At 45.0% G+C, this 113,090-nt stretch carries 136 protein-coding genes, 1 other RNA gene, 1 pseudogene and 1 riboswitch (2 of these 139 only partly in view); of the genes and pseudogenes, 10 read left to right on the top strand and 128 right to left on the bottom strand.

Annotation, left to right across the window (positions count from 1 at the left end; genetic code table 11):
• From BXO87_RS15025 to BXO87_RS14835, 40 genes are all read right to left on the bottom strand, one after another.
• Positions 1-3,407: the 5' portion of a phage tail tape measure protein gene (locus tag BXO87_RS15025; RefSeq protein WP_038458886.1), read on the bottom strand. 1,081 nt of this gene lie to the left of the window's left edge; only the first 3,407 of its 4,488 coding nucleotides appear in the window; it begins with the start codon at positions 3,405-3,407; its stop codon lies off the left edge, out of view.
• Between the two features lie 196 nt (positions 3,408-3,603).
• Positions 3,604-3,981 (bottom strand): phage tail assembly chaperone G, encoded by a 378-nt coding sequence (gene gpG, locus BXO87_RS15020; RefSeq protein ID WP_014418189.1) that lies wholly within the window; start codon positions 3,979-3,981, stop codon positions 3,604-3,606.
• A gap of 61 nt (positions 3,982-4,042) precedes the next feature.
• Positions 4,043-4,651, bottom strand: coding sequence for a major tail protein (locus BXO87_RS15015; protein ID WP_014418190.1), 609 nt, complete (start codon positions 4,649-4,651; stop codon positions 4,043-4,045).
• 14 nt (positions 4,652-4,665) lie between these two features.
• Positions 4,666-5,049: a tail completion protein gp17 gene (gene gp17 / locus BXO87_RS15010; RefSeq protein ID WP_014418191.1), complete on the bottom strand. Its 384-nt coding sequence runs from the start codon at positions 5,047-5,049 to the stop codon at positions 4,666-4,668.
• A complete protein-coding gene (locus BXO87_RS15005; protein ID WP_038458888.1) occupies positions 5,046-5,444 on the bottom strand; it encodes an HK97-gp10 family putative phage morphogenesis protein in 399 nt (132 codons plus the stop codon). The genes gp17 and BXO87_RS15005 overlap by 4 nt, the downstream gene beginning before the upstream one ends.
• Entirely contained in the window at positions 5,445-5,759 is a 315-nt protein-coding gene (locus BXO87_RS15000; RefSeq protein WP_038458890.1) for a phage head closure protein, read from the bottom strand.
• Positions 5,749-6,051 carry a head-tail connector protein gene (locus tag BXO87_RS14995; protein WP_038458892.1) on the bottom strand — a complete coding sequence of 101 codons (303 nt, stop codon included), beginning with the start codon at positions 6,049-6,051 and terminating at the stop codon, positions 5,749-5,751. Before BXO87_RS14995 ends, BXO87_RS15000 begins: the two co-directional genes overlap by 11 nt.
• Before the next feature lie 17 nt (positions 6,052-6,068).
• The gene (locus tag BXO87_RS14990; protein WP_038458894.1) at positions 6,069-6,485 is read right to left on the bottom strand and encodes a collagen-like triple helix repeat-containing protein; all 417 of its coding nucleotides are present in this window, start codon (positions 6,483-6,485) and stop codon (positions 6,069-6,071) included.
• Between the two features lie 22 nt (positions 6,486-6,507).
• Positions 6,508-7,800 carry a phage major capsid protein gene (locus tag BXO87_RS14985; RefSeq protein WP_038458896.1) on the bottom strand — a complete coding sequence of 431 codons (1,293 nt, stop codon included), beginning with the start codon at positions 7,798-7,800 and terminating at the stop codon, positions 6,508-6,510.
• Between the two features lie 38 nt (positions 7,801-7,838).
• Complete coding sequence (locus tag BXO87_RS14980) at positions 7,839-8,465, bottom strand: HK97 family phage prohead protease (RefSeq protein WP_014418197.1); 627 nt, start codon at positions 8,463-8,465, stop codon at positions 7,839-7,841.
• A complete protein-coding gene (locus BXO87_RS14975; RefSeq protein ID WP_014418198.1) occupies positions 8,428-9,708 on the bottom strand; it encodes a phage portal protein in 1,281 nt (426 codons plus the stop codon). Before BXO87_RS14975 ends, BXO87_RS14980 begins: the two co-directional genes overlap by 38 nt.
• Positions 9,709-9,712: 4 nt before the next feature.
• Positions 9,713-9,883, bottom strand: coding sequence for a hypothetical protein (locus BXO87_RS20855; protein WP_014418199.1), 171 nt, complete (start codon positions 9,881-9,883; stop codon positions 9,713-9,715).
• 13 nt (positions 9,884-9,896) lie between these two features.
• Positions 9,897-11,606, bottom strand: a complete 1,710-nt coding sequence (locus BXO87_RS14970; protein ID WP_038458898.1) for a terminase large subunit — start codon at positions 11,604-11,606, stop codon at positions 9,897-9,899.
• The gene (locus BXO87_RS14965; protein ID WP_038458900.1) at positions 11,603-12,118 is read right to left on the bottom strand and encodes a phage terminase small subunit P27 family; all 516 of its coding nucleotides are present in this window, start codon (positions 12,116-12,118) and stop codon (positions 11,603-11,605) included. The genes BXO87_RS14970 and BXO87_RS14965 overlap by 4 nt, the downstream gene beginning before the upstream one ends.
• Before the next feature lie 226 nt (positions 12,119-12,344).
• Positions 12,345-12,710, bottom strand: coding sequence for an HNH endonuclease (locus BXO87_RS14955; protein WP_038458902.1), 366 nt, complete (start codon positions 12,708-12,710; stop codon positions 12,345-12,347).
• A 290-nt stretch (positions 12,711-13,000) separates the two neighbouring features.
• Complete coding sequence (locus BXO87_RS14950; protein ID WP_038464012.1) at positions 13,001-13,582, bottom strand: BA5345 family protein; 582 nt, start codon at positions 13,580-13,582, stop codon at positions 13,001-13,003.
• 136 nt (positions 13,583-13,718) lie between these two features.
• Complete coding sequence (locus tag BXO87_RS14945; RefSeq protein ID WP_038458906.1) at positions 13,719-13,931, bottom strand: helix-turn-helix domain-containing protein; 213 nt, start codon at positions 13,929-13,931, stop codon at positions 13,719-13,721.
• A gap of 262 nt (positions 13,932-14,193) precedes the next feature.
• Entirely contained in the window at positions 14,194-14,343 is a 150-nt protein-coding gene (locus BXO87_RS20850; RefSeq protein ID WP_162839616.1) for a hypothetical protein, read from the bottom strand.
• A gap of 131 nt (positions 14,344-14,474) precedes the next feature.
• Positions 14,475-14,654: a hypothetical protein gene (locus tag BXO87_RS14935; RefSeq protein ID WP_038458908.1), complete on the bottom strand. Its 180-nt coding sequence runs from the start codon at positions 14,652-14,654 to the stop codon at positions 14,475-14,477.
• Positions 14,655-14,730: 76 nt separating this feature from the next.
• A complete protein-coding gene (locus BXO87_RS14930) occupies positions 14,731-15,603 on the bottom strand; it encodes a hypothetical protein (protein WP_038458910.1) in 873 nt (290 codons plus the stop codon).
• Positions 15,604-15,682: 79 nt separating this feature from the next.
• The gene (locus BXO87_RS14925) at positions 15,683-15,898 is read right to left on the bottom strand and encodes a hypothetical protein (RefSeq protein WP_038458912.1); all 216 of its coding nucleotides are present in this window, start codon (positions 15,896-15,898) and stop codon (positions 15,683-15,685) included.
• 81 nt (positions 15,899-15,979) lie between these two features.
• A complete protein-coding gene (locus tag BXO87_RS14920) occupies positions 15,980-16,495 on the bottom strand; it encodes a sigma-70 family RNA polymerase sigma factor (RefSeq protein ID WP_038458914.1) in 516 nt (171 codons plus the stop codon).
• A gap of 19 nt (positions 16,496-16,514) precedes the next feature.
• On the bottom strand, positions 16,515-16,700 hold the full coding sequence (locus tag BXO87_RS14915) for a hypothetical protein (RefSeq protein ID WP_025852602.1): 186 nt from the start codon (positions 16,698-16,700) through the stop codon (positions 16,515-16,517).
• A gap of 247 nt (positions 16,701-16,947) precedes the next feature.
• On the bottom strand, positions 16,948-17,613 hold the full coding sequence (locus BXO87_RS14910) for a hypothetical protein (protein WP_025852606.1): 666 nt from the start codon (positions 17,611-17,613) through the stop codon (positions 16,948-16,950).
• A 162-nt stretch (positions 17,614-17,775) separates the two neighbouring features.
• The gene (locus BXO87_RS14905) at positions 17,776-18,033 is read right to left on the bottom strand and encodes a hypothetical protein (protein ID WP_038458918.1); all 258 of its coding nucleotides are present in this window, start codon (positions 18,031-18,033) and stop codon (positions 17,776-17,778) included.
• Positions 18,034-18,068: 35 nt separating this feature from the next.
• Complete coding sequence (locus tag BXO87_RS14900) at positions 18,069-18,272, bottom strand: XtrA/YqaO family protein (protein ID WP_025852610.1); 204 nt, start codon at positions 18,270-18,272, stop codon at positions 18,069-18,071.
• An 82-nt stretch (positions 18,273-18,354) separates the two neighbouring features.
• Positions 18,355-18,519 (bottom strand): hypothetical protein, encoded by a 165-nt coding sequence (locus BXO87_RS20845; protein WP_162918043.1) that lies wholly within the window; start codon positions 18,517-18,519, stop codon positions 18,355-18,357.
• A gap of 50 nt (positions 18,520-18,569) precedes the next feature.
• The gene (locus BXO87_RS14895) at positions 18,570-18,998 is read right to left on the bottom strand and encodes a RusA family crossover junction endodeoxyribonuclease (RefSeq protein ID WP_038458920.1); all 429 of its coding nucleotides are present in this window, start codon (positions 18,996-18,998) and stop codon (positions 18,570-18,572) included.
• Between the two features lie 95 nt (positions 18,999-19,093).
• Positions 19,094-19,237 carry a hypothetical protein gene (locus BXO87_RS21045; protein ID WP_192840832.1) on the bottom strand — a complete coding sequence of 48 codons (144 nt, stop codon included), beginning with the start codon at positions 19,235-19,237 and terminating at the stop codon, positions 19,094-19,096.
• The gene (locus BXO87_RS14890) at positions 19,234-20,181 is read right to left on the bottom strand and encodes an ATP-binding protein (RefSeq protein WP_139337731.1); all 948 of its coding nucleotides are present in this window, start codon (positions 20,179-20,181) and stop codon (positions 19,234-19,236) included. The genes BXO87_RS21045 and BXO87_RS14890 overlap by 4 nt, the downstream gene beginning before the upstream one ends.
• A complete protein-coding gene (locus BXO87_RS14885; protein WP_038458924.1) occupies positions 20,066-20,767 on the bottom strand; it encodes a DnaD domain protein in 702 nt (233 codons plus the stop codon). Before BXO87_RS14885 ends, BXO87_RS14890 begins: the two co-directional genes overlap by 116 nt.
• A gap of 197 nt (positions 20,768-20,964) precedes the next feature.
• Entirely contained in the window at positions 20,965-21,798 is an 834-nt protein-coding gene (locus BXO87_RS14875; RefSeq protein ID WP_370648489.1) for a PD-(D/E)XK nuclease-like domain-containing protein, read from the bottom strand.
• Entirely contained in the window at positions 21,722-22,642 is a 921-nt protein-coding gene (locus BXO87_RS14870) for a hypothetical protein (protein ID WP_025852621.1), read from the bottom strand. Before BXO87_RS14870 ends, BXO87_RS14875 begins: the two co-directional genes overlap by 77 nt.
• Positions 22,639-22,827: a hypothetical protein gene (locus BXO87_RS14865; protein ID WP_038458929.1), complete on the bottom strand. Its 189-nt coding sequence runs from the start codon at positions 22,825-22,827 to the stop codon at positions 22,639-22,641. The genes BXO87_RS14870 and BXO87_RS14865 overlap by 4 nt, the downstream gene beginning before the upstream one ends.
• A gap of 101 nt (positions 22,828-22,928) precedes the next feature.
• On the bottom strand, positions 22,929-23,126 hold the full coding sequence (locus tag BXO87_RS14860) for a YqaI family protein (RefSeq protein WP_038458931.1): 198 nt from the start codon (positions 23,124-23,126) through the stop codon (positions 22,929-22,931).
• Complete coding sequence (locus BXO87_RS14855) at positions 23,123-23,380, bottom strand: YqaH family protein (protein WP_038458933.1); 258 nt, start codon at positions 23,378-23,380, stop codon at positions 23,123-23,125. Before BXO87_RS14855 ends, BXO87_RS14860 begins: the two co-directional genes overlap by 4 nt.
• Positions 23,377-23,949, bottom strand: a complete 573-nt coding sequence (locus BXO87_RS14850; RefSeq protein ID WP_038458935.1) for a helix-turn-helix domain-containing protein — start codon at positions 23,947-23,949, stop codon at positions 23,377-23,379. The genes BXO87_RS14855 and BXO87_RS14850 overlap by 4 nt, the downstream gene beginning before the upstream one ends.
• 57 nt (positions 23,950-24,006) lie before the next feature.
• A complete protein-coding gene (locus BXO87_RS14845; protein WP_014418219.1) occupies positions 24,007-24,735 on the bottom strand; it encodes a phage regulatory protein/antirepressor Ant in 729 nt (242 codons plus the stop codon).
• Positions 24,732-25,046 (bottom strand): hypothetical protein, encoded by a 315-nt coding sequence (locus BXO87_RS14840; protein WP_032863594.1) that lies wholly within the window; start codon positions 25,044-25,046, stop codon positions 24,732-24,734. Before BXO87_RS14840 ends, BXO87_RS14845 begins: the two co-directional genes overlap by 4 nt.
• 12 nt (positions 25,047-25,058) lie before the next feature.
• The gene (locus BXO87_RS14835) at positions 25,059-25,277 is read right to left on the bottom strand and encodes a helix-turn-helix transcriptional regulator (RefSeq protein WP_025852635.1); all 219 of its coding nucleotides are present in this window, start codon (positions 25,275-25,277) and stop codon (positions 25,059-25,061) included.
• A gap of 153 nt (positions 25,278-25,430) precedes the next feature.
• Between BXO87_RS14835 and BXO87_RS14830 the strand changes: the two genes are divergently transcribed.
• Together BXO87_RS14830 and BXO87_RS14825 are read left to right on the top strand one after the other, a co-directional pair.
• Positions 25,431-25,808 carry a helix-turn-helix domain-containing protein gene (locus tag BXO87_RS14830; RefSeq protein ID WP_014418220.1) on the top strand — a complete coding sequence of 126 codons (378 nt, stop codon included), beginning with the start codon at positions 25,431-25,433 and terminating at the stop codon, positions 25,806-25,808.
• Between the two features lie 371 nt (positions 25,809-26,179).
• Positions 26,180-27,376, top strand: coding sequence for a tyrosine-type recombinase/integrase (locus BXO87_RS14825; RefSeq protein WP_038458937.1), 1,197 nt, complete (start codon positions 26,180-26,182; stop codon positions 27,374-27,376).
• A 43-nt stretch (positions 27,377-27,419) separates the two neighbouring features.
• Here BXO87_RS14825 and pbuX read toward each other — a convergent pair whose 3' ends face one another.
• From pbuX to BXO87_RS14800, 5 genes are all read right to left on the bottom strand, one after another.
• Positions 27,420-28,724 carry a xanthine permease PbuX gene (gene pbuX, locus BXO87_RS14820; RefSeq protein ID WP_021494222.1) on the bottom strand — a complete coding sequence of 435 codons (1,305 nt, stop codon included), beginning with the start codon at positions 28,722-28,724 and terminating at the stop codon, positions 27,420-27,422.
• Positions 28,721-29,305 carry a xanthine phosphoribosyltransferase gene (gene xpt / locus BXO87_RS14815; protein ID WP_038458939.1) on the bottom strand — a complete coding sequence of 195 codons (585 nt, stop codon included), beginning with the start codon at positions 29,303-29,305 and terminating at the stop codon, positions 28,721-28,723. The genes pbuX and xpt overlap by 4 nt, the downstream gene beginning before the upstream one ends.
• 99 nt (positions 29,306-29,404) lie before the next feature.
• Positions 29,405-29,504, bottom strand: a riboswitch (purine riboswitch).
• 133 nt (positions 29,505-29,637) lie between these two features.
• Positions 29,638-31,140 carry a carboxypeptidase M32 gene (locus tag BXO87_RS14810; protein ID WP_038458941.1) on the bottom strand — a complete coding sequence of 501 codons (1,503 nt, stop codon included), beginning with the start codon at positions 31,138-31,140 and terminating at the stop codon, positions 29,638-29,640.
• 110 nt (positions 31,141-31,250) lie between these two features.
• Complete coding sequence (locus BXO87_RS14805) at positions 31,251-33,170, bottom strand: ATP-dependent DNA helicase (protein ID WP_038458943.1); 1,920 nt, start codon at positions 33,168-33,170, stop codon at positions 31,251-31,253.
• A 103-nt stretch (positions 33,171-33,273) separates the two neighbouring features.
• Positions 33,274-33,465, bottom strand: coding sequence for a hypothetical protein (locus BXO87_RS14800; protein ID WP_003153550.1), 192 nt, complete (start codon positions 33,463-33,465; stop codon positions 33,274-33,276).
• A 166-nt stretch (positions 33,466-33,631) separates the two neighbouring features.
• Between BXO87_RS14800 and BXO87_RS14795 the strand changes: the two genes are divergently transcribed.
• A complete protein-coding gene (locus BXO87_RS14795) occupies positions 33,632-33,784 on the top strand; it encodes a YpzG family protein (protein WP_003153548.1) in 153 nt (50 codons plus the stop codon).
• Between the two features lie 40 nt (positions 33,785-33,824).
• Here the strand turns inward: BXO87_RS14795 and BXO87_RS14790 are convergent, their stop codons facing one another.
• The 9 genes and pseudogenes from BXO87_RS14790 to BXO87_RS14755 all read right to left on the bottom strand — a co-directional run bounded on the left by BXO87_RS14790 (position 33,825) and on the right by BXO87_RS14755 (position 41,199).
• On the bottom strand, positions 33,825-34,991 hold the full coding sequence (locus BXO87_RS14790; RefSeq protein ID WP_076851382.1) for a THUMP domain-containing class I SAM-dependent RNA methyltransferase: 1,167 nt from the start codon (positions 34,989-34,991) through the stop codon (positions 33,825-33,827).
• 96 nt (positions 34,992-35,087) lie between these two features.
• An RNA gene (gene rnpB, locus BXO87_RS14785) (RNase P RNA component class B) lies at positions 35,088-35,469 on the bottom strand.
• A gap of 55 nt (positions 35,470-35,524) precedes the next feature.
• Positions 35,525-35,824 carry a cell division regulator GpsB gene (gpsB, locus tag BXO87_RS14780; protein WP_003153541.1) on the bottom strand — a complete coding sequence of 100 codons (300 nt, stop codon included), beginning with the start codon at positions 35,822-35,824 and terminating at the stop codon, positions 35,525-35,527.
• A gap of 79 nt (positions 35,825-35,903) precedes the next feature.
• Positions 35,904-36,452 (bottom strand): SLOG family protein, encoded by a 549-nt coding sequence (locus tag BXO87_RS14775; protein ID WP_070082012.1) that lies wholly within the window; start codon positions 36,450-36,452, stop codon positions 35,904-35,906.
• A gap of 88 nt (positions 36,453-36,540) precedes the next feature.
• Positions 36,541-36,777, bottom strand: a complete 237-nt coding sequence (cotD, locus tag BXO87_RS14770) for a spore coat protein CotD (RefSeq protein WP_003153539.1) — start codon at positions 36,775-36,777, stop codon at positions 36,541-36,543.
• Between the two features lie 83 nt (positions 36,778-36,860).
• A pseudogene (locus BXO87_RS20580) lies at positions 36,861-36,968 on the bottom strand (hypothetical protein); the annotation flags it as partial.
• Positions 36,969-37,089: 121 nt separating this feature from the next.
• Positions 37,090-38,328: a ribonuclease H-like domain-containing protein gene (locus BXO87_RS14765; RefSeq protein ID WP_076851381.1), complete on the bottom strand. Its 1,239-nt coding sequence runs from the start codon at positions 38,326-38,328 to the stop codon at positions 37,090-37,092.
• A gap of 19 nt (positions 38,329-38,347) precedes the next feature.
• Positions 38,348-40,594: a DEAD/DEAH box helicase gene (locus BXO87_RS14760; protein ID WP_076851380.1), complete on the bottom strand. Its 2,247-nt coding sequence runs from the start codon at positions 40,592-40,594 to the stop codon at positions 38,348-38,350.
• A 98-nt stretch (positions 40,595-40,692) separates the two neighbouring features.
• A complete protein-coding gene (locus BXO87_RS14755; protein WP_012117833.1) occupies positions 40,693-41,199 on the bottom strand; it encodes a PTS sugar transporter subunit IIA in 507 nt (168 codons plus the stop codon).
• A gap of 138 nt (positions 41,200-41,337) precedes the next feature.
• On the opposite strand from BXO87_RS14755, the gene BXO87_RS14750 reads away from it, so the two are divergent.
• A complete protein-coding gene (locus tag BXO87_RS14750; protein ID WP_076851379.1) occupies positions 41,338-41,751 on the top strand; it encodes a hypothetical protein in 414 nt (137 codons plus the stop codon).
• Between the two features lie 29 nt (positions 41,752-41,780).
• Here the strand turns inward: BXO87_RS14750 and BXO87_RS14745 are convergent, their stop codons facing one another.
• Complete coding sequence (locus BXO87_RS14745) at positions 41,781-42,215, bottom strand: YppG family protein (RefSeq protein WP_076851378.1); 435 nt, start codon at positions 42,213-42,215, stop codon at positions 41,781-41,783.
• A gap of 186 nt (positions 42,216-42,401) precedes the next feature.
• Here BXO87_RS14745 and BXO87_RS14740 point away from each other — a divergent pair, with 186 nt between their 5' ends.
• Entirely contained in the window at positions 42,402-42,584 is a 183-nt protein-coding gene (locus BXO87_RS14740; RefSeq protein WP_003153532.1) for a YppF family protein, read from the top strand.
• Between the two features lie 38 nt (positions 42,585-42,622).
• On the opposite strand, the gene BXO87_RS14735 is transcribed toward BXO87_RS14740, so the two are convergent.
• Entirely contained in the window at positions 42,623-42,991 is a 369-nt protein-coding gene (locus BXO87_RS14735) for a YppE family protein (protein WP_070082017.1), read from the bottom strand.
• 45 nt (positions 42,992-43,036) lie between these two features.
• Positions 43,037-43,282 (bottom strand): DUF5446 family protein, encoded by a 246-nt coding sequence (locus BXO87_RS14730; RefSeq protein ID WP_039063257.1) that lies wholly within the window; start codon positions 43,280-43,282, stop codon positions 43,037-43,039.
• Positions 43,283-43,487: 205 nt separating this feature from the next.
• Here BXO87_RS14730 and sspM point away from each other — a divergent pair, with 205 nt between their 5' ends.
• Positions 43,488-43,592: an acid-soluble spore protein SspM gene (sspM, locus tag BXO87_RS14725; RefSeq protein ID WP_003153525.1), complete on the top strand. Its 105-nt coding sequence runs from the start codon at positions 43,488-43,490 to the stop codon at positions 43,590-43,592.
• Between the two features lie 43 nt (positions 43,593-43,635).
• On the opposite strand, the gene BXO87_RS14720 is transcribed toward sspM, so the two are convergent.
• Positions 43,636-44,598, bottom strand: coding sequence for a DUF2515 domain-containing protein (locus BXO87_RS14720; protein WP_032861546.1), 963 nt, complete (start codon positions 44,596-44,598; stop codon positions 43,636-43,638).
• Positions 44,599-44,639: 41 nt separating this feature from the next.
• On the opposite strand from BXO87_RS14720, the gene recU reads away from it, so the two are divergent.
• Both recU and BXO87_RS14710 read left to right on the top strand, forming a co-directional pair.
• Positions 44,640-45,248: a Holliday junction resolvase RecU gene (gene recU, locus BXO87_RS14715; protein WP_003153521.1), complete on the top strand. Its 609-nt coding sequence runs from the start codon at positions 44,640-44,642 to the stop codon at positions 45,246-45,248.
• Positions 45,249-45,286: 38 nt separating this feature from the next.
• On the top strand, positions 45,287-48,070 hold the full coding sequence (locus BXO87_RS14710; protein ID WP_076851377.1) for a PBP1A family penicillin-binding protein: 2,784 nt from the start codon (positions 45,287-45,289) through the stop codon (positions 48,068-48,070).
• 77 nt (positions 48,071-48,147) lie between these two features.
• On the opposite strand, the gene BXO87_RS14705 is transcribed toward BXO87_RS14710, so the two are convergent.
• The 18 genes from BXO87_RS14705 to BXO87_RS14620 all read right to left on the bottom strand — a co-directional run bounded on the left by BXO87_RS14705 (position 48,148) and on the right by BXO87_RS14620 (position 64,363).
• Positions 48,148-48,639, bottom strand: coding sequence for a YpoC family protein (locus BXO87_RS14705; RefSeq protein WP_070082019.1), 492 nt, complete (start codon positions 48,637-48,639; stop codon positions 48,148-48,150).
• On the bottom strand, positions 48,636-49,295 hold the full coding sequence (nth, locus tag BXO87_RS14700; RefSeq protein WP_003153517.1) for an endonuclease III: 660 nt from the start codon (positions 49,293-49,295) through the stop codon (positions 48,636-48,638). Before nth ends, BXO87_RS14705 begins: the two co-directional genes overlap by 4 nt.
• Positions 49,296-49,313: 18 nt before the next feature.
• On the bottom strand, positions 49,314-50,012 hold the full coding sequence (gene dnaD / locus BXO87_RS14695; RefSeq protein ID WP_070082021.1) for a DNA replication protein DnaD: 699 nt from the start codon (positions 50,010-50,012) through the stop codon (positions 49,314-49,316).
• Between the two features lie 94 nt (positions 50,013-50,106).
• A complete protein-coding gene (asnS, locus tag BXO87_RS14690) occupies positions 50,107-51,399 on the bottom strand; it encodes an asparagine--tRNA ligase (protein ID WP_003153515.1) in 1,293 nt (430 codons plus the stop codon).
• 134 nt (positions 51,400-51,533) lie between these two features.
• Positions 51,534-52,715, bottom strand: a complete 1,182-nt coding sequence (locus BXO87_RS14685) for a pyridoxal phosphate-dependent aminotransferase (protein WP_007612190.1) — start codon at positions 52,713-52,715, stop codon at positions 51,534-51,536.
• A gap of 22 nt (positions 52,716-52,737) precedes the next feature.
• Positions 52,738-53,223 (bottom strand): cell wall elongation/penicillin-binding protein regulator TseB, encoded by a 486-nt coding sequence (gene tseB, locus BXO87_RS14680; protein WP_007409483.1) that lies wholly within the window; start codon positions 53,221-53,223, stop codon positions 52,738-52,740.
• Positions 53,224-53,232: 9 nt separating this feature from the next.
• Positions 53,233-53,403 (bottom strand): YpmA family protein, encoded by a 171-nt coding sequence (locus BXO87_RS14675; RefSeq protein WP_003153512.1) that lies wholly within the window; start codon positions 53,401-53,403, stop codon positions 53,233-53,235.
• Positions 53,404-53,550: 147 nt separating this feature from the next.
• Positions 53,551-56,337, bottom strand: coding sequence for an ATP-dependent DNA helicase DinG (gene dinG / locus BXO87_RS14670; protein WP_038460823.1), 2,787 nt, complete (start codon positions 56,335-56,337; stop codon positions 53,551-53,553).
• Positions 56,338-56,458: 121 nt separating this feature from the next.
• Positions 56,459-56,842 (bottom strand): aspartate 1-decarboxylase, encoded by a 384-nt coding sequence (gene panD / locus BXO87_RS14665; protein WP_003153510.1) that lies wholly within the window; start codon positions 56,840-56,842, stop codon positions 56,459-56,461.
• A gap of 1 nt (position 56,843) precedes the next feature.
• Positions 56,844-57,704 (bottom strand): pantoate--beta-alanine ligase, encoded by an 861-nt coding sequence (gene panC, locus BXO87_RS14660; protein ID WP_012117844.1) that lies wholly within the window; start codon positions 57,702-57,704, stop codon positions 56,844-56,846.
• Positions 57,705-57,707: 3 nt separating this feature from the next.
• Positions 57,708-58,541 carry a 3-methyl-2-oxobutanoate hydroxymethyltransferase gene (gene panB, locus BXO87_RS14655; RefSeq protein ID WP_007612211.1) on the bottom strand — a complete coding sequence of 278 codons (834 nt, stop codon included), beginning with the start codon at positions 58,539-58,541 and terminating at the stop codon, positions 57,708-57,710.
• 244 nt (positions 58,542-58,785) lie between these two features.
• Positions 58,786-59,763: a bifunctional biotin--[acetyl-CoA-carboxylase] synthetase/biotin operon repressor gene (locus tag BXO87_RS14650; RefSeq protein ID WP_038458955.1), complete on the bottom strand. Its 978-nt coding sequence runs from the start codon at positions 59,761-59,763 to the stop codon at positions 58,786-58,788.
• Positions 59,748-60,938, bottom strand: coding sequence for a CCA tRNA nucleotidyltransferase (locus tag BXO87_RS14645; RefSeq protein ID WP_038458957.1), 1,191 nt, complete (start codon positions 60,936-60,938; stop codon positions 59,748-59,750). The genes BXO87_RS14650 and BXO87_RS14645 overlap by 16 nt, the downstream gene beginning before the upstream one ends.
• Positions 60,939-60,942: 4 nt before the next feature.
• Positions 60,943-62,076 carry an N-acetyl-alpha-D-glucosaminyl L-malate synthase BshA gene (gene bshA, locus BXO87_RS14640; RefSeq protein WP_038458959.1) on the bottom strand — a complete coding sequence of 378 codons (1,134 nt, stop codon included), beginning with the start codon at positions 62,074-62,076 and terminating at the stop codon, positions 60,943-60,945.
• Positions 62,073-62,786 carry a bacillithiol biosynthesis deacetylase BshB1 gene (bshB1, locus tag BXO87_RS14635; RefSeq protein ID WP_003153501.1) on the bottom strand — a complete coding sequence of 238 codons (714 nt, stop codon included), beginning with the start codon at positions 62,784-62,786 and terminating at the stop codon, positions 62,073-62,075. Before bshB1 ends, bshA begins: the two co-directional genes overlap by 4 nt.
• Entirely contained in the window at positions 62,779-63,192 is a 414-nt protein-coding gene (mgsA, locus tag BXO87_RS14630; RefSeq protein ID WP_003153499.1) for a methylglyoxal synthase, read from the bottom strand. Before mgsA ends, bshB1 begins: the two co-directional genes overlap by 8 nt.
• A 23-nt stretch (positions 63,193-63,215) precedes the next feature.
• Positions 63,216-64,019 (bottom strand): 4-hydroxy-tetrahydrodipicolinate reductase, encoded by an 804-nt coding sequence (gene dapB, locus BXO87_RS14625; protein ID WP_003153497.1) that lies wholly within the window; start codon positions 64,017-64,019, stop codon positions 63,216-63,218.
• Between the two features lie 8 nt (positions 64,020-64,027).
• Positions 64,028-64,363 (bottom strand): nucleotide pyrophosphohydrolase, encoded by a 336-nt coding sequence (locus tag BXO87_RS14620; RefSeq protein ID WP_003153495.1) that lies wholly within the window; start codon positions 64,361-64,363, stop codon positions 64,028-64,030.
• 142 nt (positions 64,364-64,505) lie between these two features.
• Here BXO87_RS14620 and BXO87_RS14615 point away from each other — a divergent pair, with 142 nt between their 5' ends.
• Positions 64,506-65,378, top strand: coding sequence for a YitT family protein (locus BXO87_RS14615; protein WP_003153493.1), 873 nt, complete (start codon positions 64,506-64,508; stop codon positions 65,376-65,378).
• 23 nt (positions 65,379-65,401) lie between these two features.
• Here BXO87_RS14615 and BXO87_RS14610 read toward each other — a convergent pair whose 3' ends face one another.
• The 35 genes from BXO87_RS14610 to BXO87_RS14440 form a co-directional block, all read right to left on the bottom strand.
• Positions 65,402-66,577 carry an oxalate decarboxylase family bicupin gene (locus tag BXO87_RS14610; protein WP_038458962.1) on the bottom strand — a complete coding sequence of 392 codons (1,176 nt, stop codon included), beginning with the start codon at positions 66,575-66,577 and terminating at the stop codon, positions 65,402-65,404.
• Between the two features lie 29 nt (positions 66,578-66,606).
• Positions 66,607-67,389: a sporulation protein YpjB gene (gene ypjB, locus BXO87_RS14605; RefSeq protein WP_038458964.1), complete on the bottom strand. Its 783-nt coding sequence runs from the start codon at positions 67,387-67,389 to the stop codon at positions 66,607-66,609.
• A 67-nt stretch (positions 67,390-67,456) separates the two neighbouring features.
• Positions 67,457-68,050 carry a lipoprotein heptaprenylglyceryl N-acetyltransferase LhaT gene (gene lhaT / locus BXO87_RS14600; RefSeq protein ID WP_038458966.1) on the bottom strand — a complete coding sequence of 198 codons (594 nt, stop codon included), beginning with the start codon at positions 68,048-68,050 and terminating at the stop codon, positions 67,457-67,459.
• A gap of 107 nt (positions 68,051-68,157) precedes the next feature.
• Positions 68,158-68,925: a menaquinol-cytochrome c reductase cytochrome b/c subunit gene (locus BXO87_RS14595; protein WP_007409471.1), complete on the bottom strand. Its 768-nt coding sequence runs from the start codon at positions 68,923-68,925 to the stop codon at positions 68,158-68,160.
• 31 nt (positions 68,926-68,956) lie between these two features.
• Entirely contained in the window at positions 68,957-69,631 is a 675-nt protein-coding gene (qcrB, locus tag BXO87_RS14590) for a menaquinol-cytochrome c reductase cytochrome b subunit (protein ID WP_003153485.1), read from the bottom strand.
• 1 nt (position 69,632) lies between these two features.
• A complete protein-coding gene (locus tag BXO87_RS14585; RefSeq protein ID WP_003153484.1) occupies positions 69,633-70,136 on the bottom strand; it encodes a Rieske (2Fe-2S) protein in 504 nt (167 codons plus the stop codon).
• 137 nt (positions 70,137-70,273) lie between these two features.
• Entirely contained in the window at positions 70,274-70,720 is a 447-nt protein-coding gene (locus tag BXO87_RS14580) for a YpiF family protein (RefSeq protein ID WP_038458968.1), read from the bottom strand.
• A gap of 54 nt (positions 70,721-70,774) precedes the next feature.
• On the bottom strand, positions 70,775-71,314 hold the full coding sequence (locus tag BXO87_RS14575) for a ReoY family proteolytic degradation factor (protein ID WP_003153482.1): 540 nt from the start codon (positions 71,312-71,314) through the stop codon (positions 70,775-70,777).
• 73 nt (positions 71,315-71,387) lie between these two features.
• Positions 71,388-72,659: a tetratricopeptide repeat protein gene (locus tag BXO87_RS14570; RefSeq protein ID WP_038458970.1), complete on the bottom strand. Its 1,272-nt coding sequence runs from the start codon at positions 72,657-72,659 to the stop codon at positions 71,388-71,390.
• A 316-nt stretch (positions 72,660-72,975) separates the two neighbouring features.
• Positions 72,976-74,262, bottom strand: coding sequence for a 3-phosphoshikimate 1-carboxyvinyltransferase (gene aroA / locus BXO87_RS14565; RefSeq protein WP_038458972.1), 1,287 nt, complete (start codon positions 74,260-74,262; stop codon positions 72,976-72,978).
• A gap of 11 nt (positions 74,263-74,273) precedes the next feature.
• Positions 74,274-75,389 (bottom strand): prephenate dehydrogenase, encoded by a 1,116-nt coding sequence (locus BXO87_RS14560; RefSeq protein ID WP_038460826.1) that lies wholly within the window; start codon positions 75,387-75,389, stop codon positions 74,274-74,276.
• Positions 75,390-75,440: 51 nt separating this feature from the next.
• Positions 75,441-76,523 carry a histidinol-phosphate transaminase gene (hisC, locus tag BXO87_RS14555; protein WP_038458974.1) on the bottom strand — a complete coding sequence of 361 codons (1,083 nt, stop codon included), beginning with the start codon at positions 76,521-76,523 and terminating at the stop codon, positions 75,441-75,443.
• An 11-nt stretch (positions 76,524-76,534) separates the two neighbouring features.
• Positions 76,535-77,332, bottom strand: coding sequence for a tryptophan synthase subunit alpha (gene trpA, locus BXO87_RS14550; protein ID WP_038458977.1), 798 nt, complete (start codon positions 77,330-77,332; stop codon positions 76,535-76,537).
• Positions 77,325-78,527 (bottom strand): tryptophan synthase subunit beta, encoded by a 1,203-nt coding sequence (trpB, locus tag BXO87_RS14545; protein WP_014418255.1) that lies wholly within the window; start codon positions 78,525-78,527, stop codon positions 77,325-77,327. The genes trpA and trpB overlap by 8 nt, the downstream gene beginning before the upstream one ends.
• Positions 78,508-79,161, bottom strand: coding sequence for a phosphoribosylanthranilate isomerase (locus tag BXO87_RS14540; RefSeq protein ID WP_038458979.1), 654 nt, complete (start codon positions 79,159-79,161; stop codon positions 78,508-78,510). Before BXO87_RS14540 ends, trpB begins: the two co-directional genes overlap by 20 nt.
• Before the next feature lie 4 nt (positions 79,162-79,165).
• Positions 79,166-79,918: an indole-3-glycerol phosphate synthase TrpC gene (gene trpC / locus BXO87_RS14535; RefSeq protein ID WP_007612237.1), complete on the bottom strand. Its 753-nt coding sequence runs from the start codon at positions 79,916-79,918 to the stop codon at positions 79,166-79,168.
• Positions 79,911-80,927 (bottom strand): anthranilate phosphoribosyltransferase, encoded by a 1,017-nt coding sequence (trpD, locus tag BXO87_RS14530; protein WP_038458981.1) that lies wholly within the window; start codon positions 80,925-80,927, stop codon positions 79,911-79,913. The genes trpC and trpD overlap by 8 nt, the downstream gene beginning before the upstream one ends.
• Positions 80,899-82,446, bottom strand: coding sequence for an anthranilate synthase component I (gene trpE / locus BXO87_RS14525; RefSeq protein WP_038458983.1), 1,548 nt, complete (start codon positions 82,444-82,446; stop codon positions 80,899-80,901). The genes trpD and trpE overlap by 29 nt, the downstream gene beginning before the upstream one ends.
• Before the next feature lie 223 nt (positions 82,447-82,669).
• Positions 82,670-83,053, bottom strand: a complete 384-nt coding sequence (aroH, locus tag BXO87_RS14520; protein ID WP_003153463.1) for a chorismate mutase — start codon at positions 83,051-83,053, stop codon at positions 82,670-82,672.
• The gene (aroB, locus tag BXO87_RS14515) at positions 83,050-84,138 is read right to left on the bottom strand and encodes a 3-dehydroquinate synthase (protein ID WP_007612241.1); all 1,089 of its coding nucleotides are present in this window, start codon (positions 84,136-84,138) and stop codon (positions 83,050-83,052) included. The genes aroH and aroB overlap by 4 nt, the downstream gene beginning before the upstream one ends.
• Positions 84,138-85,310: a chorismate synthase gene (gene aroC / locus BXO87_RS14510; protein ID WP_003153459.1), complete on the bottom strand. Its 1,173-nt coding sequence runs from the start codon at positions 85,308-85,310 to the stop codon at positions 84,138-84,140. Before aroC ends, aroB begins: the two co-directional genes overlap by 1 nt.
• Positions 85,311-85,381: 71 nt before the next feature.
• On the bottom strand, positions 85,382-86,152 hold the full coding sequence (locus tag BXO87_RS14505) for a protein-glutamate O-methyltransferase (RefSeq protein WP_038458985.1): 771 nt from the start codon (positions 86,150-86,152) through the stop codon (positions 85,382-85,384).
• Positions 86,153-86,341: 189 nt separating this feature from the next.
• Entirely contained in the window at positions 86,342-86,788 is a 447-nt protein-coding gene (ndk, locus tag BXO87_RS14500; protein WP_007409456.1) for a nucleoside-diphosphate kinase, read from the bottom strand.
• A gap of 120 nt (positions 86,789-86,908) precedes the next feature.
• Positions 86,909-87,871, bottom strand: coding sequence for a heptaprenyl diphosphate synthase component II (gene hepT / locus BXO87_RS14495; protein ID WP_003153454.1), 963 nt, complete (start codon positions 87,869-87,871; stop codon positions 86,909-86,911).
• Between the two features lie 28 nt (positions 87,872-87,899).
• On the bottom strand, positions 87,900-88,601 hold the full coding sequence (gene menG / locus BXO87_RS14490) for a demethylmenaquinone methyltransferase (protein WP_003153453.1): 702 nt from the start codon (positions 88,599-88,601) through the stop codon (positions 87,900-87,902).
• A gap of 5 nt (positions 88,602-88,606) precedes the next feature.
• The gene (hepS, locus tag BXO87_RS14485; protein WP_007409455.1) at positions 88,607-89,362 is read right to left on the bottom strand and encodes a heptaprenyl diphosphate synthase component 1; all 756 of its coding nucleotides are present in this window, start codon (positions 89,360-89,362) and stop codon (positions 88,607-88,609) included.
• Between the two features lie 156 nt (positions 89,363-89,518).
• Positions 89,519-89,746, bottom strand: a complete 228-nt coding sequence (mtrB, locus tag BXO87_RS14480) for a trp RNA-binding attenuation protein MtrB (protein WP_003153449.1) — start codon at positions 89,744-89,746, stop codon at positions 89,519-89,521.
• 20 nt (positions 89,747-89,766) lie between these two features.
• Entirely contained in the window at positions 89,767-90,339 is a 573-nt protein-coding gene (gene folE / locus BXO87_RS14475; protein ID WP_003153448.1) for a GTP cyclohydrolase I FolE, read from the bottom strand.
• Positions 90,340-90,525: 186 nt separating this feature from the next.
• Positions 90,526-90,804 carry a non-specific DNA-binding protein Hbs gene (hbs, locus tag BXO87_RS14470; RefSeq protein WP_003153447.1) on the bottom strand — a complete coding sequence of 93 codons (279 nt, stop codon included), beginning with the start codon at positions 90,802-90,804 and terminating at the stop codon, positions 90,526-90,528.
• A 374-nt stretch (positions 90,805-91,178) separates the two neighbouring features.
• Positions 91,179-92,657 (bottom strand): stage IV sporulation protein A, encoded by a 1,479-nt coding sequence (gene spoIVA / locus BXO87_RS14465; RefSeq protein WP_007409454.1) that lies wholly within the window; start codon positions 92,655-92,657, stop codon positions 91,179-91,181.
• Positions 92,658-92,842: 185 nt separating this feature from the next.
• Complete coding sequence (locus tag BXO87_RS14460; RefSeq protein WP_038460829.1) at positions 92,843-93,577, bottom strand: hypothetical protein; 735 nt, start codon at positions 93,575-93,577, stop codon at positions 92,843-92,845.
• A 19-nt stretch (positions 93,578-93,596) separates the two neighbouring features.
• Positions 93,597-93,800: a DUF2768 domain-containing protein gene (locus BXO87_RS14455; RefSeq protein WP_003153435.1), complete on the bottom strand. Its 204-nt coding sequence runs from the start codon at positions 93,798-93,800 to the stop codon at positions 93,597-93,599.
• 329 nt (positions 93,801-94,129) lie between these two features.
• Positions 94,130-95,167 carry an NAD(P)H-dependent glycerol-3-phosphate dehydrogenase gene (locus tag BXO87_RS14450; protein WP_038458987.1) on the bottom strand — a complete coding sequence of 346 codons (1,038 nt, stop codon included), beginning with the start codon at positions 95,165-95,167 and terminating at the stop codon, positions 94,130-94,132.
• A 17-nt stretch (positions 95,168-95,184) separates the two neighbouring features.
• Positions 95,185-96,495, bottom strand: coding sequence for a ribosome biogenesis GTPase Der (gene der, locus BXO87_RS14445; RefSeq protein ID WP_003153433.1), 1,311 nt, complete (start codon positions 96,493-96,495; stop codon positions 95,185-95,187).
• A 192-nt stretch (positions 96,496-96,687) separates the two neighbouring features.
• Positions 96,688-97,290 carry a YphA family membrane protein gene (locus BXO87_RS14440; RefSeq protein ID WP_038458989.1) on the bottom strand — a complete coding sequence of 201 codons (603 nt, stop codon included), beginning with the start codon at positions 97,288-97,290 and terminating at the stop codon, positions 96,688-96,690.
• 76 nt (positions 97,291-97,366) lie between these two features.
• On the opposite strand from BXO87_RS14440, the gene BXO87_RS14435 reads away from it, so the two are divergent.
• Positions 97,367-97,498 (top strand): YpzI family protein, encoded by a 132-nt coding sequence (locus BXO87_RS14435; RefSeq protein WP_003153429.1) that lies wholly within the window; start codon positions 97,367-97,369, stop codon positions 97,496-97,498.
• A 34-nt stretch (positions 97,499-97,532) separates the two neighbouring features.
• On the opposite strand, the gene fni is transcribed toward BXO87_RS14435, so the two are convergent.
• The 17 genes from fni to BXO87_RS14355 form a co-directional block, all read right to left on the bottom strand.
• Positions 97,533-98,582, bottom strand: coding sequence for a type 2 isopentenyl-diphosphate Delta-isomerase (gene fni / locus BXO87_RS14430; protein WP_038458991.1), 1,050 nt, complete (start codon positions 98,580-98,582; stop codon positions 97,533-97,535).
• 14 nt (positions 98,583-98,596) lie between these two features.
• A complete protein-coding gene (gene rpsA, locus BXO87_RS14425; RefSeq protein WP_007612259.1) occupies positions 98,597-99,745 on the bottom strand; it encodes a 30S ribosomal protein S1 in 1,149 nt (382 codons plus the stop codon).
• 227 nt (positions 99,746-99,972) lie between these two features.
• A complete protein-coding gene (gene cmk, locus BXO87_RS14420) occupies positions 99,973-100,647 on the bottom strand; it encodes a (d)CMP kinase (RefSeq protein ID WP_038458993.1) in 675 nt (224 codons plus the stop codon).
• Between the two features lie 78 nt (positions 100,648-100,725).
• Complete coding sequence (locus BXO87_RS20725; RefSeq protein WP_003153420.1) at positions 100,726-100,902, bottom strand: YpfB family protein; 177 nt, start codon at positions 100,900-100,902, stop codon at positions 100,726-100,728.
• 46 nt (positions 100,903-100,948) lie between these two features.
• Positions 100,949-101,605, bottom strand: coding sequence for a flagellar brake protein (locus BXO87_RS14415; protein WP_038458995.1), 657 nt, complete (start codon positions 101,603-101,605; stop codon positions 100,949-100,951).
• An 87-nt stretch (positions 101,606-101,692) separates the two neighbouring features.
• Entirely contained in the window at positions 101,693-103,042 is a 1,350-nt protein-coding gene (gene ypeB / locus BXO87_RS14410; protein WP_038458997.1) for a germination protein YpeB, read from the bottom strand.
• 24 nt (positions 103,043-103,066) lie between these two features.
• Positions 103,067-103,939 carry a spore cortex-lytic enzyme gene (gene sleB, locus BXO87_RS14405; protein WP_007612266.1) on the bottom strand — a complete coding sequence of 291 codons (873 nt, stop codon included), beginning with the start codon at positions 103,937-103,939 and terminating at the stop codon, positions 103,067-103,069.
• 131 nt (positions 103,940-104,070) lie between these two features.
• Positions 104,071-104,727, bottom strand: coding sequence for a glutamic-type intramembrane protease PrsW (gene prsW, locus BXO87_RS14400; RefSeq protein ID WP_007612268.1), 657 nt, complete (start codon positions 104,725-104,727; stop codon positions 104,071-104,073).
• 96 nt (positions 104,728-104,823) lie between these two features.
• Positions 104,824-105,807 (bottom strand): YpdA family putative bacillithiol disulfide reductase, encoded by a 984-nt coding sequence (locus BXO87_RS14395; RefSeq protein WP_014418270.1) that lies wholly within the window; start codon positions 105,805-105,807, stop codon positions 104,824-104,826.
• Positions 105,808-105,912: 105 nt separating this feature from the next.
• Complete coding sequence (gudB, locus tag BXO87_RS14390; protein WP_003153413.1) at positions 105,913-107,187, bottom strand: NAD-specific glutamate dehydrogenase; 1,275 nt, start codon at positions 107,185-107,187, stop codon at positions 105,913-105,915.
• Between the two features lie 160 nt (positions 107,188-107,347).
• Positions 107,348-107,932: a genetic competence negative regulator gene (locus tag BXO87_RS14385; protein WP_038458999.1), complete on the bottom strand. Its 585-nt coding sequence runs from the start codon at positions 107,930-107,932 to the stop codon at positions 107,348-107,350.
• Between the two features lie 151 nt (positions 107,933-108,083).
• Positions 108,084-108,872 carry a metallophosphoesterase gene (locus tag BXO87_RS14380; protein WP_038459001.1) on the bottom strand — a complete coding sequence of 263 codons (789 nt, stop codon included), beginning with the start codon at positions 108,870-108,872 and terminating at the stop codon, positions 108,084-108,086.
• A gap of 86 nt (positions 108,873-108,958) precedes the next feature.
• The gene (locus BXO87_RS14375; RefSeq protein ID WP_007409443.1) at positions 108,959-109,417 is read right to left on the bottom strand and encodes a YpbF family protein; all 459 of its coding nucleotides are present in this window, start codon (positions 109,415-109,417) and stop codon (positions 108,959-108,961) included.
• Between the two features lie 68 nt (positions 109,418-109,485).
• Complete coding sequence (locus BXO87_RS14370) at positions 109,486-110,256, bottom strand: LysM peptidoglycan-binding domain-containing protein (protein WP_038459003.1); 771 nt, start codon at positions 110,254-110,256, stop codon at positions 109,486-109,488.
• Positions 110,234-110,821, bottom strand: coding sequence for a CPBP family intramembrane glutamic endopeptidase (locus BXO87_RS14365; RefSeq protein WP_079891835.1), 588 nt, complete (start codon positions 110,819-110,821; stop codon positions 110,234-110,236). The genes BXO87_RS14370 and BXO87_RS14365 overlap by 23 nt, the downstream gene beginning before the upstream one ends.
• Before the next feature lie 14 nt (positions 110,822-110,835).
• A complete protein-coding gene (locus BXO87_RS14360; RefSeq protein ID WP_038459007.1) occupies positions 110,836-112,326 on the bottom strand; it encodes a RecQ family ATP-dependent DNA helicase in 1,491 nt (496 codons plus the stop codon).
• A protein-coding gene (locus tag BXO87_RS14355; RefSeq protein WP_038459009.1) for a YpbB family protein crosses the window boundary here: on the bottom strand, positions 112,319-113,090 show its 3' portion. 287 nt of this gene lie beyond the right edge of the window; 772 of the gene's 1,059 nt are visible here — the last part of the coding sequence; its start codon lies beyond the right edge, outside the window; its stop codon occupies positions 112,319-112,321. The genes BXO87_RS14360 and BXO87_RS14355 overlap by 8 nt, the downstream gene beginning before the upstream one ends.

Raw genomic sequence — 113,090 nt, 5'->3', positions numbered from 1 at the left:
AACGCATTTTTGAAGAAGTTTCCAACCCCATTTGCATAACCGGGAAGCCCTGTGGCGGCTGCTTCTTTCGACTGAGCGTGCGGAAGAACAGACGTACCACGCGGAAGATCCCACACTTGCGGGCCGCCCATTCCGACAATGTAAGTGCCGATACCGGGCGTGTGAGCAAGCTCCCATCCTTCTTCGCCGACTAATGCCCGGCCGCCTGGGTGGAAGTCTGTTCCTTTGGCATAGGCTAAGCCTGGTGCAATTTGCATTGTGGAAGACTGGCGACTATCGTACCCTGCTGGTTTCCATTCTGGAATTGTAGGCGCATGAACAAATTTTAAAAATGCATTTATCCCATCAGTAATGGCATTTACTTTGGTTGCCAAATCAACTTTGAATAGATCCCATTTCCCGAGCACTTCTCCTGTTTCCCAATCAACCTGATCAATATGCCCTTCAGCTTGCTTCTTCGCTTCCTTTACGACACCTTTGTGAGTTTTCTCTGCTTCATTAATTGTCTTTTTGGCCTGACTCCTTGCGTTTTTAACGGTTTTATCGTGCTCTTTTTGAGAAATTGATCCTTTTACATAACGCTGCTCATCAGCGGCATCAATAACAGCATCACGTTGTTTCTCAGCTGCTTTAATTGTTTTCTCTTTTGCCTTGTTACTGTCTTTTATAACAGCAGCCGCTTGTTTAGCAGAAAGATTAGACGTCTCTTCTTTTAGCTTTTTAGATATCTTTATCTGCTCAGCCTTGCTTCGTGAAAGTGCAGTCTCCATTTCAGCAAGCATTTCGCCTTGAATTTTAGCTATTTCTTTATTTTCTTTGTCTGTAGTTTCCCGATTTTCACGGGCAGCAGTTCTATAAATTTCATCCACTCTGTCAACATACTTTTGGATCTTTTTTTGTTTTTTCTTGTTATAGGCATCGATTTTGCCAATGATTTTATTTTCTTCTTTGTCAGACATTTCGTTATTAGATGCATAAAATTCTTTCAGCACTTTAGTTGCATTGTTAGCGCTGGTTTTGTATCCGTTTTTCAAAGAATCTCCCATGTCTTTAAAGCGCTTTGACATGTCATCTGCAATATCGTTCGTGATAGTAGTATTGGTCGCTTTCAGGGTGTTCAGCTTAGCAGTAACCTCTATGTTCATGTCTTCATAGGCGTTTACAGCTTTTGCTGTGGATTTTGATACACCGTCTCCAAATTCAATTGTTGCCGGGAGCACTCGTTTCTTTAAATTGTCGTAATACTTAAACCCGGCATCACCTAAAAGAGTCACCCCCGTAATAAGCGCACCGACTGGTCCGCCTAACAATCCGAGTCCGCCACGTAAAAGACCGACAACGGCAGTGCCTTTTTTGAGTATGTTAAAGAGACCGAAACCGCTTTTAGCAAGTTGCATAAATCCGCCCGCCCCTTTTACGGCATTTAATCCGGTTTTGATAATTCCGGCACCGAACTTTAACAGTTCAGGAGCAAAAGTAAGAACGAGTCCGGCAATTGTTCCGATTGGACCGCCGAAAAGAGTTAGACCAGTACCGGCCACACGGGAAGCGCCGCCAAGTCCGCGCATCGCTTTCGAGCTTCTATTTGTCGATTGCTCCAGCCGGCCCACTCGCGTCACTGCCACGGCGTTTGTTTGGTTGAGCCTTTCCATTCGGGTGGCTGCTACCGTTGCCGCAGTGGAAGTTGTCGCAATACCAGCTGCCGCTGTTCGGGATGCAACACCTGCCGCAACAGCTTCAGTCGTATAAACGCCGAGACTTGCAGATGCCCGATTGACGTTACCGGTTAAATATCCTCCGGCCGTGCGGAGCATATTCCAACCTGCGGCGATCCTCGGTAAAGCTCCAAGTACCAGCAGAAAAGCCCCGCCCAAAAGAGAAAATACCGTAACTGCTCCACCTGTAATAGCGATGGTGCTCGCCACAGAGTGTGGTAAAGAATCAAACCATGTTACTAATGAAGTCAGGCCGTCAGTAGCAGCTCTGATGATCGGTATAAACTGGTTTCCCATGGTGATGACGGCGTTGTTTGTTGCAGATTTCAGATATTCTACAGATCCGGCCAGGTTGTCCATCTGCGTGTCAGCCACTTTTTCAGCAATACCGCCGCTGTTTTCTATTTCCTTTGTGAATTCTTCCAGCTTATCTTTACCTGCATGCATGAGCGTGATAAATCCAGATATAGCATGTTGTCCGGCCAGCTGTTTAGCGATCCGGATCTGTTCTGTTTCAGTATAATTTTTTGTTTTCTCTGTGATCTGCCCCATGATGTCGGCCAGCGGGCGCATCTTTCCGGTAGAGTCTGTCACTTTTAAACCTAATTCTTCAATAGCCGAAGCCGCAGGTTTAGGCGGAGCCGCTAAACGAGTAAGCGTCGATCGAAGTGCTGTACCTGCCATGTCTGCCTTTATTCCGCTGTTTGCCAGAATACCGGTTGCCGCGGCCAACTCTTCCATACTGAGACCTGCTGTTTTAGCAGCCGGAGCCGCATATTTCATCGTTTGACCAATCTCCTGCAAAGTGGCATTGGAGTTCGTGAACGTATACGTCATTGCATCGGCAACACGGTTCGTGTCCTCTGCCTTAATATGAAATTCGGTTAAGATGTCAGAAACGATATCAGCCGTTACGCCGAGGTCAGTTTGTCCGGCGGCTGCCGTCGCAAGCAAGCCGGGCATAGCGCCGATAATTTGATTCGTCTTATATCCGGCCATCGCTAAATACTGCATGCCTTCGGCTACTTGTCCATCCGTATACTGTGTGACGGCGCCAAGATGACGGGCTGTTTCTGTTAATGATGCCAATTGATCGTTCGTTGCGTTCGCCAAGGCGGCGACACGGCTCATATCTTTCTCGAAGCTCGCTGCGGCCTTAACGGTTGCACCAATCCCAAGCGCTCCGGCGGCACCAATCCCCGCTAACGCCTTTCCTGTGGCTGTTGCGGATTTATAAACAGCGTTCAGCTCTTCTGATACATTCTTTGAATCCTTTTTAAAAACAGAAAAAACGCCTGCAGCCCGACTGCTGCTGTCTGACATGGTTTGAAACTCTTTGCCGACTTCATTCAGCTCTTTTCCGAGATTCTCATGGACCGCAATAGCATCATTCAAACGCCGCGCTTGAATCTGTGTCTCTCGGTTGTCTTTTCCTTTCTGCCTGACCAGTTCTTCATACCGTTGACGGTGTTCTTGGACTAATCTGCCTTGTATCTTATACTTATTGCTTAAGCCCTCCATCTGTGATTGCAAGAGCTTTGATTGGTTGCCAGCATTTTTATAAATGCTCCCGGCTGCCTTCATTTCTGAATTTGCCAGGCGCATCTGCCTTTTTAAGCCTTCAATACCCCGGTTAAACCCTGTATCATCAAGACCGACCTTAACGACCATATTTCCTATAGGTTGAGCCATATGTATCCACCCCGCTTTCCTGGCAAAGATTCAACAAAAAAGACAGGCTATAAGCCCGTCTAAAAGAAGACATCTTCAAATTTCACTTCTTCTGGTTTATTGGTTTCTGTCAATATCTCTAAATAGTGATATATGTCCATCTCGTCAATTGCGTTCATACTCCACCCTTGTTGCAGGAGAGTGGCGTAAATTTCATTTATTTGCTCGATTCCGCGCTCGTAGGTGTATTCTTCTCCGTCTGTTCCGGCAAAAAATCCTGATCAGCAGCCTCAATTTCTTTATAGCCGGCAACTTCCGAGAGAATGCGGCTCACTTCTTTCGCCACTTCAAAAGATTCCAGCCCCTCAAATAATTGATCATAAGTAAATTGATTGCGGAATATCCCAACAATAAATTGCAGCTGTTTTTCGAGGATTTTGATGCTTTTCTCCAAATTATCCGCTGTTTTTTCCGCTTCTGCATTTAATCGTAATGCTTCAAGAAGTGTTTTTGTATTGGTCCGGGGTGCAATAAATGTTTTAAATTTCTTTTCATCTTCGAACCATAGTTTAATAGAAATATGTTTTTGAGCCATGTTGACTCCTCCTTTTCATGCGAATACAAAGGGAAGCTCTTAAGCTTCCCTAATCCCTAAGTTAAGCACCTAGATCTGTACTTGTTTTTTGATCGGCAGTGGATGATGTATAGGCACTGCCATACACTTTTTCATAAAACTTATCTAAATCGAAATTAGGAGCATCTTCATCCGCGATCACTTTATATACATCATCTTGGTCTCTTTCAAGAAATTCAGCTGACAACTTAGAAGTTTGAAAGTCCACTTTTTCTTTTTTTGTATTCCAGTCGTCATCAGGCAGCGTAAACCGACCTTGGACTAAGCCGACATATCGTCTTTTTCCATTAGCTTTCACACCAAAGAAAGTCATAGCAATCCAAGGCGGAGTAACATTCTTCTTAAATAAATACAGTCCGTCTGTGGTTTCCTCTATCCCAAACAAATTGACAAGGTGTTCTGGCGGAACATCTCTCATCTCTAAGTCTAATTTCGTTGAACCAGTTGAAACAGCAAGGTCAACTACCTTGTTATCAGCATACTGCTTTTCTGTAGATGAATCAGTTGCCATCTTTGCATTTATCGCATGTGGATAGTCGACAATCTTGCTGGCAACCCACAAGCCGTTTTCTTTTTTTAATGGTGCGTATTGAACGCCTTCTAATCCCACCATTGAGCTGTATTCAGGCATCATAAACCCTCCGATTATAGTAAAATGTTTGCCTCAAACCGATAACCTTTCCGAATGAGGCGCTCTGATTGTAGAAATTCATTGATAAGAACTGTCGTTTGAAAATCCAGTTTTCCCATAACATCCAAGATAGCCGCCATAATTGGATCACAAGACTGGTTGTGATACACATCAATTTGATACAAAGTACTATCTTTAATTGGATGCCCGTCTGCCCATTCAGTCGTTCTGTACTCTAATTCTTGAACCACAATGTAAGGTGGTTGGCTTTCCAAACCTTCTGGCACGGCCAGTTCATAGATGTTTTCAGGGCCAGTCAGCATTAAAAGCGCTGGATCTTTTTCCAGCGCTTCAAATACTTTATTTTTTAGTTGTGATGATCTTTCTACTAGATTCACAGTTTAAAGCCTGCCTTTATGACTTTTTCCATTGCATCAAGCATCTTGCCATTCGCCTTTACCATACTCCGGTGAATAAATGGATTGGCAGCCTGATGGAGCGTACCGAATTCTGGCAAGTGAACACGGAATTTTGTATCTTTTGTAGGGCCTACAACTGCGTATATCTCTCCGTCTTCGTCCCGCCTGATACGGCTGCCGACTATAATATCATCGTCAATGTGCGGATGACTTCCGCCAATGGAAGAGCGCGGAGCTTCCTCATTAATTTCCGCTGCCAAAACAGCCCCTCCGGCTTTTACTGCTGCTTTATGAATCTTTTCATCCTTACGGGCCAGTTCTGCGAAAGTGGACTCCAATTCTCTAAAACCTTTCAATTCCAGTTCGAAATTCATTTAACTCACCACGTTTGCCTTGATCGTAATAAAATGGCGACGCGAATAGTTCGGCAAGATAGCATCAATTTCGTATGTTTTTCCCTGAAAAACGATTCGCATATGCTCATTGATATCTTCACGGTGCCGGATTGTAAATTGAACTGTTTTTTCTTTTTGTATGGCCGCTGCAGCATAATATTCCCGGCCCTTTAAACCCTCCGCCTTTGCCCAGCATTCAATAACTGTTTCCCACTTATCATTTCCCTCAACAGGCAGACGGCCGCCGGGCTTCTTTTTTTGAAATTGAATGCGGTAACGCATATCATTCAGCATCTGACGCCCTCCCCGGCAATGTATATTTCAGCTGATTGATTAACGAGGTCAGCACACCGTCTAAATTAGATGTTGTACCAGCTATTTCCCTGTTCTCATACCAATGTGCCACAAAAGCATTTACGCACATGGCGGCCCGGGCTGATTGATTGGGAAAAGCAAGGCCCGTTGCCGAAGTGATGTATTCTTTTGCGGAGGCAATGAACGTGAGAATTAAATCGTCCTCCAGGTCACCATCAACCCGGAGGAATTTTTTCGCTTTTTCTAATTCTATTTTTTCAGCTTCTGTCATCTGGCATCACCTGCCTTTCATTCTGCAGGAGTGGTAGATTTCAGTTCATCAATTTGTTTTTGCATTCCATCAAGCACAGCCTTCACTTCACTGTTCAGATGATCCATCATGACGCTGCCTGTTCCAATGTTATTGCTGCGAACTGATTTGTCAGCAAGCATTTCATGTACAATGCTGCCCTCATCAATAACTGCTGGATCACCTTTTTCGCCTTTAGGACCTTGCTCGCCTGTTTCACCTTTCGGACCAGCAGGACCAGGTTCCCCCTGCGGTCCTTGTTCACCCGGATCCCCTTTAAGCCCCTTTACAAAGAGTGGGTTTTCTTCGCTATTGTCAGCAACAGAAATATCCGTAATAGGCGCTCCTTCCCCGTTGTCTCTTGCTGACGTTAGCACACCGTTACTTTCGTTTAGAATGTTGTTTAGTTTTGCCATCTTTTAATCAATCCTTTCAGTATTAGTTTCCAAGATCAGCAGATTGTTCAGGTGTTTCCACTTTTGCATCCTCACCAACAACAAGATCAGTTACAATGATTGCAGCTTCTGGATCCACTACTTTTCCGTCGAACCGCTCAATACCGCGGAAATATGTCTGATCCGTAAGAAAGGCATCTCCGCCAACATCTGTAGATTTGATTTCAAATTTTTGACGATCAAACATGAAATAGCCGCGTTTAAAGTCGCCGAAAAGAATGTGTGTTTTCTGTGTTTTATCATCCGTCAGGACTTCATCATAGATTTCAACCGGACGCCCAAATAGCAAGAAATTATCCTCATTTCTTGGATCCTCCGCTAAAATGCCGCGGCCGTTTTTGTCTTCGATATTTGCTAGCGTTTCAAATGCTTCAGTATTCATCACCCAAACAGCGTTACGTCGATAACCGCGCTTAATTTGGTTTTTCACTTTTCTTAAAAACTTAATCGTAATGAGTGACGGTGCTTTAATAGACTTGAATTTGCCGCTGCTAATGATACCTTCAACGTTTTTCTCTCCGCCGTCTCCATAAAAAATTTCATCATTCTCTGTTACAACGGCTGATTCAGACAGCCAGTCCACGATCTCTTGAACAAAATTTACAAATGAATCATTTAACAACTCACTGGAAACAGGCATGATTCCGGCGAATTTCTTGACGTTATACCAAATTTGATCAAATTCCATATTCTTCAGTTCTTTAATCTGTTCTTTCTCCGCTGTGTTATAAAGTTTTCCGGCAACGCCTTTACGAACCGTATAATTTCCGGATGGCGCAGTTTTCGGAACAACACGGATCAGATTACGAACAGAGTTTAGTTCCTGGATAGATTTCAAAATTTCTTTTGAAATATCATCCGGCACTGTATAGCCGCCATCTTTATCGCTGCCTGCAGATAATGAACGGTTTTCTTTCAAAACGCGTTCCATCATGTTTCGTTCTTCTGTTTCAAGATCATGGCTGCGGCCGGTTAGCACCTTCAACCACGCTTCCCGGTATTCTTTCGTCGCTGTTAAGATATTACGATCTTCCGTCTCTTTCTTTGGTTCACTTTTGATTTCTGCAGCAAAGTTACGTTCCTCACCAATCTCCGGAAGTTCTAAACTGCGGCCCTCTGTCATTAATTCAATTTGACTCTGCAGCTCTTTTGCTTCTTCAAGCATGCTGCGAGCTTCTTCAGGCTTTCCATCCTCCAAAAGATTTGAAGCCTCTTGTTTCTTTTGTGTGAATTTTTGTCTTAATTCACGTTCCTTTTTTGTCATTGCTACTGGCATTCGGGTATCCTCCTTAGATTTGAACATAAAAAATAGACCTATAACGTTAGGTCTAAAAGTTCCAATTCCATTTTTAGTTTTTCTATTGGCGCATCGCGCATTTCTTTAATCTGTTCGACTTTTTCTAGACTGCGTTCACCGATCACAGCCTCCGTATCGTTATAAGCAGGTGTTGTTACAAGTGATATGTCAAAAATACGCTCGATGTTATTGATTCGACGTTCATATACATCTTCTTCATCATTATGACGCCATTCATCCGGCTCATTCTTGTTATAATTCAATGAAAAGGCGAAGGAACACTGATTAATGACTCCGCTTCTGATATTCTCCATTAAATCTTTAGCATACGTCGTATCTGTGGGGGTAAAACGGAATTTTAGACCAATAGCATCTGTCTCTAATTCAAGCCGCCCAGCATCGCCAGAAACGGTGTTTCTCGCTAACGGATAATCCTGGCGGTGATTAAAAAGCGCTACTACGTTTGAAAGGTCCGTGGAAGCTAATGCATCCCGGCTGATGATTTCTTTAAACCATCCACCTAAACGCTCAGACCATTTTTCAAATTTTAAGGCGTAACCCTCAATAAAATCTCTTTTCTCTTCTCCTTCACCAGCAGAACGCAACTCAATCTTCGTTGTTAGGTGGCGAACTTCCTTGCTCATGTATGTCCTCACCTCCCTTAACGGAACCTGATTTGTTCATTTGATACTCCTCCAATGAATCAAGGAATGTATAGTTAAGCGATACAAGGTGCCTATCACCGTGTTCAATTGCGTTTTTCTCTTCAAAAGCACGAATTTCATTTATATTTAATGCACTGATCCGTTCCATAATTTCATAATACTCCGCCCTAGATTTCGCATCACCGCGCAGCTCGCTGTTTACGTTGAATTTGATATAGAACCCATCTTTAATCTCTTCATCAGTAAAGAGTTTCGTAATAATTTCCTGTTCAAAAGAAACCAGCCACGGCTGCAGCGTGTTTTTTACGTATTCAATCGATTGGTGTTCAATATTATTGAATGTTGCCCGGTCCAGCTCATTGATTTTATGCAATGGAACTTTAAAAATAGATGCGATTTGTGCCTTATTAAATTTCATAGACTCCACAAACTGAGCTTCTTGCAACGGCATAGATATTGATTCATAAGAAAGACCGGCATCTATAATTGCAATGTTCCGCCCGGCATTTACCTTTTCCCATTCATCTCTCGCCCGCTGTTTTGCATCTTCGTCTATTAAAGTCGGAACTTTTAAGATTCCCCGTGGTGTCGCATCATTTTTATATAATTTCGCATTAAATTTTGTGGCAGCCGATTGCGCGCCAATATGCTCCCTTATAACTCCGATAGGACTCTTACCGTTGATCCCGTCTTCTGTCATACCCTTGAAATGCAGGATCTCATCTGCATACAATTCAACACTTTTTGAATTAATGACAGTTTCATACCACAGCATACCTGTGTTTGGGTTTACATAGGCTTGCGTATTGGCGGGGTTTAATGGCAATAGAGCTGTTATAAAGCCATTCCGATCTGTTTTTATATAAGAATAGGCATTCCCCCACGTACAAGCATGAGTCATCATGAGCTTTTTCCAAGTAAAAGCCGTCATGTATTGATTCGGCTTTAGATAAAGCAATTGGGCAACAGGATGATCCATACTGCTTATAATATTTCCTTGCTTTTTTTTGAATGTATGGACGGCAAGCTTCGCAATGTCATCAGACAAAACATTTATACACGAAAAAACATCCGGATGGATGAGTGCCGTTGATTCACTGACACGTTCACCGCTAGCTGTTTTTGAGCCGCCGAACATATCTATAATCCAATCAGGAGGATTTGCGAGGCCCCAAGGCTCTTCATCATTTGATCTCTTAGAAAACAGCCCTTCCAAAAACAATTAATCACCTCCTTTTCTTACTGAGCAGCAGTGCATAAAATATAAAAAAGACACCTGTCAAAACAAGACCGATGTCTGTGTGCAAACGATATGCAGCTGCCAATATAAAAGCAGCACCTATGATAAAAAGAAAATCATTTAAAAAAAGCATCATGGCTGTCAGTATTTTCTTCACTTCTACACCACCTTTAGAAAGAAAATGAAGCTGACTTGATATATGCGTTTAAATCAACCTCATTATTGATTTGAGAAGCCCGTACATACGCATTCACAAGCGCGGCTGCCGGGTCAATCCGTTGGGTTGATTTTGATTTATCCAGCATGATGTTCTCTTGAGCATCCACTTTTGTTACAGCGTTCCCCATTGCCCAAGTTAGAAGATCATTTTTCGGGTGTATGATTTTTTTGGACTTGACCTTTGCTCTGAAATCTTTTGTCGGCTCTGAGAGAGTTGCCACCCCTTGGCGGATTTCAACCATTACATATCCGTCTGCCTCCATTTGCTGAGCGAACTGAGTAGCGTTATATGGATCGTATCCAATTTCCTTGATACGCCAGCCATGTTCCTTCTCCATTTTCTTAATATACGCTCTGATATAATCGTAATCGACGACAGCACCATCTGTTGTTGTTAACCAGTTCTTTTTCTCCCATACATCGTAAGGGACCTTATCCGTGTTCATCCGCTCATGGAATGTATCCTCTGGCATAAAGCCGTGACTATCAACCGCAAAACTGCCGTCATCTAACGGGAAGATGAAAGATGCGGCGGTTAAATCAATCGTTTTTGACAAGTCAATGCCGACATAACATTCTCGGTTCTTAAGCTCAGGAAATTCATCCGAACCGCAATCAGCCCAAGCTTGCATATCCATATAACCATTCTCGCGCATATTAACCCAAATGTTCATATTCTTTGTCATGAAATTTCTCATTTTCTCCGGCACAGCAAGCGCTACTTCCAATTCTCCACGTAAATAATTCAGCCCATGTTCGTTAGCTGCCACAATAGGGTTTGCTTTTATCCAATTGCGCTCATCTTTAATGTCATCGTCTTTATCTAATTCATTAATCATCACAAAATACTTTTCATTTTGCTCAACTTTATTGGGATCCAGTATACGTGAAACGTAATCGTATTCCACACGATAGGCGGGATTATTTAGCTCAAACCCTGCTGTCGTAATAATCATCATTAACGGTTGAGCACGAGCAGCCATACCAGAAGCGAGTACATCGTAAATCTCTGAAGTTTTATGGGCGTGATATTCATCGATGATGCCGCATTGCGGGTTGAACCCGTCCCCCGTTTTACCTGCATCTTTCGAAAGCGCCTCTATTTTTGACTGTGTTTTGGGATGTTCAATCTTACCGTAAGCAATTCGGTATTTCTTCTCCGGCTTATTCAAAAGGTCACTTTGCATAATCTGCGCTTTAATTTCGTTCCAACAGATTTTCGCCTGTTCCGTTTTTGTTGCACCTATGTAAACCTCGGACATGTATTCGTCGTTAGCCATTGCCTCATAGGATCCAACACATGCCAGGCTTTGTGTTTTTGTGTTTTTACGGCCAACCTGCCAATACACTTTTTTAAATCGTCGATAACCGTTATCCTTATGCACCCACCCGTACACATTGCCGAAAATAAATATTTGAATAGGCTCCGGCACAATATTTTCACCTTGCAACGGCCCTTTCGTATGCTTGAATTGTGTCATCCAGTAAAGAAATCGACGCGCTTTCTCATCATCAAAGACGTACGGAAACTCTCTGGTACCTTCCCGGCTGATATCATTTAAAAAGCGCTGACAAGCCCATACGTGTTTTTCACACGCGACAATCTCACCCGATATAACGTCGCGTGAGTAATCAATAAGAAATTGTTTTATTGTCTTCATACATTACCAAACTCCTTTTCCGCAGCCGTCTTTTCTCGTTCCTCCTGTGTGCGGGTAATAGCGAGTTTTGCCCGGGCAGATGGCGTAAGGCCGAAATCATTCGCAGCTGATTTCATTTGATCATAGTAATTCTTTTGCCGCTTCAATAACGGATGCTCTTCACCAATCAACTGAATAGGATTTCCATCCTCATCATGTCCCTCGGTATGCACCATGATCCCATCTTTTTCAATGATTTCTGAAATCGAAATATACTGAGAGTATGCATTACAATAGGCGGCCAACATGCTGATATCTGCTTCAGTGATAATCTCCACCTCAGATAACAAAGCAGCAACCCTTTTAAATTCTTTTTTCGCCACTTTATTTAACCAAGGTGGCGCTTTAATATTGTCGGAACGCATTTTTATCTTTTTTTCGTGCTCAGCACGGGCAGCCAGCTCATCCGTATTCTTTTTGTTTGGATTACCTTGGATTAATTGAAGCGTTGCAGATTTAGCAGGTCTCGGCATGTTTTCACCTCATTTCTTTTCAAAAAAGTACGTTTTTTGCTTGTTTTTTCACCAATCGTGATACGATGAAATCAATCATAAAACCAGTCGTATCAAGCCCTCTCGGCAAATTTGCCGAGGGGGCTTTTTGCTGTTTTCGGAACTTTGAAAAGCGGTGTTTGTTTACAGAAGGGGGATCGCCGTTCTCCGTTCGTTTCCCTTCCAGAGATTTGTTAGGGGGGGATGGTCACTTGCCTTTACTGCCATGAGCCTTGTTATGACAGGCATTACACAAGCTTTCAAGGTTCTTTATATCCAATCGTTTCGACCAATCTTGCTTTACTTCCACTATATGATGCACCATGTCAGCCGGAGTAAAGCAGTGTGCTTTCAAACAATGCTGACAGAGATAATTGTCTCGTATCAAAGCAAGTTGTCTTGTTCGTTTCCATTCAATTGATTTATAAAAACTTGTTATTGTTTTGTTTCTTGAATGTTTGTTGTAATGTTTTGTTTCTTCTTGTTGTTGTGTCTTGTGTGCATCACAGTACCTATCCCGAGTAAGGGCATGGCAACCACGGGCGGCACATTCCTTTAGGGGCTTGAGAGGCATGAACTTACATCCTTATTCCTTTGTTTCGGTGTGAATGCCAAAAAGAATTGAAGTTCATATACATTGATTCCCTCAATACCCCTTCATTCTGTCCCGCCATATCTATGCCCTTACATGTCTGCGTCCCTTTTTCTATGCTCTCTCCATACTGTGCTATGAATCCCATCATGCAACCTCCTTACATTCCCTCTAAACCGACACCGTACTCAAGCCGTTAGCCGCCAATTGTCTCCTTGAGATTTACCGGAATCAGTTTACAGGGAATATAAAAAAGCACCCAAGCAGGGTGCCTATTGTTTTACCTTATTTTCAAAATCATTTATACGAGTCATGAAGTAATCCAGATTCCTATCAAAATAGTGATAGTTAATCAACATTATCATTATTAACAATCCATTAATTGCCGAGAGAATTAAAGTCTTATCGTTAATATAACTAGTGTCAATGTATAACACCATTACTATGATGGTTATGAAAGAAAGAATTAGACTTGCAAGCAATCCCCTTCTTGCATGGAGTTGCCCTAATCTATAACTATATATATCTTTAATTTTTGCCCCTATTTCTCCTTCTTCGATAATTCTTTTGTCTATCTTGAATTCTTTTCTAAAGTAACGGCGCCATCTTTTATTTTTTTTAGTATACTGGAGAAGTACAAACCCAAAAAACAAACTCACTTGATGGATAAGATGACCTAAGATTATTCCAAAAGCAGCAGCGAATGCCACAAAACCAACAAGCGGAAAATCTTCCGAGTTCAATTTCTGAAAGAACTGATCTGGATGATTAATTGCATAGAATGCTGTTACAAAAATCATATATACCCATCCCGGCATACCCCATCTAACTAAATATTTCGATTCGAAATTCATGTCCATCGCTCCTCCCACTTTATTATCGGTTAAGGAGCATTAGAAAGGAACCATTCGCAAAATTTGTCGAACGAAAGTCCTTTATAAATAGGTGGCAACCGTAAGACGAAAAAGCATCATTTTATTATAGTTGCAATTAACGTTTCTTTTTATAAGCCGTAATATCTTTTCTTAAGAAAAGACGATCTCTATTCGTTGTTTTGATTGGTTTCAATGTCCCATGATCAACTAGCTGTTTAAGGTTTTGACGAGTGCACCCGATGATTTCAATCGCTTCCGAGGTGGTTATGACTTCTTTATCAAAGAACTCTCTCAATTCTTCGACATCACTAAATACAAACTTATCCATCCTTTGAATTCCTCCATTTCATAATTACGTTTATAATCGTCAGCGTGAGCCAGATAACTGCTAGCACTATTGATATTATGTCCAGTACAGTCAGGTTGTTATAGTCCATACGAGCGAATTGTAAGCAGAACAAGACGAAAAATAACAGTGTTGTTGAGTCTAATATTTTTTTCATTATCTCCGAGCATGGAATTTTAACGGTTTTGTTTAAGACCCATTAAGATGTTATAATACAAGGAGGGGAAGTAATTCCCCTCATGGGTTATTTGCGACGTTTCTTCTTGGCGGGAGAACGTCGTTTTTTGTTTTTATCACCCTTTAGGTCTTTGATGTTCTTGATCAGTGTCGTAATCCCAACGAGAATTCCGACTAACCAAGCTGTATCCCTAAGGATGAATTCAACGATTTCCATGCTCGTTAACACCTCCTTTCGATACTTTAATTATAACACTTATATTTACCACCGTCAATATAAAATGATAAATAATTAAAATTTTTTCACAGTTAAAACAAAAAACACCCCGAAGGGTGTCGTGGTTTAAATTATTTAAATATATCGAAACTTGTTACACTTTTTAAGTTGATCAAAACAACTTTATGTTCAAGATTGATTATTAGTTGGTCTTTTTTTAGTTTATCAAGCAAATCTTCTTCTTCTTGGGCTTTGATTGAATACTCAGATGATGTACCATCTATAAAATTAAAGCGAACATCAAATTTCATCTTGTACCACCTTCCATCTTATTTTCGGTTAAGGAGTATTACAAAGAAACAATTGTAAAAATTGTCGAACGAAACATTAAAGGTCAGATGAAGCAACGAAATCTCGTAGTTCAGTTCTTCTATTTCTAATCGCTAAAGAAGTATGCTGAATAGCAGTAATAACTAAAGTTCTATGATCAATTCCTTTTACGTTGAATCTTTTAAGTGAGCTACTTGATATCTTATGAAACTTACCTTCTTCATCCCAGAAATCTAGTTGCTTCACCTCAACACCAAACATATTCATAACACTTTTTGCAACAGGAGAATTTCTCAAGTCTCCATCTCCGCCTTTTCCTGGAGCTTTAAGTAAAATTTCATGCATTCCGCTCTCATCTGCATTCCAAGCCTCTATCCAAGGTCTATTTAGGCGATCTTCTGAAAAAATTGTTGCATAATCATACAGGAATCTTCTAGTACCGGGAATTTTCACCCATAAAGTACTCACTCTATATCTTTCAAATGCTTGTCTAAACGTATCCTCATTAATTTCCCTATCCGTATCTAAATAGTTAAATTCTGAATTATAGACTTCTTGAAAGGCAGCCTCCATAATTAACCCAATTCTTGTCATTGTTGTTTCTTTCTTTAGGTTGTCAGCGGGATAATCACGATTTTGCACTAGAAATCTTTTTTCACGTAAATCAAATGCCATAATCGTATTAATACATGGCTCTATATCTGGTGCATATGAGTTATTTTCTTCATCTAATGCATTAACAATTGGATCATGTTCTTCACTGAAACAAAGAGTAATAACATGGTTTTCTTCATCAATTTCATTGGTTATAGTATAATAATAATCTCTTTCCCCATACTTCCTTCCGTAATTCTTTAAAAACTCATACAACTCAGCTGTTTTTTCCGTCAAATCATTAGCGTAAGTCAATTGATAGACCCTAAACTCCATAAAAAAACCACCTTTTTCTAAAGATGGTTAAATTATATTATATTTTTTTACTTTTTACGACATTTTCCACTTATTTTTTTTAGAATGTTATAACTTCTTCTGCGTCGATCCATGTTTCAATTCCACTTTCTAATAACACTTGAACTTCTGTCCCGTGCCTTCCTGACACAATTCCTTTAATAACTCCAACTTGTCCATTTAAATGATCGCTGCTTGTAGAAGAAATTTCAACATTATCATTAACCGCCATTTTATCTCCCCCATTTGTAACTATTTCAAATTTATTCATACTCATTTTAACCTCACCTTCCAATTTATTCAATGGCTTATACTGTAGTATTGTGTCAATTTTTTCTTTATATTATGTTGTAAAAACTCATACTAAACAGAATAGGCTGTATTCTGCTCTATTTTTCATTTTTAAACGAGATCGCTCAATATTTTTCTGCACAGTTCCTTTTTTGATCTCCAATAACTGTGCGATCTCTTCGAATGACATGTGTTTAACAGCATGCATCATGAATATGTCTTTTTCTCTTTCTGTGAGGACGGATAGGGCATCAGCGATTCTTTCCTTATCCCAATCACTTACCTCTCCCTCAGCTTCTTGAACGATTGCGTATTCTTCCGATAGCGCATCAATTAAGCGCGGATCAGCAAGAATCGTCCTTTGATATGCGTCTCTTCTGTCAGCACCTCGGCGGGCGCCGGGCTGTCTTCCGTTCTGAAGCCATTCAAGAGTGAATTCAATATCACTGATCATACTGCCAATTATCTTCTTATCGTTCTTTTGTTCAGCTGTCATTTCAACTCCCGGTGTTTCCGAGAATGACCGGTACATCTTTCTTGCTTCTTTTAACGCTCTTTTATATTCAATGATTAAATCTTGCACTTTTCATCATTCCTTTAAGTCAAAATGAATATGTATCGTTCCAATTATTACTTTTTTGTTCAGCAATATATTGGCGTCTAGATACCTCTGAAACTTTTAAGTTGAAAGTTTTGACCAAGAAGGATTTCAACTCATTATAGAGTTCTTCTCTGCCGCAAAAGATATTTACAAGCTTTCCGTGTTTATAAGCGAATCCGTATTTCATCCTAAACTCCCCTTCTTCTTTCTGTGTTTAAATGGTCCGCTCTTGCCTCGTCTGAGTATTTGCTTGTTTAGGCCTTCATCGTCGCTAAAAACCTTACAGAACACTCCTAAGCGTTTTTATTAGGCTTTTTCATTACTATTTCATGCCGTCCTTTGTTCAAATAAAAAACGGACACCAATCAGAGCACAGTAATTTGTGCAATGATCAGTGTCCGCAGGCTTTCCGTCTTGGACTATAAATTTTTTTTTTACTTTTTTAAAGTCTTACTATAACCAAATTTAATCATAAAGCTTATTAGGACTATAACTACTATGGCAATCGAAATATCTTTAATCATTGACAGGTTATTCTGAAAAAAACCAGATAACTTTGGATATTTCATTATTGTCATATAACTAATTAGACAAGCTATATAAATCAATGAAGTAGTAGTCATGTTTCTTTTTATTTTATCCATTTCTTTAATTTGCTTTATTCCTTTATCAAATGTAATTATGCCTTTGTCAGTTATAATTGGCTTAAACTCCAATTCTTCATCTTGTTTTGTTTTAATATCCCTCTTAAGATCTAATAAGTTGTTAGATATTTCGATTTTCTGATCTATAGAAAGAAAATTAGTTTCGGAAATATCTTTAATAAGAAGATCTAAAATATCATCAATGCTATACAAACTATGTTGTTTAACTTTATTTGATTTAGCATTGGCAGCGGATAGTGACTCCAAAAGAGGTAAAGAAGGATTTTCTCCCTCTGATATAAAATCTTTCAAAGTATTAATTATTTGATTATTAGCTCTGTTAACTCTTTTAATATAATCTTTTCTTCCAAAAAACTTTGTTAGGGAATTTACAATAAAAGTACTTACTATTGCAGTTATTAAACTAACAATCCAGGGATTCGTTATCCAATCCATTTTCAACAACCTTTTTAAAATAAATCATACTATATTATGAAAAAATTTCATAATATTTTCGTTTGTTCATTCAGAAAAGAAACCATCCATCCCCTTTACTTTTGGGTCACTTTGACGGATGTTATTTTTACAAATCACTGATATATTTTGCTTTTCATCCTTTCATCCCTCTATCCCAGGCAGGACAGAGATTATAAAGAACACAACCACAACTACCGTGCATATCAACCAACTATTCATTTTATCCCGTTTTGCGATGATTGTTTCATCACCAATCATCTTTAAATCATCTGAACGCGCTACAAGGATCGGTATATATTGTTTGGGAACTTTCAAATAATCTGCTGCCTGTTCAACGGTCATCGCTTCATCTTTCGTTGCTTTGACGACACGTTGTAATTTGACTTGTAATGGCATCAATTCAAAAACCCCTTTGCTGAATAATTACATTCGTTTTATTTCACCTTGAACCCTATTTCGTGATCGACTCGTGCAAAGCTGCCTTTTGAGGTTTGGATGATGGTCTTTCCGTGCTCTGGGACATCCAATACATGCGCTGTTCCTTCAGTACCATCTAAAACGATGATACGGATTTTCCCAGGCTCCATACTTTGCTGAATACTTCCTTCATGATTTTTAATTTCTTTGGGGTTGTACACCTAGACTCCTCCTGTGCTATGATAGAAGTACCAATTCGAATCATAAGCACTGAGGCATAAGCTTCGGTGTTTTTTTATATCCTTAGTACGGATTTTCCCAGCCGCTCATTGTGAACGCCGGAGACGGCTTTAGTTCCTCTCGGTATATGATTGGATGTTTTTCGACATATGCTGCCAGTTCTTCCGGCGTCATCTTCCATTCCTTTACCGGTCCTGGTACGTAAGGATTGTTGTTGTTTTCTTGCATGTTGTTAACCTCCTGATTATTTGATTTACGATCCATAGAAAAGCTACCTGTCATGACTCAATCTCAGTTATAATGACTTCCACCCGCGGCTCTTCACTGTAAAACTTACTGACCTTCAAATCGACTACCTGACTATCATCCTTGTATATCAGATGATTTAAAGCGTCTTTGACACCTTTTACATAGTTATCGACGTCCGGCTTTGTTACAGGGCGTAAAAGTCCTTTTTCAGCGTTCTCCTTTTTCCTCTTGGATCCGGATACAGCTTTCGGCATCGGTCTGAATACTCTGACTTCCATTGCGACAGGACCAACAATAACCTGCTTCGGTCGATGCTGAGACGCAACCAGTGCCACATACTGCTTAAAATTTTTTGACTTTACAGGATCGTACATTCTAACCTTTCCGTTTTGAATGGATCCCCGCGGCCGTCCTTGTGCGATCGGCTCTCCATAAACAATAAACTGAATAGAACTCAACAGCCTTTTACCTCCCGTCAATCTGTTCCCAATGCTCGATCTGCTTTTCCTTGTAAGGTGCAGTCAGTAATATGACTGGCAGCGCAGCAACTGCTTTAAGCACTTCTCACCAGCTCCATTTGCCTTATTTTCTCCTCCAGGACCCTAATCGCCGGTGTGAGATCCTGTCCGCCTGTCTGTTCAGCGGGGCCGAACATATAAATCCCTCCGGATCCTTGAACGTTCGTTTTTAAGCTCATTCCCATTCTCCTAACCTATGATTTAATTGCATTCGGTCTCCCTTGATGATTACCGTATAGTTACGGCACATCTGATGTATCCGAGATCCGAGCGCTTCGTCTATATCTAATAATGCTGCTGTATCTAATTCTGATGAAATCAGCAGTGGCTTGTGGTTCAGGTAGCGATAATTAACGACCGATTGGATCTGCTCAACCTGCCAATCCGTGGCCCGCGGTTCTCCCTTTACTGGTTTAAATAAATCGTCGATGAATAGAACGTCCGCTTTTCTCATTGCATCAAGCTTGGACTCTAGTTGATCAAAGTTGTCTCTTAAATTCCCCATCCCTTCGACGTAAGGGAAATACATGCAGTAAACAGACTTTTTCTTAATAAGGTTGTTCATGATTGCCGTTAATAGGTGCGTTTTTCCGCTGCCAGGCTGCCCAAGGAGGGCGATGCTGTTCGAACGTTCTCCTTTAACTTTTTGAAAATCCTTAAAGTATTCCATAGCGCACTCATATGCTTCTTTAATCATGTCAGGCTTGCCGTCTGTAATGAAATTACCGAATAAAAGCATTTCAAATTCCTCGGTAATACCGCTGGCTTCCATAAGCCGGGCGATCTTTTTCCGTTTCACACACTCACATTGCTTGGAATACGTGGTTTTCCACTCCCGGGCCTGATCCGGTAAGCACACTTTTCCTGCAAGGTAATCCTCTTCCCTCACCATTTGATCAGCGTTTAGACTCTCCATTGTTTTTTGTTCTTTTCTCAGCTGCCGTTCAGTATCTTGGTGAACCCGATAAACAATGATTCCTTTGTCCTTGCAGTCAAGGCAATCATATTCAGCCTTTTTTTCTGAGACGGCCTGTTCCGCTGAAAATTGGGCTGACCTGTCCCGTAGTTTTTTGAGAATGCCCGCCATTGCCATGTCCGTACTTTGTGTTTTGTGAGCTATCATGTTGTTTTTTCTCCTTTCTCTTCTGCGTAAACGGATTTGATAGAACTGCTTCAATGTAATTTAAACCAACCTTGCTGCCTTTGTTCCTGAAAGCCTGTTTCATAGCCTCCATGACCTTCTCCTCGCCGTAATCTTCAACCATATAGCCAATTCGCTGAGCTTCAATTGGTCCGATAGTACGGGCGACTTTGTTCTCGAATAATTCAAAGACATTTTTCACTTTTTCATCAACTTCCTTTCTTTCTTCCGACACTTGGACAAGGTCCTTCTTCTTGTTGTAATTGCCAAGCTGTATGTAATCCGCGTAATTCAAAACTGTGACAATAAAGCCGCGTTTTTGCGGCAGCCTGTCCAGTTTTAAATACTCCTGCTTGACCATTCTGTCTAACGAGTATTTGATCTGATCGGATGACCAATTAAAACGCTTTGCTAATTCCACAAGCTTAATGATTGTCTGACCGGGCTCTAAATCCTGATCCGCTCTATACTCTGCCCGTTTGAATAAATGATCGTATATTGTCTCATCCCGTGAATCTTTAAATGGCAGGCGGGGTAAAATGACATATCCTAATCCTTGCGTATCCATATCGCTCACCTACTTCCTTTTACACACTGCTGTTAGAGCCTTAAAATCAATATCTGTTAATTCTAAAGATGGTTCATTTGTCTTCAGATAGTCCGTTACATACCGTGTATATAAGCCCTTCCTCATATCACGCCTAACTGTCTTAACCAGCCAGTAATAACAATGCGGAATCGGAACCTTAATTAAATCCTTTTCCATCAGCTGATCAGCTCCGAGAAATGAATAATACTGTTTAACTGATTTGTTGCACGGCAATATTTGCATCTCTCACACCGCTCCGGCTTTTCACCGCCGTGTTTCACTTGCAGGATACGACCCATACGCTGCTCAATCTCTTCAAGCTCTACTTCCATTCGGCCCTTATCGATATTAATGACTGCCTTATCCGGCGGATCCTCTTTAGACACACCCACGATAAGAGGCTCAAGCCACTCGTTACGCCCAGTCATACGCCTTTCCATTTCTGCGTAAAGCGCCATCTGTCCGATGTATCCGTATGCTTCGACAAACGAGCAATAGCCTATTTCCGGATTCCACACCTTTTCTCGAAGTGAACGGGTTGTTTTCAGATCTGCAAAACGGCTGCCGGCCGGGTTGTATACGTCCAGCTTGCCTTTCCACGGAACACCGAAGAGTTCGGCCGTTACGATAACTTCTTTTGCTCCTTGCAGAACGAACATACAGAGTTCGTCATGTTGAATCGCCTCAATCATCAGATCAGCTAACTGATATTGCTTGTACAGCTGGCCTTTTTGTGTAAAAAGTGATGGCGTGTTTCTCTTGAATTCATCAAATACCTGTTTCCCTTCAAGCCAGGCATGAACATATTGACCGAAGAGGAGAGCCTCTGAACCCGGCGGCACCCATTCACCGTTAATCTTGGCCATTGTTGCCGCCTCGCATTGCAGAAAGCTCTTATATTGAGAATTTGACATGTAATATCTATCAATCTCGTTAGAATAGTAATTCTCCTTGTTTAGCGCCGGAATCGTCCTCATCAGCAGGATCACCAGCCTTTTTCTTTTTTTCATCTGCCTTCCCAACTTGCTCTTTTTGCTTTTTAAATTCTTCTTCAGCCTTTGACTTAGTCGCGCCTGTGGCCTTGATATTGAAGTAATCCTCTTTCTTTGCCATCCCATCACGAAGGGACGTGTAAATGCGTCCAATTTTCAAGAAATCTTGTTCAGTGAAAGCATCGATCGAATTGCCGATGTATTCCTGGATCATTTCTTTTGTAACGCCAAACTCTTTTTTGAAAAGAGATAAAGCGTTTCTGAGACGATCCTCCAAAGGTTCTTTATGACCGCTGATTAACGTTTGCTGACACATATCAACCGCAGCATCTACGATATCGCCTGGAATTACTCCAAGTATGCAGGCACGCAACCGCCGCGCGCCTTGATTAGCAACCATTTCATAAATATCCCTTGGATCATCAAGCTTTGTAATAGCACCGCGCGCTTTCCGTTCATGCTTAACCGTGAAAATCTTGGTTTGACGGGTATTCGTTTCGAGGTCCCAGGCATAAGCCATGACAGACGATTCTCCTGCCTTCTGTTCCAATTCCATAATCCCGTAATCAATGTTCCCCCAGTTCTGCGCCAACGCTTCAGCAAGACGTATAGAAGGACCAGATACTTTTGAGCCGCCTCGGGGATATTCATACACCGCGTTCTCAGCCAACAGTCTCCGTTCACATGCTTTCTTAATCCGATCGAACGCCGCGTATACATCCCGCGGGAATTTCTTAGCAATGACCATAGCAGCCTGTACCTCTTGAGCTTGGCGACTGACCATAGCTTCGGTAGTCACGTTGGTTGCCTGTTGAGGTGCGGGCATATAATCTGAGTAATCTACCTGAGACAATCCATTCATTTTGCTGCCACCTCTCTCAAATAAGCTTTTGTGCCGCGCCTCTGCCATTCTCGGTATGCGTCCATTGACGGAAAACTGAAAACAGGACGGCCATACTTATCAAATGTAATTGAACCGCCAACCTGACTTAAACGTTCCTGGTCGTCCGCCCGGTCGCTGAATGACACTGTAATTGATTTTGCCATTTATAAAACCTCCATTGTTTTCTATGAGGCGTTTTGATATAATTAGGTTCCAATCAATAATCAAAACGCCTGACGAAGTCCACTTTGCCGAGTGGGCTTTTTTATTGCGCTGTTTGAAATTCAAAACCAAACTGCTCCTTTAAGTACCGTTCAAGATTATCCCTCAAAATTACCTCGCCGCTGTCGATTACATAATCATCTGTTGGCATTATGATGTCCCCAAAAAAATCCTTTTTCATTTCAGGTTCTGACGTTTTATCGTGCCAGTTGTTCAAAACCATTGGATTTTCAATGTTCATTGCGAGCACCTGCTTATTACAGTTAAATTAATACCTCGCTGCTGCATTTTCATAGCTACATCGTACAAACGGCCTTTGTTTGCTAACCGGTTAATATCCTCCGTCAAAACTTTTATGCTTCCGGCTAAGCTAATGGCCTCCTCGTAATCACCATCACGCAAGGCCTCACATAGCATAATCGCCAATTCTTCTGCTGAATCCACTTTCCGTTTAGCAGCTTCTAAATCTGATTTAAGAAATTGATTGTTGTTCATATCGTAATTGCCTGCCTCTCCTCATGATTTGCCATTGCTACTTGATCAACTAGCGCTTTTCTTGTCCACCTATCCGCTAGTTCTTGTATCTTTAAACCGTGTCCGCGGGCTAGTGAATAGATGAGTGTCTTATTTGCCGGGATAAGATCGAAAATCTGTTTAATATCACCCATTGGCAGTTCCCCTGCCCTCCTACCCGGCCTGTCACTTGCCAGCCAACGGGCTAGGTGTTTTGTTGCTTCCAACGCCTCTTCCAGCTGATGGACCATATTGATTACCGCGGCACTTGCACTTTCATTTAATGCAGGATCAATGGGCGCAGCTGCTGTTGGGTGCAGACGGAAAAGATAATGCACGAGATCAATATGTTCATAGGCTTCACATACTTCAAACCACTTAATGCATAGTTCAGGAGTGAGTTTGCTAAAGCCATTTTCCACATCAGAAACATATCGTTGATCCTTTCCCCCAATTAAATTACCGATTTGATACTGTGCAAGGCCCGCCGATTTTCGGACACCACGCATAATCTGCGGTAAATTTCGCAAATTGTATGGGTTGTTCTCCATATGTTTGCCTCCTGATATATTCAGTTTTTTACTGATAAAATTTAAGTAATGAAAATACTAACTTGCCTGTTGCTTTTTCAACTTGTTAATGATGTAGGCTTGTCCCTTTGGTGTAATCTTCATTGTGAGCCACGTTTTTGACTTTCCGCTTACTTCTCGAACTCCCTGTGCTACTTCAAAGTAACCGCGGTTCACATATTCTTGATAAGGTTCATTTTTGTTGGAAAAGATCATCTTCCAATCTCGTAATTTCTGAAACAACTGCCTCTCACCAATAACAATGCCTTGTTTTGATGCAAGTTTTGCAACCTCTCTGACAAGCAGGGATTTTTCAGACGCCATACACGATTCAGCAAAACTGACCAACGGCTCCTGAATCCTCAATGTTTGTTCAAGCTGTTGCCGTTCTTCCTGTTCGGTGATCCATCGCTTTGCTCGGCTGACTGGATCATCAATCATATAAGACGGCTGCTTTAGTTTCTGAAGCTCATTTTCCATTCGGTTAAACTCCGAAATATACTTTTCCTTGAACAGCGCTGCCTTTGCACCTGTGTAACCAAAAACTAAGAATGTAAGACCGTCACGCTTGATGAGATATTTTTTATAAGTGCGATTCCTATTGTCCTTATATTCAACCTCCCCAAAATTGTGGAGATTAAATTCTTTACTAGAATCAAGGTTTTTAATATCACGTAAAACATGATCATGACGCTTTCCGAATACCTCAGCAACAGTCAGGCTATCGGTTACAACTTGATCGCCTTCAATAAAAACAAGTTGATTCATGCGGTTGCCCCCTTACGGAAATACTGGGTATTTTCCTCCACCCAACGGGTATTTCTTTCAATCCATTTAAAAAGCAGCTGGGTTGGAATTTTCTTGCCGAACTCATCATTTACCGGGAAATCAGGTCGCGACATGAGTTCAGACATTTTTGTTTGACCGCATCTGAGTACTTTCATCGCTTCTTCTCTGGTTAAGATGTGAGGAAGCTCATTCAACGCTCCCAGCCGCTCGACTAACATATCTGTTGCCCTATCAGCAATTTTTGCTGCAATTTGATCAATGAAGTTATCGTCGTATTGCATGGTAAACATATTTGGTACCTCCTATGCTGTGTTTGATTTTTGTTTCGAAACGACGACATTTTCTTCAAAAAAAAGCGTCCAATCGACATCAAAGTTGTTAGCAATTCTCTTTGCTAGTTTTACTGAAGGATTTCTCTTTCCTAATTCAATGTTCGCGTAAGCACCTCTAGAGATACCAATTTCCTCAGCTGTTTCCTGTTGGCTTTTGTCTCCACGGATGTCTATCAACCATTTCCTCAATAGATTCACCCCCCTATTTGCGTCGAAACGAATCATTTGTTTTTATGATATCGTCCATTAGAAACAATGTCAATAACTTTTTCGTCGTTTTGACACAAAACTTTATTTGTTTCATTTCGACACGTTATAATGTTTAATGAATGAGGTGAAATTATGTTTAAAGACCGGTTAATTCAACTCCGTAAAGGCAAGAAGTTAACACAAGAACAAATGGCTGAAAAGGTTGGCGTTCACAGGGGCACATATGCTAATTATGAAAGAGGCCATAGACAGCCAGACTATGAAACATTAGTTAAAATAGCTGATTTCTTTGAAGTCTCTACAGATTACTTGCTGAGAGGTCAAGAGTACTACCAAGATAAAGCTAAAGAACTCCGTAAGCAGAATGATGTTCGTTTTGATAATGTCGAAGGACAGGAACTGATGACGGAGGATGAAAAAGATAAATATCTTGCAGATGCTCTAAGGCGACTTGATGGAATTGAAAAAATGATTGCAGAGAATTTCAAAAACAAAAAAGAGGAAAAGTAATTATTCTATATTGTTTATTAAGTTATTTCTGTTATTTCTGTTTACTAATAAGATCGGAACTTGAACCGGAATACAAATGAACCCGATCCGAAAGGATAATTTCACCATGTTCCTAATCCCTTATGGTTCAAGGGTTTTCAATCTTATTCTCATCTGAAACTGATCCGGACTTGAACGGAATCTCATCAGTAAAAATCGAGTCGTTGAGAAAAGTCCTGTTTTTAAATTTTGATTAGCCCTTTTAGGGCTTTTCTTTAAACAAAACACCAGAACATAAGTTCTTTTCCAGAATACATTAACTCTCCTCCCCCTACTCATTAATTTCATTTGTATTTAAAACAACTCCTATACTTAATCTAAGAGGTGAAAGAATGTATACCAAAGAATTAATCAAGGGTAAAAAATGGTTAGCAGTTGGAGAAGGCCCTCGTGACCCAGTCACCGGCAAACGAAAGCAAATTCCGCGGCGAGGCAAAACAAAAAAAGAAGCCGAGCAAAGAGTCCGTGATGCAATTGCAGCTTTAAATGAAGATGGCATCGATGAATCAAGAGTGAAAAAGATAACTTTTGATCAAGTCGCAGCCGAATGGTTGGAAGAGTATATGTTAACAGGGAAGAAAAAGAACACTGTCCGAATCAGACGAGAAGAGATAAAAATATTAAATGCCTACATTGCCAAATCCATCATCAATAAAATAACCTTGAGACAGTATCAAAAAATACTTAACAAACTATCAGAACAAGGGTATTCACGAAGCACTATGAATGGAGTACATACGACAGCAGGCATGATATTTAAGTATGCTGTTAAAGTAAAGTTTCTTAAAAGCAATCCTATTGCAGATGCTATAGTGCCTAAAAAAAGAATAACCGTTGAAGAAATTGAAAATAACAACATAGCTGAAAAATACCTCGAAAAATCGGAGATCGAGGAATTTCTTTTAGCAGTTAAAAATCACGGTCTACACATGGATCTGGAACGATTTTATTTACTTGCTTTTTCAGGTATGCGATCCGGGGAGTTATGTGCCCTCAAATGGTCTGACATCAATTTCGAAACAAAAGAACTCCGGATAACTAAAACCATTTATTCAGAAAGTAATAACATGAGAGAGTATGAATTAACTCCACCCAAAACACCTGGATCAATTCGAACAATTGCTATAGACGATCAAATTATAGCCATGCTGAAAGCATATAAAACGAAAGTGAAAAAGATGCATTTGCAATCACAAACAAAATTATCTGAGTACCATAATGAAAACTTTATTTTCGCAAGAGCAAACGGGTACCCTTACCTGCCAAAAAGCATCATATATCGGATGGAAAGAATTCTAAAAAAAACATCCATAAAAAAACATGCGACTCCTCACATATTCAGACACTCACATATCAGTATGTTAGCTGAAGCAGGTGTCGATATTGCGACCGTGATGAAAAGAGTCGGCCACGATGATGTGAAAACAACAATGAAAATCTATACCCACGTTACAAATAAAATGAAAGAGGATGCCTCACAAAAAGTTCAGCAAACTTTCGGAAGCATCCTCGATCTCGGAATTTCATAAAGAAATGTTATTAAAATGTGATTTTTTTAATAAAAACGGATAACTAACCCTCTTGAACCCTTGTCACATCAAGGGTTTTTTTCGTTTTAGGAATCATATTATAAATAATATTCAAAAGGACGGCGGTAAAGCTTCCGGCGACGATTCCGTTTGTGGTCAGCAGATTTAAGTAAGACGGCAGGTGCTTAAACATATCGGGAACGACGGTTACACCGAGTCCCAATCCGACCGAACACGCGACGATCAGAAGGTTTTCCTGCTTTTTAAAGTCAATTTGACTGAGCATTTTAATGCCGTAGGAAATGACCATGCCGAACATGGCCACCATCGCGCCTCCCAGTACCGAAGACGGGATGATGGTCGTGAAGGCTGCGATTTTCGGAAAAAGGCCGAAGAGCATTAAAAGTGCGCCCGTGACACCGATAACCGCGTTTTTCTTAATTCCTGTCAGCTGCACGAGGCCGACGTTTTGGGAATAAGCCGTGTACGGAAAAGCATTAAAAATGCCGCTGATGAATACCGCCAGGCCTTCCGCGCGGTAGCCTTTTGCTAAATCACGTTCAGACAGGCGCCGGTTTGTCAGGTCACCGAGAGCGAAATAGACGCCTGTTGACTCAACAAGGCTGACAATGGCAACGATGGACATCGTAATAATCGGTGCCGCATGAAATGTCGGCGTCCCGAAGTAAAACGGTTTAATCATTTGAATGGCATCAGCATTCGCCACATTGTCAAATTGCACTTTTCCCATAAAATATGCGATGGCCGTCCCGATGACAATGCCGATTAAAATCGAAATGGATTTCAAAAATCCTTTTGTAAACCGATAAAGCAGCACGATGATGACGAGCACCGTAAATCCGAGGGCAAGGTTAGCCGGATCACCGAAATCCTTGCTGCCTTCCCCGCCGGCAATATGATTCATCGCGACCGGCATTAAGGTCATCCCGATAATCGTCACGACAGATCCGGTTACGACAGGCGGGAAAAACGATACGAGCTTACCAAAGAAAAACGACAGCAGAATGACAAGCAGACCCGATGCCAAAATGCTTCCGTAAATGGCTGAAATCCCGTATTCCTTACCGATCGAAATAATCGGCGCTACCGCGGTGAACGTACAGCCGAGCACAACAGGCAAGCCGATGCCGAAAAATTTATTCCTCCATACTTGAAGCAGCGTAGCCGCCCCGCACATAAAAATGTCAATTGATACGAGATATGTCAGCTGTTCTGCGTTCAGTCCCAATGCCGCTCCTACAATTAAGGGAACGACGACGGCGCCGGCATACATGGCAAGCACGTGCTGGATACCGAGGGAAAGTGTTTTGGCATAGCCGTTTTTCATGAACGGACCTCCTGTACAAATGTCACTTTTCCGTCTTCAAGCGATTGAATTCTCGCCAGCGATTCGACCCGGCATCCTTTTTTCACCAGCTCATCTCTTCCCGGCTGAAATGACTTTTCAATGACGATTCCGATCCCGCAAACCGCTGCGCCTGCTTGTTTTACGATGGATAAAAGTCCTTCTGCCGCCTGTCCATTCGCTAAAAAGTCGTCAATGATTAACACGCGGTCATCTTTCGACAGATGATTTCCGGAGACGGCAATCTGACTTTCTGTTTTTTTCGTGAAAGAATAGACGGATGCCGTCAGCAGATCATCCGTTAATGTGAGAGACTTCCTTTTTCTCGCAAAGATGACGGGAACGCCGAGTTCAAGGCCAGCCATCACCGCAGGGGCGATACCCGAAGATTCAATTGTGACGATTTTGGTTATCTCGTCTTTTTCAAAACGGCGCGCAAATTCCCGGCCGATCTGCTGCATGAGAACCGGATCAATTTGATGGTTTAAAAAAGAATCCACTTTCAGCACTTGATCAGAAAGAACGATTCCGTCATCTGCTATTTTTCGTTTTAATGCTTCCACAATGATTACCCCCGCTTATAAAAAATAAAAAAAAGCATTGCCCGCTCTCCAAAAAAAGAGCAAGCAATGCCGAATGATCTACCGTAACGGCCGAATAAAGCCGTTCCATTGCTCACTCATAGTCGGACATTTACGGTGACCGGTAGAAACTTGCGTGCCATATCCACGCGATTATATGAGTGTTCGTATGATATTAATCAAATTATAACAAGATACACTTCTTTTGCATAGTGAAATTTGAATATTTCCGAACTTTTACAAAGAATTGGTTTTCGATTATTCGTCTTTTTAGAATTTTTAGAAAAACGCCCGGTGTATGCCGGGCGTTTCGTTTATAAATATAAATTTGAATATTTACCGACAAGATACTCAATGAGATATTGAACGTTCAGCTCTTCTCCCGTTGCATCTTTTATGATGTCAAGCGGCATTTTGCGTCTTCCGTGCTGATGAACCTTTTCTGTCAGCCATTGTTTAATCGGCTCAAAATCGCCCCGTTCTATTAATTGGTCAAATTCAGGCAGATCGTCAAGCATGGTATGTTTCAGCTGTGCCGCATACATATATCCGAGCGCATAGGAAGGGAAATAGCCGAAATCGCCGCCCGCCCAATGTACGTCCTGCAAAATGCCTTTTGCGTCAGATGGCGGCGTAATGCCTAAATAATCATGATATTTTTGATTCCACAATGCAGGCAGTTCTTCCACTGTCACTTCATTGCTGAAAATTGCTTTTTCAATTTCATAACGGATAATAATATGAAGCGGATATGTCAGCTCATCGGCTTCAATTCGGATAAATGTCGGTTTCGCCTCATTTACGGCGCGTACAAAGTCCTCTCTATTCACATCTTGAAATTGATCAGGCGAAGCCTCAACCATTTTTTCATAATAGGCGGTCCAGAAATGTTGATTTCTGGCGATAAAGTTTTCATAAAATAACGATTGGGATTCATGAATTCCCATGGATGCACCGTCAGATAAGTTCGTTCCGCTCAGCGCTTCGTCAATATTCTGCTCGTAGATCGCATGCCCGCATTCATGAATCGTTCCGAAAATCGCCGTGCGGAAATCGTTTTCGTCATATCTGGTCGTCACCCGTACATCGCCCCGGTTGATTGTCGTCGCAAACGGATGCACCGTCTCGTCCAGGCGGCCGCCGTCAAAATCATACCCGAACTCTTTTAAGAAATACAAGGAGAGGTCTCTTTGCTGTTCTTTCGGAAACGTTTTCGTTATAAAGGAAGTGTCCGGTTTATTGCCGGATGCCGTCACTTTTTTGATAAGCGGAATGATCGCTTCCTTCAATTCAGAAAACAGCTGATCCAGTACCTTTACCGTAACACCCGGTTCGAAAATATCGAGCAATGCATTGTATGGATGATCTTCATAGCCCCAATACGAAATAAACCGCTTATTAAAATTAATCAGCTTCTCAAGGTACGGAGCAAACATAGAGAAATCAGAGGCCGCCTTTGCATCCTCCCAAGCCGTTTCAGCTTTCGATGTTAAAATGACATATTCTTTATACTCATCTTCAGGAATTTTTTTATTATGATCATAATCTTTTTTCGCAAGTTCCGCCGCTTTCACTGTATCTTCAGGCAGCTCTTCTGCATGCGCGAGAAGGATGTCGATCAGTTCTTTCATCCGGTCGGATGTCTGGATTTGAAAAACGTCAGCCGACAGCTGTCCGATGCTTTCAGCCCGGTCATCAGAGCCTTTTTTCGGGGCTCCCGTTCTTAAGTCCCAATGCATAAGCGCAATGGCTTCGACATAGTGGGATACTCTTTTTAACAGATCAAAAAACTCTTTCTCATATGTATGTAAATCCATATCCGTTCCCCTCCCTTTTCACTATTAATTACAGGCTAATGGAACGCCGTGACAAAGTCAACTTCCCGGATTTAAAAAAGCCGCAGGAGAGAATCCTGCAGCTTTTGTTTTTATACGATTTTCGGTGTAACAGGCAAGATCTTTTTGACTTCGGCCAATACCCGTTCACTTTCTCCGCCCGCATAAATGGATATAGTTCCGCTGTCCTGATTAGAACGGATGAGGCGGCCGATTCCCTGCCGGACTCTCAAGAGCATGTACGGCAGATCAACTTCCTCAAACGGATCTTTTTTCGCTCCGTTCCGCTTTGCGGTAAACACGGGATCATGAGGCGGATACGGCAACGCCCAAATGGTCACATTCCGGAGCGAGTCACCGGGAATGTCAAGACCTTCCCATAAGTGGACGGAACAAAGCACGGATTCTTCATCCCGCTGGAATTTTTCGACCAGACTGCTGATCTCTTCATCACCTTCGTAGTATATCGGATACGGCAGCTCCCACGCGGCAGCCTGTTCTTTAAATTCCTTCATGTCTTCAAAGGAAGGGAAAAGAACGAGGGTGCGTCCTTCATTCTTCTTAATGGTTTCAATCGTTTCGGCTGTTTTCTGCTCAGACGTCATATCACCGTGAAGCGCAACAGACATTTGCTCCTCGTAATCGTACGGAGATTCAACGGTGAATGATAAAGGATCACGGATTCCGAGGCTGTCAGCGATATAATCAAATGAACCGCCCTCAGAAAGAGTGGCCGATGAGAAAATATAAGGAATCTTTTTAGAAAAGACCTTTTCTCCCAAAACTTCGGCTACAGTTCTCGGCATAACGACAAACGTTGAGTCTGTATCCCGCGTTTCAAGCCAGCTGATGGCATCCTTTTGATACAGCGACAGCGAATATGCCATTTGTTCGACGTATTCTTCTACGACTGACAGCTCGTACTTATCGATCGTATACATTTCCGATTCAAATACGAGCGCCTCGCCGATTTTATCGAGCAGACGGCACAGCTCGTCAGCCGCACGCTTAACGCGCTGGTCGTTTCGGATGTCCAATCGGTGAGAGCCGGCGATTTCCTTCGATTCCTCTGACAGCACATAGAAAAACTCATCGTTTGCGGCAAGGGCATCTTCAATCAGTTCGGCGAATTCCTCTCTGATGTCATTTTGAAGCAGACGCTCTAAAAACAGCTCAAGCGTCGACTGCTTCACGCGATAGGTTAACGCTTTTTGCGCGGCGAATTCCAGCAAATGTCCTTCATCAAACACGACGGCGCTGTGATCCGGCAAAAGCGGCAGCTGTCCTTCCCTTTTGCGTGATTCTTCCGTCCATACATGTTCCATGTAGAAATCATGGGAGCAAACAATCAGATCCGTTGATTTTCTGTAATGATCTCTTGAAAGTGTTAAACCGCATCTATGTCTCATATCACATGTTAAACAATCTTGGAAGGAATCATAGCTGACGCCTGCCCACTCTTCATTCGTCAGATCAGCGTACTGTTTGCGGTCGCCGTACGGATAAAAGCGCTGCATCGCTTGTGATTCGTGTACGAATGAAGGCAGCGACTCATAAAGATCCAGCCACTTTTCATCATCAGAACGCTGCATCGTTTTCTCCAGCTTTTTCAGACACAGATACTGCTCATGGGATTTGGACAGCCGTGTATCAATCTGCAGATCCAAATGTTCTGTCAGCTTGGAAATGTCGCCTTCTTTTTTGACAAGCTGTTCAATTAACGTTTCATCGGCGCATGCGATAATGGCCGGTTTACCAGTATATCTGGCATAGCTGATGGCAAACAGCAGATACACCAGCGTTTTCCCCGTACCGACTCCTGCCTCAGCGAACATGACCTTTTTCTCTTTAAATGCCCGTTCAAGCTGAAACGCCATAAATACCTGCTCATCCCGAAGGTCAAAGCCTTTCTCGGGAAGGATATCGTAAAACACGTCACCAATCCAATTGTTCAATTCTTCATAAAAATTCTTTTCTTTTGTTAAAGCAAAAGGCAAACGTGATGTTGTCACCCAACTCCAACCCCTAACTATTCGGCATTCAGACCATCTATAATATCATTTAACCCTTTTCAATACAATAAAAAAACTTGGCCTCGCCAAGTTTTTGCCATTATCATTTCCGGTTAATGATATGTGTACATAGGAACGGATGGTCTGTTGAATGTGTATGTTTTACCGCATTTTCAAGTTCTTCCTGTGCGTGTGTCATGGCGGAAGGACCGAACTCCGCTCCGGCTTCCTCCAACCGGAAAGCAGTTGCGTCTAACGCCTTTTGTATTTTACTGAAGTGCTCGCTGTTCAGCATAAAATAAGATCACCTCTCAAATAGAAATAATCATCATTCTATGCCGATGCTTCACTTTCTATACATGCCATTCTGAATGATCCGCACCTGACCTGCACAAACTACAACAGATATTCGATTGAATATCCATCTTCACAAAATTATTCTATCCGGGAGTGATGGTTACATGAGTTATAAAGATCGATTAGATCAGCATTCTGAATTGTTTCATCACAATTGGACGCGGCCGAAACGCTCTAAATCGCAAGTGAACGGCCACACCGAAATGTCCCAGACCAACATTATTTTACGGAGCAACGCAAAAGCGCACCGCTGGTAATGGCAGAATAAAACGTAAAGATGCCGGAGAAGACGCTGTTTCAGGCGTCTTCTCTTTGTTGCGGCTTTTTCCGCTGCGGCCGCACTTTAGCCCAGTACTGATAATAATCCGTTTTGATAAAACCGTTAAAGAGCTTCCGTTTTTTGGTTGCTTTTCTTCCGTAGACCTCTTCAAATTGTTCATTTGACGTTAACATGTAGACAGACCATGTATCAAGAGATTCAAATGCCCGGCCCATTTCTTTATACATCTGCTCGACTTCCCTTTTTTCGCCGAGCCGTTCGCCGTACGGAGGGTTTCCGACGATTACGCCGTATTCGAGTTTCGTCGTAAAATCCTGCACCCGCATTTGTTTGCATTCGATCAGGTCACCAAGTCCCGCTTCTTCTGCGTTTTCTTTGGCGATGTTTACCATCCGGTGATCCACATCACTGGCAAAGATCTGCAGCGGCTGATCATAGTTCGCCTTTTCTTCCACTTCAAGACGCGCCTTGTCCCACAGTTCTTTTCCGATCCATTCCCAGTCTTCTGAAGCAAAATCACGGTTAAAACCCGGAGCAATGTTTTGCCCGATTAAAGCGGCTTCGATGGCGATCGTGCCGGAACCGCAGAACGGATCGACGAACGGACGGTCAGGCGTCCAGTTGGTTAACAGAATTAACGCGGCAGCGAGCGTTTCTTTAATCGGAGCTCCGCCCTGATCAACCCTGTATCCCCGTTTGTGAAGGCCTGTTCCTGATGAATCCAGCGTAAGCACCGCTTTATCTTTTAAAAGGGAAATCTCTACCTTATACTCGGGTCCCGTTTCTTCAATCCATTCATTTTGTTTTCCTGATTGAAGTTTCAGCTTTTCCGCTATCGCCTTTTTGACGATCCGCTGGCAGTCGGGCACACTGGCAAGCACTGATTTCACGGACTTTCCGATAACGGGGAACTTTGCGTTTTCGGGAATGTACGCGCGCCAGTCAATCGCTTTTGTTTTTTCAAACAGCTCATCAAACGTTTTTGCCTGAAACTCGGCGACCTGTACTTTAATGCGGTCAGCCGTCCGCAGCCATAAGTTAGCGCGGCAGATCGCAAGCGCATCTCCTTCAAAAATGACTTTTCCGTTGTCTACTTTGCATTCATAACCTAAATCACGCACTTCTTTGGCGACGATCGCTTCAATTCCCATCGGCGCCGTCGCTATTAGTGTGTACTTCTTCATCGTATCACCCTGTCTCTTTTAAGCTTTCGTTTCATTCAAGATAAAAGCTCCCCTTTAAAGGAGAGCTCTAATTTGTCATATCAATAATGTTTAACGTTCTGTAAGCCATGTTTTGTTCCGTCGTACTGCAATCGGCTCATCACCTCGTACTCAGGCGGCAATCATCTATCTACAGAAAGTATTCTGTCCTTCTATCTGTTCAGTTCCTTCAAGAAGGTTCCCCTACCAAAATTTGGGTTTCTCGCTCGAGGGGTTTACCGCGTTCCACTCTCACCATTTCTGATGAGACTTCGTCACTGTGGCACTTTCAAGGATACTCAGCCATATCCGGAGACGTAGGCTTTTTTCCTGCCGTCAGCCTATGAAGGCTGCCCTAGCTTATTTCTTCGCTAGGCACGAACACTACGGGCATCTCAGCACCGTGCGAGCATGGACTTTCCTCTACAGATTCAAAGATCTGCAGCGATTACCCGAACGTTAAGAACACTTGTTCATTATAAAGCAACTTGTCTCATTTGACAAGTGCATCTGCCTTATTCGTCATAAAGTTTGCTGCCGAATACATGTTTCTCAAGGTTGGACAGCCTTTTCAGAATGTCAAAGTTGGTCGTATTGGACTGCACCGGCTGTTTTTTGCTTGCTTCTTCAAGCTGTTTTTTCAGCTGCAGATTTTCCTGCTGCAGTTCTTCAATTTCTTGATGAAAGGTTTCATAATCCTTAATAATCATATCTAAAAATTTGTCAACGTCTTCTTGTCTGTAACCTCTAACGCCTGTTTTAAATTCTTTTTCCAAAATGTCTTTCGCAGAAAGCTTTACTTTATCAGCAAGCATCTTTTTCACCTCATATCGTGAATCATCATGTTATATTTTATTCAGAAACACGTCCCGTTGTCAAATATTCTCTGACGTGTTATGTAAAGAAATCTTCTTCTTCAACGGCGGCACGGAGATCATCCATCGTAATCGAATAAATCGGATATCCGTCGGTTTCACGGCGTTTTTCTGCCTGCTGCAGCATATATTTCGGCGACCCTTCCACCTCCGGATCATATAAAAGCAAAAGCGCATCTGACTTTTCAATAAAGAACGCGTTTTTCTGCCGGAATTGGAGCGGACTTTCGTACGGCCGATGCGTCAGGCTCTCCTCATAATCTGCCTGAGCAAGCACCGCTTCATACATTTCTTTATTCGGCTCCTTCCACTTTTCCTCCTGGCCGTAGAAAGGCGTGATAACGGCAACCTTTAATTCCGGATACTCTTCTCTGAGATCGTACGCCGTTTCTGCCGCCCAAAGCTCAGTCCCCAGCTGTCCGGATATGAGAATCCATTCCAAGCCTTCGTCAATAAAGCTTCTGAGTCTGGTTTCTATCGCCTTTTTTATATAAACAAGCGCCCGGTCATCCCGTTTAAAAATCCCGAGTTCAAACGGCTTGTACCCCGTTACGGCTAATACTTTCAATTGATCACCTGCTTAAAAAATGGGGCTCCCCATCGGGCCCCATTTTGATTTGCTGATATCCTAACCGATCTTGCTTAAGCGTTCAATACTAATGATCGCAGCAAGGGCTTCCGCACTGAAAATGCTGGTGAGTTGTCGGGTCAACATTTGAAAAAGTGTGCGGATAGTAATGAACGTGCTCAAAGTTGTGGTGATTTACGTTAGTTGTATGTTGCGGATGAATATGCGGCACAACCGTGTTAGAAAAGCAATGGTGTTCACAGCAATGAGTCGGATGGACAATCGGCGGCATCACGTTTGGTCTGCAACAATGATGATGAAACATGCTAAATCCCCTCTCCATTAACTTTTATTACACTGTTAGGTTATGAAGAAAAGAGGGTGCATGTTCTAATTCAATCACCCAATTTAAAAGTGCGTCAGCAAGCTGTCTTTAAAATTCGAAAATACAAACGCAATCAAAAAAACCACGACAAAGAACAAGTAAAAAACACCTTTATACATACCAACTCTCCCCTATAAATAACTAACGCTATTTTACAAGATGCGGCACCATTCTACAACAAAATCGATGCGGATTCAGAAAAAAATATTTTTGGCGAAACAGCTCAGCTTTTGCGCTTTCCCGGGCAATATTTTAAGAGGAATATTTCCTCTTGAGCCGGGCAATTCTTACATGGAGCTTCTCGGCTTCTTTTTCCGATATTTCCCCGTCTTCTGCCGCCTGCTGTGCGGCCTGCAGAGCTTTTTTGTAATCTTTTGCATGATGCTCAAAATAGATCGCCAGCTCAACCGCTGATTGGTGTCTGCATGTGTGAAGATCAGAGCCCGTCAGTTTCTCCCAAAGGGGCACGGCGTCTTGCCTGCGGTTTTGTTTTTTATAAAGCATCGCTAAGTCAAAAAGGGCCCGATCCGAATCTTCAAAGGCTTTGCCTTGCAGCGCTTCCAGCTGCGAAACGGCGCGATCGGTTTCTTTATGAGCGATAAACCATTTCGCCATGGCGTATGCTTCCTGACGTTCTGACGTCTGATCAGAAGATGCAAAAATCTTTTTTGACATATGGATGTAAAGAACGATGAGGGAAAGCACATCTTGTTCATTATGCGAGAGCACTCCCTTTAAAAGAGCCGGGTCCTCCGCCTTTAAAAATTGAAAATACAGCATCGGCGCCAAATACCCAGGGGTGTCTTCGTCCCTTTTAAAAGCAAGCTCTTCATTTTCAACCGCCGAAAGCGATACACGCTCTAACTTATGTTTCCAAAGCCGTCTCGCCCCGTGCAGAAGATCAAAGTGCCCGAAGTCAGGAAGTTTCGGAAGCCTGTCCCGCAGCAATGTATGCCTGGTTTTTACCTGCGGCCAGTCAAAGGCTTTTCCGTTATACGTAACAAGGGACGTAATGTCAACCTCACTTAAAAAGCTTTTGTAAAGAGCCGTCTCGTTTCCCGGTTTAGGGAGCAGATGCTGTTTAACCGCGACACGGTCTTCATATACTCTTGCATGGCCGAGCAAAAAGATCATATTGCCTGCCCCGCCGCCGAGGCCGGTCGTTTCAGTATCAAAGAAGAACAGCTGGCTTTTTTCGTATCCTTCTGCTGATAAAGTATGTGTCAAACCGCCTTTATTCCATAATGCCATGACGTCATCAAGTTCACTGAAGCTGTACCGTCCGTGGCGGTGCGAAAGCGGATAGACGGTTTCGCGGATAAGACAGTATTCATCCTCAAAAAAGAAAGGCTTCACTCCGAATGCCTCCCATTCTTCTCTAAACGGGACTTGAATATCCGGGATCGAAAGTTGTGAAGCTGCCGGCTTTTTTTCAGCTTCGGGCACATTCAGGTGGTTTTTCATCCGCTTTAATTTATTTTTCAAGGACATCTTTCGTCCCCCTTTTCTTTTACACGTAATTCAAGAGCTTGAGTATCGCTTTCTTTGCATCTATTCCTTCTATTTCGGAGCCGATGCAGGAAGGACATCCGTCTTGACATGGACATTGTCTGATCAGGCGCTCAGCCCCTTCATTGATTTCATCAAATCGCTTATATACTTCATCGGCAAGTCCGATTCCGCCCGGATAATGATCATACAGAAAGATTGTCGGAAGTCCCGTATGTGCGGCTTTGATTTGCGGCACGACATGCACGTCATTTCGGTCGCACATGACGTATACAGGCACGATATGCTGCAGGACGTGGGCAATGCCTAAAAGCAGCTGTTCAAGCGTTTTTTCGCCGATCTCCGAATCCGTTTCTTTTAATTCAAGCCAGGCTGCACTGGTATGCAGTTCTTCTTCAGGAAGATGAATCGGTCCTGATCCTATATTTTCAAATGTCGTCATTTTAATTTTTTTAAATATTGTCGGAAGTGCGTTCACGGTGACGTCGCCGAAATGTAAGGCCGTTTTCTTTCTGCTGTCCGTTCTGTCAATGTCCAGCACTTTCAGCTGCACCGCTAAATTGGCATCTGTATAATATTCGACATCGACCTTTCGCACGTACGCTTTTTTATGATCCCAATCAAGCTTTTCAACCTGATACTGCACCCCTTCATGAAGATAAATCGCTTCATCATGAAGAAGCATCATCGCGCTGAAGCGGTCCATTTCTCCGATGATTTTTACATCAGCCGTCTCTGACCGGTCAACGATGACCACGTTTTCCTGTGACGCCGAACGGAGACTGATGTTGGAGGCGGGAAAAGATTCGCTCGCCCAGTGATAGCGTTCGCGGTTTTCGTGAAGCACCCCTTCTTCCTCTAAATACTCGAGAATGTCTCTCGCATCATTTTCTCCGAATGTTTCATCGGCTCTGAAAGGCAGCTCATACGCGGCGCATTTCAGGTGATCGACTAATATAATGAGATTATCAGGATTAATCCTTGCAGATTCAGGCGAGCGTTTAAAGAAATAATCAGGATGGCGCACAATATATTGGTCAATCGGATCAGAGTTCGCCACCATCACGATAAGCGCCTCTCCCTGCCGCCGTCCGGCCCGGCCCGCCTGCTGCCATGCGCTCGCGACACTGCCCGGGTACCCCGTCATCACGCAGACCTGAAGCTGGCCGATATCAACGCCGAGCTCCAGCGCGTTTGTGCTGACAACGCCTAGAATGCTGCCGTCTCTTAACCCCCGCTCTATTTCTCTTCTTTCTTTCGGAAGATATCCGCCTCGATAGCCTCTGACAGACTTCGCGCCGATTTCTTTTTTTACGATCTCCTGAATGTGGCTTAAAATAATTTCAACCCGGACACGGCTTCTGGCAAAAACAATCGTCTGGATCTTATTTTTTAAAAAAGTTTTGGCAAGTTCGTTCACTTCCGCGGTGGCGCTTTTTCGAATATGCAGCGGTTTATTTACAATCGGAGGATTGTAAAAAGCAAAGTGCTTTCTTCCGGCCGGGGCACCGTTGTCGTCAATCAGGCGCACAGATTTCCCCGTCAGCTGCTCCGCCAACTCCCTCGGATTGGCGATTGTGGCGGATGTACAGATAAATGACGGCGTGCTTCCGTAAAAAGCGCAGATTCTCATTAAACGGCGGATGACGTTCGCCACATGGCTGCCGAATACGCCGCGGTACGTATGTAATTCATCAATGACGATATATTTCAGGTTTTCAAACAGACTCACCCATTTTGTATGGTGGGGAAGAATGGCTGAATGAAGCATATCGGGATTTGTGATCACAATATGCCCTGCCTTTCTGACTTTCTGCCTGATGGCCGGAGACGTATCTCCGTCATAGGTGAAGCTTTTAATGTCCATGCCCGTCTCGTCTATGATTTCATTCAGCTCGCTTTTTTGATCCTGCGCGAGCGCCTTTGTCGGAAATAAATAAAGCGCGCGGCTTGAGGCATCTTCCGCGATAGACTGAAGAACCGGAAGATTATAGCACAGTGTTTTTCCGGAGGCCGTCGGTGTGACGGCGACAATGCTTTCTCCATTTTGAACCGTCTGAAAAGCGGAGTATTGATGTGTAAAAAGCCGCTCGATCCCCCTCTTTTCGAGAGCAGCCCGAATGTTCGGATCTACTTGCTCCGGCATCGGCATGGTTTTCGCCTCCCGCGGTTCCTCTTCATGCCAATGCACAATATTTTCATGATTTTTTAATTCCTGAATCAGTTCGCTCAGTGATTTTTTCCTCATCGTTCACACCTCTTTATGAGGTACAGTTTACCGAATATTTGTTTGCCTGGCTAGATGAAAATCCTGCACAAGAAAAAAAGCAGGGAATCAGCCCCTGCCTACTTCATTTTTATCGTAAAAAGCTCTGTTTGTCCTTTTTTCGCTTCATTTGCGCCTGCAAATTGCAAAGGTTCTGCGGCATCGCCATTCATAATCACCATAGGGATGACGGTGCTGCTTGCTTTTTCTTTTATTAAATCCAGCCGGCACGTTAAAAGCAGATCGCCTGTTTTCACTTTGTCTCCTTCTTTTACATGCGCTTCAAAGCCTTCGCCGTTCATATTGACGGTATCCAAACCGACATGTATCAAAAGTTCCGCTCCGGAAAGGGTGCGGATGCCGACAGCATGTTTTGTATGGAACAGCTGAATCACTTCTCCCTCAACCGGTGAAACAATGTCTCCGTTTGCAGGCTCGACGGCGATCCCGTCCCCCATCATTTTTTGTGAAAATACGGGATCCGGCACTGAAGCCAAATCCATCACCGCTCCGTCAGCCGGAGAAAAAATCACTTCCTCGGCCGGCTTTTTCCGGCTGTCTCCCAATCCGAATAATTTTTTCAGCAATGTGTTGTGCTCCCCTTCCTAAATGTGAATCCGTTACCAGTTTATTCTCCACTATTTAACCATACTTTCTTTTTTCCTTCAATTCTTAACCATACGGCATAACATCGCATAGTCTGTTTGTAAAAAGGCGGTGGTCATATGGATCAATCACAAAACGATAAACTTGATCCGCAAAGAAATGAGGACATCATCAGCCATGCGATGGACCAATTTTTTCACTCAGGTCCCTTCGCAGAATTGATGCAGGGTTTTCAGCACCTTGTCAATTCGGCTTTTACTGAAGCGCAAGTGACGATTGACGTCAGAGAAGAGCCGACGGGCCTCGCGGTTGATATCGGCGTTCCCGAGACGTTCCGTGACGGGGATATGCTGGTGGAAACGAAAGGGTGCTACCTTCACGTTACAATCCGCTACGATCATAAACAGGCTCATTCATCCCACATGTCTTCAAGCATGACAAGAACCGTTGTCCTCCCGTATAAGGTAAGTGAAGAAGATATGGAAACATCCTGGAATGAACAGACGCTTACCCTCTTTTTCCCAAAAAAATAAGCATGAATGATGAATATCATTCATGCTTTTTATTTGAAGATACTGGTGAAGCCTTTCACCAGCGATCCGACCTGATTTACGGCGCTTACCATCTGCCCCGTTGTATCCATCATTTTATTAAAGTCAAACTGTCCGTTCGTTTTTTTAAACTGGGAGAGTATGCCTGAGAATTGGGAAGACTGCTGCTGATTCGGTCTGGGAACGGGGTAAGGATTCACAAACTCCGGCTGACCCCCGGGCATGCCTGCCTGAGGAGGAGCGGGAGCATACGGCGGCTGCATATGACCGTATTCCTGATTCGGATAAAATTGCTGCGGGTACTGCCCTTGCTGATGATATGGCGGCTGCTGCAATGGCTGTATCTGCTGCGGATACGGCGGCTGTAATGGCTGTATCTGCTGCGGGTAGAAATATCCCGCCGGCTGCTGGTACATATTTTGATATGGCTGCGCTCTCCATTGCATATGACATTCCCCCTTGTCTCTCACTAAGTTTCTGCTATATATGTATGAATTCCGCCTTGGTTATGTGCTTTCGGTGATTCTGATCTTTGTCAAATGCTGTCGAAAGTCTTAATTTTTTAAAAACAGAAAAAAGTCGAATCGTTATGTTAACATAATCTCAACATACATGAGAGGGGATGCACCATTATGAACGTATCATACTTAAGAAAGCGTTTTGCTGAAGTGAAAAAATATGAAACAGATTGTGCAGATAAACTGATGGACTTTGCAAAATTTCTCTATATTCAAGGCCATCTCACCGCAACCGAATTTCGAAACAGTATGAAGGTTCTCGAAGCAAGTGGAGCAGAAAACCCGGCGTATGAATAACATACCCGACCCCTTTATATAAAAGAAGGCAGCCGTTTTCAGCTGCCTTCTTTTTCAATTTCATCCCTTAATATACGAAGCGTATATAAAACAGATTCAGTTAAATCCCTGTATCTTTTTTTATGAATATGATGAACATATGATTGGAGCATCAGCTCCCCGAAATTTTCTGTAACGGCCTGAATTTGTGCATGATGAACGTATTTCGGACGGTTTTCCTGAATAAACGCAAGCGCTGCTCCTGTCCAAAGCGCGCAAAGCCGGTCTCTTTTTTCAACATCGGGTTTAATCGTCTCAAAAAAATCATATGAACGGCCTGACTCTTTTCCATCCTGATACCTTTTTTCGGCTTCCAGAACCGCCTCTATCATTTGTTCTGTCAGCTCCAATAACGACTGTGTCTGCAAACGGACTCACCTCAGTACATATGGTACCAAAGTTTTTGCACAAAATCAGCTTATCCGGCAGGCTCTCGGCAAATCCTTTTTACGCCGGTCAGTCAAAAACAGGTCATCAATACAAACATGAAGCTCCCGCGCCTCTTCCTCAAGACGGGAAAGTTTCTCCTGCCTGATTTCTTCTGCTTCCGCCTGACAGGATCTGACTGCTTGAGTAAGCGTCTTTTCAGCAGCAGAAATCCGGATTTCAATATCAGAAAGCAGACGGAGAATATCAGCCTTGCTCGTGTAAACAGACATTCATGTTCCTCCCTTTTATCACTTGCGTCTCTTTCAAATATAATTCTCGTTTTCATACCGCTCTCCTCTGCACATGACAAAACTAGAAGCAGTTCGGCAAACAAACAGAGATTATCCTAAAAGGCGTGCCTTTCGACAAAAAAGTGCCGCAAACTTTGTATGAACCGGCACGTTAATGCAAACGATACAGTTGAGGAGGTGCCGTATGAAAACGAGACCGAAAAATGCAGGTAAACAGCAAAAAACCGAAGCAAAAACGACTGATACGCTTGATAAAAAATTAGGCGGCCCAAACCGCCCTTCCACGTAACACACCAGCAGCCCGAAACCCCATCGAACGGTTTCGGGCTTTTTCATTTCTTCAGCCACTCTTTAACCGCGAAGAGCGCATGGAGCTCCCGTCTTTTCTGGAAGTACCAGTCCGTCAGTTCAAGCTGTTTCGGCATTTTCTCCTGTAAGAAAGCCCCTTTTCTTAACCTTTTTTGAAACCAATCCGCCCTTTCGCCGTCTAATGAGTGGGCAACAATGGGATAGGTTGTCCTCAGCATGGGTGATGTTCTTTTTTTGATGCCGATCATTTTCTCCATATCAAAGCGTGAACCGGTATGAGGAACGGTATCAAGAAAACGGTAAAAAGAAGCGTGAAGATCAGGGCTGAACAGAAGGCGGGCCAGCTGTTTTCCGAGCGTAATTCTCTCTTCGGTTTTTGAAAACCGTTTGACGGAAATTCCGTATAAATGTCCGTCAAATGAAGGGAATATCACCGTATTAAAGTGAAACCAATCACTTAAATAAAAAGGAATCGTGCCAAAAACATTCTTTTTAAACGAAGGATTTTGTATAATAGGTGCTTGGATAGTGTTTTGTTCATTTATAATAAGAGCATACATGAGCCGTTCCGTATCTCCGTCACGCCAAAAGCGGAACCATTCTTCCTGCATAAAAGCCGAGACGCGGAAATGAGGAAGATGACGGAAAAGAGGTTCGCCGATTTGTTTTGACCACTGGTAGACCAGAAGCTGAGGATAGGCATCAGAAAAAATCAGCCAATTCGCCCTTTCATACGAAAGGAAAAACCAGTTTTTCTGACTGCTGTCAAGGCCCTCCTGATAAAGGACGCCTCTTAAATCAGTCATCGACCAGCCCGCATTGCGGGACACAAAGGATGCCAAAAGCGGCCACTTGATCTCAGGATGGCGGTCATAATATGCTTTATAGGCATTCGTCCGGGAAATATTATCGGCATTTTTTATTTTCGTCTCTTTTTCGATCAGGCGAAGAATGGCGGTTACGGTCTGTCGTTTATGCACGTTCATTCACTTCCGTCACTATTAGTTTGATAAGGAGGATGGAAAAAGTGATTCGGTACCCGAATGGAAAAACTTTTCAGCCGAACAAAACGGTTTCATCCCAAAACAGCCAGAAACGGTCTCATTCATACAGTAATCGCGGCATGACCCTCGAAGACGACCTGAATGAAACGAATAAGTATTATCTGGCTAACCAAATTGCTGTCATTCACAAAAAGCCGACACCCGTCCAGATTGTAAACGTCCACTATCCGAAAAGAAGCGCCGCAGTCATTAAGGAAGCTTATTTTAAACAGTCTTCAACAACTGACTACAACGGCATTTATAAAGGACGCTACATCGATTTCGAGGCAAAAGAAACAAAAAACAAAACGGCATTTCCCCTGCAGAATTTTCATGATCATCAGATTGAGCATATGAAGCAGGTGGTCAGGCAAGACGGCATTTGTTTTGTTATTATATCCGCTTTCGGAAAGGTTTATTTCCTCGAAGCCGACAAGCTGTTTGTCTTTTGGGAGAGAAAGGAGAAGAACGGCAGAAAATCAATTCGCAAAGACGAATTAGAAGATGCTTCCTTTCCGATTTCCCTTGGATACTCACCGAGAATTGATTATATTAGTATTATTGAACAGCTTTATTTTTCGCAGGAACAGTAGACTGAGCGAAAGGTTGATAAACGAAAGGTTGAGATGTTATGTCAGATCAATTTACGAGCCGTGAAGAACGCCGTAAGGCAAGGCAGACGAAAAGCACTAAGCCCTCTTCACCGAAAAAAGGCAAGAAACAGCGTAAAGGCGGTTTATTCAAAAAGATTGTGCTGTCCTTGGTTATTCTGTTTGTCCTTGGCATAGTCGGCGGAGCCGCGGCATTTGCCGTTTTGGTTTCCGGCGCGCCGTCTTTGGATGAAGCCAAGCTGAAAACGCCTTACTCTTCAACGATTTACGATAAAAACGGAAAAGAAATCGCGGAAGTGGGCGGTGAAAAACGAACCTACGTCCCGATTAAGGATATACCCGATGTTGTGAAAGAAGCATTTATCGCAACTGAAGATGCCCGTTTTTATAAGCACCACGGTATAGACCCGATCCGGATCGGAGGCGCCTTGGTCGCCAACTTTACGGATGGGTTCGGTTCAGAGGGAGGAAGCACAATCACCCAGCAGGTTGTGAAAAACTCGCTTTTGACCCATCAGAAAACGATTAAACGGAAAGCACAGGAAGTGTGGCTTTCACTGCAGCTGGAGCGCCATTATTCTAAAGATGAAATCTTAGAAATGTATTTAAACAGAATTTATTTCTCACCGCGCGCCTACGGCGTCGGTAAAGCGGCTGAAGAATTCTTCGGCGTAAAAGACTTGAGCAAGCTTACGGTTGAACAGGCGGCGACGCTTGCCGGGATGCCACAAAGCCCGACCGGATATAACCCGGTTAAAAACCCGAAGGCTTCCGAAAAACGCCGAAACATCGTTCTCAGCTTAATGGAAAAACAAGGATTCATTTCAAATGCTGAATACCAAAAAGCGAAGAAAGTGTCCATGAAAGATGAAGGCGTCGTCAGCCAAAAGGAATACGATAAAAAGGACACAAATAAATACAGCGCTTTTGTCGAAGAAGTTATGAAAGAAATTGAGACAAAAGAAAAGAAAGACGTCAATATTTCAACTGACGGACTGAAAATTTACACGACTCTTGATACGAAGGCACAAGATTATCTTGATCAATTGATGAACGGAGACACGGTTGGCTTTTCGGAAGGCATGCAGGGGGGCGTCACGCTCCTTGATACGACAAACGGAGAAATCCGCGCCATCGGACCGGGACGGAACAGAACTACCGGGGGATTCAATTATGCAACACAAGGTAAAACCCAGCCCGGTTCAACGATAAAACCGATTCTTGATTATGGCCCGGTCATTGAAAATAAAAAATGGTCGACTTACGAGCAGATTGACGACTCAGCTTATACGTACTCTGACGGCACTCCTATTCACGACTACGACAACAAATACAGAAATATGATATCAATGCGAGAGGCTCTCTCAGACTCTCGTAATATTCCGGCTCTGAAAGCATATCAAGCAGCCGGTAAAGATAATGCTGTCGACTTCGCAAATGACTTAGGACTAGGATTAAACAAAGAGAGTGTAACCGAATCTTATTCGATCGGAGGATTTGGTGAGGATAACCGCGGTGTATCTACTATGACAATGGCGGGCGCCTACAGCGCGTTCGGAAATAACGGAACGTACAATGAACCGCATGCGGTCACATCGATTGAATTTAATGACGGCACTAAGCTTGATTTAACACCGAAACCGAAAAGTGCTATGAGCGATTACACGGCATTCATGATTACCGATATGCTCAAAACAGTCGTGCAGTCAGGAACAGGCAGACTGGCTCAGGTGCCGAACGTGGAAGTTGCCGGTAAAACGGGTACGACAAACTTTACTAAAGGTGATATTCAAAAATATAACATTGCTCCAGGCGGAGTTCCGGATTCCTGGTTTGTCGGATACACCCCACAATATACTGCGGCGGTTTGGACTGGTGTAGAATCTGGCAACAAAGCAGGCAAGAAATCACTGTCTTCTGCAGACCAGCAAGTCGCAAAACGTATTTTCCAAAAGCTGATCTCATACGTTGATGACGGTAAAGGAAGCTTCAAGCAGCCTGACAGCGTCGTAAAAGAAACAGTTGAGAAAGGCTCGAATCCTGCCGCTTTAGCCGGACCGAACACGCCGGATGATAAAAAAGTGACGGAGTACTTCGTGAAAGGGACGCAGCCAACTGCCGTTTCTAAAACGTACACGAAAGAAAAAGCCGATAAACCGACAGGATTGCAAGTGAAATACGACAAAGATAAAAAATCATTAACCTTAAGCTGGAATTATGACGGTGATGCAACATTCAATGTCAAACAATCCGTTGACGGCGGAAGCTACAGTGACATTCAAAACAGTTCGGCAAAAGAAGCCGTCGTCTCAGATGTCACGCCAGGCTCCACATACAGCTTCCAGGTGACAGCGGAAAACGATGACGGAAAAAGCGATACGGCATCAGCATCTTTCAAAGTCCCGAAAGATGAAGAAGACGATGCGGATAAAGATAAAGCGACTGACGATGAACAGAAGACTGATGAAGATAAAGATAAGGACAAGACGCAAACCGATGATTCAAACAAAGATGACGATCAGACAGATACGTCTGACGGATCAGATCAAACACCAACTGATGACCCGGATAAAAATCAGGATCAATCCGATAAGGATCAAACAGATAACAACAATCAGAATCAGCCCGGCAACGGGACCGATAACAACGGACAGCAAGATAACGGCTCTGATAATGATTCCGATTCCGGTTCAGACGGCTCAAATAAACCTGACAGCGGTCAAACGGACAAAAACCAAGACTCATCTTCAAATATCAACGGGCAGTCCAATTCGTCAACCATCCAGTCAAATCCCGCTCATTAGCGGACGAAATCCTTCACCTCAAACAGGTGAAGGATTTTTTTCATACAAAAAAACCTCCTTATAAGAAAAGGAGGTTTTTAACATTTGTTCATGGCTTCATATTTATGATATTGTTTCTTCATCTCCGTCATCAATTCATCAAGCTGAATAAACGAGTGATATTGAGTCGGTTTTGTTAAAATAAACGCCATTCGCTCCGCCCAATTGATCGGTTCCGCGGGAAAATGCTTTGTTTCAAGCACAGTCCAGTCGAGTGATGTGACCCGCTCCCCTGCCGTCCAATGAAAAGCGGCAATCAGACAGGCAATTCCCTTCAGCATGTCATTTTGATCACATCTCGATTTTCTTGTTTGAAAAACGGGAAGCAGCGTTTCTTTCGTTTCATTCCAAATCTGAAACAGAAACGGGACATATTCGCCTCTTTCCCTCCATGGCTGCACTGTTGGCTGACCGCTGAAATCCATATACAGCGGATGGCGGCGCAGCGCCGCTTTGATCTCGAAGCTTTCCAAGTCCGTAAGGCTGCGCAGGTATGTTTCATAGTCTGCCAGAATGTCAATCGCCGTCACCGTTTCACCAGCCCTTTTTTGTCACGCTTCTGCCCTTCTCTGCATAGCGGAAGCAAAGGACATTCCGCACAGCGGGGAGATTGCGCTTTACAATGATACCGGCCGAAAAATATTAACCTGTGATGCGTAACAGACCAATCCTCTTTCGGCACTTTTTTCATTAATGTTTTCTCTACTTCCAAAACAGAGTCCTTCCAGCGGCAGATGCCGAGCCGTTTAGAGACCCGCTCCACATGAGTGTCCACTGCGATCGCAGGTACGCCGAAAGCAACAGACACGACCACATTTGCCGTTTTCCGTCCGACACCCGGCAGCTTCACAAGCTCATCCCGGTCTTTCGGCACTTCTCCGCCGTACTCTTCGATGATCATTTTGCTCAGCTTTTGAATATTTTTGGCTTTATTACGGTACAGACCGATTGATTTAATATCCTGCTGGAGTTCTTCCAGCGATACGGCAAGATAATCTTCGGGCCGTTTATATTTTTGAAATAGCGTTTTTGTCACTCTGTTGACGAGAGCGTCCGTACATTGCGCGGATAATGCGACTGCCACAACCAATTCGAAAGGATTTGAATGGACAAGTTCACATTCTGCGTGCGGAAACATATCGCCGATTTTTTCAAGACAATATTCAATCTGCTTTAAATTTAACACGTTTCTCCCCTTCTCATGTTATTGTTCCAGCCAATTGTAAAAAGGCACCTGCCTCGTATACTCTTTTTGCGGATCATTTTGTTTCGTTTGAACACGCCGGAATTTTTGGCTGTGCGCCTTCGCCTGCTCAACCGTTTTGAAGCCGTTCTTTTTCCATTCAAATAAAATCCGGTCAATATAGCGAAAACTGAGTTTCCCCGATAAAACGGCTTCTTTTAAGGCGTGTTTAATCATAATCGCATCATGCTGATCCTGATCCTGCCATATGGCCAGCGTCTCGCATTCAAGCGGCGACAGCGGTCTTCCGAACTCTTCTTCAAAGATGGTATACAGGCTTTTTTGTTCTCTTTCTGACGTTCTTTCCTGCGTTTCATTTTGAGAATGCTGCATGTAATCATACAGCTTCGCCCATAACGGCTGCAGAGAATATTTTTCAAACTTTATGCCGTTATGGTCTTCACATTCTTCAATAAACAGAAAACCTTTTTGAATAAACATTCTCAGGCAGCTTGTACATTCTTCAGCAGAGATGGACATGCCTGATTGAAGTTCAAACGGCGTCGGAAAATAAGAGCCCTTTTCCAAATGCATTTTAATCTTCAAAAGCAGGATCAATTCGGTTTCATTCAGCCCGAGCTGCCGGTAATGTGTCAGCAGCAGGTTGGGAATGCTTGAAATGCCGAGTTCCTGCATATCTATAAATTGCTGTTTTTTCATCCTTACACCTCTTACTGTAAAAGGTTATCTCCGGGAGCTTTCCCCTTTACTTAGAAAAAGTCTCCCTTGCAGGAGACTTCGTTTTTTAAAACTATTACGGATACAGACGGTTCAGAAGTCTCGGGAACGGAATCGTTTCACGCACGTGAGGCGCTCCGCTGATCCAAGCCACTGTCCGCTCAAGTCCAAGGCCGAAGCCGGAGTGCGGAACAGAACCGTATTGTCTGAGTTCAGCATACCATTTGTAAGCATCTGAATCCAGACCGTGTTCTTTTAATCTTTCTTCCAATAAATCCATATCATGAACGCGTTCTGAACCGCCGATGATTTCCCCGTAGCCTTCCGGAGCAATTAAGTCGGCACATAACACGACATCGTCACGATCTTTGGCAGGCTGCATATAAAACGGTTTTAATGACGTCGGGTAATGAGTGATAAACACCGGTTTGTCATAGCTTTCTGCGATCGCTGTTTCATGCGGCGCACCGAAGTCATCTCCCCACTCAATATCGTCAAAGCCTTTTTCTTTCAGGAATTCAATCGCTTTATCGTACGTAATGCGCGGGAATGGCGCTTTGATTTGTTCAAGCTTCGATGTGTCTCTTCCTAATGTGTTCAGCTCGATCTTACAATGTTCCAACACACTTTGTACGATGTATGCAACATAATTCTCCTGAACTTCAAGGTTTTCTTCAAATTCAACAAATGCCATTTCAGGCTCAATCATCCAGAATTCGATGAGATGGCGTTTCGTTTTTGATTTTTCCGCTCTGAACGTCGGTCCGAAAGAGAATACTTTTCCGAGCGCCATTGCAGCTGCTTCCATATACAGCTGGCCGCTTTGAGACAGGAAGGCGTCTTCATCAAAATATTTCGTCGCGAACAGCTCAGTCGTGCCTTCCGGAGCGCTTCCCGTCAAAATCGGCGGATCAACTTTCACGAAGCCTTCTTTATTGAAAAATTCATAAGTCGCACGGATGATTTCGTTGCGGATTTTCATAATTGCGTGCTGGCGTTTCGAACGGAGCCATAAATGTCTGTGATCCATTAAGAATTCCGTACCGTGCTCTTTAGGCGTAATCGGATAATCAGTCGCTTCGTGAATGACTTCAATGGATGTAACAGCAAGCTCATAGCCGAGCGGTGAACGCTCGTCCTCTTTCACAATTCCTTTTACATAAAGTGACGTTTCCTGTGTCACTGATTTCGCGATTTGGAAGATGTCTTCTTCTACTTCAGCTTTAACGACAACTCCCTGAATGAAGCCTGTACCGTCTCTCAGCTGTAAAAATGCGATTTTACCGCTTGAGCGTTTATTAGCGACCCAAGCTCCAATCGTTACTTCCTCGCCTGTGTGTTTATACACTTGGTTGATTGTTGTTTTCAAACTCTTTCCCTCCAGAACAAGAAAGACATTCAGGAATCTGCCTGAATCTCTTTTTTCATCACTTTATTATACCCGTTCTACTCTAACGGGGTCAATGCAAGTGAAAAGCGGCTTTAAAAGCCGCTTTTTCAGAATCAGCTGTGTTTTTCCGTGAAGCGGCGGATTCTTTCGACCGCTTCTTCTAAAAGATCAAGTGACGTTGCGTAAGATAAGCGGACGTTGTCCGGTGAACCGAAACCCGAACCCGGCACGATGGCGACTTTTTCTTCTTCCAGAAGCGCCTTGACGTATTCATCGACATCTTTGAATCCGCAGTTTTCTGCGGCCGCTTTGGCGTTAGGGAACAAGTAAAACGCCCCTTCAGGCTTGACACAGGTGAATCCGGGAATCTCACTGAGCTGAGCGTAAATGGTGTTCAGTCTGTGCTCAAATGCCTGTCTCATCTCTTCCAGCGGCTCAGCCGGACCGTTATAGGCCGCAATAGCGCCGTATTGAGCGATAGACGTCGGATTTGATGTGCTGTGGCTCGCAAGGCTCGTCATCGCTTTAATAATCGTCTCCGAACCCGCCGCATAGCCGATCCTCCAGCCCGTCATGCTGTGAGATTTCGACACGCCGTTAATGATGATCGTCTGCTCTTTCAATTCATCTGAAAGCTGTGCGATTGAGACGTGTTTTTTTCCTCCGTATGTAAGCTTCTCATAAATCTCGTCAGAAACGATCAGAATGCCATGCTCCAGACACACTTTTCCGAGTTCCGCAAGCTCTTCTTTCGTATACATAACACCTGTCGGGTTGCTCGGTGAATTGATAATGAGCGCTTTTGTTTTCTCAGTGATAGCCTGCTTCAGCTGCTCCGGTGAAATTTTAAACTGATTGGATTCCAGCCCTTCTGCATAGACGGGACGCCCCCCTGCCAGTTTCACCTGCTCAGGGTAGCTGACCCAGTAAGGAGTCGGTATAATCACTTCGTCCCCTTCATCGAGAATAACCTGAAATAATGTATACAGAGCGTGTTTCGCGCCGGTGCAGACAATGATTTCTGACGGCTTATATTCAATCCCCTGGTCGTTTTTGAATTTTTTTGCGATACTGTCTTTCAGCGCCGGCAGACCGCCTGAAGGCGTATATTTCGTATGGCCTTCATTCATGGAACGCACCGCGGCATCTATAATGTGCTGAGGCGTATTAAAATCCGGTTCTCCTGCTCCGAGGCCGATGACATCATGGCCTTCTGCTTTCAGCTCTTTCGCTTTTGCAGTAATTGCTAGTGTTGCAGACGGTGTTAATGCGGATACTCTTTTTGCCAATTTCAACTTGAACTCCCCCTAATACGTCTCACGGTGTGATGTTTTTGAGAATCTTGCCGCTTGTAAAGTCCACATAGCTGAAGCTATATTGCCCGCTTTTGTTGATATAGGTCACTTCCCATAACGGAACATTGTTTTCTCTCGCCGGGTGAACGCCATTCAGCTTGGAAACAAGCCCTTCGTCCCGAACGATCTTGGCAGCCTTGCCGCTTGAAATGCCGTCACTGGCTTTTTTTGAGAGAATTTTTGCTTTTTTGTCGGCCGGAACCCATACATACATATCTTTTCCATGTTTATCCGTTCCGGTAACAACATAATATTTCTGTTTGCCGACAAAGGTCTCCACTTTCTCAGCATCTGTCAGATCCGTTTTTTCTTTAGCGGCTGCGGCAGCTGTTTCGTGGCCTTCTTCTTTTTGAGCCATTGCAGATTTAAAAATGCTGGCCGAAAATAAAAGAACTGCTAAAAAAATAATACCAAATACGGCTGTAAATATTAATGCTTTTTTTCTCATCTTTTTCACCTATGTGCGATAAATGGTGAAGACCGCTTCATTTTGATTTTCTTCGTCGAGCGCAAGGCCGAACATCAGATTGTCCCGTTTCAAAGTCCGGTTTAATGTATCGACGATTTTATATAAATCATCTGAATGCTCCACATTAATCGTTGACAGAATTTCAATTTTGCTTTCCATTTTTATACCCTCCATCGGTCGAACAAATTTTGTTAGTCATAACGGGATGCGCCCGCGGCATAATAAAATCACAAGGCGGCATGAACCCGCTTTTACTATAAAAACAATTCCTCATCCCACACCACGAAAGCCGCGTTTATGCGGCTTTTATTCCGTTTGGCTGACATAAGCCGCCATTTCGGCATCCGTCAGTTCCAAAAGAGATGAAGTCGGGAGCGCTTCAAGAAACAACCGTCCGTATCCCGCCGTTTTTACACGCTGATCTAAAAGAACGATTGTTCCCTTGTCTCCCGCCGTACGGAGCAGGCGCCCGATCCCCTGTCTGAACGTTAACACGGCCTCAGGCAGGGAAATCGTCTGAAACGGATTTTTCCCCTGTTTCTTGGCAAATTCGCATTTTGCGGCATGAAGCGGATTGTCAGGCGCCCTGAAAGGAAGTCTTGCGATCATGACGGTTGACAATTCATCCCCCGGAAAATCAACGCCTTCCCAGAAATGATTCGTCCCGAGCAAAATCGCCCGGCTTGCCGTTTTAAAGGTTTTCATTAATTTACCGGGACTCCCGCCCGAAATACCTTGGGCGAGAAGCTGAATGCCTGAGATCTCCATACTGAGTTTCAGTTCCTGATACACTTTTTTCAGCATATCATGAGACGTAAACAGGACAAGTATCTTCGGCTGTTTTCCCTTTGACATGATTTCTGCATACTTGGCAATATGCTCAATGACTTCCCGCTCTCCGTCATATTTAACGGATTTCATCTCTTTCGGAATGATGACGTTCATCTGATCATCGTAAGAAAAAGGAGACGGGATGCTTTTGGTGCGCGGATAAAAATCCGCAAGTCCGAGCCTTTCAATCATAAATTGAAAAGACTGCTCCACCATTAAGGTCGCTGATGTGAGCACAACGCTTTTTTTGCGGGCGAAAAACTGGTCTGCCAGCATTTCACCGGGCTCCAAAGGCTGTGCATAGATGCTGACGGCATTTTTTGCGCCCTTCGCATCAATTTCAACCCAAACGGCTGCTTTCTCATCATTTTCAAACAGCAGCCTGCTGAACGTATCACGATATTCTTTCAGCCCCCTGATACACTTTACATATTCGGCCGCTAAAAAAGCCGCTCCGCTTTTCATCTGTTCAAGCTTTTGATGTAACAGTTTCTCCTGTACTGAAAACATGTCAAGCAGCTGATCCAGCATCGCGCAAAGCCGCTCCGCTCCGTCCGTTATCATGTGAAACCCTTTATCCTGGCTTTTATGATTGAGACTATAGACGAGACGGTTCAGATCGTCTTTAGGTTTTCTTCGTTTGACAAAAGAATGCACTGAACTGAAAAATGCGTCGCTTTCCGATTGAATATGCTTCATCCACTCATCGGCGTCAAAAAAACTTTCCGCCGGCAGTTCATACGTATAAAACAGTTTTCTCATCCGCTTTAACAGTCCGTGTTCCTTTAAGGTTCCGATTCGGCTGAGCTTTGTGTGCAGTCCGATGTATGAAGCTCTCTTCCCCAGGTGCTCGCTGGCAGCGCGTTCGAAATGATGCGCTTCATCAATGATGATTGTTCCGCTTGCAGGCAGTTTTTTCGTTTCACTGCTTTGATCTGAAAACAGCAAAGCATGGTTTGTGATAATCAGATCTGCGGCCTGCGCTTTTTCTTTAGCCCGTTCATAAAACCCGGCAGCCGAGTCCTTCCCTTTTTTAAAAAAAGAATTCTCATCGTAAGCCATGCGCTCCCACAGCAATCTGCCGCCTGATGGAAGATTCAGCTCAGCGGCGTCGCCCGTTTCAGTCTCCGTCAGCCAGACGAGAAGCTGCGCTTTCGTCAAAACCGCATCATAGTTGTCATCTTCCTCATGCAGAATATGTTCAAACTTAGGCAGGCACAGATAATGTGATTTCCCTTTTAAAATAGCGGCTTTGACCGGCCAAGGAAACATACGCTCCAAAAGCGGAAGATCTTTAGACATGATCTGCTGCTGCAAAAGAGTAGAGTACGTGCTGATAATCACGGGAGTCTGCTCCGCTTTGGCAAATAAAACAGCCGGAACGAGATAACCGATCGTTTTTCCGATGCCGGGTGCCGCTTCAATCAGCGCATGCTCCCGATTGCGGAAGGCGCCAAGCACTTCATCCATCATCGAAAGCTGCCCTTTCCGCTTTTCATAGCGGGGGAGGATGCCGGATAAGATCTGTTCTTTTTCTTCGTTCCACTTTTCAAGGTCAATGGCCGCATTCACCGGACGGGAAACCGGAATGTGATCGGGCTCTTTAATTGAAAAAGAGGCGTATGGAATGCAGCTCTTTTCTTCCGCCGGCCTGCTTTCATGTATAAAAGAATCCAAAAGCAGCGTCAAATCGCTGATAAAATGCTGTGAAAGCCTTCTAAGCTGCTTTAATGTCGGTAAAGGCAAATGTTTCAGTTTATGTAAAATGTCTAAAAAGACCAGTCCCGTAACCTCCGCATCGCTGTCTGCGCGGTGAGGGCGGTCATGAACAATATTCAGCTCCGCGCACAACTCACCGAGCTTATATCCTTCAAACCCCGGGAAAACAATACGCGAAAGCTCAACCGTATCAAGCACTTCACAATCCGGCAGCTCATATCCCGCTTCGCTCAGTTCATGCCGGACAAATCCGAGGTCGAAATGAATATTGTGGGCAACAAAATACGCGCCGTCAAGCAGATGAAAAATCTCCTCTGCGACCGCTTCAAACGGCAGTTCATTTTCAACCATTCCGGACGAAATTCCGGTCAGCTGTTCAATAAACGGCGGAATGACCTGATTCGGATTGATATATTTTGAAAACCGCTCAGTTATTTGTCCATTTTCAATGACAACCGCTGCGATTTGAATGATTTTATCGCCCTTTTTCGGCGAATTTCCTGTTGTTTCGACATCTATGACAACGAACCGTTGTTTGTTCATTAAAATGGACACCTCAATTCTTGCATACGAGAAAAGTGTAACACGTTTTGTTGAGAAATGGAGCGGAAAAACAGCTTTTGCCCCCAAATCTTAAAAGAAAACCCCCATGAAGGGGGCTCTTTTACAAAATCGTGTGTGCCGGCTCCTGGCCCAGCATCTGCTCGATTTTATTCTGATCATCCAGAACAGCCACCTTCGGCTGATGGCTTTTTGCTTCCTGATCAGACATCATTTGATAAGAAATAATAATGACTTTATCTCCTTCTTGGACGAGACGGGCGGCTGCTCCGTTTAAACAGATGACGCCGCTCCCCCGCTTACCGGGAATAATATACGTTTCAAGTCTCGCTCCGTTGTTATTATTCACAATCTGAACTTTTTCATTAGCGAGCATTCCGACGGCATCTAAAAGATCTTCATCAATCGTAATGCTGCCGACATAGTTTAAATTGGCTTCCGTCACGGTAGCGCGGTGCAGTTTTCCGGCCATCATAGTGCGGTACATATTATGATCTCTCCCATTCATCAATATCAATAATGATATTATCAATCAGTCTGGCTTTAGAAAATTGGACGGCGCAGGCCAGAATGACCTTGCCGTTTAATGTTTTAAGCGGAGTCAGCTCCGGATAAGCGTACAGTTCGGCATAATCAATGACGCCGCTTGTGTTTTCGATGATATCGGTGACGGTTTTTATAACGGTTTCCGGATTTCTTTCACCGTCTCTGATCAGTTCGGCACCTTGCTGCAATGCTTTATAGATCATCGGCGCTTCTTTGCGTTCCTGCTCAGTCAGATAAACGTTGCGAGAGCTTTTGGCAAGTCCGTCTTCTTCTCTGACCGTGTCCACTGCAACCAATTCGATATCCATAAAGAAATCCTCAATCAATCCGTCCACAACCGCTGCCTGCTGGGCATCTTTCAGGCCGAAGTAAGCGCGGGTCGGTTTAACGAGATTGAAAAACTTCGTCAGCACAGTGGCCACTCCGTCAAAATGGCCGACGCGGGAGGCGCCGCACAACACGTCAGTTCTCCTTTTCACTTGCACGGCAACATTTTGCTCGCCTTTATACATATCACTTGGAGACGGCGTAAACAAAACATCTGCCCCCGCCTGTTCTGCAAGCCGGGCATCGCGCTTTAAATCTCGCGGATATGCCTCGTAATCCTCGCCCGGTCCGAATTGAGTCGGATTGACAAAGATGCTCATCACGACAATATCGTTTTCTTTGCTTGCTTTTTCAACCAGCGTCAGATGTCCTTCATGAAGAAAACCCATTGTCGGGACGAATCCGATCGTCCGGCCTTCTGAGCGGTATTGTGCAATCAATTCTTTCAGCTGTTGAGTTTCTGTCAGTTGTTTCATCGCTTACTTTCCTCCGTACAAGCCTTGCAGCACAGTTTGGTTTATCTGAAAGGAATGCTTTTCTTCCGGGAAAACCCGTTCTTTCACATCACGGACGTAATCGCTGAGGGCCGACTCAATCGTGCCGTCGATTTTGGCGTATTGCTTCACGAACTTCGGTGTTCTGTCCACGCCGTGGCCGACGACGTCATGATAGACAAGGACTTGGCCGTCCGCTTTTGAACCGGCTCCGATTCCGATGACGGGAATGGATACTTCTTCTTTTATTTTAGCAGTCAGTTCAGCAGGCACGCATTCAAGCACGAGCATCATTGCTCCCGCCTGTTCGCATTTGATGCTGTCTTCAATGAGCTTTTTCGCACTTTGCTCATCTTTTCCCTGCACTTTATATCCGCCTAATACGCCGACAGACTGCGGTGTGAGGCCTAAATGGCTGACGACGGGAATTCCGCCGAGAGTCAGCGCGCGGATGGATTCGAAAACGCCGTCTCCGCCTTCAAGCTTTAACGCGTCCGCGCCGCTTTCCTGAATAATGGCCGCGGCGTTTTTCATTGTATCTTCTTTTGAAAGGTGGTAAGACATAAACGGCATGTCAGTTACGATAAACGTATTTTTCGCACCGCGTTTTACCGCTTTTGTATGGTGAATCATGTCACTGACCGTTACGCCGACTGTTGAATCGAGTCCGAGCACGACCATTCCGAGCGAATCCCCGACTAAAATCATGTCGACTCCCGCCTGTTCCGCAAGCTTTGCCTGCGGATAATCGTAAGCGGTCAGCATCACGATCGGCTCTCCGTTTTCCTTCATTTTCATGAAATCCAGTTTTGTTTTCATTCTGTTTCTCCTCCTCTAAACGGTGAGGAGATGAGCCGCCAATTCTTCGCAAGCAAAAAAGCCTTCTGTAAAATAAGAAGGATCCCCACTTGTTTAACGTTCGGCGAATGTCATCCCTCTGTCCCAGTCCTTTTTTGGATCAAGGCAGACTTTTCGTAATCTCTGTTCTGCTGATCAGGTGCAGTTCATTATGATACTGCCCATAGGAAGTATACCAAATTCACGAGGCTTGTACCAACTAAGATTAATTGAGCTCAATATCGGCAGAATATATCTTCTTTATGCCGTCTTTCGTTTCCAAGAGAAGAACTCCCTCATCATCAATGCCGAGCGATTTCCCGTAAAACGTCCCTTGCAGCGTTCTCGCTCTGAGCTCGTTCCCCAGTCCGACCGCATAGCTTTCCCATAGCAGCTTGATCGGTGTAAAGCCGTGGTTCAAATAATCCTGATAGCGTTTTTCAAAAGTCAGCAAAATCTCTTGTATCAGACCCGCTCTGTCTATTTTTTCGCCGGCTGCCATGCTCAGGCTCGTCGCAATGTCCTGAAGCTCGCCGGGAAAATCGGTTTCCTGCTGGTTCACGTTGATGCCGATCCCGAGAATAACCGAACGGACACGGTCTTCTTCCGCCTGCAGCTCAGTTAAAATCCCGACGGCTTTTTTGCCGTGAATCATTAAATCATTCGGCCATTTAATGGCGGGCTGTACACCTGTAAAAGCCTCGATGGCCTGTACGACCGCAACGGCAGATAACAGGGTGAGCTGCGGCGTTTTTTGCAAAGGAACGTCGGGTCTCAGAATGAGGCTCATCCAAATCCCGTTTCCCTCCTGTGAATGCCATACTCTGGCCATTCTTCCTCTGCCAACCGTTTGTTTATCGGCGACTACGAGCGTTCCTTCCGGCGCGCCGTCATTGGCAAGTTCATGAGCGGTTTTTTGGGTGGACGGCAGGACGTCCCGGTAATGAAGCTGTTTGCCCAAAACCTCTGTTTTCAGCCCGAAACGGATTTCGGATTCACTGAGTTTCCCCGGTTTTTTAATGAGCCTGTACCCTTTTCGTCTGACCGCCTCAACCTCATAGCCCTCTTTGCGGAGCTCCTCTATATGTTTCCAAACGGCGGTTCTCGAGCAGCCGAGCGCGTCACTTATTTTCTGCCCGGAGATAAAGCCGTCACCCGCCTCAGAAAATAAATCAATTAATCGGGTTCTTAATGTTGATCCCATGATCCGAGCCACTCCTTTATGTCATGTTTTCGGTTAGGGAGCTTCCCTGCCAATACCGCTTCTTCGATCCGGCGAAGTTCTTCGGCCACCCATTTACCCGCGCGGCGGTTTCTGAGCTCCATCAGATCAGCGCCTGAAATGTCGAGGTCTCGAAGGCTTTTGATCGGCAGCTGCTCATACAGGCTCTGAACCTCTTTCAGCTTTTGTTCATCAATCGTCTTATGCTTTTTCAGCATCCCGATTTTAACGGCTGAAAACAGCGCCTCTCCCGCCCGGTACATCGCTTCCGCTTCCAGCTGCACCGGATCAACGCTTATGATTTGCACCGCTTTTTTTATGACTTTTCCCGGCAGTTTCCATTGTTTTAAAAACGCCTCGGCGCTTTTCGGGCAAAGACCGAGAAGCAATAACAGCGCTGCCCAGCGTTCTTCGCGTGCATCTAAAGAAGAAAACGGAAATCCGCTTGCTTCAAGCATTTGCTGCTCATAACCGGAAAGGCCGGGCAGCTCTTGTATCAGACCTGTTTGCACCATCGTTTGAATCGCTTCTTGTGAGGAAACGCCCTGCAGCAGCTTTTCAAACTCGACGGTCTTTCGTTCTACTGATACATGTGCCAAAAGCTCCCTGTCTTTCATGATGGCCTCTCTTGTTTCTTTTTCTAACAGAAAGCCGAGCTGACTCATAAAGCGGACGGCTCTCATCATCCGCAGAGCGTCTTCCCGAAAACGGTCTTCAGGGTTACCCACCGTTCGGATCAGCTTTTGTCCGATATCATGTGCGCCTCCGAAATAATCAAGCAGCTCTCCTTCGGCAGACATCGCCATCGCATTAATCGTTAAGTCTCTCCGCTTTAAGTCTTCTGATAAAGAAGTGATGAACCGCACAGCTTCAGGGCGCCGGTAATCCTTATATTCTGATTCGGCACGAAAAGTGGTGACTTCATAGGTTTCATCTTCCCACAGGACGATGACGGTGCCGTGCTCTTTTCCTACATCGACAGTCCGCTTAAAGAGACGCTCCACCTCATTCGGCGAAGCGCTGGTTGCGATGTCCACATCACCTATTTTTCGTCCCATATAGCTGTCTCTGACGGCTCCCCCGACAAAGTACGCCTGATGGCCCGCCTTCATCAGATGACGAAGGATGGGGAGGGCTTTGACAAATTCTTGTTCCATAAGATCACTCCGGTCCTGCCAATTCGTCATAAATCCGTTCATACTGACTGACGATTCTTTGCGAAGAAAAGGCGGTCTCCACCATTTTCAGCGCATGATCAGTCAATCGTTTGCTGAGCTGTTTATCTTCTAAAACGGCAAGCGCTTTTTCAGATGCCGCCTGAATATCGCCGACTTCCACCAGAAAACCGCTTACTTGATCTTTAATCACTTCCGGGATTCCGCCGATATTTGTTCCGATGCACGGCACGACGCAGGCCATCGCCTCAAGGAGGACGAGTCCGAAACTTTCTTTTTCAGACAGAAGAAGCTTAAGGTCGCTGATGGAATACAGCTCTTCCACCCTGTCCTGATTTCCGAGGAGCAGCACTTGATCCTGCAGTCCGTATTTTTCGACAAGCTGCCAAGCGACGCACTTTTCCGGCCCGTCGCCGACAAGCAGGAGCTTCGCCTTTGTTTTGGCTGCGATATTACGGAAAACGCGGATGACATCTTTAACACGTTTTACTTTTCTGAAGTTCGAAACATGGATGACGACCTTTTCATCCGGCAAAATGCCATGTTTCTCTTTTATACTTTCTGTATTTTTCTTAAGATAAACACGTTCATCAATAAAGTTGTAGATGGTCTCAATTTTTTTATCCGGCTTGATTAAGTCATATGTTTCTCCGGCAAGCGCGGTTGATACCGCAGTCACTCTGTCAGACGCTTCGATGGCAAAACGGATTAAATCTTTTAATGACGGATCATATCCTAAAACGGTGATGTCTGTACCGTGAAGCGTCGTCACGATGCCGATGTCGCGCTTGAGCATCTGTTTGGCGAGATAAGCGCATACCGCATGCGGCAGCGCATAATGCGCGTGAATGATATCAAGATTTTCCCTCGCGGCAACCTCGGCGATTTTGCTCGCCAGCGCAAGGTCATAAGGCGGATATTTAAATACCGCGTATTGGTTGACTTCCACCTCATGAAAATGAATATTCGGATGATATGTATTTAATCTGAACGGGATGCTTGATGTGATGAAATGAACCTGGTGCCCTTTTTCTGCAAGCAGCTTGCCGAGTTCCGTCGCAATAATACCCGAGCCTCCGACACTCGGGTAGCATGTAATCCCTATTTTTAATGGTCTCATTGTCCGCCCCCAAAAACATCATCATTCAAAACGGGAAGCTGTTTTGAAAAGAAACCTTCGGCATACCCCGTCCCGGCTTCTTTGCCATACAGTCTTTCCCGCGCTTCCACCATTTCAATATAACCGTTGGTCAGCGGTGTGTTCACTGACTGCGCCGTAGGAATAAACTGGCTTTGATAGGCGTGCAGGCTTTCTTTTTTCAGATCGATGGTTTCCGTTATGTCGATTACAAAGTCCGGACGGTGAAACCCGTTGATCATATAATAGTATACGCGCTGAGCCTTATGAGCCGGCAGTTCCTGATGATCTCTGTATTTATGAATTCCCGCCGAGAACACCGCCTCTTCGACCAAAGCCGCCGCATTGCCGTGGTCAGGATGGCGGTCTTTCGGATAAGGCATGAAAACGGTTTTCGGCCGGCAGGCTCTGATGACACTGACAATCCGGCGGATGCCGTCCTCACTTTTCAAAAGCCCGCGGTCGGGAAGCGTAAGCTGGATTCTCTCTTTTACGCCGAGAATTCGTGCCGCCTCTGCCGCTTCTTCTTTTCTTATCCCTACCGTTCCGTTGGATGATAGTTCGGCCTCGGTCAAATCGCATATCACCGCGGTTTTTCCTTGAGCCGTAAATTTTGCGATCGTGCCGCCCATACCGATCTCGACATCATCACTATGGGCGCCGAACGCCAGAATATCAACGTGTTCAGACATTCGGCTCTCCTCCGCGCACAAGATTGCGGAAATCAAATGCCCCGCCGTCCAGTGTCCGGACGAGGATTTCCGCTGTTCCCATATTTGTGGCAAGCGGGATCGCGTATACGTCACACAGCCGGATCAGCGCCGAGACATCCGGTTCGTGAGGCTGCGCAGTTAATGGATCGCGCAGAAAAATGACGAGATCCAGGGCATTTGCTGCAATCAATGCGCCGATTTGCTGATCTCCGCCGAGCGGGCCGGATTGAAAACGTTCAACAGACAATCCGGTCGCTTCCTGGATTTTCAGGCCCGTCGTACCTGTCGCGTATAACTCATGATGGCTCAGTATATCTTTATATGCGGTCGTAAACTGAACCATATCCTGTTTTTTTTTATCGTGAGCAATCAAAGCGATTTTCATTTGATGTTCTCCCCCTTGCCGATTCAGTCGATAATATTTTCGAGTCCGTATACAAGCTGGTCGATTTTCATCACTTGCTCCACTGACAGCTTCACTCCTGACATAAAGGAAGCCCGGTTATAGGAGTCGTGGCGCAGTTTCAGCGTCTGGCCGTCCATGCCGAACATGACTTCCTGGTGAGCGATAAGGCCTGGCAGACGCACGCTGTGAAGGCGGATGCCGTTTAATTCAGCACCGCGGGCGCCCGGCAGAATTTCTTTTTCATCAGGATGGCCCTGCTGCTTTTCTGTACGGACGCTTGAGATCATTTCTGCTGTTTTCAGCGCCGTTCCGCTCGGGGCATCCAGCTTTTGATCATGATGAAGCTCAATGATTTCTACATCTTCAAAATAGTTGGCGGCCATTTGGGAGAACTTCATCATCAGCACCGCGCCCAATGCAAAGTTCGGAGCGATGATGGCGCCGATTCCTTTTTCTTCAGTCAAGGCTTGAAGCTCCTCTAAATCCGCTTCAGAAAATCCGGTCGTTCCCACAACTGGGCGGACGCCGTGTTCAAGAGCGGCTTTCGTATGTTTTTTGCCGATTTCAGGCGTTGTCAAATCGATCAGCACATCCGGTTTTGTTTCTTGGAAACATGCGCGGATATCCGTATAAATAAGAGCGTCTGAATCAGCTGACATCACTTCCCGCAATGTTTGCTGATCGTATGTATGGTCAATGGCGCCGACAAGCTCAAAATGAGGCGTGCGGACGGCAAGTTTTACGGCCTCCTGGCCCATTCTGCCTCTCGGTCCGGCAATGACGACTTTAATGGTTTCATTTGACATGGTTTCTCCTACTTTCCTTCTTCTTTTCTAGTCCAGCGGTCTTTATCACGTGTATTAAATTTATGCATGACGCGGTTATGAGCTTCCTCCAATGAAATATCAAGGGAGTTGGCGAGGCAGATCAGGACGAACAGCACATCGCCCATTTCCTCTTCCATGCTTTTCTCATTTTCCGTCGTTTTCTTCGGCTTTTCCCCATAATAATGGTTGACTTCTCTTGCAAGTTCGCCCAGTTCTTCCGTGAGACGGGCCATCATGGCAAGCGGGCTGAAATAGCCTTCTTTGAATTGGCCGATATATTCATCGACCTCAGCTTGTAAGTCTTTCATCGTTTTGTCACTCACTGTGCGAATACCTCCTGTCATCTCTTCCATGTTAGCTAATTCAAGTACATTTGACAAATGTTAAAAACGGCAGTTTGCTGTTTTCTTTTGTATCCACTATAATATTTACGCAATCTTATGGAAGGAAAAGGGGTTTGATGCAATGCTTGGAGAAATCAGAATCAAAAACATTTGCTTTATTTTAATCGGCGCCGCTGTTTTTTCATTCGGACTGGTTCACTTTAATATGCAGAACAATTTGGCGGAAGGCGGATTTACCGGCATTACGCTGCTTTTATATGCGTTATTCCACATCAGCCCTTCTATTTCCAACCTGGTATTGAACATTCCTATCTTTTTCATCGGCTGGCGTATGCTCGGCCGGACGATGTTTGTCTATACCCTGATCGGCACCGTCTCTCTTTCTGTTTTTCTGAGTGTTTTTCAGCGCTACGAAATTCATATGCCGCTGTCCCATGATTTAGCGCTGGCCGCCTTATTCGCCGGTGTATTTATCGGCGCGGGTCTCGGCATTATTTTTAAATATGGCGGCACGACGGGCGGGGTCGATATCATCGCCAGGCTGATCAACAAATTTTTCGGAATCCCGATGGGCCGGACGATGTTTGCCTTTGACGCCTGTGTCATTCTGCTTTCTTTGTTTACGTATCTTTCTTACAAGGAAGCGATGTACACGCTTGTAGCCGTTTTTGTCGCTGCGAGATTGATTGATTTTATCCAGGAAGGCGGCTATGCCGCAAAAGGGGCAACGATTATTTCTTCGAAAAACGATTTGATCCAGCAAAAAATCATTGAAGAGATGGAGCGCGGCGTCACCGTTTTAAAAGGACAGGGATCATATACAAAAGAAGACAGGGACGTTCTTTACTGCGTCGTTCCGAAAAACGAAATTGTGCTTTTGAAAAGCGTCATCACTTCCGTTGACCCGCACGCCTTTGTTGCAGTAAGCGACGTCCATGATGTGCTCGGCGAAGGATTTACGCTTGACGAAAATAAAAATCCGATCAGACGATAATAAAAAGGCGGCTTTTGCCGCCTTTACTGTTCGTGTTTCCATTTGACAACCGGTGATTTTTTCTTTTTCAATCGGCGGGCGAATGCCGGACTGACATTGAGCGTCTGCTCGACGAAGCGCTGCGGCGTCAGTGCCAGCCATTGGTTTAAAGAGACGTCTTCGAAACGGTCGCTTTTGAAGATTTCCAGAAAGCGAAGCACGGTGTCACCGGTATTCTGAACATAATGTCCCATTGCAAAAGGAACATATCCTACGTCACCCGCTTGATAGTTAAATGTCCGCGCTCTTCCTTCCGCCGCAAACACCGTCATTTTCGCTTCTCCTGAAAGATAATACTGCCACTCATCCGTATTCGGATGCCAATGCAATTCTCTCATGCCTCCGGGTTCGACTTCCACAAGAGCTGCGGCAATCGTTTTTGACACCTTAAACGTTTTTGAATCGACAATCTTTACTCTTCCCCCGCTGGTAACAAGAGGCTCCTGCCGGGAAAGCTTGTAGCTGAACGGCTCCAAAACGGTGCCTTCCGGGGAAGAAACTGCTGACTGTTCAATCGGGGGAGGCGGTTCCAGCTGAAACATGTAACGCTCTTTCTTGTGAATGTAGGCCAAGTCATATCCGGGAACACCGAAGTTCGCCTCCAGCACGCTGCGCGGGGTATGGGCAAACCAGTCCGTTACTGAAAAGGTGCTGTTTTCTGAAAAAGAGCCGTCATCAAAGACAAGCAAAAACTCACTGCCCCGTTCCATCCCTTGAATGGAATGAGGAATGCCGGAAGGAAAATACCACAGATCCCCTTCACTTACGTTATCAATAAAATTCCGCCCATTTTGATCAACCGCAGTTAAACGGACTTCTCCGTTAATCACATATCCCCATTCGGCTTCTTTATGCCAATGAAGCTCCCGCACAGCTCCCGGTTTCAGTCTCATGTTCACCGCCGCGATGTTTTTGGATACCGGCAGTTCCCTGACCGTCACCTCTCTGGACCATCCGCCGTCTTCAAGCCTCATATGCGTATCAGAAAATGAAAATTTCAAGTTTTGAACCGTTCCTGCATCCGTTGAGGGCGGAACGAGCATGTCAGGATTCTGGAAGTCACGCGCGAGGTTTCGCGGTCCTTCGTCAGTCGCCCCTTTTCTGCCTCTGATCGGCTGCGGGAGGTGTTTTGAAGCCAATTGCTGGATGAGTTTTTTCACTGACTTAGCTCCTTTACAGCAATTTCTGTTTATTTAGACTTAGGATACTCACGCTTTTTCTCTTTCTTTTTTTCCGCTCTGTATTTTCGGTAGCCGACATATGTCAGCGCAGTAATAATGATACCGCCTGTTGTCAGAATGACCCAGAGCAGCGAAGGGTCAGCGTCATCCCGCTCCACCTTGTCAAAAACCCGCTTTAAATCCTGCTGCAGGAGCGTCAGACGCTCAAGCTTTGTTCCTTTTGTCATCTGCCGAAACCCGTCCTGCTCAATTACCTCGATATGTTTCGCCACCGTATCAAGCTGGCCGGCCGACACATCCATTGTCAGGCTGGGATAAATTAAATCATATAATGATATAAATTCATTCCACTTTTCATTGAAATTTTCACTTCCGTTTCCGCTGACATCTTCTTTTAAGGCGCTGAATGTCGCCATAATCGGTCTTTCAAGCGAACCCCACAGCGGATCGGAGTGGTCTTCCATCGCATCCATTACCAACCTGAACTGGGCGGCAGCCCGGATTTTTTCGGTATCTGAGGCGTCTGCCTGTTTCAGAACGCGCACTAAATCATTGAAACCCAGAGTCACCTGCCTGACTTCGGCGCCGCTCAGTGAGTTTACGTGTGTCATTTTTTTCTTAAAGTAGCCAAGCACTTGCAGAGCCTCATCATACTGCGAATGCCGCGTCATCTGGAAAACGGTATCCGAAAGGTCGTTCAGTTCCTTGAGACCGCCCTCATCTTCAGCTTTGGCAGTTGTGATGAAACACATAAGAGCAAGTAAAAGACAGATCGTCAGCTTTCGTTTCATAGAGGTCCCTCCCACTCCTTCTCTTTACAGAATATGAGGAGCGGGACAAGGTTAGACCAAGATTCTATCAGTGTAAGTCAAGCTTTATCCGTCTTTTGGAAATCACCAAATAGTATGCAAGGCCGAGTGAAAATATGCTCAGCCAGAATGTAGCATAGCCGATTACTTGCATATAGTCATTGAGCATTTGGTAGCGGGGCATCATGCCGAAAAGATAATCAATGACATCATTATGAAGCGTCCAAACAGCGGCAACGGCAAGATGCCATAACCGGAACCGAAAATACGGGCTGTATAAAACGCCTTGAACGGCCATGGCAAAATGTGAAGCAATCAGCATGTACCCTTCCCAAGGCATCTGCCCCATTTTGACCAGCACAAAGACATTCATTCCGACCGCCCACAGCCCGTATTTTATAAGGGTTACAAGAGCCAGCGCTTCAAACAGCGGCGCATTTCTTCCCATGAGAAAAGCCAGAAGCACGAACAGGAAGAAAAACGTCGCCGTCGGGCTGTCAGGCACAAATATCAGAAATCGGAACGGCGTGTCCGCAAGCTGCGGCACATACCAATAATAGCCGTACACCGTACCGATAAAATTAACGGCAAGAACAAGCAGAAGCATGCCGCGCAACCCTAAAAGATAAGAAATCCACCTCATACCATCAACTCTCAGTCCGTAAAAAGTATGTATCATGCAAAAAAAGCTGACATCCGGTCAGCTCTTTTCATAAAAGTATATCCTGCTATTGTCTACTTCACAATACGTTATTTCGCTGTCGTTTCAGAAATGAACTTCGCCAGCTGATCAAGCTGTTTGTCATTCCCTTTAAAAATACCGGCTGGCATCTGCCCTTTCCCTTTGACGGCAATTTTTTTAATTTCTTCCGGGCTCAGCCCGTTATCGACCAGGGACGGTCCGGCGCTTCCGCCTTGAAGATTATCCCCGTGACAGGAAATACAGCCTTGTTCTTTAAATACCTTATAACCGTCTGATTCAGTATCAATGGCGGCTTCTTTTTTGATTTTCCCTTGCTCCTCCGCCTTCGCCCAGTCATGCGTCGCGACTGACTGCCACGTTAAAAAGACCGTAGCGCAAAGCGCCAAAAGCATCATCCCGACCGCAACCGGACGCTTCCACGGCCTTCTTTCAGACCCCCTGTCGAGAAACGGAGCCAAAAGCAGCGACCCGAAGGCAAGACCCGGTATAATCATCGCGCCGATAACGGTGTAGCTCCCTGCGGCATATTCATATTTTAATAGCTGGTATAAAAATAGAAAATACCAATCCGGCAGCGGAATATATCCTGTATCCGTCGGGTCCGCCACCCGTTCCAAAGGCGGCTCGTGCACAATCGTTAAAACGAGAAATCCGACGAGGAAAACGGCCCCGACCATCCATTCTTTCAGCAGGAAGTTCGGCCAAAACGCCTCTGTCTTTCCAGGATACTCTGAATAGTCTTTCGGTATATTCGGTTTTTTTTCAGCCGGTATCCTTGAATCTCCTACAAACTTCATTCCTTTCCCCCGGTGCATGTCATCCCCTCCCTTTTATATCAGATTTGTATTAAAGCGGTCCTGAAATTCCCTGCTTGCGGATCATGACAAAGTGGGCGCCCATGAGCGCAAACAAAGCGGCAGGGAGAAAAAATACGTGAATCGCAAAAAATCTCGTCAGCGTTTGTGCGCCGACAATATCGTGGTGGCCGGCAAGAAGAGTTTTCACCTGCGCTCCGATCAATGGCGTCGCCTCCGCAATCTGAAGACCTACCTTTGTCGCAAACAGCGCCTTCATATCCCATGGAAGCAGATACCCTGTAAAACCGAGGCCGAGCATCACAAAAAAGATCAGAACACCGACGATCCAGTTCAATTCCCGAGGCTTTTTATAAGCTCCCTGAAAGAAAACCCGCAGCGTATGTAAAAACATCATCACAATGACTAAACTTGCGCCCCAATGGTGCATACCCCTTACAATCTGCCCGAAAGCGACTTCATTCTGCAAATAATACACAGATTCCCACGCGTTTTTTATATCCGGCACATAATACATCGTTAAAAACATCCCGGACAGCACTTGGATAACGGTTACAAAAAACGTCAAACCGCCGAAACAATAGACAAAAGCCGAGAAATGGTGAGCGGGATTTACATGTTCCGGCACTTCATGGTCGGCGATATCCCGCCACATCGGCGTAATATCGAGACGTTCATCCACCCAGTCATAAATTTTATTCAGCATGTCACCCTTCCCCCCTAGGCTTTGCTTTTCCAAGATACAAAAAGCCGTCCTTTACTTTTTGCTCATAACGGTCAAGAGGCGCGAGCGGCGGCGTGCCCGGAACGTTCGTGCCGTCTTTTTCATACAGCCCGTAATGGCAGGGACAAAAGAATTTGTTCGGATTTTTAGGATCATTGTTCCAGTTTACGGTGCAGCCCAAATGTTTACAGATCGGAGAAAGCGCTATAATTTCATCCCCATGCTTGTAAACCCAGGCTGACCTGGATTCTTCCGATTCATACCAGGCGTCGACTTGATGAATTTTAAAGTCAAACCGCTTCGGCTCCTTCGTCAGCTCATCCACACTGACAACCTGCACCATTTTTTGATCTCCCGTCGGTTTTAATACCGGGTCCAGCGCAAAACGGACCATGGGCATAAGCGCACTGGCGGCCATAAATCCCCCCACGCCGGTGAGCGCATAGTTTAAAAATTGTCTTCTTGATATATCTTGTTTTCCGCCCATCTCTTCCCCCCCTAAAGATTGACCAAAAATTAACTAAAATAGAAAATAATTCAGAGATTTGACACCCTCATAATATATGAATCTTTCAGCAAGGTCAACAGAGGCAAAACGGGTGTTTTGCGGGATGTATGGAGTTTTTAAGAATTGTTCCACTTCTGTAACAAAACGTTCAAAATTTCTCCGCACTTGTCATCCGCTATTTTTCTCTTTAAAGAGTCTTTCATATGTTCAAACGGAACGGCAGGTATGTATATGACATCAGACCCTATTTCAGAATCCTTCCATTTTTCGTCTGCCGTCAGGAACAAGGCGTGACGAAAGTTGGTCATCACCTCTTCTTTGAGTTTTTGAAGCAGGGCGATTTGTGATTGGTCTATATCAACATATGTATAAGAGGGGAATAAATATACCCGTCCCTTCAATTGGCGCTCAAGCTCTTCAGAAAGCAATTGGGTGCTTTCCCCCTGTTCAACGGCCTCTTTTAAGCCTCCTGAAGACATTATGGAAATTAACGGAATGACAGCGGTATCAATGTAATCAGCAGATTGTAAATAGGCATCGGCATCAGCGGCCCTCCATCTCATGTCTCGTTCCTCCTCTTTACGCAACAAGCCTTGCATATTCTGCAAGGCTGTCATTTATGTGAGCTGATTCAATTGGCGGGAAAGCTTTTCAAATGTTTCTTTGTCGTGGCGGTCCAGCGCCTCGTCGATATCTTTAAGCAGCTTTTCCCGCTGGAAAGTGGAAATGGCATGTTCTAATATTTTTTCGGCCATCCCCTGATCCTGTTTATTTTCAAACAGGTCTTTCGGCAGATGCGGATTTGATTCAAGAACAGCGGCATATTCCGGTGAGCTGTAGGCCGAACGGAAATTCAGCTGGATAAATAAATCCTGCTGTTTATTTAACCGGATGTCGTGAAAAGATTTTTCCGCGTCCGTGGTCATGACATTTTCTTTGTAAAACCTAAACGGCACCTCATCAACGCAATGAGTAGACATGATAATGCCTCTCGGGCAAAATTCGGCTTGTTCTACAAAATGGACTTTTTCCATTAATGAATCATGACTCATTAAATAATTTAAAATCCAGACGCACTCCCGGCGTTTAAGCTGATAATGATTTAAAAACCAACGGATAAAATCCTTTTTTTCATTGACAGAAACAGGGGTCTGCATGTAATTCCCTCCTCTATCGATCGTATAATCTGACATCACTTATACATTCAGCAAGCATGGTCCAAAATCCTGCTTATCTTAAAAATTCATCCTCTATCCGTAAGATTGTTTCTTCAAGCTCTTCGTTTGTTCCATCCATTGAAAGCACTTGTTTTAAAAGCGGCAGCGCTTCTTTCTGGAGACCCTCTTCCAATAAGAAGTGAGCGTATTCATATAAGAAATCCCGATCATCCTGATAATGGAGATACGCAGCTTCGAAGCTTTTTTTCGCTTCAGCGTATTGCTCAAGGCCTGTATAGGCACCCGCCAAATACCAATTGTATTTCGGATCTTCTTCTCCGTAGCCGCGGACTTCCTGAATCAGATCAATAATCTCTTCAAAGCTTTCTTCTTTATGATAGACGGCTAAAAGCGTATGGAGCGCTTCTACGTAACCCGGATCGAGCGCCAGCGCTTCCTGAAGAAGCTTTTTGCCTTCTTCTGCGTTGCCGAGCTTTAACGCCATTTTCGCCGCATAGAGAAAGAGCTCTTTATTGTATTCATCGTAAGTAATGCCTTCTTTAGCGGTTTTTAATGCATCTTCATACATGCCTTCTGCCTCGTAGCTTTTTGCAAGCGGCATATAAAGCGATGAATAGGAAGGATCAAGCCCTTTTAAATCAGACAGCTGCTTGATGGCTGTTTTGACCATTCCCGCCTGATAGGCTGTGAACCCATACCCGAAAATCGTATTCGGTTCTGTATGTTCTGCCGCCGCTTTTTCATACCATGAAATCGCTTCCTCAAATTCACCCGCCGCGCTCAATGACTCAGCCAGCCTCTGAGCAACATTTACGCCGCCGATTTCGTGCCGTTCTTTTGCCGTCTCTTCATAGTAAGGAACGGCTTTTGCGTATGATCCCTGAGTGAAGTATAATTCCCCCAGAGCGAAATCAATAACAGGTTCATCTTGTAACATCGCTTTCGCCTGTAACAGCTTTTGCTCACTTACTTCAAATAAGCCCTGCATCTGATACAGATCAGCCATTAAAAGAAGGCTTTCCGCGTAAGACGGGTCTTCCGGAGAAATTGTCTCCAGCACCTCAAGAGCTTTTTCTTCTTCATCAATATCTATTAACAATTCGGCGTAAAAATTCGTCAGCTCAGACTCATCCGGATAAAGGTCATGCAGATCACTGATCAGCGCTAACGCTTTTTCGGCGTTTCCCCATTCATAGTAGAGCTGGGCTGCAATGGCTTTGTCTTCGTCATGAAGCTCTGTTTCAGCTTTTGAAAGCGCTTTGAGTCCCTTTTCGGTTTCACCTGCTTCAACTAATTTTATGGCTTCTTGAATCAATGTATTCAAATCAGACCGGTCCTTTCTTTTCCTATACCTCATCAACCAATGAAAAGGGTTTTTATTCGGGTTATTCTTATCATAATTCAGACAGAGCCTGCCCGCAAATAAGATGCTTCACCCGGCATTATAGTTTATCAGAAAATAGTTAAGAGGAAAACGGCAAAAAAGGGGACGGCATCTTTATACGCAGACAGCACAATTTGTTCCGGCTGTTTCTGTAACGAAAACGCATTCCCCCTTTCTGTTATTTTCTGTTTAAGACAAGCTATGTCAATGCCCAAGATTTTATGACACATGAAGAAAAAAGCCCGAAGAATCGTCTTCAGGCTTTTTTGGCTAATTGATCTAAATGCTCAAAAAATGTCGGATATGAGACATGGATCGCCTCAGTATCACGGATGTCAATCGGCTCTTCTGTCAGGCATGAAGCGATACCGAGCATCATGCCGATGCGGTGGTCGCCGTGGCTTGACACATCGGCTCCGCCCGCAAGCGTTTTTTTGCCGTGTATTTTCATGCCGTCTTCAGTCGGTTCAATGTCTGCGCCGATTTTCCGGAGCTCTGATACGACGGTGTCGATCCGGTTCGTTTCCTTCACCTTCAGCTCCGCAGCGTCTTTAATGACAGTTGTGCCTTCAGCCTGCGTTGCCAAAAGGGCGATAATCGGGATCTCGTCAATTAAACGGGGAATGATTTCTCCGCCGATTTCTGCCGCTTTCAGATCTGAAGTTTCAATAACCAGGTCTCCGTAAGGCTCCGCGCTGTCCGCTTCTGAAGGAATCACTTCAAGTGAAGCCCCCATTTGCTTTAAGACATCAATCATTCCCGTGCGTGTCGGGTTCAGGCCGACGTTTTTCAGCACAATCCGGCTTCCGGGAATGACAGCGCCTGCCGCGAGGAAAAAGGCCGCTGAAGAAATATCGCCGGGCACGAAAATATCAGCTCCCCGGAGCTTCTGACCGCCCGTTACGGAAGCGCTCGTCTCCGTTTCCGCAAGCTCGGCGCCAAAAGCGTTCAGCATCCGTTCCGTATGGTCTCTTGATTTATGAGGCTCAGTGACGGTCGTCGTCCCTTCAGCCTGCAATCCGGCAAGCAGCACGGCGGATTTGATCTGCGCGCTTGCAACAGGGGAGACGTAATCAATGCCTTTCAATTGTCCGCCTCTTACGGATAAAGGCGTAAATCCTCCGTCCGCTCTTCCGTCAATCGCGGCTCCCATCTGTTTTAAAGGCTCCGTCACCCTCTTCATCGGGCGCTTTGCAATACTTTCGTCGCCCGCTACCGTACTGTGAAATGGGCGTCCGGCTAAAATGCCAAGCATCAGGCGGATGGTCGTGCCGGAATTTCCGACATCAAGAAGGCTGTCAGGCTCACAAAGTGCGTCAATGCCCTTCCCGTATATCGTTACATCACTTCCGTTTTGTTCAATGGAGACACCCATTTTTCTGAAGCAGGCAATGGTGCTCAGACAATCGGCTCCGGGCAAAAAGTTTTTTACCGTTGTCGTTCCTTCCGCAAGCGCTCCGAACATAACAGAACGGTGGGAGATGGATTTATCCCCAGGAATATGAATTTCACCGTTTAAAGACGTCACTTTTTCTCTTTTCAATGTTTTCCACCTCAGTCAGCGTAAAATGTGTCATATTTGGCGCGGGATTGAATGCAGGTTTCCGCGCGCTTCCGGTCATCATCAGTCTGGAAACTGATTCTGAGAATTCCGTTAATATCTTCTCTTGTTTCGATAATGCGGATGTTGGTGATACTGATTTTTTCTTCTGCCAATATCGCCGTAATTTCCGAAATGACCCCCGGATGATCGGGAACATCGACATAAAGGTCATAAAAGGACGGGATCGCTCCTTTTTGACGGAGCGGCAGACCGTCGCGATAATCTTTCGCTTTTTTAAAATATCCGAACAGGCTGTCCGCATCTTCATTTTCTACATAAGATTCGATCGTGTCAATCTCCCGTTTCCATTCTTTGAAGCGGTCAAGCAGTTTATCTTTGTTATGAAGAAGTATGTCCCTCCACATCGCCGGACTGCTTGAGGCGATCCTGGTGATGTCCCGAAAACCGCCGGCTGCGAAACGTTTCAAATACGGATAATCTTCTTCAGCATGATGAGCCTGATGTACGAGGCTTGCAGCAACGATATGAGGGAAATGGCTGATGACGCTCGTTACGCCGTCATGCTCCTCTGGGGTCATCTCCACAAAGTGGGCGTTTGCCGCTTTCAAGAGTTCCTTCAGATGCATTACTGACTCTTTAGAAGTTGATTTTCCGGGTGTTAGAATGTAAAACGCATTTTCGAATAAAAATTCTTTCGCGGCAGCGGCCCCGGATTTATGAGATCCCGCCATCGGATGGCCGCCGACAAATTGATAGTGAGCCGGGAGCACTTTGTCGGCGTAGCTGACGACTTTCTGTTTCGTGCTGCCCACATCCGTAATCAGGAGTTCATGGGTGATGTCTGATGCGGCCAGCACATCGAGCATTTTCAGCGTTTGGGCGACAGGCGTGGCGATAATGACAACAGACGCTTGCTGCACACCTTCCGTAAATGAACCGGCCCGTTCGTCAATAATTCCGAGCTTCAGCGCGGCAGTGAGCTGTTCTTCCGAAATATCCACACCGATAATCCGTTTATGCGGATGCTCCTTTTTGATGGCCAATGCGATCGATCCGCCGATCAGCCCGATCCCTGCAAGCAATATAGTATCCTTCATTTCACTCATTTCCTTTTTCAACTATTTTAATAGAGCAAAGAGGTGATGCTTGATCACCTCTTATAATATTTCAGCTAAAATTGTGAGAATTTCCTCATTCTGCTCTTTCGTACCGACCGTAATCCTTAACGCTGTCGGAAATCCGAGCGCCTGTCCTGAGCGGACGATATATCCTTTTTCCAACAGGGCTTGGAAAAGTTCATCCGCCGGGCGGTTGAAATCAATGAGCACAAAGTTGGTTTGTGAAGGAAAACAAGTTAATCCGTGAGTTTCTGCAAAATCATAATACTGCTTAAGGCCTGCTTGATTTTTCTCGACGCATTCCTGAATAAATGTCTGGTCATCAAGCGCTGCCAGTGCCGAAGCCTGACCGATTCTGCTCGTATTGAACGGCTCTCTCGCCGGTTCAATCTGGCGGACCAGCGCTTCGTCCGCAATGCCGTATCCGACGCGCAGCGCGGCAAGTCCGTACGCTTTAGAGAAGGTGCGGAGGATCATGACATTCGGATATTGCTTTAAAAGCGGAATGCTTTCTGGGTAATCTTCCGCCGTGGCATACTCGTAGTACGCTTCATCAAGTACAACGAGTATATGCTCGGGAACTCTGTTTAAAAAGGCAATTAGCTCTTGCTCAGAAGTATATGTCCCCGTCGGATTATTGGGGTTGCATACCCATATGACTTTCGTCTTGCCGTCAATTGCTTCCAGCATCCGATCCAAATCATGAGCGCCGTCACTGCGGAGCGGCACCTCGCGCACCTCAGCGCCTTCAATCACCGCATTGTGTCTGTATTGCGGGAAAGTCGGGGCGGCGGTAATCGTGTTTGCCTGATCATTTAATAAAGAACGGCAGATAATCTGTACAAGCTCATCAGAGCCGTTGCCGAAAATGATAGAAGATTCACTGACCTGCAGATGCTCACTGAGCCGCGTTCTCAAAGCGGCACTGTAACCGTCGGGATACAGCGCAAGCTGCTCAATCTCCTGATGCAGCGCATCTTTAGCGGCCTGTGAACAGCCGAACGGATTTTCGTTAGAAGCGAGTTTTACTACTTTCTCAAGCCCGTATTCCATTTTCACTTCTTCTATTGGTTTGCCCGGCTGATACGGTTTCAGCTGCCGCAGCTGTTCTTTAATCTGCAAATCCAGTCACCTCATTTTACACTGTACAGTCGTCCGAACGTCTTTGCGTATTCTTCAAATTCAAGAAGCGCATCAGCTCTTGTTCCGGGATTCACAAGCTTTGTTTTAAGCTCTTCAACTTTTTTGACAAGCGCGCTGCCGACAACGACACCGTCAGATATTTCATTCATCCCGTCAACCTGTTTGCGGTTTGAAATGCCAAAACCGACCGCCACCGGAACAGAGCTGAATTCTTTCACCTTACGTATGAAAGAGTATACAGACGGATTGAATTCGCTGCGTACGCCCGTCACTCCTAAAGAGGATACACAATACACAAAGCCGCTGGCCTGTTCAGTAATTATTTTCAAACGGTCTTCACTTGTCGGCGCAACCAGTGAGATATAAGCGATGTTCTCCTTTTTGCATGTCATTTGCAAAAGGGCGCTTTCCTCTAAAGGAAGGTCGGGTACAAGCAGACCGTCTATGTCGTTTTCCCGCAGTAAAGCGAAAAAGTATTCTTTTTCTAATTGTAACACAGGATTATAATACGTAAAGAGGATAATTGGAATATGAACGCCGTTTTTTTTCATTTTGCCGCCAAGTTCAATTGCTTTTACGATATTCATTCCGTTTTCCAGAGCCCGTTTTGAAGCCCGTTGTATGACGGGTCCGTCCGCAAGCGGATCTGTGTAAGGAACGCCGATTTCAAGGGCAGAAGCGCCTGCATTCTGCAATGATATTGCCAGCTCAACAGAAATGTCAGGAAGCGGATCGCCAGCTGTAATAAAAGGGATAAATAATTTTTCAGAATCTCGCAGATTAAACATGTGTCTCCACCCCGTTTTCCAAAACATTCATCAGCGTATGAACATCTTTATCTCCTCTTCCCGACAAACTGACGAGAATGATTTTGTCTTTATCCATGTCTTTTGCCATTTCAAACGCTTTTGCCAGAGCGTGGGCAGATTCAATAGCCGGAAGAATACCTTCTGTTTCAGAAAGCAGACGTAACGCGGCAATCGCTTCATCGTCTGTCACGCTTTCGTACGTTACACGGCCGCTTTTATGCAGATAGGCGTGCTCAGGGCCGATCCCCGGGTAATCAAGGCCCGCTGAAATGGAATACGGTTCGATAATCTGCCCGTATTCATCTTGTATTAAATAGGTCATTGAACCGTGAATCACCCCGAGCGTCCCTTTTGCTATCGTTGCCGCATGCAGCGGCGTATCAATTCCTTTTCCGGCAGCCTCGGCGCCGATCAGCTCAGTATCTTCGTCTAAAAAGGCCTGAAAAATGCCCATCGCATTGCTTCCGCCGCCGACACATGCAACAACCTTATCCGGGAGCGTTCCTTCAACCCGGCGGAGCTGTTCTTTCGCTTCCTCGCCGATGATTTTCTGAAATTCGCGAACGATATACGGATATGGGTGCGGCCCCACTACAGAACCGATAAGATAGAAATGATCTTCACAATGCTGGACCCAATACCTGATCGCCTCATTCGTCGCATCTTTCAGCGTGCCGTTTCCGCTTGTGACCGGCACCACTTCCGCGCCGAGCAGTTTCATCCGGAATACATTCAGCGACTGGCGCGCAACGTCTTCTTCACCCATAAAAACCGTACACTTAAAACCGAATTTTGCGGCGGCTGTCGCGGCAGCCACACCGTGCTGTCCCGCACCGGTTTCGGCGATGATTTTCGTTTTGCCCATCTTTTTGGCAAGCAGAATCTGGCCTAACGCGTTGTTAATTTTATGGGAGCCGGTATGGTTTAAATCTTCTCTTTTCAGATAGATTTTCGCCCCTCCCAAATACTCTGACACCCTGTCTGCGAACGTTAATGCGGTCGGTCTTCCGGAGTAATCAAACAATAGTTTTTTATATTCGGCATGAAAAACGGGATCATTCTTTAATTCTGTGAAAGCCGTTTCGATTTCCTCAAGGGGCCGCATCAATGTTTCAGGGACAAATTTGCCGCCGAATTCGCCGTATCTTCCGATTTCATTTGGATATGGATACATAGTGGTTCATCCTTTCTTCTAAAAGCCGGATCAGTGTCAGATCCTTTTGTCCGTTTTTTTCAATTCCGCTGGCAAGATCTATACCGCACGGACGCGATCTCAGTAAGCCGGTAATCGTTCCAGGATTAACGCCGCCCGCGATAAAACAGCGCTTGTTTGCATTTTGAGCCTGCTTCCGGTACAAGGGGACACGGGCCCATGAAAACGCGATTCCCGTCCCGCCTCTCATTCCTTTTACTGAAGAATCAATGACATAGCCGTCGACAGCAGGTGCAAATTGAGTCATCTGACGGAGCGTTCCTTCCCCGTGATGGAGCGCTTTCCATATTTCCGAGCGCACAAGCGGGCGGAGGCGGCGGGCATCCTCAGGCGATTCATCACCGTGAAGCTGGATGGCGTCAAGTGCCAGATCAGAGGCGATTTGCGCAATGTTTTCTATCGTTTCATTTACAAATACTCCGACATGTTTCTTGTCTGTCCGAACCTGCTCTTTCCATTTCCGGACCTCATCCGGCGTTACTCTCCGTTTGCTTGCGGCAAAAATAAATCCCAGATAGTCCGCTTCTGAAGCTGCCGCAAGTTCGTAATCACGCTTCGATCGTATTCCGCAGTACTTTAACTCAGGCTTTTTCATATCGTCACTCCCCGAACAGTCCGCGGATCGCCTTTTGCTGCGAATCCTCTCTCATTAAGGATTCTCCGACCAATACAGCCTGCGCCCCGTGCTTGTTGACGAATTGCAGATCAGCCAAAGAACCGATGCCGCTTTCGCTGACCAGCAGGCAGCCGTCCGGTACAAGCTGCGCTATTTTTTCCGTTTGCGAAACAGAAGTACGGAACGTTTTTAAGTCCCGGTTGTTTATGCCGAGAATGTCCGGCTGAAACACTTGTAAAATCCGTTCAAGCACAGTTTCATCATGGACTTCAACGAGAACGTCCATGCCCTTCTCGCGGGCTTCCAGATAAAGCTCATGAAGCTCTGAAGGTTCCAGCGCTTCTCCGATCAGCAGAATGGCATCGGCGCCGATCCTGAACGATTCCTCCACCTGAAGGGAATCAATAATAAAATCTTTTCTCAGCACGGGAAGAGACACGGTTTGTTTAACATCTGTCAGAAATTGATTTCTCCCCTGAAAAAAACGGGTATCCGTGAGAACCGAAAGGGCGTCGGCTTTAGCCGCTTCATAATCCGCCGCAATCGTTTCCGGAACAAAATGCTCTTTAATCAATCCTTTAGACGGCGAAGCTTTTTTCACTTCGGCAATCAGCCCGATAAAACGGTTCGGGTTCAGGAGCGCTTTTTTAAAGGATCTCCGTTCAATTTGACAGGTTTCCGGCAGCACGATGGATTTGATTTCTTCTTTTTTCTGCTGAATGATTTGATCAAGCATACATTTCTTCCTCTTTCTGTTTCAGACGTTCGAGCTGCCTTTTGGCATCTCCGTTTTGAATCGCTTCTAAGGCGGTTTTCGTTCCTTCTTTCAGATCGTTTGCAAGACCTGCCGTATAAATGGCCGCGCCCGCATTTAAGGCGGTAATATGCAGAGCGGATGACGGAGCTTTATTTGCAAAAATATTCTGAATGAGGAGCGCGCTTTCTTCCGATGAACTCACTTGAATATCCTTTAGTGAACCTTCTGTAAAACCGAATTGTTCAGGTGAAACGGAATATTCCAGACGTTCACCGTTTTTCAGTTCAATGATATCGGTCGGTGCTGAGATGGACAATTCATCTAATCCGTCACGGGCCGACACAAGCATGACGTGTCTGACATCAAATTGTTCCAGAGCGCTTGCCATCAGGCGCGCTTTATCAAATGAATAGACGCCGATCACCTGCCGCTTCACCTGCAGCGGGTTGCTGAGCGGGCCCAGCAGATTAAATACGGTTCGGAAGCCAAGCTCTTTTCTTGCGGCGGCGACGTGCTTCATTGACGAATGAAACAGCGGCGCAAACAAAAACCCCATTTGTTTCATTTCAATGCTGCGTTTAACGCTGTCTGGAGTGGCTTGAATGGAAACCCCCAGCTTTTCCAGCACATCCGCGCTGCCGCTTTTAGACGAAACGGAGCGATTTCCGTGCTTGGCAACTTTAGCTCCGGCGGCAGAAGCTGTAATTGCCGCTGCCGTGGATATGTTAAACGTAGAAATCCCGTCTCCGCCTGTTCCGCACGTATCAACGACATCCGTCAAGCCACCTGATGTCTGTGCCCACGCCCGCATCACTTTTACAAATCCGGCAAGCTCCTCCGCCGTTTCACCTCGGTGGGCTAATACCGATAAAATCCCGCCGATCTCAGACTGCGACATGTCCCCGTTCATCATCATTTCCATCAGCTTTTCGGCTTCTCCGGTTTTCAGCGTACGGCCATTAACGCACGATTGCAGAAATTTGTTCATCCGTCTTCTCCTCCCCGCCAGAAAAGATGTCTTCTGCGATTTGAATCGTTTTTAAAAGCGCCCCCGCTTTGTTACAGCTCTCTTCATATTCGGCTTCCGGGACGGAATCGGCGACTATTCCCGCGCCCGCCTGCACCGACGCCGTACCGTTTTTGACACTCATGGTGCGGATGGTAATACACGAATCAATTGACCCGTCAAATCCGATATAAGCGATACATCCGCCGTAGGTTTCTCTGGAAGTCGGTTCTAATTCATTTAAAAGCTGCATCGCGCGGATTTTCGGAGCGCCCGTGAGTGTTCCTGCCGGGAATGCCGACATCAGCGCGTCAACGGGATGGATGCCCTGCTTTAAACGGCCGGTTACAACAGAGATGATGTGCATCACATGTGAAAAAGAAACGACCTTTGTGAATTCCGGAACGGCTACGGAACCGTACTCCGCAACTCTGCCGATGTCATTGCGCGCAAGATCGACAAGCATGTAATGTTCAGCTTTTTCTTTTTCGTCATTCATCAGCTCTTTTTTCAGGCGTTCGTCCTCTTCTTTTCCGGCGCCCCTTCTTCTCGTTCCGGCAATCGGATGAATTTCCAGGTGCCTGTCATGCACGCGGATCAGACGTTCAGGCGAACTCCCGACAATGTCTCTGTCAGGCAGTTTGATATAGTACATATAAGGTGAAGGATTGACGATGCGGAGCACCCTGTACAGCTCAAATGAATGCCTGGATACCGGGATGTCAAACTTTTGCGAAAGCACCCCTTGAAAAATGTCTCCCGCTTTTATATATTCTTTCAGTTTATTAACACCGGCCATAAACTCTTCTTTCGTATAATTGGATGTCACATCGGCAAAACTTGGCGTGTCAAACGTTTCTTTAGAAAAAAACGGCTCTTTCATATCTTTCGATTCTGTCAAAATACCGATAAGCTTACGAAGCTCGGCGCAATTCTCTTTGAAAACGGCCCGCTTTTCTTCCTCCGTCTCCCGGCCGTTAAGCTCCGCATACTGAATGAAATGCACTTGTTTCGTTTCGTGGTCGTACGCGATGATTTTCCGGCAGACAAACAGCATGCATTTTTCGAAATCTGTTACTTTCGCGTGGCTTGGCACGGAAGGCTCAATCAAAGGAATCATGTCATAGCTCAGATAACCGACCGCCCCTCCCGCAAATGGGATATCAAGCTCGGGTGTTTTAATGCGGAAGCTTTCATTCATCCAGTCAAGCACGGCTTTTAATTCTCCGCCTTCAAACAGCGTATGCCCATTTGGATCAGCGGCAGTGAATGTGTTATGACTCTCTTTAATCGTGATAAAAGGATCGAGGCCGATAAAAGAGTATCTCGACCAGCTTGACGACTCATCCTTGCTTTCTAAAAGATACGTAATGTTTCTGTCCAGTTTTTCAACCATCTGAATGGGTGTGATCGTGTCGACCGTAAAAGTCTCTGCGATTGGAATGGTGCGGTGTGTCAGACTGTCCTTTAAAAATAAAGAAACATCCGATTGTAAATTCATGATTCTCCTCCTTACGGTAAGGAGAATGAGATGAAGAGTGAGAGGAGTCTTGCGTATAAGAAATAAACCCAAAAGAAAGGCTTCTTTTGGGCAGAATAAAAACGTGTTTATCTCAGCTCAGCTAAACTCATTCTCTGCTACCCTATTCTAAACTCAACTGTTCAATATCTTACTTACCAGCTCTATACACACTCTTGTGTATTTCTAAGCTTTGTTTATCGTATTACATGTCAGTATTTTTTGTCAATGATAAATCCGGCCTTAACACAACGGCTTTTTCTAAATAGACATGCTTGATTTCATCCTGAGGCGTATCCGTCTGAACCGTCATCAGGACACGGATACACTTTTGCAGAGCGCCGGTGACATCCATTTCCTGCATGCACGTCACCGGGACGTACTGCCACCCGGAAAGGCGGCGGACCGCTTTTGCCGGAAATACGGAATGGATATCAGGCGTGGCGGATAACAGGATCTGTACAACGTCTTCCGGCTTGCATCCATTTTGTTCAATGATTTTTTCAAGCAGCTGCTGTGTTTTTTCTAAAATTTCTTGTTCGGTGTCTTGTTCCACCGTTGTTGCTCCGCGAATGCCGCGTATCATCATGCTGTTTCCTCCATTCGCCATTTGTTCAGCAAATTTTCGAGCTCATCTTTTGAAAGCATGCAGTCCCGCGCTTCGCCTAATTCTTTTAACACGATGAACTGTGTCATGCCTCCGCGCGTTTTTTTATCATTCATCATCCGGGCGGAGAGAACCGGCGTTTCAATATCTTGTCTGATGCTTCCCGGGTAGCCGAGCCCAATCAGCCATTGTGTGAGTTCTTTCCTGTTCATCTTGCAACCCGCAATCTGTTCACTCACGTAAAGGGCAAACTGCATGCCGAGGGCGACCGCATCTCCATGTGTAATCCGGCCGTAGCCGTATTCCGCCTCAACGGCATGGCCGAGCGTATGGCCGAAATTCAGAAAAGCTCTTATCCCCTCTTCCTTTTCGTCCTCACGCACGACGGCCGATTTGATTGAAATTCCTTTATAAATCATTTCATTCAGCTCAGCGCTTGTCAGTCCTTGCAACGTGTCAAATGTGAGAAGTTTTTCTAAAAAAGCATGATCGGCGATAAACGCGTGTTTGATCACTTCAGCCATGCCCGATCTCAGCTCTTGTTCCGGCAGGGTTTTCAGTAGCTCCGTATCGTAAATCACCGCTTTCGGCTGATAAAACGCGCCGATTAAGTTCTTTCCGAGTTTATGGTTGACGGCCACCTTGCCGCCGACCGCGCTGTCATGGGCAAGCAGTGTCGTCGGCATTTGAATGAAATCAATTCCGCGCATAAAAGTTGCTGCGCAAAAGCCGGCCAAATCACCCGTCACGCCGCCTCCGAAGGCGATCATACATGAGGAGCGGTCCATATGGAAAGCGATCGCTTCCGTTTGAATCCGTTCATACTCTTTTAGAGACTTCGCTTCTTCTCCGCTTGGAACGATCACTTTTTTCACGGGCCATGTTTCGTTTAAAAGCCGGAACATCTCATCACCGTAAAGCCGGTCAACTTCAGCATCGATGATGAGAAGGATCTTTGTCAGCGGCCTGTTCAGTGAAGACAAAAGGGCAGCAGCCTGTTTCCTTATGCCTTCACCGATATACACGGGATATGCGGAGGAAGCTGTCCGAACCTCAAGCTCTTTCATCAGAATTCCCTCGATAGTTTTTTCATGTTTTCAACATTTTCTTTAATGCGGTCGATCTGGTCAAGCCCGAATTGTTCGACGACTGCATTTGCGATTTCCCAGGCCACTGCTGCTTCAGCCACTACGCTTGCTGCCGGAACCGCGCAGCTGTCTGAACGTTCAATGCTCGCTGTAAACGGTTCTTTCGTTTCAATGTCGACGCTTTTCAGCGGCTTGTACAAAGTAGGGATCGGTTTCATAACGCCGCGAACGACAATCGGCATTCCCGTCGTCATACCGCCTTCTAATCCTCCGAGCCTGTTTGTGGCGCGTGTATAGCCTTTCTCTTCATCCCATACGATTTCATCATGAACTTCACTGCCATTTTTGCCGGCCGCTTCAAAACCGATGCCGAACTCTACGCCTTTAAACGCGTTAATCGACAGAACGGCAGCAGCGAGCTTGCTGTCCAGCTTACGGTCATAGTGGACATAACTTCCGACACCGACCGGCATGCCTTCGACGATCACTTCAACGATTCCGCCGATCGAGTCGCCGTTTGCCTTCGCTTCATCAATGGCTGCCATCATTTGACGGCCTGCTTCTTCATCGTAGCATCTGACCGGTGATTCTTCCGTTACCCGTTTGAGATCCTCAATGGATGTGTAATCGGTTTTCTCTGCTTTTACGCTGCCGATTTGCAGGACATGCCCGGCGACTTTAATGCCAAGCTCCGCTAAAATCTTTTTAGCGACGGCTCCGGCAGCCACGCGAACCGTTGTCTCACGCGCGGAAGATCGTTCTAACACATTTCTCATATCACGGTGATTATACTTAATAGCACCGTTCAAATCTGCGTGTCCGGGTCTCGGTCTTGAAATCTGGCGTTTCATTTCACTTTCTTCTTCTTCTGTAATCGGTGCGGCGCCCATGATTTTTGTCCAGTGAGTCCAATCTTTATTTTCTACAACGAGCGCGATGGGTGAACCGAGTGTCCGGGCATGCCGCACGCCGCTTGTGATCTTCGCTCTGTCCGTTTCAATCTGCATGCGGCGTCCGCGGCCGTGCCCTTTTTGACGTCTGGCAAGCTCAAAATTAATGTCTTCTTCAGTTATATAAAGCCCCGCAGGCACACCTTCTATAATTGTCGTCAGCTGCGGACCGTGTGATTCTCCGGCTGTTAAGTATCTCATTTCTTTCTTCTCCCTTCATCGCATTAACGCTTTTAAGTAAAACTATACCACAAGTTTTCATTAAATGTCTTCTATCTTTTTTGATAAAAAAATGTATCAGTGCTCTCAAGGCCGAATTTTTCCGGGCTGAAAATTTGTTCTGTACTGCCGACAAACAGAATTCCGTCCTTTTTCAGACTGCCCGCCATTTTCACATACAGCTCTTCTTTTGCTTTTTCAGTAAAATAAATAAAGACGTTGCGGCAGACGATCAGATCAAAATCCTGTTCATAGCTGTCGGCAAGCAGGTTGTGCCGCTTAAACCGGATGTTGTTCTGAATCTCTTGTTTTACTTGATAACTGCTGTCAGCCTGCTTGGTGAAATAACGGCTTTTCACGGAAGCCGGCACCTCTTGCAGCGAGCGTTCCTGATAGATGCCCCGCTTGGCTTTGCTTAGCGCCTTTTCATCAATATCTGTCGCCAATATATCAAATCCGGCCAGTCCCGTCTGCTGATTGAGAATCATAGCCAAAGTATAGGGCTCCTCTCCCGTTGAACAGGCCGCACTCCATATTTTTAACGGTTTGTTATGCTTTATTAACGGAAGAATTGAGGTTTCAAGAACTTCCCACCGTTTATAATTTCGGTAAAATTCAGAAACATTGATCGTCATTCTGTCCAATGTTTCGTTTAATAAAAGCTTGTCCTTTTCCAAAGCGGCGGCAAATTCCTGAAAATCTCTGAACCCCTTCTTTTCATAAAGGGACGTCAGCCGCCTTTTCATCTGTGCTTCTTTGTATAAAGATAAATCAACGCCGGTTATTTGTTTCCACTTGGTGATAAAAATTTCGTAAGGCTCCATTGCTTCTCTCCCAATCTCGCTGTCTTTTGTCCTAGTATAGCCTGTTTTCTGTCGAAATTGTACGATTTCAATAAAAAAATCAGCCCGCGGGCTGATTTGTGAGAAACGAAAAGACAGGGCAACACAGCCTCTGTCTTTTTTAAATGATGTAAACCTTTTCATAATACGAGAAAAAGAAAGGCTGACGGTTTAGTACACCCAGTCGGCCATTAATTTTTGATACGGTACAAGCTCTTCCTGTTTAAAGAAAATGTGAATTTCCCTCTCAGCGCTTTCTAAGGAGTCTGAACCGTGAATGATATTTTTGCCGACAAACATGCCGTAGTCACCGCGGATTGTGCCCGGCAGTGCATCTTTCGGGTTCGTTTTTCCGATCAGCTGTCTTGTGATCTCTACTACATTTTCCCCTTCCCATACCATTGCAAATACGGGTCCTGATGTAATGAATTCCACAAGCTCGCCGAAAAACGGCTTCCCTTTATGTTCAGCATAATGGTTTTCAGCCATCTGTTCTGAAACTTGCATTAGCTTGGCTCCTGCCAATTGTAAGCCCTTACGCTCAAATCTGGATAAAATCTCTCCGATCAGCTGGCGCTGTACGCCGTCCGGCTTTACCATGATAAAAGTTTTTTCCATAAGATTCTCCACCCCATCATTATGTATAGGCTTTCAAGTTGCACACCGAAATCGTAACATCTTTCTGACAATTAATCAATCCAGGGCGGAGAATGTTCACATCTTGTTCGTAAAAGGAATTTAAAATTTCCGTTTGCCGATATATTTGGCGATGGCGGCCAATGATGAGCGCGCACGTCCTCTCGGCAGTGTATTCAGTTTTTCAAACGCTTTTTTTAAGTACCTGTCACTGACGGCCATTGATTTTTCAATCGCGTCTGTGCGTTTAATATTTTCAATAATGGGGGCGAGCTGCTCCTGTGTTGTTTCACTGTTAATTAATTTCAGCTGATTTTTCAATTCAGGCTGACGTAGCGCGTACAAAACGGGAAGAGTGACATTTCCTTGCAGCAGATCCCCTCCGACCGGTTTTCCCAGTTCCTCTTCCGTTGAAGTGAAATCAAGAATGTCGTCAATAATCTGATAGGACATGCCCACGTAATAACCGAACCAATATAATGCCTTGTGAATCTTCTCATCAGCTCCCGAAGCGATGGCGCCGAGCTGACAGCTGACGGCAATGAGAAGAGCCGTTTTCCGTTTGATGCGGCGCAAATAGGTTCTGAGGTTTTGCTCCATATTGTATTTATCTCTGATCTGTTCAATTTCTCCGAGGCATACTTCTACGATGGTTTTGGACAGGATCCGGTGGGCTTTCGGCTCATCCAATCTCGTCATCATCTCAAGTGAGCCCGCAAGCATATAATCACCGGTATACATGGCGATGCGGTTGTCCCACTTGGCTTTGATGGTCGGTTTCCCCCTCCGCAGCTCGGCGTCATCAATGACGTCGTCATGCACGAGGGACGCCATATGAATCATTTCCAGCGTCACCGCAACATATTTTATTTTATTAATGTCATAGTCGCCGAACATGCCGGAAAGCAATACGAAAACGGGGCGGATCCGCTTGCCTCCCGCCTGGAGCAGATGGAGCCCGGCTTCACTCAGCAAGGGATAGTCTGACCGCACCGTTTGCTCAAGCTCCCTTTCGATCACATCAATATCGTCATTTAAAAAAGAATAGGCCATTTTAAATTTCATATCATTCACCCAAACATCTGTATATTCATCATTTCCAACCGATATGCGTAGCGGCCACTCCGCCGGTAAACGAATGGTATTTGACATTCGTCAGGCCCGCTTCTTCAAACAGACGCGCAAGTTCTTTCATACCGGGAAATTCTCTTGCCGATTCTTGAAGCCAAGAATATTCTTTATAGCTCTTCGCAAACATTTTTCCGAAGAAAGGCATGATGTATTTAAAATAAAGAAAATATGCCTGTCTGAATCCGAACATTTCCGGCTGGGATGTTTCCAGACATACGACCTGCCCGCCCGGTTTGACGACCCGCCGCATTTCTTTCAGCACGGTCAGATAGTCGGGAACGTTTCGCAGCCCGAAGCCGATGGTGACAAAATCAAAAGAATCATCAGCGAAAGGAAGCTCCATCGCATTTCCGTGCAAAAGCTCAATTTGGCTGTAACCGCCCTCTTTCACTTTTTTCTCACCGATGCTCAGCATATTTTTGCTGAAATCCAGTCCTTTGATTTCGCCGCTTTTTCCGGCCGCTTCTGCGAGGGCAATCGTCCAGTCAGCCGTTCCGCAGCAGACATCAAGCGCTTTTGCGCCTTCTTTTACATTCATGATCTGCATCGTTTTATCGCGCCACTTTTTATGCTGCTGAAAACTGATAACAGAGTTCATTTGGTCATAATTTTTATAGATTTTTTCAAACACGCCGTGTACGCGCTGTTCTTTTGACTCCTGCATGTTGATTACCCTTCTTCCACTTTCTGATGATATGTTTTGTCCTGGCTGATCGCTTTAAGCCGGTTCAGCATGAGGTTTTGGATTGGTGAATTGAGCGGCAGCAGCGTTTCAATGCTTTGCTTTGCCTTTCGGAAGCTATCTTCCATTATGTCAGCCTTTGATTTCCCTGACTTTACAATATTGCCGATGACATCGAGAAATATAGCATTGCCGTTCATCAGCCGCTTATATACAAAAAAATCACTCGCCAGCTCTTTCCAGCGCGGAAGATTAAAGTGGTCTGACACTCTGTGAAACAGGGCCGCTTCCACAATCGCCATGCTTTCGATCAATTGATTCAAGTCATTGACAGACCGATCGTACAGACGGATTTTATGCTCATTGATTTCTTTAATTGCCGTAGCGAGCGTCCGAATCATATAGATATCCTTCATTTCAGATAAAAGCGAATAATACAGTCCGCTGAAATAGTCGCCGGCAAGCACGGTGAGCTGCCGGTTTTTATTTTCGTCTCGCTTTAACGCTCTGGCTGTTGTCACTTCATCGTGGGTATCAAGGGCGCTTTGGACAAGCATCGCAGTTACTATGTAATTTTCTCTGTCGTTGTTCTTAATGTCCGCCTCTTCAAACAAAGCGTGAAAAAGAAGAAGCTTATCCTCATCGATTTTAGGCGCAGAAATATGTTTCGCTAAATAAGGATGAGACAGCTTTTGTTTTAATTTCGTATTTAGATTCGCTAAAGTTCCGTAGATGTCTTGCAAAAATATCACCCTTGTCCCCAAATTCACATTTATTCTAATATGTATGAGATTTACTCGTCATTATTATACGCAGGTATCATTATAGCATAAAAAAAAGAAATTGGCTGTATTCTCCCGCCGTTTGCGGGCATTTGGCAAAAGCGGGAAACAGCCGGCTTATTTTTTTTCGCTGTTCATTTCTCCGTAAGCGGTCTGGATGAGGGCGTTGCCTCTCACTTTGATGGCAGAGGTATGCTCAGTAAACTGAGCGATAATCACTTCGCCTTTGTCCAGTTTTTCGGAATGGTGAAATTTCGTATCCGTTCCTCTCGTTAAACCGATGACGTTCACGCCGTCCTCGACCGCTTTAATGACGACAAAATCACTTGAATGCTTTGAATTCATATCTGCACCCTCTATCATTATTAATCCGCACGTTTAATATGTTCTAACACTTCGGAACGCGCCGCTGCGTCATCTTTAAAAATACCTCTTACAGCGGAAGTCACTGTTTTTGCACCCGGCTTTCTTACGCCCCTCATCGTCATGCACATATGCTCAGCTTCGACGACAACCATGACGCCGTGGGGATCTAAGGTCTCTACGATGCTTTCTGCAATCGTTGAAGTGATGCGCTCCTGCAGCTGCGGGCGTTTTGAGACGGCTTCCACCGCCCGCGCCAATTTACTCAGGCCCGTCACTTTGCCGCCGCGCGGAATGTAGGCAATATGCGCTTTTCCGTAAAAAGGAACAAGGTGATGTTCACACATGGAATGAAACGCGATATCTTTTACAAGAACAAGCTCCTCATGGTCTTCTCCGAAAACGGTTTTAAAGTGTTCTTTCGGGTCTTCATTTAATCCCGAGAATACTTCCGCGTACATTTTTGCCACGCGTTTCGGCGTATCTAAAAGCCCTTCCCGGTCCGGGTCTTCTCCAATCGCCTCTAAAATCTGGCGAACCGCCTGTTCAATCTGTTCTTTATTAACTTCTTTCATTGTCTGTGTCCTCCACCATTGAATACATTTAATTTCGATTCTAGCACATTTGCCGCGCCAAAAGCAAAACGAAAGTCCTGCCCGGTGACCGAGGCTGCTTAAATATGAAAAGCCCCTTTATCAAGGGGCTTTTCTGTGAAGAAACAAAGTGTATGTATCAGATGCATACACGATCTATATTCACAATTATTTTCCTGCAACAGCGTCTTTAAGAGCTTTACCTGGTTTAAAAGCAGGTACCTTGCTTGCAGGGATTTCGATTTCTTCACCTGTTTGCGGGTTACGTCCTTTACGTGCAGAGCGCTCGCGCACCTCAAAGTTACCGAAACCGATCAGTTGGATTTTATCACCGTTTTTAAGTGCATCTAAAATCGTATCAAAAACAGAATCAACTGCTTTTGTAGCGTCTTTTTTAGACAATTCGCTTGCTTCAGCAACCGCATTGATTAGTTCTGTCTTGTTCATGCCTTTCACCTCCTCCCAAAAGGGTATCAAATCAGCAGTTTATTATCATTTCTTCACAGTTCAGCCTGATTCTAAACCTGTCTGATAAAAAATCAAAGCAGGGAAGAACAGACAAGTAAACGGCTTTTCAAAAGAAAACAGACACTTTGAGGAATGTTTGTCCAACAAAGTGAAGATTTTCTGTATGTAGAGTAACACATATAAAAAGCCATATCAAGCATTTTAAAGCCTCAATCCCTTGCTCGTCAAGGTTTTCACGTGTTTTACCGAACAAATATTCCTTTTTTTGCTTTTTTCCTCCTAATCCTTGATTGATTTCCAGTATCTAAAAAGAATAAAAAAAGACCCCCCGTTTCAGGAAGAGGTCCTTCAGCTTACAAAATAATGGCGATCAGGCCGCCTGAGCCTTCGTTAATAATTCTCTCCAGCGTTTCTTTCAGTTTATATCTCGCATTTTCCGGCATGAGTGACAGTTTTGCGGAGATTCCTTCTCTTACGATAGAGCTCAATGATCTGCCGAAAATATCGGAGTTCCAGATAGAAAGCGGATCATCTTCAAAGTCCTGCATTAAGTAGCGGACAAGCTCTTCACTTTGTTTTTCCGTCCCGATGATCGGCGCGAATTCACTTTCCACATCCACTTTGATCATATGAATGGACGGAGCGACCGCTTTAAGCCTTACTCCGAACCTAGATCCCTGTCTGATGATTTCCGGTTCATCAAGGCTCATATCGGCTAAGGCCGGGGCGGCAATGCCGTAGCCGGTCTGTTTCACCATTTTCAGCGCATCTGATACCTGATCATATTCTTTTTTCGCGTGGGCGAAGTCCTGCATTAATTCAAGCAGGTGGTCTTTCCCGCGGATTTCAACACCGACCACTTCTTTTAAAATCTGGTCATATAAATGATCCGGCGCATACAAATCAATTTCTGCGACACCCTGGCCAAGTTCGATTCCGGCCAGACCGGCGCTTTCAATAAACTCAAATTCACTGAAGTGGCCGACAACCCGGTCGACATCGCGCAAGCGTTTAATATCTTTTACGGTTTCTTTCACTGATTCCTGGTAGCTCTCTCTGAGCCAGTGATTTTCTTTCAGCACCATGACCCAGCTCGGAAGGTTGACATTGACTTCCAGCACAGGGAACTCGTAAAGCGCTTCTCTGAGGACGCTTAACACATCTGTTTCCCGCATGCTTTCAACACTCATGGCCAGGACGGGAATATCATATTTCGCGCTTAATTCAGCTCTGAGCGCTTCTGTTTCCGGGTGGTACGGTTTTACCGAGTTGATGACCATAATAAACGGTTTGCCGACTTCCTTCAGCTCGTCGATGACTCTTTCTTCCGCTTCCACGTAATCGCCCCGCGCAATATCGCCGATTGAGCCGTCTGTCGTAATGACGACCCCGATTGTGGAGTGTTCCTGGATGACTTTTCTCGTACCGATTTCCGCTGCCTCATGAAAGGGAATCGGTTCTTCGTACCAAGGTGTATTGATCATTCTCGGGCCGTTTTCATCCTCATATCCCTTCGCCCCGGGAACCGTATATCCCACACAATCCACAAGACGGATGTTGACATCAAGTCCTTCCGCGACATGAACGGACATGGCTTGATTCGGGACAAATTTTGGTTCTGTGGTCATTATCGTTTTTCCTGCTGCGCTTTGCGGAAGCTCATCCTGCGCCCGCGCTCGATCGGCCTCATTGCTGATATTCGGGAGCACCACGAGCTCCATAAATTTTTTAATGAATGTAGATTTCCCTGTACGGACAGCGCCAACGACTCCTAAGTATATATCGCCCCCTGTTCGTTCAGCGATATCCTTGAAAATATCGACCTTTTCCAAGTGATCCCCTCCCGGACTTCCTATCCTTATCATTTTTCATTCACCATTCTCCAATCAAATACAGGACACTATATGTGTATGACGTTGTCCTATTTCAATATGACATCTTTAGAAAATTTTCAGGCAGTCTTTTCTATCAAAATCAAAAAAACCTTTCTCCCTATTTGTATGCGCGGGAAAAAGGTTCATTCCTGTTTCGTTTGACTTTCTAAAAAAACGGGTTCCTGTTTTTCATTTACGGTGTATGTGACTGAAAAGGCCGGGACGAAAGGAGTCTCTTTCCATAAAATATCTTGAATTTCCACACCCGGTTTGATTTTCTTTTTGTTTTCCTTCAGGTAGCGGGCAAGATCGACGCGATAGTCGGCATAGATTTCTCCGTCAGCGCCGATTAAAAGCGGCAGAGACGTGCCTGAAACCGGACTTTTGACTGAAGGAGAGTCTTTCATGCCGAGCTTTTTTTTATTTAAAGTGAACAGCCCTTTTGAAACGGCGTCCTCATAGGGAGGATATGTATGCTTTTCCTGATACATTTTGACACGCAGCTTCATGTCGCGGATTGCTTCCGCCATTTGGAGATCGACCAGCTTGACGGTCGGCTTATGTTCCACATCAACGAGCACGTATTGGTACATTCCTCCGCTTTCATAAGCTGAGGCCGGCGGCTCCTCTATGTATCTGGGCGCGAGCCGCTTAAAATCTATCGGATATTTTTGATAGAGCGGTGTTTTCATATCTTTTGTCTGAATCGGCAGAAGCCCGCCGTTCGCCTTTTTAAATTCATCCACTGCCGCTTGCACCTGCTGAAGCTGATGTTTGTAAGATACTTTATTTTCAGTTTTTTTCGCTTCAGGGTACAGACAGCCGGACAGCAGAAGCACCGCCATTGCCGTTATGACGGCCATTTTTAACTTATGCATTCCGCGCCCCCTTTCGGCTTTATTCATTGACAGGCCCGCTGAAAACGACCATTAACACGATCAATCCCGAGATGACCATGCAGGCATAAGCGAGTGAAGAAACCGCTGCTTTTATCAGTTTGTTTTTCACTTTGTACCTGCTGACATAAATAGAGGCCACCGCAACAAACATTAATCCCATAGCACCAAGCGCAAACCACATTTTCATCAATGCCACACTCACGTTCGTGCCCCCCCCGTCCCATCATTGTAAGCGTTATATTTCATTTTAATATACAAATGTTGAAAAGATCAACAGGTTTTCCATCTATTGAAAAAACAAAAAACAAAAAAAAACTGAAGCAAAGAGGGGGACTTTGCTTCAGTCAAGTTGACTATATTCACCTGTACGTCTGAGATACACTCTCTTGGACTTCGATGCTATAGTATGCTTAGATGCGTACGTCTGCATCCTCTTCTGCCTAAATCAGCAAATGTTTTAAGCGATTTCAGCCGGAGAGTTCTGCGTTTTGGACTTTCGTCACTTCAGAATATGCTGACGGCATGGTATTGTCACTTCACCCGGTTTTCGAATGTGTTGACCAAGTCTTCCATCTCATGGGTTTTCACTCTGGCCATTAAGGATTCTACGGCTGTTTCTACCTTCTGCCCGTTAAATAATACTTGGTGAAGCGCCTCTGTGATCGGCATTTTCACTTGGTATTTTTGAGACAGCTGATACGCAGCTTTCGTCGTCCGCACGCCTTCAACAACCATCCCCATCTTATCCAGGACAGCTTCCAGCTTGTATCCTTTGCCGAGCAGGTTGCCGGCGCGCCAGTTTCGGGAATGAACGCTTGTACACGTCACGATTAAATCGCCTACACCGGTCAGGCCTGAAAAGGTGAGCGGATTTCCGCCCATCTTTGTGCCGAGTCTGGCGATTTCAGCAAGACCTCGGGTGATTAAGGCCGCTTTTGCGTTATCTCCGTATCCCAATCCGTCTGTAATCCCCGCTGCAAGAGCGATGATATTCTTTAACGCTCCCCCTATTTCAACACCGATCATATCCGGATTGGTATAGACGCGGAAATGCTGGTTCATGAATAAATCCTGAACCGCTTCTGCAGCCTTGATATTTTTTGAAGATGATGTAACAGTCGTCGGGTGTCTTAATCCGACTTCCTCAGCGTGGCTCGGCCCTGAAAGCACGACGATGTCTTTTCTGTACTCCTCAGGCAGCTCCTCTTCCATTAATTCTGAAATGCGGAGAAGCGAATCCGGCTCAATTCCCTTGCTGACATGAACAAAAATCGATTGTTTCGGGATGTACGTCAGAGCCTTTTTCAGCACTTCCCGAATGGCTTTTGTCGGAACTGCCACAATGATGAAGTCAGCTCCTTTTAAAGCCTCGCTTAAATCAGCTGTACCGATGATAGAACTTGATAGCTCCACCCCCGGCAGATAATCTTTGTTTTCATGCAGTTCGTTGATTTGATCGATCAATTCGGCACGATGTCCCCACATCATGACTTGATGTCCGTTATCAGCCAGCACTAAAGAAAGTGCAGTGCCCCAGCTTCCCGCTCCAAGCATTGCCACTTTTTTCATCTCTGTATCACACCTTTTTATTTTCTTGCTCTTGCAAATATTTTAATTGGCGTACCTTCAAATCCGAAAGCGTCCCGGATTCGGTTTTCTAAAAAGCGTTCATAAGAAAAATGCATCAATTCCGGATCGTTGACAAAAACAACGAAGCTCGGCGGCTTAACAGCGACTTGAGTCGCATAGTAAATTTTCAGACGGGAGCCGTTGTGCGTCGGAGTCGGATTCATGGCGACCGCATCCATGATGACATCATTTAAGACATTTGTCTGCACGCGGAGAGAGTGGTTTTCACTCGCTTTAATAATCGCAGGCATGAGTGTATGAATCCGCTTTGTCGTCAGTGCCGACATAAACAGCACCGGCGCGTAATCGAGAAATTGGAAATGTTCCCGAATATTCTGTTCAAATTCTTTCATCGTGCGCTCGTCTTTATCAACGGCATCCCATTTGTTTACGATAATGACGACGGCTTTCCCGGCTTCATGGGCGTATCCTGCGATCCGCTTGTCCTGCTCAAGGATGCCTTCTTCTGCATTCAGCACAACGCCGACGACGTCTGAGCGGTCAATGGCTTTTAACGCCCGAAGCACACTGTATTTTTCTGTTGTTTCATATACTTTACCCTTTTTTCTCATTCCCGCCGTGTCAACGATTACAAATTCCTGCTGATTGTAGGTGAACGCCGTATCCACAGCGTCTCTGGTCGTTCCGGCTACGTTGCTTACGATAACCCGCTCTTCGCCGAGCATCGCATTGACAAGGGATGATTTTCCGACATTCGGGCGGCCGATCAGGCAGAATTGAACGACATCATCACTGTACTTCGTCTCTGGAATGTTTTTAAAATGCTCGGCACAAGCATCGAGCAAATCTCCTAATCCTAAACCGTGTGTGCCCGAAATCGGATACGGTTCTCCAAAGCCGAGCGCATAAAAGTCATAGATGTTCGCTCTCATTTCGGTATTATCTAATTTATTAACGGCTAATACGACCGGTTTTTTCGTCCGGTACAGTATTTTTGCCACCTCTTCATCCGCAGACGTCACACCTTCGCGGCCGTTCACCATAAAGATGATCACATCAGCCTCGTCCATGGCGATTTCAGCCTGCTGGCGGATCTGTGTCAGAAACGGTTCGTCTCCGATATCAATTCCGCCCGTATCAATCAGGTTAAAATCATAATTCAGCCATTCCGCCGAACTGTATATCCGGTCCCGCGTCACTCCGGGGGTATCTTCTACTATTGAAATTCTTTCACCCGCAATCCGGTTAAAGATTGTGGATTTTCCCACATTCGGTCTTCCGACAATGGCTACGACAGGTTTACCCATAGTACCCTTCCTTTCAATCCAGCCGCTTACATTTTCACAAAAAATTGTTCAACCGGTTATTAAAAATCATCTTCGCTATGAAAAGAACCCTTCAAACAGAAGGGCTTAACTCATTTATTATATCAGTTTTCACTGAGATCACAATGTATTCTTCAAAATGTTTCGCATTCATGTAACAGTCTCCGTCTGTTTTCAAGACATTTTCGTCGCTCCTTTGCCCTGCTTTTTGCTTTTTTGGCTGATGCGCGCCGCAAACTGTTCATATGTAGTCAGCCCGACGAGAAGAATCACTCCCGCCGAACAGCCTGAAAGCCATTTATAATCCCCGACGGCTGCCGCACCCGCAATATTACGGATGACTGCAGCATACAATAGCTCCCCCTGGCACATGCCGAGAACAAAAAGACAAAGCCTCTCAGGGAACCGCCCCTCAACGGAAAGCGTAATAACGGTAAGCAGTATAACCGCCGCCCATTCAGGTTTTATGATAAACCAAACAGGGTCATATAATGCAAAAAGAAAAATAAAGCCGTACGCCGCAGCCGCCGTCAGATGAATCACAATATTACGGAGCCGTTTATGCATGCCGAGGCTTCCCGCATAAACAAATGCCGCAGCAAAAAACATGACATATGCCGCATTCAGCGTAAAATAAGCCGTAATCTGATGTATGCTTGCCATCATATTAGTCAAAATAAAGACTGATACGTAAAAACGGCTTTTTGTTTTGGCAAAAATAAAAGTCGTAAGTATCCATAAAAACCACATTGACCAGTAATAATAAAACGGTTCCATAATCGCTCCTCCTCTGATCAGTATGGAGCGGGAACGCATTTTTTAAACCAATTATGCCTGAAAGGAGCGGATAAGGATGGGAAAAGACAGACAGGAGAAAAAACTGAAAGCCTCCCGCCGGGTGGAATCTGATCGCGATGATTCGATTCACCATAAAGGAGCGACAAGCCTTGAGCAAAACGGGGAATTCCGAAAAAGAAAATCTTAAAAAACAGAAAAAGGCATGCGGGTCCGCATGCCTTTTAACGTCTGCTGAAACGGGACGTGTCAATCCCCCGTTCAGAAAGCCAGTGATGTGTGTCACCTTTTATGACCAAAGGCGCCTTTTGCAATTGGGCAACCGATTGGCATCCGAGGGCGGTCATAATCATTTTCAGCTCTTGCAAAAGCGCCGTCATCTCGTCAAACAGGCCCTCTTCTCCTTTAGAGGTGAGAGCTTTCAGGAAAGTGCCCGCCATTCCCGCGCTGGAAGCACCGAGGGCAATCGATTTGGCGACATCCAGGGCACTTTGCAGCCCGCCGGATGCGATAATTGATTGATCAGCGGAGAGCGAATGGATTTCCGCTAAGCTTGCAGCAGTGGAAATTCCCCACGTATTAAAAAATTGAAGCGCCTTCTCTCTGCGCATATTTTCGATCTTAGAGAAATTTGTACCGCCGTATCCGCCGGCATCAACTGCTGCTGCGCCAGCATCAAATAACTGCCGTGCCGATTCCTTGCTCATTCCGAAGCCGACTTCTTTGACAAAAACGGGCACTCCCGCTTCCGCCGCAATCCGCTCAATACGGCCGAGAGCGCCAGTAAAGCTTCTGTCACCCTCTGGCATTACGATCTCCTGAATCACATTTAAATGAATCTGGAGGGCATCTGCTTGAATCATATCAACTGCCCTTTTCGCCTGCTCGGCATCCGCCTCACTGCCTAAATTGGCAAATATCAGCCCGTCCGGATTCTCTTTTCTGACGATCTCGTAAGAACACCGTTCGGAGGGATCTTTTAAAGCTGACATTTGCGAACCGACAGCCAGCGGCATGCCGGCTTTGCGCGCGGCTCTTGCCAGCGATCTGTTAATTTCGTATGTAAGCTGTCCGCCGCCGCCTGTCATCGCATTGATAAAAATCGGCGAACTGCTAGTGAGTCCGCCGATTTTCGTTGATATATCCACTTTTTCCAATGCTAGGTTCGGTAGGCTGACATGAACAAACGTAATATCATCAAGCCCCGTTTCCCGGTTTTGGCCGGTAGACAGCGCATGATTTATATGTTCTCTTTTTCGTTCTGCTCGTGTCACGTTTTATCACCAATTTATTTTAATTTATTAAGCTTGTCTCCGATTAAATCGCCAAGCTGGAAGCCGGTGCTCGGCTCTTCTTTCGCCTGGTATTGGCGGAAGTCCTCTTGATCGGCTTTCGGCGCTTCTTCAAGCTCACGCATGCTTAAGGAAATGCGCTCTTCGCTTTCGTTCACGTCAAGCACTTTCACTTTAACAGTCTGTCCTTCTTCAAGCACTTCATGCGGCGTTCCGATATGTTTATTGGAAATTTGCGAAATGTGCACAAGTCCTTCCACGCCCGGAAGAATTTCAACGAAGGCGCCGAAGCTTACAAGGCGCTGCACTTTTCCTTCAAGCACATCTCCCTGCTTTACCTTTTCGCCGACCTGGCTCCAAGGTCCCGGCAGCGTTTCTTTAATAGATAAAGAAATACGCTCGTTATCGCGGTCTACGGACAGTACTTTCACTTTTACGTCCTGACCTTCTTCCACCACGTCAGACGGTTTTTCGACGTGTGAATGAGACAGCTGCGAAATATGAACAAGCCCGTCAATTCCGCCGATGTCGACAAATGCGCCGAAATCAGTCAGACGCTGCACTTTTCCTTCAAGCACGCTTCCAACCTCAAGCGTTTGGAGAAAATCATGCTTTTTGGCTGTCTGTTCTTTTTCCACTACAGCCCGGTGTGACAGAATCACCCGGTTTTTATCACGGTCGAGTTCAACGACGATAAGAGAGAGGGTTTTCCCTTTATAGTCAGTGAAATCCTCGACGAAATGAGCTTCGACAAGTGATGCGGGAATGAAGCCGCGAACACCGATATCAACGACGAGGCCGCCTTTCACCACATCTTTCACTTCAGCTTCAAACACTTCTTTTGTGTCGAATTTTTTTTCAAGGTCTTCCCAAGCGCGGTCAGCATCAACGGCACGTTTAGATAAAATCAAAGCATCGTCTTCCACTTTTGTTACTTTCAGGTCAAGCTCGTCGTCAACTTTTACGACATCCGATGCTTTCTCTACATGAAGACTTGATAATTCACTGATTGGAATGATTCCGGACTGTTTGACATTGACAATTTCGACATCTACATGCTTGTCCTCTACCTTTGTCACAATCCCTTTTACTACATCTCCAACCTCTGGCACTTGAACATCAATTTGATTCATTTCCTCTGTCATTTGAATAACCTCCTTGGTCCAAACCTACACAGCTTAATTAATACGGTTTGAAAGCTGAACATGTGAATGTCCGCTTTTCAGCCGAATATGTATTAAAGAATCATCCAAAAAAGATTTTGAATGATCAATAAAAAGTTTTATTAGTATTAACTTCTAATAAATGGACTGGTTTGTCAAGCAATAACATCTTGTCTTTCGAAAAAAATTATAAAGCGCTCCGCCCGAAGTTAACGTGATTTCTGTTCGACGATCTCCAGAATTTTTCCTGCGACTTCGGCAATGCTGAGTGACGTCGTATCGATTTCAATCGCGTCTTCCGCTTTGCGCAGCGGGGAAACTTCCCTCTCTGAATCAAGCTTGTCGCGTCTGGCAATTTCTTCAATGAGCGTCTCGTAATTCACGTCATAGCCTTTTTTCTTATTCTCTTCATATCGGCGCTTCGCTCTTTCCTCTACGGACGCGAGCAGAAAAATTTTCACTTCGGCGTCAGGCAGCACGTGAGTACCGATATCACGGCCGTCCATGACGACACCGCCTTTTTGTCCGAGCTGCTGCTGTCTTTTGACCATTTCTTCTCTGACGCCTTTATGCTTGGCGGCGATTGATACTTGGTTGCTGACTTCGTCTTTTCGGATTTCTTCTGTCACATCTTCTCCGTTTACCAGAACGATTTGTCCTTCCGGAGCGGATACAAGCTCAATTTCCGTACGCTTCAGCAGCTCTGTAAGCGCGGCTTCATCAGTTAAATCGGCATTCTGCTTGAGCGCCGTATATGTAATGGCACGATACATCGCTCCTGTATCAATGTACACATATGATTTTCTCTCAGCCACTATTTTAGCAACGGTGCTTTTTCCGGCAGCGGCCGGCCCGTCGATCGCAATTGATAATTTCTTGTCCATAATCTCTCTCCTTGCTCTTTACTCCTCTATGGATTGTATCATGAACTGCCGGAAAAGGGGCGAAAAAATTGAGCTGATTTACCGCTTTACCGTTTCAATCCATTCTTTTTTCTCCATTTTATCAACTCCCTCATATTTCACAGCTTTCGAAATATAAGGTTCAATAGGCTGATAATGAAGCAAAAATTGCACCGCGCCCAAAATGATAAGCTGAATGCAGACCAATTTGACCAGCAGACGTTCAAACGTTTTCATACACGCGCACCTCCATTAGGATTAGTATGGAAAAGTGCGCTGCTGTTTATTCCGACAGACTGTTTCTTCTCTGCTGCAGCTGCGCGCGCATGCAATATTGGAGTAACAGCTGCTGCGCTGCGGGGACGATTTCTGTAAATTCAAGCGTCATTTTTTGTTTATCCGCCTTTTCATCATAAAAAATCCGCTGGGTAACAGCCTCAGCCGTTATATCCGCCGTATTATCCTTGCCGGGAAGAGAAAATGAGACATACAGCTTTTCACCTGGTTCCGCGGAAATATGCTCAGGCATCACAACAGCGATTCCGCCGGCGCTGATATTAGAGGAAACCGTTTGGAAAGCGGTTTTTTTCGCTTCCATTTTGACGGATACATCCAATACTGCGTCTGCACGAACGTATCGGCGTCTTTGAATCCGCTTCATTTCCTCCTGAGGGGGGATGTCCAATCCGATCATCGGGATGGGGTCTTTTTTCTTTCCTTTGATTATGCTTTTAAATTGATACGGCACTTGGCCATTCCCCATAAATTCCGCTGTTATTTCCAATCCTTTATGCAAAAAGACCGTCCGTCCCGAATCCAGATCGACGGGATATGAGATGTGCAGTTCGCCGTTTTCAACGCTTACTGCTTTGCTCCTCGCTTTTTTGGGTTCATTGTTCTCTATGTATTCAATCCAAATATAATCTCCGACAGCTATCATGGGCCTTCACTCTTTCATTATTTATGCTTTTATTAAAGCATGTAACGAAAAAAAGGAAAAGACTTTTAGTCCTTTCCTCCTTTATTTTTATAGGTCTTTATATATAGGTTCTGCACTTTTTAACTTTTCTATTTTTTCCTCTTTTCCGTCGTCCGCATTAATGAACATTTGATACGTGTCTTTCCCGATCGTCCCGAGCATTTCGTAGCAAAGCACTTCCTGACCGAGTTCATTCGTGATCAGCGCCTGCCGCGTCTCCCGCACTTCAACATTTTTATTCAGCTTCGCTTTCGCTTCATCAGCTGACAAAGCGGGAGCCGGAATCGTTCTCGTGCGGTGCGCCGCCAGGTAATCACGCGCGGAAAAACCGACGACTTCACCATCATCCAGCGCCACTTTCATTCGGATGGCTTCCGGATAAATGCGGACATTTTTCTCCACGGGGATAAAAGAAAAGACGCCGATGTTATTATATTGCGCGCTTTCATCAATTTCGAGGCCTTTTGTTTCATATCCATTTTTCTTTAAAAACGCGACGGCCCGGTTAGATGCTTCATTGAGGCTGATCTTTTGTTTCTTCACGGCCCGTTTTTGAATCAAATAGACCGGATGTCCGCCTTTTTGGGTAATATCCATATAGATAAAAGACTTGTTGTCGGCGTCTTTCATGCGGATGCTGTATACGTCCCGATTCGTTTTCCTGCCGCTTTTGACCACTTTAATTGAATAATTATGATCAGGCGCAAACCGTTGCGCGATTTTGACCGCTTCTTTTTCCGTAATTTGTTTTCCTTTCAGATGCGTAAAACCTTTTCGTTCTGTATTTGCTCCCGTAAATGTGGGGCTGATGCTGTCTTCAGAAAAAGCGCCTACATTTTTTTCGACTGTTTTAAAGCTGTCGACGATCGTATTATCGCTTTGTTTTTTGTCAGAGGCGAGCGCCATCTCAACATCCATCCACCGTAAATTTTTGCTCATGACGAGATGCTGAACGCTGCGGAGCTGGTTTTGAATGTTCTCCGCCTGTTTGTACAGGCTGTTCAGTGTTGTATATTCTTTCTTATCAAGCGGTTTTTGATCTAAATCCCGGACGGATGTTTTATAGCTGAAATCTCCTATGTTGGATAAAAACTCCTCCGTCTTATTAAAAGGCATGAGAGTCAGCGGCAGCTGGCTCACATTGTTATGAGCTTCAGATGTTATTCTCCATACATCAATGAGCGCCGGAGACAGAGATTTTTTACTGTTCATCGCAAGCGTCGTCCCGATTTTGTCGTGAAGCTGATCTACATGGTACGTCAATTCATGAAAAGCCCTTTGATAATTATTTTCCGCATGCAGAAGGACCGCATCTTTTTCCTGATGCTCTTTATATCCCCAATATCCGGTTGCGGCAATCACGACACCGAGAATAGCGATAATGATTCCTCTAATCATGTTAACACCTCATTTTTCGTACTTTTACTCACAGAAAATGTGTTTTCCGATTCTTTTTATCTGCGGACGTCCCCAAATCCATTTGCTTGTCGCCGTATCAGGATTGAAATAATAAATCGCGTTTTCAGAAGGGTCCCAACCGTTGATCGCATCAAGAACCGCTTCTTTTGCTCTTTCATTCGGCTGCATGTATATTTGGCCGTCGGCAACAGCGGTAAACGCGAGCGGTTCGAAAATGACGCCAGCCACCGTATTCGGAAATAACGGGCTTTTAATACGGTTTAAAATAACCGCGGCGATGGCAACCTGTCCTTCAAACGGCTCACCGCGTGCTTCCCCGTACACAGCCTGCGCCAAAAGATTGATGTCGTTGTTTGAGAAACCGCCAGGCATATTGGCCGCTGTCGTATTTTGCTTTTGATTTGACTGACCGCCTGTATTGTTTTGCGGCTTTTGAGCAGGCTTATTCGTTCCCGCAGCCGGCTTCTGCGTTCCGGCTCTCGGTTTTGTTTGGTTTTCCAATGGGACGTTGCCATAATGAGTGAACGTATTCCCTTTTTGGATCTGCTCCATTACATATTCACGGTAATATTTTGATTTAGAGATCAGCACCTGTTTGGTTTTCGCGCCGACGAGGCCGTCAACCGGCTTCATGCCGAATTTCTCCTGAAAATTCCTCACGGCCCAGTATGTGGTCCAGCCGTAAACACCATCGATTTTCCCGTTATAAAATCCGTTATATTGAAGACGGGCCTGCAATTCTATAACATCATCACCCGTCGCGCCTCTTTGAATCACTTGATTTGAAAACGCATGAACCGTTTCATGATGATCGAAGAAAGCGGCGGCGAAAGAAAATAGAATGAGACATGCCATAAAGGCTCCTTTGCACTTCATCTCTTCAAGCCTCCTACTGCAAAATTTAAAGTGTACCCGTATTGTCTGTCACGAGGTTATTTTTATGCACGTTTCCTTCTTATCCCTCGTCAAGGCATAAAAAAAGAAACCGCACGCGACGCGCGGTTTCTTCACACTTGGATCATATTGACGGAGCGTGCTTTTTTTGCCTTTCGCAGCCCGAACCACCATAAAAACAGCATAAACGGCAGCATATAATATACCCAATGATTGAGGGCGGTAAGAATAAAATCGTAAGAACCGTGCAGACATGAAGGCACAGTCAGCGAAATCACAAGCCATTTGACACGGGCTTTTTTCTGCGAAAAGCGGGCTTTTCCGAGATAAAATCCCATAATCACTCCGATCAGCGCATGGCAGGAGACCGGCAGAAGCGCCCTTATGAAAGCATGCTCAACGCCGTGGCCGAATAAATACAAAATATTTTCAAGCGTGGCAAAGCCTAAAGACACACTGGCCCCGTAAACGATTCCGTCATAATGCTCATCAAAATGAGCATGCGGGTACACACTGATCATCAGAACGAACCATTTCACCGATTCTTCCAAAAATCCCGATGACAAAAACGAAACGAAAAAGCTTCCTCCCCCCACATGCTCTTTTTCAAGAACATATTGGATAAACATGGTCGGAAACACAAGGACCACCCCGAGAAAAAAAGACCTCAGCACCATATGTACGGGTTCATTGTCATACTGATCTTTTAAATAAAAATAGCTTAACAGCGCAATGCCGGGAGCAATTCCTGCAGAGATGATTGCAAACATCAGGCAACCTCTTTCCTTTATATTCCTATATCTATCGTACCATGTTGTTTATATTTTTACATCTATCAATTTTTTAAAAAAAGAGCATATGAATGATCATATGCTCTCTCTACCCAGCCGTTTTGATATTTCATTTGCGATCAAGCCGCCGTGAAAACGGCCGTTCTCGATAAAAATTTCGTTGGCGTTATTTCCAGCCGCAATGACTCCGGCGATAAAAACACCGTCAACATTTGTTTCCATCGTTTCTTCCCGGAAAAACGGCCGGCCTGATTCCGCATCAATCCGCACACCGATTTTTTCGAGGAAACCGTGATCGGGATGGTATCCCGTCATGGCAAATACGAAATCGTTTTTCAGCCGGACCGTCTCATTTCGGCCCGAGCGGAAAATGATTTCATCTTCCGTCACTTCTTCAAGACAAGCGCCGAATTCCATCCGGATTGTGCCGTTTCTGACAAGGGCCTCAAACTCAGGCAGAATCCACGGCTTGATGCTCGGGGAGTACTCATGTCCTCTGTAGAGCACCGTGACGCGCGCACCGGACTTCACCAGTTCCAAAGCCGCGTCCACACTTGAGTTTTTCCCGCCGATCACAGCAACATCTTTATCAAAATAAGGATGACCTTCTTTAAAGTAATGAAATACCTTAGGAAGCCCTTCACCCGGTATGTTCATATAATTCGGATGATCATAATATCCTGTCGCAATGATACAAAACGGAGTGAGGTAGCGGTCTTTTGATGTCTCTACAAGAAAACGGCCGTCTTCCTGTTTCGTTACGCGCTCCACCGTTTCAAAGGCGTTTACGCGCAGCTCTTTTCTTCTGACAACCTCTCTGTAATAAGAGAGAGCCTGTATTCGAACCGGTTTTCTGTTTTCCGTAATAAAGGCGACATCGCCGATCTCCAATTTTTCACTTGAACTGAAAAAAGTTTGGTGGGTCGGATAGTTATAAATGCTGTTTACGACATTCCCTTTTTCGATCACAAGCGCGTTCACGCCAATTTGCTTCAGATGTATAGCCGCCGATAATCCGCAAGGACCTCCGCCTATTATAATTGCTTTTTCTTCTGTCATGTCCTTCAACTCCTGCGATTGGCATTTCCATCATAAGTTTCCACTCATATAAAAAATCTCCTATATTATCATAGGAGATTTTTTTTGTTTATGCAAACGATTGGTTTATATCCAGCCTCTGAAACGCGAAGCCTCCGCCATTTTCCGCACGCCGACCATGTAAGCCGCAAGCCTCATGTCAATCCGGCGGTTTTGGGACATTTCATAAATATTATTAAACGATTTTATCATCATATTTTCCAGTTTTTCCTCGACTTCTTCTTCACTCCAGTAGAAGCCCTGGTTATTTTGAACCCATTCGAAATAAGAAACCGTTACACCGCCGGCGCTCGCCAGAACATCGGGAACCAGCAGCGTTCCTTTGTCTGTCAGGATTTTCGTTCCTTCCAGTGTCGTCGGTCCGTTTGCCGCTTCTACAACGATTTTCGCTTTGATACGGTCAGCGTTTTCTTCTGTAATTTGGTTTTCGATCGCCGCCGGGACAAGTATATCACAGTCCAGCTCAAGCAGCTCCTGATTCGTAATGGTGTCATTGAAAAGTTTCGTCACCGTTCCGAAGCTGTCTCTGCGGTCAAGCAGATAATCAATATCAAGACCGTCCGGATCGTAAAGACCTCCGTACGCGTCAGAAATTCCGACAACTTTCGCGCCGGCGTCATGCATAAACTTGGCCAGATAGCTGCCCGCGTTTCCGAATCCTTGTACGACGACGCGCGCGTTCTGAATATCGAGACCTTTTTTCTTGGCCGCTTCTTTTATGCAGATGGTGACGCCTTTTGCCGTCGCTGATTCCCTGCCGTGGGACCCGCCGAGTACAAGCGGTTTTCCCGTAATAAAGCCGGGTGAGTTAAATTCATCAATTCTTGAATATTCATCCATCATCCAAGCCATAATCTGTGAGTTTGTAAATACGTCAGGTGCCGGGACGTCTTTAGTCGGTCCGACAATCTGACTGATTGCTCTGACATATCCCCTGCTTAGCCTTTCAAGCTCTCTGAATGACATATTTCTCGGATCACAAACAATTCCGCCTTTACCACCGCCATAAGGAAGATCAATAATTCCGCATTTTAAACTCATCCAGATGGAAAGTGCTTTCACCTCTTTTTCAGTTACATTCGGGTGAAAACGAATGCCGCCTTTTGTCGGACCTACGGAATCATTGTGCTGCGCACGATAGCCTGTGAATATTTTCACAGACCCGTCATCCATCCGAACAGGAATTTTAACCGTTAATAATCTGAGCGGCTCTTTCAGCAGTTCATACACTTCTTCTGGATACCCCAATTTTTCCAGAGCTTTATGTATTACGGTTTGGGTTGATTTTAATACATCATGTTTGTCTTCTTCATTATGACCGGTGAATCGATCGGCTGCCATTTGAGTTAACCTCCTAAAATCTTCTGTTTCTCTCATGCTCCCTTTCAGTGACTAGTATACACCTTCAATATCTCCGTGCATAGAAGAAAGACAATGATTTTTCCATTATTTCGCTTAAAAAAAGACGGCCGCTGAAAACAGCTGCCGTTTCAAATCTTTTTTATGAAAAATGTTTCTGGATGGTCTCCACAGCATTGCCGTCCATGATGAGTTTTCCGTACTCATGGAGCCTGTAAATCGTAATCGTCGCCGGGTGTCCGTATTCAGCCAGCACCGCGATGACGCCTTCGGCGGAACGGGAGCCGAGGTCTTCAAGGCTTACATAGTATTGGTTCTCATAGTGGTAGACGGCGCCGCCGGTAATCCCGATTCGGTGAAGGCTTCCGGCAAGCTGAATGATATCTTCAAACGAATGAAACTGATAAATAATATCCGGGCTTTCGTCAAGTTTGACCTGCATCTCGATATAATCATCGTCATATTCGTCATCTTCTGCGTCCGCGTCATGATTTTTCGTTACAATCACAACCATGCCTTGTGCCTGAAGAGAATATACTTCCACCGCGATCGGACCATTCGCTTCAAAGCCGAGCTCTGTATTTGCTTCATTCATCATATCTTTAAATAACTGGTGGACTTTAAACGAGTCCTTCCAGAGGTCTTCTTTTGTCAGTCCCCGATCAGTCAGATCGTCGAGGGTTAAAAAGATTTTAATCTTATTATAGTTCAGACGCTCAAGCCGCATAATGTTCCCTCCTGCCTCTTCTTGCACACAAATCATATAACACAGTATATGAATAAATGAGTCATAGGTTCTTAATTTGTTATCAGTTTACACCGTGTACAGCGGGAAGACAAGCAGAATGCCGTTTTTTATCACCGCGGCCGGGTTTGTTTCAGGAAGACGGCTCATCCGGTCCGCATAGCGTAATCATATGCGTCTCCGGTTTCGCCCCGAGCCTCAGCGGAACTTTTGTCGTCCCGTAGCCGTTGCTGATCAGGTAATGCGCTTTTTTTACCATTCCCGTCCCGCCCAATTCGTACGGCCCGAACCGGCCGAAACGGATTTGGCCGCCATGCGTATGGCCGCTGAACACAGCGTCAATCCCGTCTGACTCCCTCATCTGCCCATGGATGTCGGGGTTATGGCAAAGCAGGAGGTTTACTTTGTCAGCATCCGTATATCTGATTGCAGAATCGTAATCATCCATCATCATCCTGATATCATCCACGCCGCAGATCGTAACGGTTTCCCCTTTATAAGCAAACTGAACCGATTCATTTCTCAGCGGGATCACTTTATATGCCTGTAAAAGAGAGAGCAGTTTTTGCTGGCTGACCTCGTAATCGTTATTCCCCCACACATACATGACAGGCGCTAGAGCCGTCAGACGTTTGATGTTTTCTTCAATTCTGGCGTAAGGAACTCCGCCCTCCGCCAAATCACCGCCGAGCAAAACGGCATCCGGCTTATAACCTGCCGCTTCGCGGAGAAGCTTTTCATCAATTAAACGGCGGTGCACGTCAGATATAAAAAAGATGGTGAGCGGCTTCATCCCCTTCATTTTATCAAGCGTAAATGTATGTGTTTTCAGATGGCTGCCGTTTGCCGTTTTGTACATAACGGCAGCCATAACCGCAGCCGCTCCCGCCAATGAGCCGAGAATTCCCGCTGTAAGCTTCATAAACGCACTCTCCATTCTGTCATTGTCTTACATTAGACGGACAAACAAAAAAAGACGTTTCTATCCTTTCCGGAAAACGCCTCATTTTATTTGCTTTCAAAATAAAGATTGATATCATACCGATGTTTCATCAAGTGAAAAACAGATTCTCTCGCCCTCCATTTTTCAGGCTGGGGCCATAAATCCGTGCTTTTTTGGATAATTTCACATCTCAATTTATGAAATTCACCCTCAGCTTTTTCTTCCTTTTTTTTAAAATAATAAGAAGTGCAATACGCAAAAGCGGAAGCCATAATCCAGCACAAGTAAACCGTATGGCCTAATATTTCCTGCAGAATCAGCTGCGGAGAGGCTTGGGGGGCATTAAAGCTTTTAAACATCAGCAGTATGCACATCAGGGAAAAACAAACGAGGGACGCCCACTGCCATCTTCGGCATTGTGCGGCATAATTTTCGTATTTTAATTTCCGTTTCACCAGCGCCTGAAGCATTTGTTTCGTCGGTCCGTCAGCAAATCGGTCTAATTGCTTCCATAAAGAATCCATGCGCTTCACACCTTGTCCGTTTTCATTGGTACACTATATGAAAAACGCGGTGAAAACATGCATTTATTTTAATCAGACAGCGGAATGTTCAGAACCTGGCCGGTGTACACGTCGTTTCCGTTTAATCCGTTGTAGCTGCGGATTTTTTCTTCGCCCGCCCGGCTTTTATAATATTTCATTGAAATGCGGTAAAGCGTTTCTTTCGGCTGTACAGTATGCTGTACGGTCCGCACATTTTTCGGGACAGTCCCGGCTTGATCACTCGCGGCAGCCGGAGCCGCTTTTTCACGGACAGCCGGCGGAGACTGCTGTTTTGTCTCCGCGTTTTCGGTGTCTGTCGGCTTTACTTGTTTTTCTGAGGGCGTTTCCGTTTTTTTAGGTGTTTTTTCACTTGGTTTTTCTTTCGTTTTTTCAGGTGCAGCCGCTTCTTTCTTATCTTTGTCGTCAGACTTTTTTTTCGGTTGTTCTAAAAGAGCGGTTTCTGACGTTTCTTTCTGAGCGCCTTTCGGAATAACGGCAGGCGCGCTTTCACTGTGGTCTATGAAGACATCTTCATAGTCCTTCGGGTCAAATCTGCTGCTGTTCGTCATATAAAGAAGACCGAAAAAGACACCGATTGTTACGATAATGAACAGGACGGTCAGAAAAGTGAACAGCGGCGTTTTTGTTTTGGTTTTTTCCTTCACCTGCTCTTCCTTTTTTTTACGCTCCTCTTTTACAGATTGTCTTGTCGGGAGGCTGTCTTCAAGATATTCAATTTGTTCATCCGCGGCCGCGGCAACCTGCTGCTCGGCACGCAGCTGAGCTTTTCTTCTTTCAACTCTTGACATTTCCGTCATGCAAACCCCTCCTAACATATTGAAAACGGATCTGACAGGCAAATACCGCATCAATAATAAAATGCGCTGTAACCGGAACGAATAAATTGCCGGTCCATTCATAGATAAGCCCCAGCAAAAGACTGATGCCCGCAACCATCATAAACAGAAGCCACTTCGCCAAGTATCTGAAATGAAGCACGGTAAAAATGAAGCTGGCGGCCCATAAGCCGATATGTGTCTGCAGAACGCCTCTGAACAAAATCTCTTCGCTGAACGAAATGAGAAGCGTCAAAAACAAAATGTGTAAAACCGGCCTGTTCTTAAAAAGCAATACATTAATGCCGCCGTCATCATATAAATGCGAAGGACACCATTTCATCACCGCAAGATCGGCAATAATGACAAGGACAGCAAGAGTTACACCGTACCATATGATATTATCGTCACGTATATGCCACAGCTTTAAAAAATCGTGAATGTCGGTAAAAAAGAAAAAGCCGATAACAGCTGAAACCGCCAATATGAGCAATTGGGTGGCATACAGCTGCATCACAATCTCCCGGTCTGAGAGCTGCCGGATCAATTCGCTTTGCCGTCTCAGCTGAACTCACCCGCAGACTCTGAACCGAAAATCCGGCCTAATTCCAGCTTCCAATCTTCAAACCGTTCCATATTTTTACGTTCTCCTTTTTGCTCGTACGGAGCCAGATCAAGTCCGCAGCTGCTGCAGCATTGTCCGGTTTGACCTTCAGGCTCATACGATTCATCAAAATAAGACAGCAGCGCTTCTCTTATACATTCTTTCCGCTCTAATAACGCCGAAAAACGATTCATTTTACGCAGCTTCTTTTCCACGCGGTATGTCAGTTCTTCCTGTAGCTGCTCTTTTGTGGTTTTTCCTTGCAGATACAGATGGACGGCCGTTCGCGCCTGTGTTTCCTGGACGCCCTTGTTGATCAGAACGTCCCGAAGCTTTCGTTCATCACTCGTACCGGCATCCCGTATGACGGCCAGAATGCCTTCCAGATCATAATCAGACAGGCTTTCTGTCTGAATAATCTGCTGCTGAAGCTCGGTATCGCCGGGCGCCCTCAGCAAAATACTGACACTCGGGCTGCCGTCGCGTCCCGCTCTGCCGATTTCCTGCATAAAGGCCTCAGCCGTTTGGGGAGGATAAAAGTGAATGACAAAGCGGATATCTGACTTATCCACACCCATGCCGAACGCATTGGTACAGCAGATGCAATCAAGCTGGTTATGGATAAATTGCTGCTGGATTAAGATTCTGTCCCCTGTATCCATTCCGCCGTGATAATAATCCGTCCGCTTTCCCGTTTTTTCATTCAGCTCAGCCGCAAGCTCTTCCGCCCATTTTCTGGTCGGACAATATATGATACCCGGGCCTTCAAGCTTTTCGGCAAGCTCCGTGAGCCTGCTTATTTTCTCGGCATTATCCGCCAAATGTTCTGCCGCCAGGAGAATATTCGGCCGGTTGACTGAATAAAGATGACGCACCGCATGCTCAAGTCCGAGCACATCCATCACGTCTCTGAGTGTTTCTTTTGTCGCTGTTGCGGTCAGCGCCAATACAGGCGGCTTTCCGAGTGCCTGCCTGAAAGGCCCGAGCTTCGAGTAATCAGGCCTGAAATCATGTCCCCATTCTGATATGCAATGAGCCTCATCAATAACAAATAAACTGACCGGAACGTTTTTCAAACGGTTCAGTACATAAGGTGAAGAAAGGGCTTCAGGAGACATATAGAGAAATTTATACCTGCTGATGTTGCTGAGAATAAAATGCCGCTCTGCGGAATTCAGCATGCTGTTTAATGCAGCAACCCGCTTTTCTCCTTTCGCTTTCAGCTGCTGCACCTGATCTTCCATTAATGATAGAAGCGGCGAAATAATCAGCACCAGCCCGTCCATCATGTAACCCGGGAGCTGATAGCATAATGATTTTCCCCCGCCGGTCGGAAGCATGGCGATCGTATCTTTTTTTTGGAGCACGCTAGTCATAATCTCTTCCTGCCCCTTTTTAAAGGAATGCAAACCAAAATACCTGGATAAAGCTTTATGCAGCTCAGTCATGCTGATTCACCGTCTTTGCCAGCGCCAGCCTGATCTGAAAATAGCTGAAGCGCATCTGCATTCCTTCGCGAATCCGTTTAATTTTATTCGTTTGATGCTGTTTTGCAAATGCCGTTATCATACGCTGTTCCTCTTCAGAAAGATACTGTTCTATAAAAAATGCAGGCTGATGCAATGATATTTCTACGATATGATCTTCGATTGTGGCGGTTTTTAAATTTCTGACCGCGGCGATCCGTTCAATCGGAAACCCTTTTTCCAACAGCTCAAAGGTTTTTCTGGCAGACTGTGTCAGCGCGCTTTCCGCCTGCAGATCGGACAACAGCTCGCGCAGAGCGGGATATGCACATTGCGGAAGCGATTGAATAACATAATGTACCGCTCCCCAAAACTGGACGGACACATACCATTCATCTTCGTTCAGCTGGAGAGCGAGCTGCTTATTCGTTTTGCCGATTCTGTTGAATGAAGTTAAAGAATAGACAAAAATTAGCGCCTGCCGTTCACTTACGCCTTGCAGAAGCTGAAACAGCGCGTCATGCATTTGGACGGAAAGCTCTTTAGCATCTCTGTTTTTCCGCATGAACCGTTTGACCCATCTCAGCGTCTGCACATCGTTGGTAACCGGGATATATTGACTGCATTGATGCTCTTTGTTTGACAGGACTTGAATGAGCAGGGAAAGCCGCCTCCACAGGGTGACGGCAGGCGTTTGATAATTCGCGCCGTGGCAGTGCTTCGGCCAAGGCCGCTCGGCAAACGCC

It is taken from the genome of Bacillus sp. GZB, from assembly GCF_001975995.1.
GTDB classification, from domain to species: Bacteria; Bacillota; Bacilli; order Bacillales; family Bacillaceae; genus Bacillus; species Bacillus velezensis.
This window is presented reverse-complemented; position numbering and strand designations above follow the sequence as displayed.

Bases quoted from the DNA above. Each gene is read 5' to 3' on its own strand.
- gpG (WP_014418189.1), bottom strand. From the start codon at position 3,981: ATGGCTCAAAAACATATTTCTATTAAACTATGGTTCGAAGATGAAAAG.
- BXO87_RS15015 (WP_014418190.1), bottom strand. From the start codon at position 4,651: ATGCCTGAATACAGCTCAATGGTGGGATTAGAAGGCGTTCAATACGCA.
- BXO87_RS15005 (WP_038458888.1), bottom strand. From the start codon at position 5,444: ATGAATTTCGAACTGGAATTGAAAGGTTTTAGAGAATTGGAGTCCACT.
- BXO87_RS15000 (WP_038458890.1), bottom strand. From the start codon at position 5,759: ATGCTGAATGATATGCGTTACCGCATTCAATTTCAAAAAAAGAAGCCC.
- BXO87_RS14995 (WP_038458892.1), bottom strand. From the start codon at position 6,051: ATGACAGAAGCTGAAAAAATAGAATTAGAAAAAGCGAAAAAATTCCTC.
- BXO87_RS14990 (WP_038458894.1), bottom strand. From the start codon at position 6,485: ATGGCAAAACTAAACAACATTCTAAACGAAAGTAACGGTGTGCTAACG.
- BXO87_RS14985 (WP_038458896.1), bottom strand. From the start codon at position 7,800: ATGCCAGTAGCAATGACAAAAAAGGAACGTGAATTAAGACAAAAATTC.
- BXO87_RS14980 (WP_014418197.1), bottom strand. From the start codon at position 8,465: ATGAGCAAGGAAGTTCGCCACCTAACAACGAAGATTGAGTTGCGTTCT.
- BXO87_RS14970 (WP_038458898.1), bottom strand. From the start codon at position 11,606: ATGAAGACAATAAAACAATTTCTTATTGATTACTCACGCGACGTTATA.
- BXO87_RS14965 (WP_038458900.1), bottom strand. From the start codon at position 12,118: ATGCCGAGACCTGCTAAATCTGCAACGCTTCAATTAATCCAAGGTAAT.
- BXO87_RS14955 (WP_038458902.1), bottom strand. From the start codon at position 12,710: ATGCCTCTCAAGCCCCTAAAGGAATGTGCCGCCCGTGGTTGCCATGCC.
- BXO87_RS14950 (WP_038464012.1), bottom strand. From the start codon at position 13,582: ATGAATTTCGAATCGAAATATTTAGTTAGATGGGGTATGCCGGGATGG.
- BXO87_RS14945 (WP_038458906.1), bottom strand. From the start codon at position 13,931: ATGGATAAGTTTGTATTTAGTGATGTCGAAGAATTGAGAGAGTTCTTT.
- BXO87_RS20850 (WP_162839616.1), bottom strand. From the start codon at position 14,343: ATGGAAATCGTTGAATTCATCCTTAGGGATACAGCTTGGTTAGTCGGA.
- BXO87_RS14935 (WP_038458908.1), bottom strand. From the start codon at position 14,654: ATGAAATTTGATGTTCGCTTTAATTTTATAGATGGTACATCATCTGAG.
- BXO87_RS14930 (WP_038458910.1), bottom strand. From the start codon at position 15,603: ATGGAGTTTAGGGTCTATCAATTGACTTACGCTAATGATTTGACGGAA.
- BXO87_RS14925 (WP_038458912.1), bottom strand. From the start codon at position 15,898: ATGAGTATGAATAAATTTGAAATAGTTACAAATGGGGGAGATAAAATG.
- BXO87_RS14915 (WP_025852602.1), bottom strand. From the start codon at position 16,700: ATGAAATACGGATTCGCTTATAAACACGGAAAGCTTGTAAATATCTTT.
- BXO87_RS14910 (WP_025852606.1), bottom strand. From the start codon at position 17,613: ATGGATTGGATAACGAATCCCTGGATTGTTAGTTTAATAACTGCAATA.
- BXO87_RS20845 (WP_162918043.1), bottom strand. From the start codon at position 18,519: ATGCAAGAAAACAACAACAATCCTTACGTACCAGGACCGGTAAAGGAA.
- BXO87_RS21045 (WP_192840832.1), bottom strand. From the start codon at position 19,237: ATGAGCTTAAAAACGAACGTTCAAGGATCCGGAGGGATTTATATGTTC.
- BXO87_RS14890 (WP_139337731.1), bottom strand. From the start codon at position 20,181: ATGATAGCTCACAAAACACAAAGTACGGACATGGCAATGGCGGGCATT.
- BXO87_RS14885 (WP_038458924.1), bottom strand. From the start codon at position 20,767: ATGGATACGCAAGGATTAGGATATGTCATTTTACCCCGCCTGCCATTT.
- BXO87_RS14875 (WP_370648489.1), bottom strand. From the start codon at position 21,798: ATGAAAAAAAGAAAAAGGCTGGTGATCCTGCTGATGAGGACGATTCCG.
- BXO87_RS14870 (WP_025852621.1), bottom strand. From the start codon at position 22,642: ATGAATGGATTGTCTCAGGTAGATTACTCAGATTATATGCCCGCACCT.
- BXO87_RS14865 (WP_038458929.1), bottom strand. From the start codon at position 22,827: ATGGCAAAATCAATTACAGTGTCATTCAGCGACCGGGCGGACGACCAG.
- BXO87_RS14860 (WP_038458931.1), bottom strand. From the start codon at position 23,126: ATGAACATTGAAAATCCAATGGTTTTGAACAACTGGCACGATAAAACG.
- BXO87_RS14855 (WP_038458933.1), bottom strand. From the start codon at position 23,380: ATGAACAACAATCAATTTCTTAAATCAGATTTAGAAGCTGCTAAACGG.
- BXO87_RS14850 (WP_038458935.1), bottom strand. From the start codon at position 23,949: ATGGAGAACAACCCATACAATTTGCGAAATTTACCGCAGATTATGCGT.
- BXO87_RS14845 (WP_014418219.1), bottom strand. From the start codon at position 24,735: ATGAATCAACTTGTTTTTATTGAAGGCGATCAAGTTGTAACCGATAGC.
- BXO87_RS14840 (WP_032863594.1), bottom strand. From the start codon at position 25,046: ATGTTTACCATGCAATACGACGATAACTTCATTGATCAAATTGCAGCA.
- BXO87_RS14830 (WP_014418220.1), top strand. From the start codon at position 25,431: ATGTTTAAAGACCGGTTAATTCAACTCCGTAAAGGCAAGAAGTTAACA.
- BXO87_RS14825 (WP_038458937.1), top strand. From the start codon at position 26,180: ATGTATACCAAAGAATTAATCAAGGGTAAAAAATGGTTAGCAGTTGGA.
- pbuX (WP_021494222.1), bottom strand. From the start codon at position 28,724: ATGAAAAACGGCTATGCCAAAACACTTTCCCTCGGTATCCAGCACGTG.
- BXO87_RS14810 (WP_038458941.1), bottom strand. From the start codon at position 31,140: ATGGATTTACATACATATGAGAAAGAGTTTTTTGATCTGTTAAAAAGA.
- BXO87_RS14800 (WP_003153550.1), bottom strand. From the start codon at position 33,465: ATGCTGAACAGCGAGCACTTCAGTAAAATACAAAAGGCGTTAGACGCA.
- BXO87_RS14795 (WP_003153548.1), top strand. From the start codon at position 33,632: ATGAGTTATAAAGATCGATTAGATCAGCATTCTGAATTGTTTCATCAC.
- BXO87_RS14790 (WP_076851382.1), bottom strand. From the start codon at position 34,991: ATGAAGAAGTACACACTAATAGCGACGGCGCCGATGGGAATTGAAGCG.
- gpsB (WP_003153541.1), bottom strand. From the start codon at position 35,824: ATGCTTGCTGATAAAGTAAAGCTTTCTGCGAAAGACATTTTGGAAAAA.
- cotD (WP_003153539.1), bottom strand. From the start codon at position 36,777: ATGTTTCATCATCATTGTTGCAGACCAAACGTGATGCCGCCGATTGTC.
- BXO87_RS14765 (WP_076851381.1), bottom strand. From the start codon at position 38,328: ATGTCCTTGAAAAATAAATTAAAGCGGATGAAAAACCACCTGAATGTG.
- BXO87_RS14760 (WP_076851380.1), bottom strand. From the start codon at position 40,594: ATGAGGAAAAAATCACTGAGCGAACTGATTCAGGAATTAAAAAATCAT.
- BXO87_RS14750 (WP_076851379.1), top strand. From the start codon at position 41,338: ATGGATCAATCACAAAACGATAAACTTGATCCGCAAAGAAATGAGGAC.
- BXO87_RS14745 (WP_076851378.1), bottom strand. From the start codon at position 42,215: ATGCAATGGAGAGCGCAGCCATATCAAAATATGTACCAGCAGCCGGCG.
- BXO87_RS14740 (WP_003153532.1), top strand. From the start codon at position 42,402: ATGAACGTATCATACTTAAGAAAGCGTTTTGCTGAAGTGAAAAAATAT.
- BXO87_RS14730 (WP_039063257.1), bottom strand. From the start codon at position 43,282: ATGTCTGTTTACACGAGCAAGGCTGATATTCTCCGTCTGCTTTCTGAT.
- sspM (WP_003153525.1), top strand. From the start codon at position 43,488: ATGAAAACGAGACCGAAAAATGCAGGTAAACAGCAAAAAACCGAAGCA.
- BXO87_RS14720 (WP_032861546.1), bottom strand. From the start codon at position 44,598: ATGAACGTGCATAAACGACAGACCGTAACCGCCATTCTTCGCCTGATC.
- BXO87_RS14710 (WP_076851377.1), top strand. From the start codon at position 45,287: ATGTCAGATCAATTTACGAGCCGTGAAGAACGCCGTAAGGCAAGGCAG.
- dnaD (WP_070082021.1), bottom strand. From the start codon at position 50,012: ATGAAAAAACAGCAATTTATAGATATGCAGGAACTCGGCATTTCAAGC.
- tseB (WP_007409483.1), bottom strand. From the start codon at position 53,223: ATGAGAAAAAAAGCATTAATATTTACAGCCGTATTTGGTATTATTTTT.
- BXO87_RS14675 (WP_003153512.1), bottom strand. From the start codon at position 53,403: ATGGAAAGCAAAATTGAAATTCTGTCAACGATTAATGTGGAGCATTCA.
- dinG (WP_038460823.1), bottom strand. From the start codon at position 56,337: ATGAACAAACAACGGTTCGTTGTCATAGATGTCGAAACAACAGGAAAT.
- panD (WP_003153510.1), bottom strand. From the start codon at position 56,842: ATGTACCGCACTATGATGGCCGGAAAACTGCACCGCGCTACCGTGACG.
- panC (WP_012117844.1), bottom strand. From the start codon at position 57,704: ATGAAACAACTGACAGAAACTCAACAGCTGAAAGAATTGATTGCACAA.
- panB (WP_007612211.1), bottom strand. From the start codon at position 58,541: ATGAAAACAAAACTGGATTTCATGAAAATGAAGGAAAACGGAGAGCCG.
- BXO87_RS14650 (WP_038458955.1), bottom strand. From the start codon at position 59,763: ATGGGATCAACATTAAGAACCCGATTAATTGATTTATTTTCTGAGGCG.
- BXO87_RS14645 (WP_038458957.1), bottom strand. From the start codon at position 60,938: ATGGAACAAGAATTTGTCAAAGCCCTCCCCATCCTTCGTCATCTGATG.
- bshA (WP_038458959.1), bottom strand. From the start codon at position 62,076: ATGAGACCATTAAAAATAGGGATTACATGCTACCCGAGTGTCGGAGGC.
- bshB1 (WP_003153501.1), bottom strand. From the start codon at position 62,786: ATGTCTGAACACGTTGATATTCTGGCGTTCGGCGCCCATAGTGATGAT.
- mgsA (WP_003153499.1), bottom strand. From the start codon at position 63,192: ATGAAAATCGCTTTGATTGCTCACGATAAAAAAAAACAGGATATGGTT.
- dapB (WP_003153497.1), bottom strand. From the start codon at position 64,019: ATGTCAAATGAAACCATTAAAGTCGTCATTGCCGGACCGAGAGGCAGA.
- BXO87_RS14615 (WP_003153493.1), top strand. From the start codon at position 64,506: ATGCTTGGAGAAATCAGAATCAAAAACATTTGCTTTATTTTAATCGGC.
- ypjB (WP_038458964.1), bottom strand. From the start codon at position 67,389: ATGAAACGAAAGCTGACGATCTGTCTTTTACTTGCTCTTATGTGTTTC.
- lhaT (WP_038458966.1), bottom strand. From the start codon at position 68,050: ATGAGGTGGATTTCTTATCTTTTAGGGTTGCGCGGCATGCTTCTGCTT.
- BXO87_RS14595 (WP_007409471.1), bottom strand. From the start codon at position 68,925: ATGCACCGGGGGAAAGGAATGAAGTTTGTAGGAGATTCAAGGATACCG.
- qcrB (WP_003153485.1), bottom strand. From the start codon at position 69,631: ATGCTGAATAAAATTTATGACTGGGTGGATGAACGTCTCGATATTACG.
- BXO87_RS14585 (WP_003153484.1), bottom strand. From the start codon at position 70,136: ATGGGCGGAAAACAAGATATATCAAGAAGACAATTTTTAAACTATGCG.
- BXO87_RS14580 (WP_038458968.1), bottom strand. From the start codon at position 70,720: ATGAGATGGAGGGCCGCTGATGCCGATGCCTATTTACAATCTGCTGAT.
- BXO87_RS14575 (WP_003153482.1), bottom strand. From the start codon at position 71,314: ATGCAGACCCCTGTTTCTGTCAATGAAAAAAAGGATTTTATCCGTTGG.
- BXO87_RS14560 (WP_038460826.1), bottom strand. From the start codon at position 75,389: ATGAGTGAAATGAAGGATACTATATTGCTTGCAGGGATCGGGCTGATC.
- trpA (WP_038458977.1), bottom strand. From the start codon at position 77,332: ATGTTTAATCTGCGAGATTCTGAAAAATTATTTATCCCTTTTATTACA.
- trpB (WP_014418255.1), bottom strand. From the start codon at position 78,527: ATGTATCCATATCCAAATGAAATCGGAAGATACGGCGAATTCGGCGGC.
- BXO87_RS14540 (WP_038458979.1), bottom strand. From the start codon at position 79,161: ATGAAAAAGCCTGAGTTAAAGTACTGCGGAATACGATCGAAGCGTGAT.
- trpC (WP_007612237.1), bottom strand. From the start codon at position 79,918: ATGCTTGATCAAATCATTCAGCAGAAAAAAGAAGAAATCAAATCCATC.
- trpD (WP_038458981.1), bottom strand. From the start codon at position 80,927: ATGAACAAATTTCTGCAATCGTGCGTTAATGGCCGTACGCTGAAAACC.
- trpE (WP_038458983.1), bottom strand. From the start codon at position 82,446: ATGAATTTACAATCGGATGTTTCTTTATTTTTAAAGGACAGTCTGACA.
- aroH (WP_003153463.1), bottom strand. From the start codon at position 83,053: ATGATGATACGCGGCATTCGCGGAGCAACAACGGTGGAACAAGACACC.
- aroB (WP_007612241.1), bottom strand. From the start codon at position 84,138: ATGAAAGAGCTTGAGGTTCGGACAGCTTCCTCCGCATATCCCGTGTAT.
- aroC (WP_003153459.1), bottom strand. From the start codon at position 85,310: ATGAGATACTTAACAGCCGGAGAATCACACGGTCCGCAGCTGACGACA.
- BXO87_RS14505 (WP_038458985.1), bottom strand. From the start codon at position 86,152: ATGGAGCCTTACGAAATTTTTATCACCAAGTGGAAACAAATAACCGGC.
- ndk (WP_007409456.1), bottom strand. From the start codon at position 86,788: ATGGAAAAAACTTTTATCATGGTAAAGCCGGACGGCGTACAGCGCCAG.
- hepT (WP_003153454.1), bottom strand. From the start codon at position 87,871: ATGAAATTTAAAATGGCCTATTCTTTTTTAAATGACGATATTGATGTG.
- menG (WP_003153453.1), bottom strand. From the start codon at position 88,601: ATGCAGGAGTCAAAAGAACAGCGCGTACACGGCGTGTTTGAAAAAATC.
- mtrB (WP_003153449.1), bottom strand. From the start codon at position 89,746: ATGAATTCAAAGCATTCAAGTGATTTTGTCGTCATTAAAGCGGTCGAG.
- folE (WP_003153448.1), bottom strand. From the start codon at position 90,339: ATGAAAGAAGTTAATAAAGAACAGATTGAACAGGCGGTTCGCCAGATT.
- hbs (WP_003153447.1), bottom strand. From the start codon at position 90,804: ATGAACAAGACAGAACTAATCAATGCGGTTGCTGAAGCAAGCGAATTG.
- BXO87_RS14460 (WP_038460829.1), bottom strand. From the start codon at position 93,577: ATGCATAAGTTAAAAATGGCCGTCATAACGGCAATGGCGGTGCTTCTG.
- BXO87_RS14450 (WP_038458987.1), bottom strand. From the start codon at position 95,167: ATGAAAAAAGTGGCAATGCTTGGAGCGGGAAGCTGGGGCACTGCACTT.
- der (WP_003153433.1), bottom strand. From the start codon at position 96,495: ATGGGTAAACCTGTCGTAGCCATTGTCGGAAGACCGAATGTGGGAAAA.
- BXO87_RS14440 (WP_038458989.1), bottom strand. From the start codon at position 97,290: ATGGAACCGTTTTATTATTACTGGTCAATGTGGTTTTTATGGATACTT.
- BXO87_RS14435 (WP_003153429.1), top strand. From the start codon at position 97,367: ATGGGAAAAGACAGACAGGAGAAAAAACTGAAAGCCTCCCGCCGGGTG.
- rpsA (WP_007612259.1), bottom strand. From the start codon at position 99,745: ATGACAGAGGAAATGAATCAAATTGATGTTCAAGTGCCAGAGGTTGGA.
- cmk (WP_038458993.1), bottom strand. From the start codon at position 100,647: ATGGACAAGAAATTATCAATTGCGATCGACGGGCCGGCCGCTGCCGGA.
- BXO87_RS20725 (WP_003153420.1), bottom strand. From the start codon at position 100,902: ATGAAAACGTTTGAACGTCTGCTGGTCAAATTGGTCTGCATTCAGCTT.
- BXO87_RS14415 (WP_038458995.1), bottom strand. From the start codon at position 101,605: ATGATAGCTGTCGGAGATTATATTTGGATTGAATACATAGAGAACAAT.
- ypeB (WP_038458997.1), bottom strand. From the start codon at position 103,042: ATGATTAGAGGAATCATTATCGCTATTCTCGGTGTCGTGATTGCCGCA.
- sleB (WP_007612266.1), bottom strand. From the start codon at position 103,939: ATGAAGTGCAAAGGAGCCTTTATGGCATGTCTCATTCTATTTTCTTTC.
- prsW (WP_007612268.1), bottom strand. From the start codon at position 104,727: ATGTTTGCAATCATCTCTGCAGGAATTGCTCCCGGCATTGCGCTGTTA.
- BXO87_RS14395 (WP_014418270.1), bottom strand. From the start codon at position 105,807: ATGACAGAAGAAAAAGCAATTATAATAGGCGGAGGTCCTTGCGGATTA.
- gudB (WP_003153413.1), bottom strand. From the start codon at position 107,187: ATGGCAGCCGATCGATTCACCGGTCATAATGAAGAAGACAAACATGAT.
- BXO87_RS14385 (WP_038458999.1), bottom strand. From the start codon at position 107,932: ATGCGGCTTGAGCGTCTGAACTATAATAAGATTAAAATCTTTTTAACC.
- BXO87_RS14380 (WP_038459001.1), bottom strand. From the start codon at position 108,872: ATGAAGCTTACAGCGGGAATTCTCGGCTCATTGGCGGGAGCGGCTGCG.
- BXO87_RS14375 (WP_007409443.1), bottom strand. From the start codon at position 109,417: ATGGATTCTTTATGGAAGCAATTAGACCGATTTGCTGACGGACCGACG.
- BXO87_RS14370 (WP_038459003.1), bottom strand. From the start codon at position 110,256: ATGACGGAAATGTCAAGAGTTGAAAGAAGAAAAGCTCAGCTGCGTGCC.
- BXO87_RS14360 (WP_038459007.1), bottom strand. From the start codon at position 112,326: ATGACTGAGCTGCATAAAGCTTTATCCAGGTATTTTGGTTTGCATTCC.